Source organism: Phyllobacterium sp. 22229 (assembly GCF_052056495.1).
GTDB classification, from domain to species: domain Bacteria; phylum Pseudomonadota; class Alphaproteobacteria; order Rhizobiales; family Rhizobiaceae; genus Phyllobacterium; species Phyllobacterium myrsinacearum.
The window spans coordinates 1-114,057 of record NZ_JBQEPA010000004.1; the positions used below are offsets into that span (position 1 = coordinate 1).

General features: G+C 58.3%; 104 protein-coding genes and 1 tRNA gene (1 of these 105 only partly in view). 36 read left to right on the top strand and 69 right to left on the bottom strand.

Translation table 11 applies throughout. The features are described 5' to 3' along the window. Positions 1-371: 371 nt before the first annotated feature. The 3 genes from mmsB to chvE form a co-directional block, all read right to left on the bottom strand. Positions 372-1,571 carry a multiple monosaccharide ABC transporter permease gene (gene mmsB, locus ACTJJ7_RS05605; protein ID WP_105735005.1) on the bottom strand — a complete coding sequence of 400 codons (1,200 nt, stop codon included), beginning with the start codon at positions 1,569-1,571 and terminating at the stop codon, positions 372-374. Beyond that, positions 1,568-3,097 (bottom strand): multiple monosaccharide ABC transporter ATP-binding protein, encoded by a 1,530-nt coding sequence (gene mmsA, locus ACTJJ7_RS05610; RefSeq protein ID WP_440965891.1) that lies wholly within the window; start codon positions 3,095-3,097, stop codon positions 1,568-1,570. Before mmsA ends, mmsB begins: the two co-directional genes overlap by 4 nt. A gap of 175 nt (positions 3,098-3,272) precedes the next feature. Continuing rightward, on the bottom strand, positions 3,273-4,328 hold the full coding sequence (chvE, locus tag ACTJJ7_RS05615; RefSeq protein ID WP_105735003.1) for a multiple monosaccharide ABC transporter substrate-binding protein: 1,056 nt from the start codon (positions 4,326-4,328) through the stop codon (positions 3,273-3,275). A 327-nt stretch (positions 4,329-4,655) separates the two neighbouring features. Between chvE and araD1 the strand changes: the two genes are divergently transcribed. Both araD1 and ACTJJ7_RS05625 read left to right on the top strand, forming a co-directional pair. Further along, on the top strand, positions 4,656-5,648 hold the full coding sequence (araD1, locus tag ACTJJ7_RS05620; RefSeq protein WP_440965893.1) for an AraD1 family protein: 993 nt from the start codon (positions 4,656-4,658) through the stop codon (positions 5,646-5,648). Between the two features lie 65 nt (positions 5,649-5,713). Continuing rightward, entirely contained in the window at positions 5,714-6,484 is a 771-nt protein-coding gene (locus tag ACTJJ7_RS05625; protein ID WP_130272354.1) for an SDR family NAD(P)-dependent oxidoreductase, read from the top strand. 4 nt (positions 6,485-6,488) lie between these two features. On the opposite strand, the gene ACTJJ7_RS05630 is transcribed toward ACTJJ7_RS05625, so the two are convergent. Continuing rightward, on the bottom strand, positions 6,489-7,163 hold the full coding sequence (locus tag ACTJJ7_RS05630; protein ID WP_105735046.1) for a FadR/GntR family transcriptional regulator: 675 nt from the start codon (positions 7,161-7,163) through the stop codon (positions 6,489-6,491). A 470-nt stretch (positions 7,164-7,633) separates the two neighbouring features. Between ACTJJ7_RS05630 and ACTJJ7_RS05635 the strand changes: the two genes are divergently transcribed. Together ACTJJ7_RS05635 and ACTJJ7_RS05640 are read left to right on the top strand one after the other, a co-directional pair. After that, positions 7,634-8,404 carry a TIM barrel protein gene (locus tag ACTJJ7_RS05635; protein WP_440965895.1) on the top strand — a complete coding sequence of 257 codons (771 nt, stop codon included), beginning with the start codon at positions 7,634-7,636 and terminating at the stop codon, positions 8,402-8,404. 137 nt (positions 8,405-8,541) lie between these two features. Then, positions 8,542-9,540 (top strand): LacI family DNA-binding transcriptional regulator, encoded by a 999-nt coding sequence (locus ACTJJ7_RS05640; protein ID WP_440965897.1) that lies wholly within the window; start codon positions 8,542-8,544, stop codon positions 9,538-9,540. Between the two features lie 45 nt (positions 9,541-9,585). Here ACTJJ7_RS05640 and ACTJJ7_RS05645 read toward each other — a convergent pair whose 3' ends face one another. From ACTJJ7_RS05645 to ACTJJ7_RS05735, 19 genes are all read right to left on the bottom strand, one after another. Continuing rightward, on the bottom strand, positions 9,586-10,383 hold the full coding sequence (locus ACTJJ7_RS05645) for a transporter substrate-binding domain-containing protein (RefSeq protein ID WP_105734999.1): 798 nt from the start codon (positions 10,381-10,383) through the stop codon (positions 9,586-9,588). Then, positions 10,380-11,330 carry an isoaspartyl peptidase/L-asparaginase gene (locus ACTJJ7_RS05650; RefSeq protein WP_130272358.1) on the bottom strand — a complete coding sequence of 317 codons (951 nt, stop codon included), beginning with the start codon at positions 11,328-11,330 and terminating at the stop codon, positions 10,380-10,382. The genes ACTJJ7_RS05645 and ACTJJ7_RS05650 overlap by 4 nt, the downstream gene beginning before the upstream one ends. Positions 11,331-11,332: 2 nt before the next feature. After that, complete coding sequence (locus ACTJJ7_RS05655) at positions 11,333-12,067, bottom strand: amino acid ABC transporter ATP-binding protein (RefSeq protein WP_440965900.1); 735 nt, start codon at positions 12,065-12,067, stop codon at positions 11,333-11,335. Between the two features lies 1 nt (position 12,068). Continuing rightward, positions 12,069-12,740, bottom strand: a complete 672-nt coding sequence (locus tag ACTJJ7_RS05660; RefSeq protein WP_105734996.1) for an amino acid ABC transporter permease — start codon at positions 12,738-12,740, stop codon at positions 12,069-12,071. Then, on the bottom strand, positions 12,740-13,408 hold the full coding sequence (locus ACTJJ7_RS05665) for an amino acid ABC transporter permease (protein WP_130272359.1): 669 nt from the start codon (positions 13,406-13,408) through the stop codon (positions 12,740-12,742). Before ACTJJ7_RS05665 ends, ACTJJ7_RS05660 begins: the two co-directional genes overlap by 1 nt. Positions 13,409-13,499: 91 nt before the next feature. Further along, positions 13,500-13,838 carry a cupin domain-containing protein gene (locus ACTJJ7_RS05670; protein ID WP_105734994.1) on the bottom strand — a complete coding sequence of 113 codons (339 nt, stop codon included), beginning with the start codon at positions 13,836-13,838 and terminating at the stop codon, positions 13,500-13,502. 108 nt (positions 13,839-13,946) lie between these two features. Beyond that, positions 13,947-14,870 carry a sugar phosphate isomerase/epimerase family protein gene (locus tag ACTJJ7_RS05675; protein WP_105734993.1) on the bottom strand — a complete coding sequence of 308 codons (924 nt, stop codon included), beginning with the start codon at positions 14,868-14,870 and terminating at the stop codon, positions 13,947-13,949. A gap of 21 nt (positions 14,871-14,891) precedes the next feature. After that, the gene (locus ACTJJ7_RS05680) at positions 14,892-16,013 is read right to left on the bottom strand and encodes a sn-glycerol-3-phosphate import ATP-binding protein UgpC (RefSeq protein WP_440965903.1); all 1,122 of its coding nucleotides are present in this window, start codon (positions 16,011-16,013) and stop codon (positions 14,892-14,894) included. Positions 16,014-16,024: 11 nt separating this feature from the next. Continuing rightward, positions 16,025-16,912 carry an ABC transporter permease subunit gene (locus ACTJJ7_RS05685; RefSeq protein ID WP_105734991.1) on the bottom strand — a complete coding sequence of 296 codons (888 nt, stop codon included), beginning with the start codon at positions 16,910-16,912 and terminating at the stop codon, positions 16,025-16,027. A 10-nt stretch (positions 16,913-16,922) separates the two neighbouring features. Beyond that, complete coding sequence (locus ACTJJ7_RS05690) at positions 16,923-17,819, bottom strand: carbohydrate ABC transporter permease (protein ID WP_440965905.1); 897 nt, start codon at positions 17,817-17,819, stop codon at positions 16,923-16,925. Between the two features lie 80 nt (positions 17,820-17,899). Next, a complete protein-coding gene (locus tag ACTJJ7_RS05695; RefSeq protein ID WP_105734989.1) occupies positions 17,900-19,243 on the bottom strand; it encodes an extracellular solute-binding protein in 1,344 nt (447 codons plus the stop codon). Positions 19,244-19,437: 194 nt separating this feature from the next. After that, entirely contained in the window at positions 19,438-20,595 is a 1,158-nt protein-coding gene (locus ACTJJ7_RS05700) for a fumarylacetoacetate hydrolase family protein (protein ID WP_440965907.1), read from the bottom strand. Positions 20,596-20,628: 33 nt separating this feature from the next. Beyond that, positions 20,629-21,705, bottom strand: a complete 1,077-nt coding sequence (locus tag ACTJJ7_RS05705; RefSeq protein WP_440965909.1) for an ABC transporter ATP-binding protein — start codon at positions 21,703-21,705, stop codon at positions 20,629-20,631. 29 nt (positions 21,706-21,734) lie between these two features. Continuing rightward, entirely contained in the window at positions 21,735-22,559 is an 825-nt protein-coding gene (locus ACTJJ7_RS05710; RefSeq protein WP_105734987.1) for a carbohydrate ABC transporter permease, read from the bottom strand. 11 nt (positions 22,560-22,570) lie between these two features. Then, positions 22,571-23,476, bottom strand: coding sequence for a carbohydrate ABC transporter permease (locus ACTJJ7_RS05715; protein WP_440966273.1), 906 nt, complete (start codon positions 23,474-23,476; stop codon positions 22,571-22,573). Positions 23,477-23,493: 17 nt separating this feature from the next. After that, positions 23,494-24,819: an ABC transporter substrate-binding protein gene (locus ACTJJ7_RS05720; protein WP_440965911.1), complete on the bottom strand. Its 1,326-nt coding sequence runs from the start codon at positions 24,817-24,819 to the stop codon at positions 23,494-23,496. A gap of 61 nt (positions 24,820-24,880) precedes the next feature. Further along, positions 24,881-25,540, bottom strand: a complete 660-nt coding sequence (locus ACTJJ7_RS05725) for a GntR family transcriptional regulator (protein WP_130272365.1) — start codon at positions 25,538-25,540, stop codon at positions 24,881-24,883. A gap of 36 nt (positions 25,541-25,576) precedes the next feature. Next, on the bottom strand, positions 25,577-26,467 hold the full coding sequence (locus ACTJJ7_RS05730) for a dihydrodipicolinate synthase family protein (RefSeq protein ID WP_105734984.1): 891 nt from the start codon (positions 26,465-26,467) through the stop codon (positions 25,577-25,579). Positions 26,468-26,566: 99 nt separating this feature from the next. Continuing rightward, on the bottom strand, positions 26,567-27,472 hold the full coding sequence (locus tag ACTJJ7_RS05735; protein WP_440965912.1) for a sugar kinase: 906 nt from the start codon (positions 27,470-27,472) through the stop codon (positions 26,567-26,569). Positions 27,473-27,673: 201 nt separating this feature from the next. Here ACTJJ7_RS05735 and ACTJJ7_RS05740 point away from each other — a divergent pair, with 201 nt between their 5' ends. Beyond that, positions 27,674-29,980: a Tex family protein gene (locus ACTJJ7_RS05740; protein ID WP_440965914.1), complete on the top strand. Its 2,307-nt coding sequence runs from the start codon at positions 27,674-27,676 to the stop codon at positions 29,978-29,980. A 5-nt stretch (positions 29,981-29,985) separates the two neighbouring features. Here the strand turns inward: ACTJJ7_RS05740 and ACTJJ7_RS05745 are convergent, their stop codons facing one another. Then, positions 29,986-31,611 carry an MFS transporter gene (locus tag ACTJJ7_RS05745; RefSeq protein ID WP_440965915.1) on the bottom strand — a complete coding sequence of 542 codons (1,626 nt, stop codon included), beginning with the start codon at positions 31,609-31,611 and terminating at the stop codon, positions 29,986-29,988. A 279-nt stretch (positions 31,612-31,890) separates the two neighbouring features. Here ACTJJ7_RS05745 and ACTJJ7_RS05750 point away from each other — a divergent pair. Both ACTJJ7_RS05750 and ACTJJ7_RS05755 read left to right on the top strand, forming a co-directional pair. Next, a tRNA-Gln gene (locus tag ACTJJ7_RS05750) sits at positions 31,891-31,964 on the top strand. A 116-nt stretch (positions 31,965-32,080) separates the two neighbouring features. Next, positions 32,081-33,511, top strand: a complete 1,431-nt coding sequence (locus ACTJJ7_RS05755) for a phosphomannomutase (RefSeq protein WP_440965917.1) — start codon at positions 32,081-32,083, stop codon at positions 33,509-33,511. 7 nt (positions 33,512-33,518) lie between these two features. Here the strand turns inward: ACTJJ7_RS05755 and rfbD are convergent, their stop codons facing one another. The 4 genes from rfbD to rfbA form a co-directional block, all read right to left on the bottom strand. Further along, on the bottom strand, positions 33,519-34,412 hold the full coding sequence (rfbD, locus tag ACTJJ7_RS05760; protein ID WP_440965919.1) for a dTDP-4-dehydrorhamnose reductase: 894 nt from the start codon (positions 34,410-34,412) through the stop codon (positions 33,519-33,521). 75 nt (positions 34,413-34,487) lie between these two features. Beyond that, complete coding sequence (gene rfbB, locus ACTJJ7_RS05765) at positions 34,488-35,564, bottom strand: dTDP-glucose 4,6-dehydratase (RefSeq protein ID WP_440965920.1); 1,077 nt, start codon at positions 35,562-35,564, stop codon at positions 34,488-34,490. A gap of 14 nt (positions 35,565-35,578) precedes the next feature. Continuing rightward, complete coding sequence (gene rfbC, locus ACTJJ7_RS05770; protein ID WP_440965922.1) at positions 35,579-36,133, bottom strand: dTDP-4-dehydrorhamnose 3,5-epimerase; 555 nt, start codon at positions 36,131-36,133, stop codon at positions 35,579-35,581. Continuing rightward, a complete protein-coding gene (gene rfbA / locus ACTJJ7_RS05775) occupies positions 36,130-37,011 on the bottom strand; it encodes a glucose-1-phosphate thymidylyltransferase RfbA (RefSeq protein ID WP_440965924.1) in 882 nt (293 codons plus the stop codon). Before rfbA ends, rfbC begins: the two co-directional genes overlap by 4 nt. Positions 37,012-37,217: 206 nt before the next feature. Between rfbA and ACTJJ7_RS05780 the strand changes: the two genes are divergently transcribed. Together ACTJJ7_RS05780 and ACTJJ7_RS05785 are read left to right on the top strand one after the other, a co-directional pair. Then, positions 37,218-38,135 carry a glycosyltransferase family 2 protein gene (locus tag ACTJJ7_RS05780; protein ID WP_440965926.1) on the top strand — a complete coding sequence of 306 codons (918 nt, stop codon included), beginning with the start codon at positions 37,218-37,220 and terminating at the stop codon, positions 38,133-38,135. Then, the gene (locus ACTJJ7_RS05785) at positions 38,128-38,955 is read left to right on the top strand and encodes a glycosyltransferase family 2 protein (protein ID WP_440965928.1); all 828 of its coding nucleotides are present in this window, start codon (positions 38,128-38,130) and stop codon (positions 38,953-38,955) included. The genes ACTJJ7_RS05780 and ACTJJ7_RS05785 overlap by 8 nt, the downstream gene beginning before the upstream one ends. A 6-nt stretch (positions 38,956-38,961) precedes the next feature. Here the strand turns inward: ACTJJ7_RS05785 and ACTJJ7_RS05790 are convergent, their stop codons facing one another. Beyond that, on the bottom strand, positions 38,962-40,290 hold the full coding sequence (locus ACTJJ7_RS05790) for an MFS transporter (RefSeq protein ID WP_105734975.1): 1,329 nt from the start codon (positions 40,288-40,290) through the stop codon (positions 38,962-38,964). A gap of 188 nt (positions 40,291-40,478) precedes the next feature. Here ACTJJ7_RS05790 and cyoA point away from each other — a divergent pair, with 188 nt between their 5' ends. Genes cyoA through ACTJJ7_RS05825 form a run of 7 tightly spaced genes read left to right on the top strand, consistent with a single transcriptional unit; the run spans position 40,479 to position 47,414 of the window. After that, a complete protein-coding gene (gene cyoA / locus ACTJJ7_RS05795; RefSeq protein ID WP_440965930.1) occupies positions 40,479-41,630 on the top strand; it encodes a ubiquinol oxidase subunit II in 1,152 nt (383 codons plus the stop codon). 16 nt (positions 41,631-41,646) lie between these two features. Continuing rightward, on the top strand, positions 41,647-43,653 hold the full coding sequence (gene cyoB / locus ACTJJ7_RS05800; RefSeq protein ID WP_440965932.1) for a cytochrome o ubiquinol oxidase subunit I: 2,007 nt from the start codon (positions 41,647-41,649) through the stop codon (positions 43,651-43,653). Then, positions 43,650-44,285 (top strand): cytochrome o ubiquinol oxidase subunit III, encoded by a 636-nt coding sequence (cyoC, locus tag ACTJJ7_RS05805; protein WP_440965934.1) that lies wholly within the window; start codon positions 43,650-43,652, stop codon positions 44,283-44,285. Before cyoB ends, cyoC begins: the two co-directional genes overlap by 4 nt. Beyond that, a complete protein-coding gene (gene cyoD, locus ACTJJ7_RS05810) occupies positions 44,282-44,656 on the top strand; it encodes a cytochrome o ubiquinol oxidase subunit IV (protein ID WP_105734971.1) in 375 nt (124 codons plus the stop codon). Before cyoC ends, cyoD begins: the two co-directional genes overlap by 4 nt. A gap of 26 nt (positions 44,657-44,682) precedes the next feature. Then, entirely contained in the window at positions 44,683-45,495 is an 813-nt protein-coding gene (locus ACTJJ7_RS05815; RefSeq protein ID WP_440965937.1) for an SURF1 family protein, read from the top strand. Positions 45,496-45,550: 55 nt separating this feature from the next. Continuing rightward, a complete protein-coding gene (locus ACTJJ7_RS05820; protein WP_440966275.1) occupies positions 45,551-46,891 on the top strand; it encodes an ATP-binding protein in 1,341 nt (446 codons plus the stop codon). After that, complete coding sequence (locus tag ACTJJ7_RS05825) at positions 46,881-47,414, top strand: response regulator transcription factor (protein ID WP_105734968.1); 534 nt, start codon at positions 46,881-46,883, stop codon at positions 47,412-47,414. The genes ACTJJ7_RS05820 and ACTJJ7_RS05825 overlap by 11 nt, the downstream gene beginning before the upstream one ends. Before the next feature lie 18 nt (positions 47,415-47,432). On the opposite strand, the gene ACTJJ7_RS05830 is transcribed toward ACTJJ7_RS05825, so the two are convergent. The 4 genes from ACTJJ7_RS05830 to ACTJJ7_RS05845 all read right to left on the bottom strand — a co-directional run bounded on the left by ACTJJ7_RS05830 (position 47,433) and on the right by ACTJJ7_RS05845 (position 51,978). Beyond that, positions 47,433-48,284: an aspartyl/asparaginyl beta-hydroxylase domain-containing protein gene (locus tag ACTJJ7_RS05830; protein WP_105734967.1), complete on the bottom strand. Its 852-nt coding sequence runs from the start codon at positions 48,282-48,284 to the stop codon at positions 47,433-47,435. Positions 48,285-48,515: 231 nt separating this feature from the next. After that, positions 48,516-49,079, bottom strand: coding sequence for a methylated-DNA--[protein]-cysteine S-methyltransferase (locus ACTJJ7_RS05835; protein WP_440965939.1), 564 nt, complete (start codon positions 49,077-49,079; stop codon positions 48,516-48,518). A 104-nt stretch (positions 49,080-49,183) separates the two neighbouring features. Then, positions 49,184-50,761, bottom strand: a complete 1,578-nt coding sequence (locus ACTJJ7_RS05840) for a DHA2 family efflux MFS transporter permease subunit (protein WP_105734965.1) — start codon at positions 50,759-50,761, stop codon at positions 49,184-49,186. A gap of 23 nt (positions 50,762-50,784) precedes the next feature. Then, on the bottom strand, positions 50,785-51,978 hold the full coding sequence (locus ACTJJ7_RS05845) for an HlyD family secretion protein (protein ID WP_440965941.1): 1,194 nt from the start codon (positions 51,976-51,978) through the stop codon (positions 50,785-50,787). Positions 51,979-52,144: 166 nt separating this feature from the next. Here ACTJJ7_RS05845 and ACTJJ7_RS05850 point away from each other — a divergent pair, with 166 nt between their 5' ends. After that, positions 52,145-52,873 carry a TetR/AcrR family transcriptional regulator gene (locus tag ACTJJ7_RS05850; RefSeq protein WP_158531271.1) on the top strand — a complete coding sequence of 243 codons (729 nt, stop codon included), beginning with the start codon at positions 52,145-52,147 and terminating at the stop codon, positions 52,871-52,873. A 6-nt stretch (positions 52,874-52,879) separates the two neighbouring features. Here the strand turns inward: ACTJJ7_RS05850 and ACTJJ7_RS05855 are convergent, their stop codons facing one another. After that, a complete protein-coding gene (locus tag ACTJJ7_RS05855) occupies positions 52,880-54,031 on the bottom strand; it encodes an NAD(P)-binding domain-containing protein (protein WP_105734962.1) in 1,152 nt (383 codons plus the stop codon). Between the two features lie 50 nt (positions 54,032-54,081). Next, positions 54,082-55,014, bottom strand: a complete 933-nt coding sequence (locus ACTJJ7_RS05860; RefSeq protein ID WP_440965943.1) for a LysR family transcriptional regulator — start codon at positions 55,012-55,014, stop codon at positions 54,082-54,084. 77 nt (positions 55,015-55,091) lie between these two features. On the opposite strand from ACTJJ7_RS05860, the gene ACTJJ7_RS05865 reads away from it, so the two are divergent. After that, entirely contained in the window at positions 55,092-55,841 is a 750-nt protein-coding gene (locus ACTJJ7_RS05865) for a sulfite exporter TauE/SafE family protein (protein ID WP_440965945.1), read from the top strand. Between the two features lie 124 nt (positions 55,842-55,965). Here the strand turns inward: ACTJJ7_RS05865 and ACTJJ7_RS05870 are convergent, their stop codons facing one another. The 9 genes from ACTJJ7_RS05870 to ACTJJ7_RS05910 all read right to left on the bottom strand — a co-directional run bounded on the left by ACTJJ7_RS05870 (position 55,966) and on the right by ACTJJ7_RS05910 (position 62,336). Continuing rightward, positions 55,966-56,685, bottom strand: a complete 720-nt coding sequence (locus ACTJJ7_RS05870; protein ID WP_440965946.1) for a Bax inhibitor-1/YccA family protein — start codon at positions 56,683-56,685, stop codon at positions 55,966-55,968. 27 nt (positions 56,686-56,712) lie between these two features. Beyond that, positions 56,713-57,486, bottom strand: coding sequence for an anti-sigma factor family protein (locus tag ACTJJ7_RS05875; RefSeq protein WP_105734958.1), 774 nt, complete (start codon positions 57,484-57,486; stop codon positions 56,713-56,715). Further along, positions 57,470-58,015, bottom strand: a complete 546-nt coding sequence (locus tag ACTJJ7_RS05880; RefSeq protein ID WP_440965948.1) for a sigma-70 family RNA polymerase sigma factor — start codon at positions 58,013-58,015, stop codon at positions 57,470-57,472. The genes ACTJJ7_RS05875 and ACTJJ7_RS05880 overlap by 17 nt, the downstream gene beginning before the upstream one ends. A gap of 138 nt (positions 58,016-58,153) precedes the next feature. Further along, positions 58,154-58,453: a hypothetical protein gene (locus ACTJJ7_RS05885; protein ID WP_440965949.1), complete on the bottom strand. Its 300-nt coding sequence runs from the start codon at positions 58,451-58,453 to the stop codon at positions 58,154-58,156. Positions 58,454-58,588: 135 nt separating this feature from the next. Next, a complete protein-coding gene (locus ACTJJ7_RS05890; RefSeq protein ID WP_440965951.1) occupies positions 58,589-59,956 on the bottom strand; it encodes a sensor histidine kinase in 1,368 nt (455 codons plus the stop codon). Continuing rightward, the gene (locus tag ACTJJ7_RS05895; RefSeq protein WP_130272385.1) at positions 59,953-60,627 is read right to left on the bottom strand and encodes a response regulator transcription factor; all 675 of its coding nucleotides are present in this window, start codon (positions 60,625-60,627) and stop codon (positions 59,953-59,955) included. The genes ACTJJ7_RS05890 and ACTJJ7_RS05895 overlap by 4 nt, the downstream gene beginning before the upstream one ends. 63 nt (positions 60,628-60,690) lie before the next feature. Next, positions 60,691-61,281, bottom strand: a complete 591-nt coding sequence (locus ACTJJ7_RS05900) for a DedA family protein (RefSeq protein WP_440965953.1) — start codon at positions 61,279-61,281, stop codon at positions 60,691-60,693. Then, positions 61,281-61,874 (bottom strand): class I SAM-dependent methyltransferase, encoded by a 594-nt coding sequence (locus ACTJJ7_RS05905; protein ID WP_440965955.1) that lies wholly within the window; start codon positions 61,872-61,874, stop codon positions 61,281-61,283. Before ACTJJ7_RS05905 ends, ACTJJ7_RS05900 begins: the two co-directional genes overlap by 1 nt. Before the next feature lie 126 nt (positions 61,875-62,000). After that, positions 62,001-62,336 (bottom strand): GIY-YIG nuclease family protein, encoded by a 336-nt coding sequence (locus tag ACTJJ7_RS05910; protein ID WP_440965957.1) that lies wholly within the window; start codon positions 62,334-62,336, stop codon positions 62,001-62,003. 139 nt (positions 62,337-62,475) lie between these two features. Between ACTJJ7_RS05910 and ACTJJ7_RS05915 the strand changes: the two genes are divergently transcribed. Beyond that, positions 62,476-63,126 carry a DUF2239 family protein gene (locus ACTJJ7_RS05915; protein WP_440965959.1) on the top strand — a complete coding sequence of 217 codons (651 nt, stop codon included), beginning with the start codon at positions 62,476-62,478 and terminating at the stop codon, positions 63,124-63,126. 65 nt (positions 63,127-63,191) lie between these two features. Here ACTJJ7_RS05915 and pepT read toward each other — a convergent pair whose 3' ends face one another. Continuing rightward, a complete protein-coding gene (gene pepT / locus ACTJJ7_RS05920; RefSeq protein ID WP_440965960.1) occupies positions 63,192-64,430 on the bottom strand; it encodes a peptidase T in 1,239 nt (412 codons plus the stop codon). A gap of 222 nt (positions 64,431-64,652) precedes the next feature. Here pepT and ACTJJ7_RS05925 point away from each other — a divergent pair, with 222 nt between their 5' ends. After that, positions 64,653-66,188, top strand: a complete 1,536-nt coding sequence (locus tag ACTJJ7_RS05925) for an ABC transporter substrate-binding protein (RefSeq protein ID WP_425374731.1) — start codon at positions 64,653-64,655, stop codon at positions 66,186-66,188. A gap of 330 nt (positions 66,189-66,518) precedes the next feature. Next, positions 66,519-68,225: a sensor histidine kinase gene (locus tag ACTJJ7_RS05930; protein ID WP_440965962.1), complete on the top strand. Its 1,707-nt coding sequence runs from the start codon at positions 66,519-66,521 to the stop codon at positions 68,223-68,225. Between the two features lie 16 nt (positions 68,226-68,241). Here ACTJJ7_RS05930 and ACTJJ7_RS05935 read toward each other — a convergent pair whose 3' ends face one another. Beyond that, on the bottom strand, positions 68,242-68,874 hold the full coding sequence (locus ACTJJ7_RS05935; protein WP_440965963.1) for a response regulator transcription factor: 633 nt from the start codon (positions 68,872-68,874) through the stop codon (positions 68,242-68,244). Between the two features lie 105 nt (positions 68,875-68,979). After that, positions 68,980-69,165, bottom strand: coding sequence for a hypothetical protein (locus tag ACTJJ7_RS05940; protein WP_105734946.1), 186 nt, complete (start codon positions 69,163-69,165; stop codon positions 68,980-68,982). 311 nt (positions 69,166-69,476) lie between these two features. Here ACTJJ7_RS05940 and dapA point away from each other — a divergent pair, with 311 nt between their 5' ends. Next, positions 69,477-70,532 (top strand): 4-hydroxy-tetrahydrodipicolinate synthase, encoded by a 1,056-nt coding sequence (gene dapA / locus ACTJJ7_RS05945; RefSeq protein WP_440965965.1) that lies wholly within the window; start codon positions 69,477-69,479, stop codon positions 70,530-70,532. A 41-nt stretch (positions 70,533-70,573) separates the two neighbouring features. After that, positions 70,574-70,876: a hypothetical protein gene (locus tag ACTJJ7_RS05950; RefSeq protein ID WP_440965967.1), complete on the top strand. Its 303-nt coding sequence runs from the start codon at positions 70,574-70,576 to the stop codon at positions 70,874-70,876. 44 nt (positions 70,877-70,920) lie between these two features. Here the strand turns inward: ACTJJ7_RS05950 and ACTJJ7_RS05955 are convergent, their stop codons facing one another. The 11 genes from ACTJJ7_RS05955 to ACTJJ7_RS06005 form a co-directional block, all read right to left on the bottom strand. Beyond that, a complete protein-coding gene (locus tag ACTJJ7_RS05955; RefSeq protein ID WP_440965969.1) occupies positions 70,921-71,370 on the bottom strand; it encodes a PTS sugar transporter subunit IIA in 450 nt (149 codons plus the stop codon). 43 nt (positions 71,371-71,413) lie between these two features. After that, positions 71,414-72,106: a response regulator transcription factor gene (locus ACTJJ7_RS05960; protein ID WP_440965971.1), complete on the bottom strand. Its 693-nt coding sequence runs from the start codon at positions 72,104-72,106 to the stop codon at positions 71,414-71,416. Further along, positions 72,103-74,808: a sensor histidine kinase gene (locus ACTJJ7_RS05965; RefSeq protein ID WP_105734943.1), complete on the bottom strand. Its 2,706-nt coding sequence runs from the start codon at positions 74,806-74,808 to the stop codon at positions 72,103-72,105. Before ACTJJ7_RS05965 ends, ACTJJ7_RS05960 begins: the two co-directional genes overlap by 4 nt. 68 nt (positions 74,809-74,876) lie before the next feature. Further along, on the bottom strand, positions 74,877-75,440 hold the full coding sequence (gene kdpC, locus ACTJJ7_RS05970; protein WP_440965972.1) for a potassium-transporting ATPase subunit KdpC: 564 nt from the start codon (positions 75,438-75,440) through the stop codon (positions 74,877-74,879). 12 nt (positions 75,441-75,452) lie between these two features. Then, complete coding sequence (kdpB, locus tag ACTJJ7_RS05975; RefSeq protein ID WP_440965974.1) at positions 75,453-77,525, bottom strand: potassium-transporting ATPase subunit KdpB; 2,073 nt, start codon at positions 77,523-77,525, stop codon at positions 75,453-75,455. 43 nt (positions 77,526-77,568) lie between these two features. Then, a complete protein-coding gene (locus ACTJJ7_RS05980) occupies positions 77,569-77,736 on the bottom strand; it encodes a hypothetical protein (RefSeq protein WP_440965976.1) in 168 nt (55 codons plus the stop codon). 11 nt (positions 77,737-77,747) lie between these two features. Beyond that, on the bottom strand, positions 77,748-79,451 hold the full coding sequence (gene kdpA / locus ACTJJ7_RS05985) for a potassium-transporting ATPase subunit KdpA (RefSeq protein WP_130272396.1): 1,704 nt from the start codon (positions 79,449-79,451) through the stop codon (positions 77,748-77,750). A 34-nt stretch (positions 79,452-79,485) separates the two neighbouring features. Continuing rightward, complete coding sequence (locus ACTJJ7_RS05990; RefSeq protein WP_100003438.1) at positions 79,486-79,575, bottom strand: K(+)-transporting ATPase subunit F; 90 nt, start codon at positions 79,573-79,575, stop codon at positions 79,486-79,488. Between the two features lie 429 nt (positions 79,576-80,004). Further along, the gene (locus ACTJJ7_RS05995) at positions 80,005-82,533 is read right to left on the bottom strand and encodes a glycosyltransferase (RefSeq protein WP_440965979.1); all 2,529 of its coding nucleotides are present in this window, start codon (positions 82,531-82,533) and stop codon (positions 80,005-80,007) included. Positions 82,534-82,650: 117 nt separating this feature from the next. Beyond that, entirely contained in the window at positions 82,651-82,923 is a 273-nt protein-coding gene (locus ACTJJ7_RS06000) for a hypothetical protein (protein ID WP_440965981.1), read from the bottom strand. Between the two features lie 174 nt (positions 82,924-83,097). Beyond that, positions 83,098-83,550 carry an Rrf2 family transcriptional regulator gene (locus ACTJJ7_RS06005; RefSeq protein WP_105734930.1) on the bottom strand — a complete coding sequence of 151 codons (453 nt, stop codon included), beginning with the start codon at positions 83,548-83,550 and terminating at the stop codon, positions 83,098-83,100. A gap of 167 nt (positions 83,551-83,717) precedes the next feature. On the opposite strand from ACTJJ7_RS06005, the gene ACTJJ7_RS06010 reads away from it, so the two are divergent. Continuing rightward, positions 83,718-84,617 carry an NAD(P)/FAD-dependent oxidoreductase gene (locus ACTJJ7_RS06010; protein WP_440965983.1) on the top strand — a complete coding sequence of 300 codons (900 nt, stop codon included), beginning with the start codon at positions 83,718-83,720 and terminating at the stop codon, positions 84,615-84,617. A 106-nt stretch (positions 84,618-84,723) separates the two neighbouring features. Next, a complete protein-coding gene (locus tag ACTJJ7_RS06015; RefSeq protein ID WP_105734928.1) occupies positions 84,724-84,927 on the top strand; it encodes a hypothetical protein in 204 nt (67 codons plus the stop codon). A gap of 43 nt (positions 84,928-84,970) precedes the next feature. Here the strand turns inward: ACTJJ7_RS06015 and ACTJJ7_RS06020 are convergent, their stop codons facing one another. Next, a complete protein-coding gene (locus tag ACTJJ7_RS06020) occupies positions 84,971-86,206 on the bottom strand; it encodes a cytochrome-c peroxidase (protein WP_440965985.1) in 1,236 nt (411 codons plus the stop codon). Positions 86,207-86,351: 145 nt separating this feature from the next. Here ACTJJ7_RS06020 and ACTJJ7_RS06025 point away from each other — a divergent pair, with 145 nt between their 5' ends. Continuing rightward, positions 86,352-87,908: an acid phosphatase gene (locus ACTJJ7_RS06025; protein WP_440965987.1), complete on the top strand. Its 1,557-nt coding sequence runs from the start codon at positions 86,352-86,354 to the stop codon at positions 87,906-87,908. Between the two features lie 16 nt (positions 87,909-87,924). Here the strand turns inward: ACTJJ7_RS06025 and ACTJJ7_RS06030 are convergent, their stop codons facing one another. Genes ACTJJ7_RS06030 through mtnK form a run of 3 tightly spaced genes read right to left on the bottom strand, consistent with a single transcriptional unit; the run spans position 87,925 to position 90,985 of the window. Continuing rightward, positions 87,925-88,587, bottom strand: a complete 663-nt coding sequence (locus tag ACTJJ7_RS06030) for a class II aldolase/adducin family protein (RefSeq protein WP_105734925.1) — start codon at positions 88,585-88,587, stop codon at positions 87,925-87,927. A 41-nt stretch (positions 88,588-88,628) separates the two neighbouring features. After that, positions 88,629-89,726, bottom strand: a complete 1,098-nt coding sequence (mtnA, locus tag ACTJJ7_RS06035; RefSeq protein ID WP_440965989.1) for an S-methyl-5-thioribose-1-phosphate isomerase — start codon at positions 89,724-89,726, stop codon at positions 88,629-88,631. Next, a complete protein-coding gene (gene mtnK / locus ACTJJ7_RS06040) occupies positions 89,723-90,985 on the bottom strand; it encodes an S-methyl-5-thioribose kinase (RefSeq protein WP_440965991.1) in 1,263 nt (420 codons plus the stop codon). Before mtnK ends, mtnA begins: the two co-directional genes overlap by 4 nt. Positions 90,986-91,130: 145 nt before the next feature. Here mtnK and ACTJJ7_RS06045 point away from each other — a divergent pair, with 145 nt between their 5' ends. Genes ACTJJ7_RS06045 through ACTJJ7_RS06055 form a run of 3 tightly spaced genes read left to right on the top strand, consistent with a single transcriptional unit; the run spans position 91,131 to position 94,817 of the window. Then, positions 91,131-92,639, top strand: a complete 1,509-nt coding sequence (locus tag ACTJJ7_RS06045) for a sugar ABC transporter ATP-binding protein (protein WP_440965992.1) — start codon at positions 91,131-91,133, stop codon at positions 92,637-92,639. Between the two features lie 54 nt (positions 92,640-92,693). Beyond that, the gene (locus tag ACTJJ7_RS06050) at positions 92,694-93,704 is read left to right on the top strand and encodes an ABC transporter permease (RefSeq protein ID WP_440965994.1); all 1,011 of its coding nucleotides are present in this window, start codon (positions 92,694-92,696) and stop codon (positions 93,702-93,704) included. Between the two features lie 60 nt (positions 93,705-93,764). Continuing rightward, positions 93,765-94,817 carry a substrate-binding domain-containing protein gene (locus tag ACTJJ7_RS06055; protein ID WP_440965996.1) on the top strand — a complete coding sequence of 351 codons (1,053 nt, stop codon included), beginning with the start codon at positions 93,765-93,767 and terminating at the stop codon, positions 94,815-94,817. Positions 94,818-94,869: 52 nt separating this feature from the next. On the opposite strand, the gene ACTJJ7_RS06060 is transcribed toward ACTJJ7_RS06055, so the two are convergent. The 6 genes from ACTJJ7_RS06060 to ACTJJ7_RS06085 form a co-directional block, all read right to left on the bottom strand. Then, positions 94,870-96,924, bottom strand: coding sequence for a bifunctional aldolase/short-chain dehydrogenase (locus ACTJJ7_RS06060; RefSeq protein ID WP_440965998.1), 2,055 nt, complete (start codon positions 96,922-96,924; stop codon positions 94,870-94,872). Between the two features lie 77 nt (positions 96,925-97,001). Further along, the gene (locus ACTJJ7_RS06065; protein ID WP_105734918.1) at positions 97,002-97,967 is read right to left on the bottom strand and encodes a sugar-binding transcriptional regulator; all 966 of its coding nucleotides are present in this window, start codon (positions 97,965-97,967) and stop codon (positions 97,002-97,004) included. A 161-nt stretch (positions 97,968-98,128) separates the two neighbouring features. Next, positions 98,129-99,811 (bottom strand): dipeptide ABC transporter ATP-binding protein, encoded by a 1,683-nt coding sequence (locus tag ACTJJ7_RS06070; protein ID WP_440966000.1) that lies wholly within the window; start codon positions 99,809-99,811, stop codon positions 98,129-98,131. Next, positions 99,808-100,698, bottom strand: coding sequence for an ABC transporter permease (locus ACTJJ7_RS06075; protein WP_440966002.1), 891 nt, complete (start codon positions 100,696-100,698; stop codon positions 99,808-99,810). Before ACTJJ7_RS06075 ends, ACTJJ7_RS06070 begins: the two co-directional genes overlap by 4 nt. Next, complete coding sequence (locus ACTJJ7_RS06080) at positions 100,695-101,669, bottom strand: ABC transporter permease (protein ID WP_440966004.1); 975 nt, start codon at positions 101,667-101,669, stop codon at positions 100,695-100,697. The genes ACTJJ7_RS06075 and ACTJJ7_RS06080 overlap by 4 nt, the downstream gene beginning before the upstream one ends. An 83-nt stretch (positions 101,670-101,752) precedes the next feature. Continuing rightward, positions 101,753-102,460 carry a creatininase family protein gene (locus tag ACTJJ7_RS06085; RefSeq protein WP_440966005.1) on the bottom strand — a complete coding sequence of 236 codons (708 nt, stop codon included), beginning with the start codon at positions 102,458-102,460 and terminating at the stop codon, positions 101,753-101,755. A gap of 145 nt (positions 102,461-102,605) precedes the next feature. On the opposite strand from ACTJJ7_RS06085, the gene ACTJJ7_RS06090 reads away from it, so the two are divergent. The 5 genes from ACTJJ7_RS06090 to ACTJJ7_RS06110 all read left to right on the top strand — a co-directional run bounded on the left by ACTJJ7_RS06090 (position 102,606) and on the right by ACTJJ7_RS06110 (position 107,605). Further along, the gene (locus ACTJJ7_RS06090; protein WP_130272417.1) at positions 102,606-103,175 is read left to right on the top strand and encodes a MarR family winged helix-turn-helix transcriptional regulator; all 570 of its coding nucleotides are present in this window, start codon (positions 102,606-102,608) and stop codon (positions 103,173-103,175) included. Positions 103,176-103,203: 28 nt separating this feature from the next. Beyond that, on the top strand, positions 103,204-104,784 hold the full coding sequence (locus tag ACTJJ7_RS06095) for an ABC transporter substrate-binding protein (RefSeq protein ID WP_130272418.1): 1,581 nt from the start codon (positions 103,204-103,206) through the stop codon (positions 104,782-104,784). Between the two features lie 67 nt (positions 104,785-104,851). Next, positions 104,852-105,811 (top strand): isoaspartyl peptidase/L-asparaginase family protein, encoded by a 960-nt coding sequence (locus tag ACTJJ7_RS06100; RefSeq protein WP_440966007.1) that lies wholly within the window; start codon positions 104,852-104,854, stop codon positions 105,809-105,811. A gap of 141 nt (positions 105,812-105,952) precedes the next feature. Beyond that, positions 105,953-106,987: a glycoside hydrolase family 25 protein gene (locus ACTJJ7_RS06105; protein ID WP_105734910.1), complete on the top strand. Its 1,035-nt coding sequence runs from the start codon at positions 105,953-105,955 to the stop codon at positions 106,985-106,987. A gap of 105 nt (positions 106,988-107,092) precedes the next feature. Beyond that, positions 107,093-107,605: a cupin domain-containing protein gene (locus ACTJJ7_RS06110; RefSeq protein ID WP_105734909.1), complete on the top strand. Its 513-nt coding sequence runs from the start codon at positions 107,093-107,095 to the stop codon at positions 107,603-107,605. Between the two features lie 28 nt (positions 107,606-107,633). On the opposite strand, the gene ACTJJ7_RS06115 is transcribed toward ACTJJ7_RS06110, so the two are convergent. Further along, positions 107,634-108,779 (bottom strand): alpha-hydroxy acid oxidase, encoded by a 1,146-nt coding sequence (locus tag ACTJJ7_RS06115; RefSeq protein WP_162800162.1) that lies wholly within the window; start codon positions 108,777-108,779, stop codon positions 107,634-107,636. 780 nt (positions 108,780-109,559) lie between these two features. Between ACTJJ7_RS06115 and ACTJJ7_RS06120 the strand changes: the two genes are divergently transcribed. Together ACTJJ7_RS06120 and ACTJJ7_RS06125 are read left to right on the top strand one after the other, a co-directional pair. Beyond that, the gene (locus tag ACTJJ7_RS06120) at positions 109,560-113,699 is read left to right on the top strand and encodes a Pls/PosA family non-ribosomal peptide synthetase (RefSeq protein WP_440966009.1); all 4,140 of its coding nucleotides are present in this window, start codon (positions 109,560-109,562) and stop codon (positions 113,697-113,699) included. 85 nt (positions 113,700-113,784) lie between these two features. Next, on the top strand, positions 113,785-114,057 hold the 5' portion of the coding sequence (locus ACTJJ7_RS06125) for a GNAT family N-acetyltransferase (protein WP_245421134.1). 210 nt of this gene lie beyond the right edge of the window; only the first 273 of its 483 coding nucleotides appear in the window; the start codon lies at positions 113,785-113,787; the stop codon falls past the right edge of the window.

Genomic DNA, 114,057 nt, shown 5'->3' on the forward strand with positions numbered 1-114,057 from the left:
CAGCAACCGCCAGCGGCGCCCCGCCCTCGTTGTGTCGGTATATAGACCCCACCAACCAAAACTGTCAACACGCCTTTCCAAAAAAAACGCTCAAATCAAAACTTTCTCAAGCAAACCAAACAACCCCTGGGGATAACCCAACAACAACCAGACAAAGAACCCAATGAATACGGGCGTTTCGCGTTCCGCGAGGGGAAATGTGACAGTTATAATCCGTTAACCATAGGCTGTTTTCCACCTGCCCAGGCGCGCCGATCCCGGTTTTTCCGGCGATGACGATGCGCCGGCTGACCAAATGAGCCGACTCAGGGCGTGAAAACAAACAGCCCGGCTTGGGACCGGGCTGTTGCATTCGGAACAGGGCGGGCGTTTTACCCCTTGTTCTTGTTGTAAACGTCGAACACCACCGCCGCGAGCAGGACCAATCCCTTGATCACCTGCTGCCAGTCGATGTTGACGCCCATGATCGACATGCCATTGTTCATGACGCCCATGATGAAGGCGCCGATGACGGCCCCCATCACCTGCCCGACGCCGCCCATCGCCGAAGCGCCGCCAATGAAGACGGCGGCGATCACGTCAAGCTCGAAGCCGAGACCGGCCTTCGGCGTTGCCGTGTTGAGACGGGCGGCAAAGATCAACCCGGCAAGCGCTGCCAGAACGCCCATATTGACGAAGGTCAGAAAGGTCAGCCGTTCCGTCTTGATACCGGACAGTTTTGCCGCCTTTTCATTGCCACCCATGGCGTAGATGCGCCGCCCCACGGTCATGCGTTTGGTGACGAAAACGAACAGGGCGATCAGCAGCGACATGACGATGAGGACATTCGGCAATCCCTTATAGGAAGACAGCAGGTAGGTCAGGAACAGAATGATGCCGGCAATGATGAGGTTCTTGGCGGCAAACAGTGCGAACGGCTCGCCCTGATAGCCGTGCTTCTCGCGCTTGGCCCGGCCGCGCAGGCTGAAATAGATCATCAGCGCCACGAGAACGATGCCGACCAGCATCGAGGTGATGTTGAAACCGGCGCCGCCGAAGATGTCGGGAATGAAACCCGAGCTCAGCAACTGGAACTGCGGCGGGAACGGTCCGACGGACTGGCCGCCGAGAAGCCACAGGGCCAGGCCCTTGAAGACCAGCATGCCTGCCAGGGTCACGATGAAGGACGGAATCTTGTGATAGGCGACCCAATAGCCCTGCGCCGCGCCGATGAGCCCGCCCACGACCAGACACAGGATCGTCGCCGGGATATAATGGATATGCCATTGCACCATCATCACGGCGGCAAGCCCGCCGACAAATCCCGAGACCGACCCCACCGACAGATCGATATGGCCGGCGACAATCACCAGCAGCATGCCGAGGGCCATGATGATGATATAGCTGTTCTGCAGGACGAGGTTGGTCAGGTTGACCGGCCGGAACAGCGTGCCGTTCGTGGTGAACTGGAAGAACAGCATGATCAGGATCAGCGCCAGCACCAGGCCGTATTCGCGCAGATTGCCCTTCATGGGTGACCCGTCCGTCTTGGTTTCGGTCTTCGCCGGGTTGGCTGCGGTTTCAACGGTCATGATATTTTCCCTTCGGCACGGATAATGGCGCGCATGATCTTTTCCTGGCTTGCTTCCTTGGCTGGCATTTCGCCGACGATCCTGCCCTGGTTCATCACATAGATCCGGTCGCAGACGCCGAGCAGCTCCGGCATTTCCGACGAGATCATCAGCACGCTCTTGCCCTCGCTCACCAGCTGGTTGATGATGGAATAGATCTCATATTTTGCCCCGACGTCGATCCCGCGGGTCGGCTCGTCCAGCATCAGCAGATCCGGATCGGCGAAAAGCCATTTCGACAGGACGACCTTCTGCTGGTTGCCACCGGAAAGATTGCCGGTTTTCTGATAGATGCTGGATGAGCGGATATTGGTCTTGCGGCGGTATTCATTGGCCACCTTCAATTCCGCCATATCGTCCAGCACGCCGCCATGCGACACACCGTTGAGATTGACGATGGTGGTGTTGTGCTTGATGTGGTCGATCAGGTTGAGCCCGTAGGTCTTGCGATCTTCCGTGACATAGGCAATGCCGTTATCGACCGCCTTGCCGATGGTCGAAACATCCACTTTCCTGCCCTTGATGAAAACCTCGCCGCTGATCTTGCGGCCATAGGCCTTGCCGAAGACACTCATGGCAAATTCGGTGCGCCCTGCCCCCATCAGCCCGGCAATCCCCACCACCTCGCCCTTGCGAACGTTGAGACTGATGCCGTTGATGACGGTCCGGTCGCTGTGAACGTGATGATGAACCACCCAGTCCTTCACTTCAAAGACGATCTCGCCGATATCGGGCTCGCGCTGGGGAAAGCGATCCGCAAGCTGGCGGCCGACCATGGAGGTCACGATCCGGTCCTCGGAAATTGCATCCTTGTCCAGCGTTTCAATCGTCGCCCCGTCGCGCAGCACGGTGATGCGGTCGGCGACCTTGCCGACCTCGTTCAGCTTGTGGGAAATCAGGATCGACGAAATGCCCTGCGCCTTGAACTCCAGCAGCAGTTCAAGCAGTGCATCGCTGTCCTTTTCATTGAGACTGGCCGTCGGCTCATCGAGAATGAGCAGTTCGACTTCTTTCGACAGGGCCTTGGCGATTTCCACCAGCTGCTGCTTGCCGACGCCGAGATTGGTGATCAGCGTCTGCGGATCTTCGCGCAGGCCCACCTTCTTGAGCAGCGCCCGCGTGCGGATTTCCGCAGCATGCCAGTCGATAATGCCGAATTTTGCCGGTTCGTTGCCCAGAAAAATGTTTTCGGCGATGGACAGAAGCGGGACAAGGGCCAGCTCCTGATGAATGATGATGATGCCTTTCGCCTCGCTGTCGCCGATATCGCGAAAGTGCTGTTCCTGCCCGTTATAGTGAATTTCACCCTCATAGCTGCCATGCGGATAGACACCGCTGAGCACTTTCATGAGGGTTGATTTTCCCGCACCGTTCTCGCCGACAAGCGCGTGAATTTCGCCCTTGCGGACATTCAGATTGACGTTGTTGAGCGCTTTCACCCCGGGAAAGGTTTTGGTGATGTTGCGCATTTCGAGGATAGTATCCATGCAGATCCTCATCGACGCCTGCGAGCCGCATAAATAGGCCCAGATGGCGTTTCTCTTTGCAAGCTTACAGAAAACCGGCGGCTGCACACCAGCGGAATATTCTGCGCATGTGCCACTGCCCGCGTAACAACAAACCCTGCGCAATGATGCGCAGGGTTTGCCGGATATCCAAGTCCTATTTGATCTGGGCTTCGGTGTAATATCCGCCGCCAATCAGGATGTCCTTCCAATTGGTCTTGTCCACTTCCACCGGCTTCAGGAGATAGGATGGCACGACCTTCACACCATTGTTGTAGGTCTTGGTGTCGTTGATCTCCGGCTGCTCACCCTTCAGCACCTTGTCGATGAGGTTCGATGTCACCTTGGCCAGCTCACGCGTATCCTTGTAGATCGTCGAATACTGCTCGCCGGCAATGATCGACTTCACCGAGGGAACTTCCGCGTCCTGCCCGGAAACGAACGGGAACGGCTGGTCCTTGGTGCCGTAGCCGACGCCGCGCAGCGATGACAGGATGCCGATCGACAGACCATCATAGGGCGACAGGACAGCATTGACCTTCTTGTCCGTGTAATAGGCGGAAAGAAGATTATCCATGCGGGCCTGGGCGACGGCACCATCCCAGCGCAGCGTACCCACCTTGTCCATGCCGGTCTGGCCGGACTGGACAACGAGCTTGCCGCTGTCGATCAGCGGCTGAAGCACGGACATGGCGCCATTATAGAAGAAGAACGCGTTGTTATCATCGGGCGAGCCGCCGAACAGTTCGATATTGAACGGGCCTTTTGCCTCGGGAAGGCCGAGCGCCTTCACGAGAGATCCAGCCTGGAGAACGCCAACCTGAAAGTTGTCAAATGTCGTGTAGTAGTCGACATTGCCGGAATCGCGGATCAGGCGATCATAGGAAATGACCTTGATGTTCGCGTCATGCGCCTGCTGCAGCACATTGGACAGCGTTGTGCCGTCAATGGCCGCGATGACCAGAACCTTCACACCCTTGGTGACCATGTTCTCGATCTGGGCCAGCTGGTTTGGAATGTCATCTTCCGCATATTGCAGGTCGGTGCTGTAGCCGCGCTCTTTCAGCGCCTTCACCATATTGTCTCCGTCAGCGATCCAGCGTGCGGAGGATTTCGTCGGCATCGAAATGCCAACGGCGCCCTTGTCCTGAGCAAAACCCTGCGTACCCATCGCAAAAAGCGCGATCAGGCCTGCAGCAACCATCTTAAACATTTTCACTGGTATCCTCCCAATTTCCCTAATGGACGCTATTTTAGTCGAGCATGTTTTCCGGGCGGAATCGTTTTCATGTCAGCCGCCAGCTCCTCCCAGAGCACGATCCTTACAACACTTATCTCAAAAGTATGACTTTTGGAATAGGCCTTACGAAGCACAACAAAAAGTCTTTTCCGGCGGCGCGGCAGCACGGTCCGAAAACAGGACCCGCAACCGTTTACATCAATATAATACTATTATAGTATTTTTAAAAATCGCGCGTTTCAAGTCAAGAATGAAGTGGAGCCGCGCCTGCTTCACACGATAAATCCCGGGAGGACAGACGTGAATTTGGTTCAATTGCTCAATGCCAAGGGAAAGAGGCAGGTTGCCGCACGGGTGGACAATACATTCCGGCACGTGAAGCGGACCCGGTCGATTCTCGAACTCGCGCACGCGGCCATTGAAGCCAAGACCTCCCTTTCCAGGATCGTCGAAGAGCGCGGGCTGGGAAAAGGGCTCGACATCGAGGCCGCCTATGCCGAAGGGCGGCTGCTGTCGCCCATCGATACGCACGATCCCGCCCACATCCATCTGACGGGAACGGGGCTGACCCATCTTGGGTCCGCCGCGACGCGCGACGCCATGCACCGCAAGATCGGCGACGCCAAGGAAGAAGCCCTGACCGATTCGATGAAGATGTTCCGCATGGGTCTCGAAGGCGGCAAGCCGAAGAAGGGGCAGACCGGCGTGCAGCCGGAATGGTTCTACAAGGGCAATGGCACGATGCTGACCGGGCCGGGGCAGCCGCTTCTGTCCCCGGCCTTTGCCGAAGACGCCGGCGAAGAACCGGAGATTGCCGGCATCTATGTGATCGGTTCCGACGGTACGCCGTTCCGGATCGGCTTTGCGCTGGCCAACGAATTCTCCGACCATGTCACCGAGCGGGTGAACTACCTCTTTCTGGCCCACTCCAAACTGCGCCCCTGTTCCCTGGGGCCGGAGTTGATCGTCGGGGATCTGCCAGCCGATATTCGCGGCAGTTCGCGGATCCTGCGCAAGGGCAAGGCGATCTGGGAAAAGCCGTTCCTGTCGGGTGAAGACAACATGTCCCACACGATTGCCAATCTGGAACATCACCATTTCAAATATCCGGTTTTCCGCCAGCCCGGCGATGTCCATGTCCACATGTTCGGAACCGCGACACTGTCCTTCGCCGATGGCATCAAGACGCAGAATGGCGACGTCTTTGAAATCGAAGCGCCTGCCTTCGGCCTGCCCTTGCGCAATCCGCTGAAAATGGAAAAACCGGTGAAGGTGAAAGTGGCTGCACTTTAAGCGGCAAAACTGCCAGACAGGTTCGCACGCCCTGCCCGCAACCATAATCGGTATAGATGATGACAATGACACCGACCGTTTTCGCACGCTATCCCGGCCTGTCCGGCAAGCCGGTTCTCATTTCCGGCGGCGCCACGGGCATTGGAGAGATGATCGTCCGCGCCTTTGCAGCGGAAGGCGCCAGGGTGGGATTTGTTGATCTTGCCGAAGCGGAGGGCAGGAAACTTGCTGACGAACTGAATGCCTCAGGCGGCAGCGTGACGTTTCGCCCCGCCGATGTGACGGATATCGGTGCCTATCAAAGGACGATCCGCGAAATCGAGGACATCCAAGGCGCGACAACGATTCTCGTGAACAATGCCGCCAATGACACACGCCATGACTGGCGTGAGGTGACACCGGAGTATTTCGATCAGCGCATCGCCGTGAACCTGCGCCACATGTTTTTCGCCATCCAGGCCGTCGCACCGGCAATGATTGCCGCCGGCGGCGGTTCCATTATCAACTTCGGCTCCGTCGGTTGGATGATGGCGTCGGGAGGATATCCCGGCTACGCCTCTGCCAAGTCGGCCGTCCACGGCCTCACCCGCTCCTTTGCCCGCGATCTAGGCAAGCACGCTATCCGCGTCAACACGCTCGTGCCCGGATGGGTGATGACCCAGCGCCAGCTCGATCTGTGGGTCGACGATGCGGCCAATGAATTGATCGACCGCAGCCAATGCCTGGCTGGACGGGTCATGCCGGATGATATCGCCCGCATGGCGCTGTTCCTCGCATCGGATGATTCCAGAATGTGTTCCGCCCAGAACTTCATCGTCGACGGCGGATGGGTATAGGGCTCTAGTCCGTGCCCGAAGCTGCGAGGACGCGCTCGGCACCATCCTGAATGACCCCGCGCATGGCCTCCTTGGCTGCCGCCACGTCCCGGTCCCTGATGGCATCGGCGATGGCCCTGTGCCGTGCAACCGAATGCATGTGACGCTCGGTGTTGGGTATGGGCGAGCTGATGGTGAAGGTTGTCACCAGCGCCACCTCGATCAGGGCACTGATCGAGCGCATGAACGGATTGCCGGAGGCTTCCGCGATGGCAATGTGGAACTGCAGGTCGCTGTGGACGAAGTGTGCGGGCGATTCCCGCGTGCTGCCCATCTCCTCAACCCATTCGTAGAGCTTGGCAAGCTGCGCTTCGGTGCGCCGCAGGGCCGCCAGGCCTGCGGCCTCCGGCTCCAGCGCCAGACGCATTTCCACGATGCTCGATAGGAAGGCGGCGCTGGCGCCGGCCTCGAAATGCCACACGAGAATATCCGGATCGAACAGGTTCCAGTTGGAGCGCTCCAGCACGCGGGTGCCGATCTTGGCCTTGGGCTGGATAAGTCCCTTCGCCGCCAGGGTCTTCAACGCCTCGCGCAAAACGGTGCGCGACACGCCAAAGCGCTCAAGCAGTTCCGCATCCCCCGGCAGAATGCTGTTCTCGGGATAGGACCCGTTGACGATCCGCAGGCCAAGATCGCGCATCACGTGGCCGTGATGCGTCCGCGAATGACCCGCCGTGCGAAAATCATAATTGCTGAGTTCGTTCTCTACCAATTGTATCCCTGCGACTGGCGGTTTGCTTCTTGGTGCGGCAGCAAATATTGATCAATTCCATTGCTCCGCGGTGCAACCTGCTTCGCCAGTTCCTCCCTGACTATTATTTATAATATTATATGATCAATAACAATTCTCAATCTGAACACCGGGCAAATCCGCGTGGCATTCCAGCAGTAAGCCTTAAATTCCGGGCGTCCGCATTGTCAACGGCTGCCGCGCTCTGCACAGCTGCTGCTCGAATGAGTGATCAAGACTGTTCTGTCCCCACACGCTTGGCGAGCTTGAAGACAGTCTTTCCGCACCCGACATCAATCTGACCCCGGATCAGGTGAAATGGCTGGAAGGCTTAGCCCGAATATGGCAAGCAGGAGGACAAAACCAGCAAGGGGGAAGCGATGAAGTATTCAGCATGTATCGAGTGGCTGTTCGCTCCCGAATCGCCCGATTTCGCCAACCGCATCCGCTTGGCAAGGGATGCCGGGCTTGACGCGGTGGAGTTCTGGAAATGGACGGAGAAGGACATACCGGCTGTCGAAAAGGCCTTGGCGGAAACAGGGCTCGCTTTATCCAGTCTCGTCGCGGAGCCAATGATTCCGCTGACCGATCCTGCATCCCACGACGCCTTTCTGGTCGGCCTGCGGGCCAGTGCCGAAATGGCAAACCGTCTGGGTGCCAAGGTACTCATCGCGCAGGCCGGCGATGATCTTCCCGGCCGCACCCGGGCGGAACAGCACCAGTCCTTGGTCGATTGCCTGACACAGGCGGCCGATGTGCTGGCTGGAACCGGCATTGTGCTGGGGCTTGAACCACTCAATACGCTCATCGACCACAAAGGCTATTTTCTTCATTCAACGGTTGAAGGTCTTGATATTGTCGATGAAGTAAACCGTCCGGAAATCCGCATTGTCTACGATATCTACCATTCTCTCGTCATGGGAGAAGCGACGGCAGAGGTGCTCAAAAGCCGGATTGACCGCGTTGCTCATGTCCACATTGCCGACCATCCCGGCCGCAACGAGCCCGGCAGCGGCACACTGGAATTGTCAAAATCCCTGCATTGGCTGTTTGATAACGGCTACACTGGATTTGTCGGGCTGGAATACCGGCCAACCGCCGGCACACAATCGAGTCTGGAGATGACGTTCCAGACGCTTGGCCGGCGTTAGACGTGTGTTTTGCTATTGAAGTGCTGAGGGAGAAGCAGGTAAGCATGGATTGATCCTCGCTTCCTGCCGGCTGCTTATCAATGCGTCGTTTTTGGCACCACCAAAGAGCGGATCAGACATGAAGGATGCCGAAATCCATGACCGATCCGCGCAAGCGCCACACCCTGCCGACCATTGCGGATGTCGCCGAACTGGCGGGCGTCTCCCGCGCCATCGCGTCCCGGGCGCTGTCAAGTGAACCGCGACCCGTTTCAGCGGACAAACGGGAGCGGGTATTGGCAGCGGCTGCCAAGCTTGGCTTCAAACCCAACCTGCTGGCGCGGAGCCTGACGACAAAGACCGTCAATCTCGTTGCCGTCATCGTCAACCACATCCATGATCTGTCGGATCTCGACCTGTTCGATCTCCTGATCAGCCAGATCCAGTCCATCGGCAAACAGGTGATTTTTGTCCGCGTCGGCTCGGCCGAACGGATTGACGAGTTCCTGCGCAACGGCATTGCCTATCACGTCGATGCGGCCCTCGTGTTCTCCGATTTCGCCGATGCGGAAACGGTGCGCAAAATGTTCCGCAACGACAGCGTCCTGATGCTCAACGGCATGCGGGATGCCAGTTCCCCCGCCATTATTCCCGATGAACAGGTGGGGATCGCCGCGGCTGTCACGGATGCCCGAAACAAGGGCGTGCGCAGTGCGCTGCTGGTGACAGGCCGGTCCGCCTCGCCGGTCGAACAGACGCGTATCGCCGTCTACAAATCGGAACTGCAGCGCCAGGAGATCAGGCTGGTCGCGGAGCTGCGCGGCGACTATTCCTACCAGAGCGGCCGCCATGTGGCATCGTCACCTGATTGGCAAACAGCCGACGCGGTGTTCTGCACCTCCGACGCGATGGCCATGGGCGTTCTCGATGTGCACCGCAAGGCGTTTCCGGACAACCGGCCGCGGACATTCCGGCTCTATGGCTTCGACGACGTGACCCTGGCGGAATACGAGGCCTATCCGATTTCGTCCATCGGCTATGACAAAGCAGCCTATATCGATGAAATCCTCAAGTTTCTGCGGGAGCCAGCCCTGTTCAACGCGGGCGAAAAACTCATCCAGGTGCCAACCTACTTCGTCGCGCGGTCAAGCTCCTGAGCGAAAAGCAAAGGCCGGGAACAATGCCCGGCCCTTGCCTTGATATTACCAGAGCGGCGTCAGCGCCGGCGGGTTGGCTTTTTCGCCCCACCACTTCTTGTAATTCGCATCATAGGCGCCGGACTGGATGTAGTCGGAAACGAACATGTCAAGCCAGCGGACGAATTCCGGATCACCCTTGGCAACGGCAATACCGATCGGATCGTTGGAATAGAGACCGGGCAAGGTTACCAGATTGTCGTTCTTGGTGGCGAGATAGTCGAGCAGCGACGAGTCCTCGATCGCCGCGGCAACACGCTTCTGCTGCAGGAGCAGCACGCCATCGGGCGAGAAATTGTCGGTGTAGACCAGTTCCGCCGTCGGCACGCTCTTCTTCAGGAAGCTTTCGCCTGTTGTGCCGCGGCCAACGACAACCTTCTTGCCCGCCAGGTCTTCCAGCTTGGCAATACCGGCATCCTTCTGCACGATGACGCGCAGGCCGGCACGGTTGTAGGGGATCGAGAAATTGACGGTCTTGGCGCGTTCCAGCGTCGCCGAGGTATTGGCCACCACAATATCAAGCTGGCCGGAGACCAGCATGGACACGCGGGCATCGCCGGAAACGTCGGTGAACTCGACGGGAACGCCGAGCTTGGCCGCCAGCATGGTTGCCACATCGACGTCATAGCCGACCGGGTTGTTCTTGTCGTCGCGGAAACCGATGGGCTCGCCGCCCAGCGACACGCCGATGCGGACCTTTCCCTGCGCGCGGATGTCGTCGATCTTCCCGGCATGCGCCACGCCGGTAAAAGCCAGTGCGCCGGTCAGCGCGAGCGCGGCCAGTTTTCCAATGAACCGTTTCATGAATGTCCCCTTTGTGTTGTTTGTTGCGGATCATATTTTCGGGCAAGCCGGCGTTCGGGTTCCTCCATCCCGGCTTCCCAGAACCAGTATTTGATTTCATCGTCGCAGCGGAAACTTGCCACCTCGTGATTGCCCTTGGCGTCGATGGCATGAATGACCACGCCAGCCAAGAATCCGGTGGTCAGCTGTGCGAGGTCTTCCATCGCCAAATCGACCGCTTCCCGTAGTGAATGTCCGAAGCGCATGGCAAGCACGATACTGCGGGCCGTGCCGCAGCGGATGGTCATTTCACCCGTATGGGTGCAGGCGGCGGCGCCATAACGGCTGTCCGCGTAGAACCCGGCACCGGCAATGGGTGAATCGCCGAGGCGCCCCGGATATTTCCAGGCCCAGCCGGAGGTGGATGTGACCGCGTGAATGCCATTGGCGGAATCCTTCGACAGAAACACCGTGGTATCGCGGACCCGTTCGGGGTCGGTAATGGTGCGGCTCAAGGGCGCGAGCGGAATATCGGGAAAGGCTGCCAGCTCCTCCGGCGTCAATTCCTTCTGCAACCGCTCCCACCAGACGCGCTTGCTGTCTTCATATAACGTTTCATCGAGTGGAAACCCGATTTCCGTGGCAAAACGGCGGGCGCCATCGCCGGTCAGCATGACATGCGGTAATCGTTTCATCACTTCATGCGCGAGCGCCGCAACGGGCAGCGTATCGGGGACGGCACCGACAGCGCCGACATCGCGCGTCGTGCCATCCATCACACCCGCATCGAACTCCATGCGCCCGAGCATGTTGGGCCAGCCGCCATAACCGACACTGCGGACCTTCACTTCGCGCTCGACTTCGCTGATACCGGCAACCATGGCGTCGAGGCCATGCGCCTCCTGCTTGAGGAGCTCGACGCTCCTGGCAAAACCCGGCCAAGCCTCGTTGTTCGCAATCAGGATCATTGTCAGTCTTTACGCATTTTGGAGAGAAACTGGGCGATGCGTGGCTTGGCCATGCCGCCATCGGCTGCAAAGAATTCAGCTGTCGGCAGGTCGACGACGAGCTGTCCCTTGTCGAGAAAGACGATCCGCGACGAGATGGTGCGGGCAAACTCGATTTCATGCGTGACGAAAACCATCGTCGTTCCGTCATGGGCGAGCTTGGCGAGAATGGCCAGTACATCCGAGGTCATCTCGGGATCGAGGGCACTCGTGATTTCATCGAGCAGGAGATAGCGCGGCTTCATGGCGAGCGCCCGGCAGATGCCGACACGCTGGCGCTGCCCGCCGGACAGCTGCGCCGGAAAAGCGTCGGCACGGGCACTCAGCCCGACGGAGTCCAGAAGTGCGCGCGCATCGGCTTCCGCCTGCTTGCGCGGTATTTTCAGGACTTCCACCGGCGCCAGCGCAATGTTCTGCACGGCCGTCATATGCGGGTAGAGATTGAAAAGCTGGAAGACCGTTGCCGACCGCTTGCGCGCTTCCGACAGCTCCTTCGGGCGCGACACGTCGAAATCATCAATGGTGATACGCCCGCCATCGAGCTTTTCCAGGCCGTTCATGCAGCGGATCAGGGTCGATTTGCCCGAGCCGCTGGAGCCGAGAATGGACACGACTTCACCGCTATGCACATCAAGGTCTATTCCGTCGAGTACGGTCGCAGAACCAAACGCCTTGCGTACTCCTCTTACGCTGATCATTTCACAGACCCTTCCATGCGGTGTGCGCCCTCAACCGCTTCTCCAGCCTGGCTCCGCCAAAGGCGACGAGCTTGGCCATGACATAGTAAAGCCCGCCGACGACAGCCCAGACGATGAATGGTTTCAGCGTGCGCAGATTGAGAATATTGCCGATCTTCGTCAGGTCCACCACGCCGATCACCGATATCAGCGATGTCACCTGCAGCTGGTTCACGAGAAGACCGGTCAGTGGACCGATGGCAAAGGCCATGGCCTGCGGTGCGATGATGCGGCGAAGAATTTGCCAGCGTGACAGACCGAAAACCCGGGCGGCCTCGATCTGGTCGCGACCGATGGATTCGATCGCCGACACGGCAATGACATAGACGAATGCCGCCGTATTGCCCGACAGCGTGATCACCGCCGCCTCGACCGGCGTTACGTTGATCTTGGCAAAAGCGGGCAAGCCGAAGAACACGAGAAACAGCTGGACCAGAACCGGGGAGTTTTTCAGCACTTCCGCGACGACAGCCACGATCTGCGCCAGTACTGGAATGCGATAGAACCGGATGACCGCCCACAGAGAGCCGATGAAAAGGCCGATGATTGTCGTTGCCAGGAAAAGCGCGAGGGAAACACCCAGCCCCTGCGCGAGCAGCACGATGTCATAGGAGGTGAACGCCGTATAACGCATCAGGCGGCCTCTGTCTGATCACGGTTGAGATAGCGATGCAACGCGCCGATGGCGAGCGAGACCAGATAGGTCAGGCAGGCATAGGCGACAAGCAGAACCGCATAGATTTCAAAGGGCCGGAATGTATCCGATGCCACGATCTTGGCCGAACCGGTCAATTCGTTCAGCGTGATCGTCGAGAGGATCGACGATGTCAGGATGAGATTGATGAAAACCGAACCCAGGGGCCGCACCGAGGTCCGCAAGGCAATCGGCATGACGATCTTGCGGAAGATCGTCGGTTTGGAAAGCCCACTGACTTCGGCGGCTTCCAGAATGCCGGGATCGATCGACAGGATTCCGGACCGGATCACATCCGAGGTAAAAGCGCCGCCCGCGATCGAGAGCGCAATAACACCCGTGGTGAACGCATCGATGTAAATGCCGATCTCCGGCAGGCCGTAGAAGAAAAAGAAGAGCTGGACGATGAACGGAATGTTGCGGAACAGATCGACATAGACATAGGCAATGCGGGAGAGAAGCGGCGACGCCGATGTGACCAGCGCCGCAACGACCGTGCCAATGCACAGGCTGCCGGCAAGCGCCAGCACGCAAGCCTCGGCTGTCAGGACCGCACCTTTCACGAGGAAAGGAATGTGCGGCGCCAATATGGTCAGATCAAAGGTCAAACGTCCGTCCGGCGCAAAGTGAAACCGGTTTCAGTTTTGCCTATCGCAAGGATGCTGTCAAGCGGTGGCTGCATAAAATTGAGTGTGTGGCTTAGGCCAGGAACTCCGCGCGATAGGGCGAGAAACTGTCGATCAGGCGGCCCTTTTCCAGCGCCTTGACGCCGTGGACGAGATTGGACGGGACGATGAAGCTGCCGCCCTGTTCCAGCACCTGGCTGACGCCGTCAATCGTGACTTCAAAACGTCCTTCAGCGATATAGCTTGCCTGGATATGCGGATGCGAATGCAGCGAGCCGACAGCATCCTTTTCAAACTGTACCTCCACCAGCATCATTTCCGGCAGATAGGCCATGATGCGGCGGCTGACGCCGGGCTCGGTCCTGGTCCATTCAGCGGCATCATTTGCAACAAACAGAATATGGTCAGCCATGTTCACAATTCCCAGTAGCAAGAGACCGGCAACAGCCGATCCCGATGACTGCCATTGTGACCAGAAGCAAGGGGCGCGGTCAACCAGCCGGCCGCGCCGCTCTTTCACCTAAGCGGCCAGACGGCGGCTGTTGGCGATCTCTGCCAGTTTGAGCGCACGCGCGAGGCAATCGGCCTGTTCATTGGCAAACCGGTTCTCGACGATTTCCATGATCAGCATGGTGTCGGGCAGGAACGTCAGCTCCTCAAAAATTTCTTCCCAGGGAATGTCGCCCCAGCCGATCGGCAGGTGCAGGTCACCAATGCCAAGCGCCGTTGCCTCAGCCGGATGATAGAATTTGGTCATGCTGTTGTAGGGACGGCCGAAGCTGTCATGCACATGCAGATGCCCCGTGACCGGTGCCATCGCCTTGATCTGTTCGCGCCAGTCAAGACCAAGCCGCGTGCTTTCGATGTAGGCATGGCTGAAATCGATGAGGCCGCACACATTGGCGCTGCCGATAGCCTGCACGGTTTCGCCAACCTGCGCCGGTGTCTGGCGATACTCCGCATCGGTGACCGCGAAAATGTTTTCCAAGGCAATCCGCACGCCGTAACCCTTGGCAATTTCCGCCATTTCGGCAAGCGCATCGCGCTCCATCTTGTCGAGATCGGCGATGCGCGACTGGGCCGGCATTTTGGCACTGCCGCTGTGATGCACGAGGATGCCCGCTTCAACGCGATTGCACAGCTCCAGCATCGCGCGAACAACGGCCTTTTGGTACTCCAGGTGCTCGCGGTCCATGAAATTGGAGACGATCTGGCCATGCACGCTGTAGCGCAGGTCGAACTGGCGGGTGATCGCGGTCAGGCGTTCGGCGCGTCCCGGAATAATCCGGCCGCCCGAGATGATTTCCTCGCCGTACAACGACAATTCGGCGGCATTGGCTCCGAGACCGGCAATGGTACGAAGGGCGTCTTCCAGCGTGTCAAAATTGCCCTTGCCCGTGTAGGTGCAAAAGCCAACGGCGGAAATGGTTGAATCCGAGCTCATATTTGATCCTTTCAAGTCGGGTTATGCAGCCACTGTTTTCGAGGCTGGTTGACGCGCCGTTGCCGGAGCATCGTCAAGGCGCAAACCGGTTTCCTGCGAAAACAGATGAATATGTTCAGAGGGCAACTGCAGACCTGCAACCGCGCCTTGCTCGAAGAACTGATCTTCTTCAACTGATACGGCAAAGCTCAGCCCGTCAATCTCCACGTGAACGATGCGGCCGGAGCCGAGTTCTTCGATGAAATCGACATTGGCCGGAACACTGTTCACGGTACCGGCGGGAACGAGACGGCAATGTTCGGGACGGATTCCGACGGAAACCGCGGTCCCCGCGTTCTGGCTGCCAAGCACCGGGTCGATTGCCTGCACGATACCGTCCAGCAGCACATGATCGCCGCCTGCAGCAATAGTCGCGTCGAAGAAATTCATCGCGGGCGAGCCGATGAAAGTTCCGACAAACCGCGTGCGCGGACGGTGGTAGATTTCAAGCGGCGTGCCAACCTGTTCCACATGGCCCTTGTTCATGACAATCAGCTTGTCAGCCAGGGTCATCGCCTCCACCTGATCGTGGGTGACAAAGACCGAGGTTGCCGACAGGCGCTTGTGCAGGCGGCGGATTTCCACGCGCATCTGCACGCGCAGCTTGGCGTCGAGATTGGACAGCGGCTCGTCGAACAGAAACACCTTCGGTTCGCGGATGATCGCGCGACCCATGGCGACACGCTGCCGCTGGCCGCCGGAAAGCTGTGCCGGTTTGCGGTCGAGCAATTCTTCCAGCCCGACGATCTTGGCCGTTTCTGCAATGCGCCGGTCGCGCTCGGCGCGCGGAACACCGGCAACCTTCAGGGCATAGCCGATATTGGCGGCAACATTCATATGCGGATAGAGCGCGTAGTTCTGGAACACCATCGAGCAGCCGCGATCACGCGGCTCAAGATTATTGACCACCTTGCCATCGATCGAGATCTCTCCGGAGGTGATTTCTTCAAGGCCCGCGATCATGCGCAGCAATGTCGACTTCCCGCAGCCAGAGGGTCCGAGAATGACGACAAACTCGCCGGATTTGAAATTCAGGTCGACGCCGTGCAGGATCTGTGTGCTGCCATAGGTCTTGCGCACGTCCTTGATGCCAATTTCAGCCATTGCTACTTCCTTTATTTCTCGGTCGAAACCAGGCCACGGACAAACCAGCGTTGCAGGACAGCAACGACGACCAGGGGTGGCAACATGATGATGAGGGCGCCGGCCATGGAGACGTTCCATTCAGGCAGGGCGTTGACGGACGGCACCAGCGCGCGCATGGCGACCATGGCCGTCTGGTAGCTGGCATCGGTGGTCATCAGCTTGGGCCAGAGATACTGGTTCCATGCATAGACGAACATGATTGTTGCCAGCGCCAGCATATTGGTGCGCGACAGCGGCAGCAGGATATCGATGAAGAAACGCAGTGGCCGCGCGCCGTCCATCTTGGCCGCCTCTGCCAGTTCGTCGGGGAGCGTCATGTAGAACTGCCGGTAAAGGAACGTGCCTGTCGCCGTCGCAATCAGCGGCAGGACCAGACCCGAATAGGAGTTGAGCAGATTCCACTGCAACGACAATTCGATGCCGGTGACGGTCTGGATGATCCAGCGAACCGGTTCGAACACATCCGAAGCGATGTTGTAGGTCGGGATGACGCGCACTTCGAGCGGCAGCATCAGCGTCATGAAAACCATCCAGAAGAAGACGTGGCGCAGCGGGCTCTTGAAATAGACGATGGCGAAAGCGCTCAGCGCCGCCAGGGCGATCTTGCCCGCCATGACCAACAGCGAGGTGATGAGGCTGTTGAGCAGTGCCGGGCCAAGATTGGCGCGATCCCAGGCAGCGTGAACATTCTTCAGGAAATCGCCGCCGGGCGTCATGTTGAAGGGCACGGCCGTGACCTCCTGCAGCGACTGGGTGGAGGCCGTGAAAATCATCCAGAACGGCCCAAGGATGAGGATCAGCCCCAAGATCATGATGAGATAGGTAATGGCGTTGAGTATGGGTGTACGTTCGATCATCGCCGGAATCCTACTTGTAATGCACGCGCCGCTCGACGAAGCGGAACTGGATGAACGTGAACACCATGATGAGTCCGATCAGGACGAGGCTCTGGGCCGCTGCGCCGGAGTAATTCAGGCCGCGGAAGGCTTCGCTGACGATGCGGTAGACCATGACGTCGGTTGCCTTGTTGGGTCCGCCTTCGGTGGTCAGGTCGACGATACCGTAGGTATCGGGGCCAACGAAACTCTCGGTCAGATTGAGAACCAGGAGAAAGAACAGGGTTGGCGCCAGCAGCGGAATCTGGATATCGAGCGCGCGGCGCACCGGGCCAGAGCCATCCATGGACGATGCTTCAAGCAGGCTGCGCGGGATGGATTGCAGGCCGGCCGTCATGAAGATGAAGTTGTAGCCGATCCATTTCCACGCAAAGCAGATGATGACGAGGATCATGGCGTGGCTGCCATACTTGGCGGGATTCCACAGATCGGGCGACCAGGTGTTCACCACCGCGATCAGGCCGCTTTCCGGTGCAAAGATGAAGCGGAATGCCAGGCCCACCGCCGGGGCGGCAATGGCATAGGGCCAGATGTAAAAGAACCGGAACAGGCTCGATCCCTTCAGCTGGCGATCAACACAGATCGCCAGGATAAAGGCGATGAACATCGACAGTCCGGTCGCCGTAAAGGCAAAGAACAGGCTCAGGGACACGGAGCGCCAATATTCGCTGTCAGCGAAAACCTCGCGAAAATTGTCAAAACCAACGAAGAGACGTTCGCCCGCACCGCCAAAGGCGGGTTCCAGAGTGAAAGCCCAGTTGAAAACCGAAATGGCCGGCCAATAGAAAAAGAACAAAATGAGCAGGAGTTGCGGCAATGCAAAGAGGACGGGCAACCACCAGCTTTTGAAAACAGCGCGCTTGTTCATGAGAATATTCAATTCTGCCTATGGGATGAAAAGGAAATGGCCCGGTGCGGTTCCGCTCCGGGCCATTTGAAAGCCTGCACTTAGTTCAGGACTTTTCCGGCATAGGTCTTTTCAAAGCGGCGCAGGATGACATTGCCGCGCTCGACAGCCTGGTCGAGACCGGCCTGCACAGTCAGCTTGCCAAAGAAGATGCCTTCCATCGCGTCGGAGATTTCCTTGCGAATCTGCGGGAAGCCGCCGAGGCGGATGCCGCGGGTATTGGCGGAGGTCGGGGTGAAGGTCAGGCTGGCGATGGCCTTTTCACGGCCCTTGAAGGCTGGCTGGTCGTAAAAGCCCTTGGCTTTCATGGCTTCAAAGCCCGTCTTGGTGACCGGGATGTAACCGGTGACTGTCGACCACCATTCAACCATATCCGGCTGGGCGATGAAGTTGAGGAATGCAGCCGCACCCTTGTATTCAGCTTCCGGGCGATTGTTCAGCACCCAGAGAGATGCACCGCCGACCATCGAATTCTGGCGGGCTGTTCCCTTCCAGACCGGAAGCATGGTCACGTCCCACTTCGTGCCCTGCTTGATGGTCTTGCCGACGGTGCCATGATCGGCGATCGACGTCTGGATCATCTGGCAGGTTTCGGAGGTAAAGGCCGGAACCACATCCATGCCCAGCTGCTTCGTCTTGACCACGAACAGGCCTTCATCGGTCATCTTCTTGAAGAATGTCAGATGGTCGACCAGCTTGGTCTTGTTGAGGGTGAGTTCGGCGTCAAGCCCGTCATAGCCGTTGTTCTTGGTGGCGATGGGCTGGTTGTGAATGGCGGAGAACTGTTCGACGGTTGCCCAGCTGTCAAAGCTGAAACCGAACGGGCAGGCATAACCGGCCGCTTTCAGCTTGCGGGCTGCAGCCTCGACGTCTTCCCATGTTTCCGGCGCGCCCTGGATGCCGGCTTTGGTGAAGGCATCGACATTGTAGTAGAACATGGCGGTCGACGAATTGAACGGGAACGAGTTCAATTCACCCTTTGCCGTGGCGTAATAATTGGCGATGCCGGGGAAATAGTTGCTCCAGTCGATCTTGTAGCCATTGTCTTCCATCAGCTTCTTGGCCGGGACAAAAGCACCCGAGAGCATCAGATCGAGCGTGCCGCCGTCGAAGACCTGGACGATGGCCGGATGCTTCTTGGCGCGATAGGCGGCAATGGCGTTCTGGACGGTTTCAGGATAGCCGTTCTGGCTGGTGCAGACGATTTCGAAATTGGCCTGGGAGTCGTTGAACTTCTTGCAGGCATCCTGCACACGCTCGCCAAGATCGCCGCTCAGGCCGTACCAGAACTCGAACTTGACCTTCTCGGCCATGGCTGGCGTCGCGCCAAACCCGGCGGCCAGCAGCCCTGCGGCCAGACCTATTTTCACACCAAAACCCTGCATTAAAGCCCCCTGAATACGGCAATTGAGAGAATGAACCCGGGGCAGCTCCGGAAAAATCCGGCTGCCCTGCTCGCGTTCAACTCTGGACGGGCTGTGTGAAAGTTTGATCGAACTTAGACGAAACTATTGTGACAATTGTTCAGCCTGGCCGCCAGGCGGCAGCCACGCTACGGGCAGAATCTAGCGTGGGTTGCTTAAAGCAAACCACGCGCGGCAAGGTTGCGCATGAGCGCCGCCACGCCGAATGTCCATTCGGGGCACTCTGTCGACAGCCGCACGGTATTGGTAAGCGCGCCAAGCTGCGGATTTGATATGGTCACCACATCGCCGATCTTGTGGGTAAATCCCTGCCCCGGCGTATCGCGGTCCTCGACCGGCGCAAACAATGTTCCCATGAACAGCATGAAGCCATCCGGGTACTGGTGATGCCGGCCGGTGGTCTGGGCGACCAGATCCAGCGGATCACGGCTGATTTCCTTCATGGTGCTGCTGCCCTTGAGGACATAACCATCCCGGCCTTCGACCATCAGTTCAAGATCGGCATTGCGCACGTCATCGATGGAATAGGTCGCATCGAACAGCCGGATGAACGGCCCGATCGATGACGAGGCATTGTTGTCCTTTGCCTTGCCGAGCAAAAGGGCGGAGCGGCCTTCAACATCGCGCAGGTTCACGTCGTTGCCGAGCGTCGCGCCCTGCACCCTGCCCTTGCTGTTGACGGCGAGGACGATTTCCGGCTCCGGATTGTTCCAGCTTGAGATCGGGTGCAAGCCGACCGATGCACCCCAGCCGACGGAGGAGAGAACCTGCGCCTTGGAAAACACTTCCGCGTCGGGCCCGATGCCGACTTCCAGATATTGCGACCAGACGCCTTCTTCAATCAGGGCAGCCTTCACCTTGGCAGCCTCAGGCGAACCGGCTTTCAGGTCGCGCAAGCTGTTGCCGATGATCGGCATGATGCGTTCGCGGATCTTGAGCGCCAGCGCCGGATTGCCCGCAGCCTTTTCCTCGATGACACGCTCGATCATCGAACGGGCAAAGGTAACGCCGCAGGCCTTGACCGCCTGGAGATCACAGGGCGCGAGCAGCCGAAGCTGTGATGCCTTGTCTTCGCTCTCGACGGACAATGCGAAAACCTCGTCCAGACTTCCAAGTCTCACACCCTTGTGCGCCTTCGCATAGGCAGCCGGGTCCTGCAGTTCCAGAAGATCGCGCGTGGTGGCAACGTCCTTGGACGTGATGTCGAAGAGATCACCATCCCGCACCACGACGATGGCGGGGCCCTGTATGTCGGGGCGCCAGACACGGCCAACAAATGTTCCAGTGTTGTATGTCTCGGCTGATATCGTCACGTGCAGTGCTCCTGAAATCTCGCTTGGTGGGGGTCAGTGGGCCGCTGTCCTGCTATCCAGCCGCATGCCCGTTGCGCCATCAAACAGGTGGCTGTTCGCCGGATCAATCCCGATATGAATCCGGTCGCCCGATTTGATCGACAGTCGCTCGCGGAACAGGCACATAATTTCCTGATCGCCCAGTTTGCCGACCACCATGATTTCCGAGCCCGTCGGCTCGACAACGCTGACGTCGACCGGAATGCCGCCGGCAGCAATCTTTATATGCTCCGGCCGCACGCCATAGATCACGTCCGCCGGTCCCGCGGCCTGGATGGTCTGCGGCACGGGCAATGTGATGCCCTCCGGCGTCGCGAACTGCCCTGCTCCGGCCAGACGCCCCTTGACGAAGTTCATCGACGGCGAGCCGATGAACCCGGCGACGAAAAGGTTCGCAGGGTAATCGTAGAGATCGAGCGGCGTGCCGATCTGTTCGACCAAACCGTCTTTCATCACGACGATCTTGTCGGCCATGGTCATGGCTTCGATCTGGTCATGCGTCACATAGACAATGGTAGTGCCAAGCCGCTGATGCAGCCCCTTGATCTCGCTGCGCATCTGCACGCGCAGTTTCGCATCGAGGTTGGAAAGCGGCTCGTCGAACAGGAAGACCTGCGGATCGCGGACAATGGCCCGGCCCATGGCGACGCGCTGGCGCTGGCCGCCGGACAATTGCCGGGGAAAGCGGTCGAGCAGCTTTTCCAGGCCAAGGATTTCCGCCGCCCGGCCAACCCGGCTTTCCTTTTCCTGCTTCGGGGCATTCTTGAGCATGAGGGCGAAGCCCATATTGTCGGCCACCGTCATATGCGGATAGAGCGCGTAGTTCTGGAACACCATGGCGATGTCGCGCTCCTTGGCGGGCAGGTCATTGACCACGCGGCTGCCAATGGCAATCTCTCCCGTGGTGATTTCCTCGAGCCCGGCGATCATGCGCAGCAATGTCGATTTTCCGCAGCCCGACGGGCCGACGAGAATGACGAACTCGCCATCGTCAATATCGACAGAGACACCGTGCATTACATTGACGTTGCCGTATTTCTTGGTGACATCCTTGATCGAGACCGAAGCCATCGCGCCCTCCCTGTTCTTGAAAACCTGTTCTAGCCGCCCTTGACGGCACCGGCGGTGAGACCCGCAATGATCTGGCGCTGGGCAAAGACGGTCAGCAGCAGCACCGGCAGTGTAACGACCAGTGCCGCCGCGGCCAGCGGGCCCCAGCTGACCTGCTCGAATGACAGCATGTTGTAGACCGCGACCGGCAAGGTCCGGGTTTCGCGGCTGGCCAGCACGATGCCGAAGACAAAATTGTTCCAGGAAAAGATCACCGCCAGGATCAGCGAAACGACAATACCGGGTTTGGCTATGGGCAGCGCCACCTTGACAAAGACCTGCCAGGAGGTGGCGCCATCGATCATGGCCGCTTCCTCCAATTCCATCGGCGTCGTCTCGAAATAGCCGATCATGATCCAGATCACGATGGGCACGGTTACAACCAGATGGATGATGATCTGCGGCCACAGCGTTCCCAGCAATCCCATGGTCTGGAACAGCAGGAACAGGGGAATAAGGTAGGAGAGGCCCGGCGTCATGCGTGCGATCATGACAACGATGGCCGCCTTGTCGGCGCGCAGGCGGGCAATGCCATAGCCGGCGGGCACCCCGACAAGCAGGGCCAGCAATGTCGATATGCCCGTCACGATAAGGCTGTTCCAGAAGTAATGCAGGAAATCGTTCGTTGCAAAAATCTGGGTGTAGTTCGACCAGGCAAACCGCTCGGGGATGAAGATCGGCGGATAGGCGCCATTGTCGATCTCGTATTTCAGCGACAGCGACAGCATCCAGAGGAAGAAGAAAATGGCGGGTGAAACGATCACGAACACAACAAAGGCGGTGCCCAGTGATTTCAGCGGATTGCGGCGGGCCATCGGCGTCTCCCTCAGCTGTTCCATTTGGTCCGCTGGCGCAGATAAAGCAGCGCCATGGACATGGTGATGATGACGACGAAGAAGACCACAGCAATCGCCGAGCCATAGCCGATGTCATAGTAGGAAAAGGCGACATTGTAGAGATAGATGTTGATCGTCTCGGATGCCGTGCCGGGACCGCCCTGCGTCATGGCAAAGATGATGTCAAAGCTCTTCAGGGCATCGATGGAGCGGATTATGACGGCAACCATCATGAAGGGCAGGATCATGGGCAGCGTGATGTAGCGGAATTTCTGCCAGCCATTGGCGCCATCGATTTCCGCACTCTCGAAGGGATCGCGCGGCATGGAAGCAAGGCCGCCGAGCACGATGAGCATGACGAGCGGTGTCCACTGCCAGGTCTCGACCAGCACCAGCGACGGGATCACCGTATTCTGGTTGAATATCCATTCCTGCGGCCCGATGCCAACCAGTGACAGCAGGTAATTGAGAACCCCGAGCTGCGGGTGGTACATCATGGTCCAGACCAGAGCGATGGCGACAGGCGTGGCCATCATCGGCATGACGAAGATGCCACGCAGCAGGCCGCGCATCGGCAATTTGCTGTCGAAGATCAAAGCCGCAATAGTGCCAAAAAACAACGGGGCGATGACGGAGAGAAACGTATAGAGCACGGTGTGCCCCATCGACTGCCAGAAGCGTGTATCTCCTGCCAGCCGGGTAAAATTCGCAAGCCCGACAAAGCTCTGTTCGCCGCCAAGATGCCACTCATTCACGCTCATCCACAGGGTGAACGCCCACGGAAACAGAATGACCGCCCCGACAATGACCAGCGCCGGAATGACAAACGGCCAGTAGCTCGGCTTGAGCCGGCGTTTGCCCGTTCTGGCTTTGGTGGTCTGTGTTTCGGTTGTCATGGTCGGGGCGGCGATTGTCATTTGCCCTCGCTGCGCGCAAGGATGGGACGGAATTCTTCCGTTGCCCGCTTCATTTCCGTTGCGGGATCGGCCCCGCCGAGAAGGTTGGTCAGGCCGACACCCATCACATCGCGGAATTCCGTGACCGGAACGATGACCGGCAGGCAGAGCTGGCTGACCTTGGCCGATGCCGTGAGCACATCCACCCATTCGGACGGCATGGTCACACCCTTGCGGACCTCCGGATCGTTGAGGATCGAATTGCGGAAGGGAACGCCGGAGCCCGTTTGCAGCAGGCGCGCGCCCATCTGCTTCGAAATGGCCCATTGGCAATAGAGATAAGCCGCTTCCTTCTTCGATGATCCCTCGGTCACGCCGATACCATCGCCGAAGGTCGGCGCAGCCTGCACGGCCGGCCCCTTGGGCATGACGCCGTAACCGACCTTGCCGACGACCCGCGATTTCTCCGGATTTTCCAGCGGCGGGGCAAAACCGATGCCATCCAGCCACATCGCAACCTTGCCCTGCAGGAAGTTTGACTGGCATTCGGCCCAGTTGAAACCCGTTACGCCGGGTGGTGCGGACTTTGTCATCAGGCGCTGATAAAGCGTTGCGGCCTGGATTGCTTCCGGCGTGTCGGTCTGGAGATTGCCGTCGTCGATCGTGCTCTTGCCATAGCCGAGCATGAGGCTGGCCCAAACCGGCGTATTGGCGTTCTTCATGCCGCGGGCAACGAACCCGTATGTACCCTTGCTCGCATCGGTGAGTTTCTCTGCAGCGCTTACAAGCTCATCGAAGGACTTCGGATATTCGATGCCCTTGGCGGCGAAGAGTTCCTTGTTCCAGTAGAGAATCCAGTAATCCACTGAGAAGGGCAGACCGCCGAAACGGCCATTCTTGTCCTTGGCAAAGGCAAGACCCGCCTCAGCAAAATCGCTTTCAACGAGCGACGGCTCGGTGAGGCTTGGGTCCTTCAGGAACGGCGTCAGGTCGGCAAGCCAGCCGCCCTTCTCGAACTGCCGCTTCTGCACGTGATAGCTGATATGGATGACATCAAAGCTCGGCTTGCCCGAGGTCAGTTCGATCACGGCTTTCTGGCGCTGCTGCTGTTCCGGCGTCTGCTCGGAATTGACCTTGATCCCGGTCAGTTCCTCGAATTCCTTCTGGTACTTTTGCAGAATATCGCCGCGCGGGCTCTTGATCAGGTTCACCTCAAGGGTGGTGCCAGCATATTTCTTCCAGTCGACATTGGCGAATGCCGGCTTCAGGCCGGCAAAACTTGCCGCGCCAAGTGCTGCTGATCCGGCAAGAAATTGCCGGCGTGTCGGTTGAATCCGTCTCATGCTTATCGTCCTCCCATATTCCATTGCAGTGCCGTAACTCCCATTTCCGGCACCGTTGCGCCTAAACCTTCAGAGCGAGATTCCTTGCATTGTTGATATGCTCGGCAATGGCATCCATTGCCGTTTGCGGGTTGCGGGTCTCGATCGCCGCAATGACCGCCAGATGCTCGCGCATCACCGGAATAACGCGGCCGGTGATGCGAAACCGCTCCTGATTGATCAAGCGCATCTTGATGGCGTTGATCCGATAGGCTTTCGAAATGATCCCATTGCCAAGGGAATCGATGATTGTGTCATGCAGCGACCAGTCGATGGCCTGCGCGTGCAGTTCAAGCTCGGGCGTCTCTCCGTCCTTGAGAGCCTTCTCCAAGGTCTCTTCATGCTCACGCCGCAACCCGGCCAGCACCTCGTCGGACGCGGAAACACAGAACAGCGCAATGGCTTCCTTCTCCATGAAGACGCGGAACTGAAACGCCTCGCGGATCAGGTTGATGTCGATATGAGCAATCTGTATGCCGCGCTGCGGAACCGTCTTGACCAGGCCTTCGGCTTCAAGGCGCGGCACAACCTCGCGGATGGCGCCAAGCGGCATGCCGGTCATGGCAACGAGCTGGCGCTGCGACACGAACTGCCCCGGATGAAAGTCACGAGCCAGAAGATGTTCCGTGAAACTTGCATAGGCTTTCTCACGCAATCTGACCGGCTCGCCGCTGTCATCCATGCCCGTTCCTCCTCAGGACGTTCCCACGATTCCCACTCAGGCGGCTGCCGCGACAAACAGACGGTCAAAGACGGCCGTCAGATGCTTGCGATCGCCGTCAGGCAAGGCTTCAAGCGGGCCGCGCGTCCGCCGCCAGCCTTCCTCGCCCAGCTGATGGGCAACCATCGCCTTCACGGCCGGAATCACCGGATATTTCACCAGTTCATTGACAGCTGCAACCACCTCTTCGTCGTCACGCCCTTCATCGATCATGCGCACGAGGCGCTCGGGATAGATATTGGCGAGACCCGAGATGGCGCCCTGCCCGCCAAGCCGCACGCCCGCAGCAAGGCTGCGTTCATCGCCGATCAGAATGGCAAGGTCGTTGTGCCGCGCCAGCATCTTTTCCGTATAGCTCCAGTTGCCGGACGAATCCTTGACGCCTGCAATCGCGCCGGGGAAGGCCTCACGCAACCGGCTGACCAGATCAACCGAAATCTCGACTGCCGTCACCGAGGGCAGATTGTACAGGATGATGCCGCGCACATCCGCGCCGATCGCCTTGAACGCTGCCGCATGCCAGTCAAAGAGGCCGTCATCGCTGACATTCTTGAAATAGGATGGAGGCGCAAGGAGAATGCCACGGCATCCGGCATCCAGTGCAAACCGCGCCTGCTCTGCGGCATCGACATGGGAATTGGCCATGACGCCAACGACAATCTGCGATGGCGCAATACCTGCCGCAATAAATTCCCTGATGACCGCCTGGCGCTCATGGATACCGATGGATGAGCCCTCGCCCGTCGTCCCGAACAGGGTGACGCTGCTGCAGCCGCGCTGCAGGCAGGTTTTTGCGTGGTGAATTGCCAAGGGCAGATCAATTGCCAGCGCCGCATCAAACGGCATCGTCAATGCCGCAGAAAGTCCAAACCGTTCAACCCGAGACAATGATTTTCCTCCCACCCTCTCAATACATGAAGACTACTAACATGTTAGTTGATAGTCAACATGCTGTCACATACATTTTTGCGGGCGTGGATACAAATGTTATGAATTGAAGAGCAAGTGCTCGACTTCGTCGCGTGTCGGCGCACCCGCCCGCCCGCCAAACCGGGTGCATTTGATTGCCGCCGCTGCACTGGCAAAACGCATGATCGCTTCCATGCCATGCCCCTCCGCCAGCGCCAATGCGAAAGCGCCGTGAAACACATCCCCGGCGGCCAGCGTATCCACGGCATTGACCGGAAATGCCGGCATATGGTGCACGATCCCCGCGTCGCCCTCCGACCAGTAACAGCCCTTGCCGCCGCCGGTGACAGCGACAAAACCGCGATACCGGGCCGCCAGAGCAATGACGGCGCGCTCTATATCCGCCTCACCGGTGATGATTTCGGCTGCCGGTTCCGAGGCGACGATATGCGATGCAAGCGGCAGCAGCCGTTCAAGTGTTTCCAGTGGCGCAACATCGGCATCGAGCACGCCATGAATGCCGGTCTCGCGCGCCGCCCTGAGCGCAGCGGCGGCAGCCAGCGGCCAGCGAACGTCGGTCATGACCACATCGAACGCGCCGTCTTCGATGGGCGGGATCTGTTCCGGCGCACTCAACAGGGTCTTGTCATAGAAGGGCACGATCATGCGCTCGCCCGTCCTGTCGACAAAGATCGAGGAAAAAGCCGACCGCGCACCCTGGATGCGGCGGACAAAGGTGCAGTCGACCCCCTCCTCCGCCAGCTCTGCGACCACCCGATCGCCGACATGGTCCAGCCCCGCCGACGCCCAGAGAAAGGCGCTGCCGCCCAGCCTTGCAACAGTTGCCGCCTGGCTCGATGCCATGCCTGCCGCGATCTCGACGGCCTCCTGCGGGATGAACTTGCCGGGACCGGGCGGCAGGGTATCCAGCCGGAAGATGGTGTCCATTGTCAGGGCACCAACGCACAGAATCCTTGGCTTCATGTTTGCCGGCATCGTCGCATTATCCATATTGGCTGAATCAGCAGAAGGGTCAGGCGATAAGGAAACGTTTCATCGGACAGGTCAAGCCGGGGAAACCATGGTGTTTTTCGTGGAACGCCTGAAGAACCGGCGGATCAGACGATTGCCGATTGATCCCGGCAGCCCTATGGTCGCCGTCCGATCAAGTTTGATGAGACCAGTATGACTGCCACAACTGCCCGTATTGCGCGTATCATTGCCACCGAGATCAACGCCAGGCCGGAACAGGCCAATGCGGCGATTGAACTGCTGGACGGCGGCGCGACCGTTCCGTTCATAGCCCGCTACCGCAAAGAGGTGACGGGCGGGCTTGACGATACGCAGCTGCGGCTTCTCGACGAACGGCTCATCTACCTGCGCGAACTCGACGCCCGGCGCGATACCATCATCGAGTCCATCCGCAGCCAGGGCAAGCTGACCGACGAGCTGGAAACCAAGATTCTGGGGTCCGCCACCAAGGCCGAGCTTGAGGACATTTATCTGCCCTACAAACCCAAGCGGCGCACGCGGGCCGAAATTGCCCGTGAACGCGGATTGGGGCCACTGGCTGAAACGATTCTCGCCGACCGGCGTACCGTTCCATCCGAACTCGCGCAGACTTTTTTTTCGGCGGATGTCCCGGATGTGAAGACGGCGCTGGATGGCGCCCGCGATATTCTGGTCGAAACCTTCTCGGAAAATGCCGATCTCGTTGGCCGCCTGCGCAACCACATGAAGGATAAGGCCGTTCTGCGCGCCAAGGTCGCAGACGGCAAGCAGGAAGCGGGCGCAAAATTCTCCGACTATTTCAACCATTTCGAACGCTGGGCAACCATCCCCAGCCATCGCGCCCTCGCCATGCTGCGCGGGCGCAATGAAGACGTGCTTTCCCTCGACATTGAAGTCGATGCCGACGATACCTCTCCGGTGAAGCCGGTGGAACGCATGATCGCCGGTGCCTATGCAATTTCCCCGAGCGGAACCGCCGCCGACAGCTGGCTGATGGACGTCGTCCGCTGGGCCTGGCGGGCGCGCCTGTCGCTCAACCTGTCCATCGACCTGATGACACAGATGCGTGAAAAGGCGGAGGAAGAGGCAATCCACGTATTTGCCCGCAACCTGAAAGACCTGCTGCTGGCAGCACCGGCCGGATCGCGTGCGACCATGGGCCTCGATCCCGGCATCCGCACCGGCGTGAAAGTGGCTGTCGTCGACGGTACCGGCAAGGTGCTCGACACGACGACCGTCTATCCCTTTCCACCGCGCAACGATCTGCGTGGAACCCAGGCCGAACTGGCGCGCCTGGCCGGCAAACACAAGATCGAGCTGATCGCCATCGGCAATGGAACCGGCAGCCGCGAGACAGAGCGTCTTGTCGCGGACATGCTGGCCGACATGCCTGCGCCCAAGCCGCTGAAGGTGATCGTCAGCGAGGCGGGTGCGTCGGTCTATTCGGCATCGGCAACGGCCGCCGCAGAATTCCCGGATCTCGACGTATCGCTCAGAGGCGCCGTTTCCATCGCCCGGCGCCTGCAGGACCCGCTGGCGGAACTCGTCAAGATCGAACCGAAATCCATCGGCGTCGGCCAGTACCAGCACGACGTCGACCAGTATCGCCTCGCCCGCTCGCTCGATGGTGTTGTCGAAGATGCGGTGAATGCGGTTGGCGTCGATCTCAACACGGCATCGGCACCGCTGCTGGCCCGCATTTCGGGTCTGGGAACCTCGCTGGCGGAAGCCGTGGTCGCTTACCGCAACGACGTCGGTCCGTTCAAAACCCGCCACGACCTGCTGAAGGTCGCGCGGTTGGGGCCGCGTGCCTTCGAACAATGTGCCGGATTCCTGCGTATTCCCGACGGCTCCGAGCCGCTGGACGCGTCGGCGGTTCACCCGGAAGCCTATGGCGTTGCCAAGAAGATTGTCAGCGCCTGCGGCCGTGACGTGCGTTCGCTGATGAATGACAGCGCAGCCCTGAAGGCGCTCGATCCGCGGCTTTTCGTCGACGAGCGGTTCGGCCTGCCGACGGTTCGCGACATCATCGCCGAACTGGAAAAGCCCGGCCGCGATCCGCGGCCGCAGTTCAAGACCGCGGCCTTTGCCGATGGTATCGACAATATCAAGGATCTGAAGCCGGGAATGATGCTGGAAGGAACGGTCACCAATGTGGCAGCCTTCGGCGCCTTTGTGGATATCGGCGTGCACCAGGACGGACTGGTGCACCTGTCACAACTGGCAGACCGTTTCGTCAAGGATGCACACGAGGTCGTCAAGGCGGGGGATGTGGTGAAAGTGCGCGTTGTGGATATCGACGTCAAGCGCAACCGCATCAGCCTGACCATGCGCAAGTATGGTGGTGCCCCTGCCCCAAGGGAGCAAAGGGCTGACAGCACCGGCTTCAAGCCGAAACCGGCGGCGCAGGGCAAACCGCAACCGTCGACAACACAGGGTGCTTTCGGCGCGGCGCTCGCGGATGCACTTCGGAAGAAATAGTCCCGTCAGTGCATGTCCATCGGCGTCTTATGCGCAGCGATATCGTGCGGCAGGATCGTCTGCCGCTCGATCATGCGATGGACCCGGATTTCGCCGCCCCGGTGCAGCGCGCGTATCCGGTCGCCTACCGCCGCGTCCGCCTGTGTACGCCGCTGGTTGTGGCGGACATATTCGACCCATGTGGGCGTGTGATAGGTTTCAGTCCAGATTTCCGGTTTCTCAAGATCGCGCATCAGCGCCCATTGCCCCGCCCCATCGCGGATCCGCACCCGCCGCCTGTCTGACATCAGCGCGAGAAACTCGGGAATGTCTTCGTCGGCGATCTCGTAGTCGATCATGATGACAATCGGACCGCTGCGCGGCTTCAGGTCAAGCGCCAGCAGCGGTTCGCTGAACCGGTTGAGCGGATCGAGATTGAGCGATTTGAACTCCGGCAGGGCATAGCGAAGGCCAATCACGGCGCCGAGCAGCATGAGCCCGCCGGAAGCGATCAGAGCCCTGTCCGCGCCATATTGTTCGGCCGCAGCACCCCACAACCAGCTGCCGGCGGCAATACCCGCAAATGTCGTCGTCTGATAGAGCGACAGGGCCCGTCCCACCACCCAGCGCGGCGTCGACAGCTGCACCGTGACATTGAACAGCGAGAGGGCAAGCACCCAGCAGGCTCCGGCCAGCAGCAGGGCGATATTGGTGGGCCACACCGATGTGCTGATCGCCGTCACCACAGCACTGACCGCAAATCCCGCAAAGGCATAGCGCACGATGGCTTCACTTGAGAGAAATTCGCGCAGGCGCGCACTGAGGAGCGCCCCGCCTATGGCGCCGATGCCGAACGAGCCGAGCATGACACCGTAAGTCAGAGGCCCGCCATGGACGAGATCACGCGCAACAAGTGGCAGGAGCGCCAGAATCGCACTGGCTGAAAGACCGAAGACAAAGCCGCGAATGACCACCTTGCCGATATTGGGCGACATGGCGACGTAGCGCAGGCCCGCCGAGATAGCGCGGCCGAGCGATTCGCGCGGCAAGGGGTTCGGGTCAATGTGCGGCTGCCAGCGCATCAGGGCATAGATCACGGCGAAATAACTGGCCGCGTTGACCGCGAAGGTCGCCGCAGCACCGGCAACCGCGACGATGAGACCGCCAATGGCGGGGCCGACACTGCGCGTGATGTTGAAGCCCATGCTGTTCAGCGCCACCGCATTGGGAAGATCCTCCCGGGGAACCATGTCGCCGACCGAGGCCTGCCAGGACGGATTGTTGAGAGCCGTCCCGCAGCCCAGCAGAAAGGTGAATGCCAGGAGCAGCCAGGGGGTGATGAGTCCAAGATAAGCAAAAACCGTCAGCAGCGCGGAAACGGCCAACATGAACCACTGCGCCACCAGCATCACCTTGCGCCGGTCAAAATTGTCCGCCAGCGCACCGGAGACCAGGGAAAAGATCATGATGGGCAGTGCGGTGGAGGCTTGCACGAGCGCCACCATGTTCACCGAATCAGAAATCGATGTCATCATCCATGCGGCACCCACCGCCTGAATCAGCGAGCCGAAATTGGAGACCAGGCTCGCGATCCAGATGATGCGGAACGTGTCGTGCCTGAACGGGGCCAGTGGTGATGATCGGTCCGCCACCTCGTCTGCTTTCTCTTCGCTGCGCGTTGCAAATCACTGATTGAGACAGTTATAGGCCTGGCGTGCCGGATTGCCAGCGGCCAAATGGCTTCGCCGGCATTTTCGTAGCCTGGCAACAAGTTCCACCGGTAAGCCGGGCATTTCCACCCCTTAAATTCGTGTATGGAAGATAAAATGCAGCGCAGTGCAAAAACCATCCCAACAGGGGTTTTCATCCTGAACGAATTGGACTATATGACCCCGCACCGGCTTAATCAGCCGCCGCTCAAAAGCGGTTGTTGGGGAATAGGTTAACGGTAGACCCACGGACTCTGACTCCGTTAGTCCTGGTTCGAATCCAGGTTCCCCAGCCACTTTTTCCATCGGCGCTCCCCCGCTATATTCAGACATCGATCGCTGTTGACTTTCGATCGTGCGCGGCTGACATCTTACGGGAGCATATTGCGGAAACGCCTTCAGCGGTTGTGGCATGACGATGAGCAGTCTGAAATTTGGCACAAGCGGCCTTCGCGGCCTTGTAACCGAACTCCCCGATGAGGTCTGCAAAGCCTATGCGCTCGCATTCCTGACCCATATGCGGGCGGCCAAAGGCGTTGCATCAGGCAGCCCTTTGCTCGTTGGTTACGATCTGCGTTCCAGCAGTCCGCGGATGGCGGCCGCATGCATGGCGGCCGCAGAAGCCTTTGGAATACAGGTGGAAAACTGCGGCCCCTTGCCGACACCAGCGCTGGCCTTTCGCGCTCTCAGCCTGAAGGCACCGGCCATCATGGTCACCGGCAGCCATATTCCCGCCGATCGGAATGGCCTGAAGTTCTACCGGCCCGATGGCGAGATCGACAAGGCCGATGAAGCAGGCATCCTGGCCGTCCTTGACCTGGAGGCGAAAAAACCGGCGGGCTCCGGCGGGCAGGCGGCAATCGTGCCCGATGCGCTGCAAGATTATATCAGGCGAAGCATCTCTGTTTTGAGCCCCGAGGCTTTGGCCGGCAAGAGAATCGGCGTTTATCAGCACAGCTCCGTTGCGGGTGATCTCATCGTCACCATCTTGCAGAGCCTCGGAGCCGATGCCGTGGCGCTTGGGCATTCCACCGTATTCGTGCCCGTTGACACCGAAGCCCTGCGCGCCGAAGACATCGCATTTGCCGCCGGTGCCTGTGAAAAGTACAAGCTTGATGCGCTGGTTTCCACCGATGGCGATGCCGACCGGCCGCTCGTGGCCGATGAAAATGGTGTTTTCCTGCGCGGCGACAGCGTGGGCCTTCTGACAGCACATTTCCTCGATGCCGATGCTGTTGTAACGCCCGTCACCTCCAATACGGCCATTGAATCGAGCGGGCTCTTCGCGAAAGTCTACCGGACACGCGTCGGGTCGCCCTATGTGATCGAAGGCATGGAGCAGGCGCACCGGGATGGCTTCCGGCGAATCGTCGGCTTTGAAGCCAATGGCGGGGTGCTGCTGGGTTCGTCCCTGGCCATGAATGGCGGAACATTGGACGCGCTGCCCACACGCGACGCCATGCTTCCGATCCTCAGTGTCCTCGGCATGGCAGCCGGCAAGGGTGTTCCGGTGTCAGCACTGCTCCGGGATCTGCCCTCCCGCTTTACGCGCAGCGGCCGGCTCGAGCATGTTGCTTCAACGGCCAGCGGCCCCTTCCTGCAAGGCCTGCTTGACGGTGCACGCCGCGACGCCTTCTTCGCACCGGTCGGCGCGATCAGGGAAAGCGACGCCATTGACGGCGTGCGCGTCGTCCTTTCGACGGGCGACGTCATTCACTACCGGGCCTCAGGCAATGCGCCGGAGCTGCGCTGTTATGCCGAGGCATCCGATGCTAGCCGCGCCGAAGACCTGCTCAATTGGGGATTGGCGCGTGCCCGTGAAATGCTGGGCACGCATTCGTAGCTCCCTTTCAATAGTCGTTCGAGTGCAGCAATCTTTGGACCGTCGCCCTTATCGATTCTTGCCAAGCGGATGGTTTCCAGCCAAACATGGCATGGAATTTTTCAGTATTGAGACTTGAGTTCAACGGCCGCCGGGCTTTCGTTGGATATTCTGACGTCAGTATATCTTTAACATCAGCAAACGGACCTTGTTCATCCCGGCTTTCCTGAAAGATTGCCCGCGCAAATGTGCTCCAGTTCGTACGACCGGTCCCTGCGAGATGATAGATACCAAATGCACTGAATTGCGTATCCACGCGAAGCCGGTTCGCCATGTGGAGTATGCCATCGGCAATATCAATTGCCGAGGTCGGATTGCCCCATTGATCGGACACCACCGACACACTGTCACGATCCACAGCGAGACGGAGCATAGTCTTGACAAAATTCTTACCGAAAGGGCTGTAAAGCCAAGCTGTGCGCAGGATAAGATGTCTGCTGTTTACCGAGGCCACCAGTGCTTCTCCCGCCAGCTTGGTTTGGCCATAGACACTGCAAGGAACCGTGGCGTCATCTTCGGTGTAAGGACGCTTGCCCTCGCCAGCGAAGACATAATCGGTCGAAAGATGAATAACCGCCGCACCGATCTCCGCGGCAGCTTGGGCAACTGCACCTGCACCGACAGCATTAATGGCATAGGCTTGCTCGGGTTCGTCTTCTGCCTGGTCCACCGCCGTATAAGCAGCGGCAGAAATGACAATATCTGGTCTTATGGACCGTATGACAGCAAAAACAGACTTTGGCCGAGAAAGGTCAAACTCTGGACGACCAACCGCAAAGAGTTGCACTGCCGGGTGCGATGCAACTCGTTCTACTAGACTGCGTACAATCTGCCCGTCCCGTCCAGTCACGACGATTTTCATGCTGCCCCCACGCCCCGACTCACCGCTAACGCGAGTCTCACTCTCCAATCTGTCCTAAGACGCGTGGGACAATCCTCATTTTGCCCCCGTATTTGGGGCAGCCGAACCAAGCCGTTCACCCGCATAGCTTCCGCTGCGGATTGGTTCCCACCACCACGTGTTGTCGAGATACCACTGTATCGTCCGTTCCAAACCACTATCGAAGGTTTCGGCCGGCTTCCAGCCGAGTTCACGTTCGATCTTCGACGCATCGATGGCGTAGCGGCGGTCATGTCCGGGACGGTCAGTCACGAATGTGATGAGATCCCGGTAGCGCGCGCCGCCCTTGCGCGGACGCTTGCTGTCGAGAATATCGCAAATGGTTTCGACGACGCTGAGATTGGTGCGTTCTGCACGCCCGCCGATATTATAGCTCTCGCCGGGCTTGCCCTTGGTCACCACCAGTTCCAATGCCCGCGCATGATCCTCGACGAACAGCCAGTCGCGCACATTTGCGCCTGCGCCGTAGACGGGCAAGGGCTTTTCATCGAGCGCGTTGAGAATAACAAGCGGGATGAGTTTTTCCGGAAAATGGAAGGGACCATAATTGTTCGAGCAGTTCGACAGAACCACCGGCAGACCATATGTTTCATGCCACGCGCGGACCAGATGATCCGAAGCAGCCTTCGATGCCGAATAGGGCGATGACGGTGCATAAGGTGTTTCTTCGGTAAAGATGCCGCTGTCGAACGGCAGATCCCCGAAAACCTCGTCCGTGGAAATGTGGTGAAAGCGGAATTCGGATTTGGCAGGTTCAGGCAGATCGCGCCAATAGGCCAGCGCCGCATTCAGCATGCGGAATGTACCCACGATATTGGTCTCGATGAACGCCGCAGGGCCGTCAATGGAGCGATCCACATGGCTCTCAGCCGCCAGATGCATGACTGCTTCGATCTTTTCCGCGTGCAGGACATCAAGAATCGCAGCGTCATCGCAGATATCAGCCTCGACGAAGCTGTAATTGGGATAATTCTCGATCTGGCGAAGCGATGCGAGATTGCCCGCATAGGTCAGCTTGTCGACGTTGACAACCTGATTGCGGGGATTGGACGCGAGATGGCGGCAGACCGCCGATCCGATAAAGCCCGCACCACCAGTGACTAGAATTCTCATAAAAAGCCTCTCCCTCAGGGAAAAATGTCCGAACCGTCAAGCAGTGGCGCTTTGCGGTCCTTGTCGGAAAGCTGAAGCGTGGAAGCCTCCAGCGGCCAGTCAATGCCGATCGAAGGATCATCGAAGCGGATACCGCGGTCGTGTTGCGGCGAGTAATAATCCGTCACCTTGTAGATCACCTCGGTGTTCTCTTCCAAAGTGACGAAACCATGGGCAAAGCCCTTCGGCACCAGAATCTGGTTCCACTTGGCTGCTGAGACTTCGAGCGAAACCCATTTTCCGAACGTCGGGGAACTCTTGCGAATATCAACGACCACATCGAGAATGGAGCCCTTGACCACGCGCACCAGCTTGTCCTGCGCGCGGGGCGGAAGCTGATAATGCAGGCCGCGCAACACGCCCTTTGCAGCGGAGAACGAATGATTGTCCTGCACGAACTGCAATGTGATTCCGGCCGTGGCAAAACGCTCCGCATTGTAGGTTTCGGAGAAAAAGCCCCGGTCGTCGCCGAACTTCGGCGGCAAAATCTCAAGAACACCCTCAAGGGCGAGAGGCCTGACTTCCATCATTCTGTTCCAATCTCCGCAGCACGCCGCCGCAGATATGCGGCATATTCGGTCTTGCCCATTTTTGCCGCTCTTTCAAGTACCTGATCGGCATTCAGCCAGCCCCATTCCAGGCCGATTTCTTCCGGACAAGCAATCTTGATGCCCTGGCGGTGTTCGATGGTCCGGACAAATGACGACGCCTCATGCAAGCTGTCATGCGTGCCGGTATCGAGCCACGCATAACCGCGGCCCAGCTGCTGAACCTGCAATTCGCCGCGTTCCAGATAAATATTGTTGACGCTGGTGATTTCCAGCTCCCCGCGCGACGAGGGTTCAATCGACCGCGCAATATCAACCACATCATTGCTGTAAAAATACAGACCCGTCACGGCCCAATGCGACTTGGGGTGTTCGGGTTTTTCTTCGATGGACAATGCCTTACCGGTGACCTTGTCAAACTCCACCACGCCATAACGTTGTGGATCATCGACGTGATAGGCAAAGACCATTCCGCCCTTGGTCACCGATGCGGCCACCTGGCAGAGCTTGGAAAGGCCGTCGCCGAAATAGATGTTGTCGCCTAGAATCATCGCAACACTGTCCTGGCCGATAAAGTCGCGCCCGATGATGAATGCTTCCGCCAGGCCATTCGGCTGCGGCTGTTCGGCATAGGAAAAACTGACCCCGAAATCAGCCCCGTCCCCGAGCAGCTTCTGGAAAAGCGGCAGATCATGCGGCGTCGAGATGATCAAAATCTCGCGTATGCCGGCGAGCATCAGAACGCTCAGCGGGTAATAAATCATCGGCTTGTCGTAGATGGGGAGGATTTGCTTCGACACGGCAATCGTTAATGGATAAAGACGTGTACCGCTGCCCCCGGCTAATATAATACCCTTCATGCGATCGCTTCCTTGTGTCAATGCTACGAACTGAGCTGATATATAACACCTTCATTGGCCACCCTTGGTTTCACGCAAAGATGGCGAAATGCGGTTCACCGGTCATTGGAAAACCATTTGGCGGCAACAGAAAGACAAGTCAACCGGAACTAAAAGAGAAAGCGGCCTGATTTGGACGTTTCCTGTCAGGCAACACGGAACCTTAAATGCGAATTGAACAGCAGCCAGACGTCAGCGCAATCATCGTAACCTACAATCCGGATATTGCAGGTCTTGCAGCACTTCTCAACGCGATCACCCCGCAAGTTGGACGTGTCATCGTCGTTGACAACGGTTCAAAAATGAATCTGGCACCATGGTTTGCAAGCCGGAGCACCCAAGCGGAATTTGTACCGCTTGACGCCAATTACGGTATTGCGAAAGCGCAGAATGTCGGGATTGACCGGGCGCGTGCATCAGGTTCAAGCTTCGTTCTGCTGCTCGATCAGGACAGCATACCGGCGCCAGACATGGTGGCCAGGCTGCTATCAGCGGCAAAGGCCCAGATTGCCAAAGGCGTGAAGCTCGGATGCGTCGGCCCGCGCTATGAGGACTCGCGGCAAAAGAATCCGCCGCCATTCATCAAAACAGAAGGATTGCGGCTTCGGCGGCAGAGTTGCGACACAGCCGATGCGGTCGTCGATGTCGATTATCTCATAGCATCGGGCTGCCTCATTCCGACAGCAACCCTCGATGACGTCGGCGGCATGAAAGAGGAACTCTTCATCGACTATGTCGACATCGAATGGGGCCTGCGCGCGCAACACATGGGATACCAGTCGTTTGGCGTCTGTGCCGCCGAAATGCAGCACGATCTGGGCGACAATCCGATAAAGTTTCGCGGGCGGTTCATTCCGGTGCACAGCCCGCTGCGGCACTACTACCATTTCCGCAATGCTGTCTGGTTGTACCGGCAGCCGTGGCTGCGCGCCAACTGGAAGATCGTTGATGCGATCCGCCTCGTCCGGAAATTTGTGTTCTACAGTGTCTTTACAGTGCCAAGATTGCAGCACGCCGCCATGATGACGCTGGGCATTGTTCACGGGCTTTCCGGCCGTATGGGAAAGAAACCGAACAATGGTTGAACGCAGCCCTGCCGCCACCTCCCCCGACTTCGACCTCACCATAGGGGTGGTCATTTTCAAACCCGAACGAACCGTGCTCGCGACAACACTGACGAGCCTTCGCAAAGCCGTGGACGAGATCGCCCCGCTTCGCGCCAAACTCTATGTGATCGACAATTCGCCCGAGCCCGCAGACCAGAGCTGGATGAGAAATCTGCTGCCCGACCTGCCCCTTGAGATCATCGCTGGGCATGGAAATGTCGGTTTTGGCGCGGCCAACAACATGGTTCTGGACAAGGCGGGGAAATTTCACCTCGTCTTGAATCCCGATGTGGAAATGGAGCCGGACGCCCTGAAACAGGCACTGGCATTCATGGCCGGTGCGCCGGAAACGGGACTGATCACGCCCAAGGCGTTCAATCCGGACGGGAGCACGCAATATCTCTGCAAGCGCTATCCCGCAGTCTTCGACCTGCTGCTTCGCGGTTTTGCCCCCAATGGCATCAAGGCAATGTTCCGCCAACGCCTCGAACGCTACGAAATGCGCGACGAGATCGCCAGTACCCCCTTCTGGGACCCGCCCATCGTCAGCGGCTGCTTCATGTTTTTCAACGGCGATGTCTACAGGCAGTTGGGCGGTTTTGATCCGCGCTATCTCCTGTATTTCGAGGATTTCGATATTTCTCTGCGCGTTCGCAAGATAGCACGCATTGCCTATGTGCCAGCGGTCAGGATCGTGCATGAAGGCGGACGGGCCGCAAGCAAGGGCCTTTGGCACATCCGGCAGTTCCTCCGCTCGGCATTGATATTCTACGGGACCTATCCGCTGAAGCTTTTCTAGGCGCCTTTACTTGTCGCGGCCGTCGATCTGGCGGTTCACCGCGAGCGCAATCAGTGTGCATGCGGCACCCGACAGGAGATAGGCTCCGCTCGCGATCAGACCAAAGCGGCTCGACAGGATCAAGGCGACAAGCGGCGCGAAACCTGCACCGAACAGCCATGCGAGATCCGTCGTCAGTGCCGATCCCGTATAGCGGTATCGTCTGGAAAAATTCGACGCGACTGCGCCGGAGGACTGGCCGAACGACAGGCCAAGAAGCAGGAAGCCGAAGACCATGAAGATGATTTCGCCGATATCGCCGCCGTCCAGCAGCTGAGGGGCAAACCCGCTGAACACGGCGATGGCGATGGCTGTGGCGATGAGCAAACGGCTCCGGCCAACGCGGTCAGCGATATTTCCGGACGCAAAGATCGCGATGACGCCGACGGCTGCACCGATGGTCTCGATCATGAGGAAGCGGGCCGGTCCCTGATCGGTGAAAAGGAAGACCCACGACAGGGGAAACACCGTCACCATATGGAAGAGTGCGAAGCTGGCCAAAGGCGCAAAGGCACCGATGACGACGTGGCGGCCTTCGGTCTGCAATGTGTCGCTGACCGTCGTCGGCTGCAGTTCCCGGCGCTTGAAGAGCTCGGCATACTGCTCCGTCACGACCATGCGCAGCCGCGCGAACAATGCCACCACATTGATGGCAAAGGCGACGAAGAAGGGATAGCGCCAGCCCCACTCCAGGAAATCCTGCGCGGAAAGGTGCGAGACAAAGAATGCAAACAGGCTGGCCGCAACCATCAGTCCGAGCGGGGCGCCGAGCTGCGGAATCATGGCGTACCAGCCACGGCGGCGTTCCGGCGCATTCAACGCAAGAAGGGAAGCAAGACCGTCCCATTCGCCACCCAGCGCCAAGCCCTGGCCAAGCCGGAAGAGCGCAAGAAGCAGCGCCGATACCCAGCCCACCTGCTCGTAACCGGGCAGAAAGGCAATTGCCACCGTCGAGCTTCCCAGCAGGAACAGGGTAATGGTGAGTTTGACACCGCGGCCATAGGTACGGTCGATGGCCATGAAGATCACAGTCCCAAGCGGACGTGCAATGAATGCGAGCGCAAAGATCGCAAAGGAATAGAGCGTGCCTGTCAGCGGATCGACATAGGGAAAGACAAGCTTGGGGAAGACCAGCACGGAGGCAATGGCGTAAACGAAAAAGTCGAAGAACTCCGACGTACGCCCGATGATGACGCCGATGGCGATCTCACCGACATTGACATCCTCGTGGCCATGCAGGCCCTTGACGTCACGTCCGTGGGTTGTCGATGAGGGCACCCCTATTTCCGCGCTCATGTCTCGTTGCGCTCCTCAATCCTGATTTGGCAGCTGCTGACGTCAAGCCGCGTTCACGGCTTATGCTAGCATCTCCTTTATCATTGTGACACATTAGGGAAGGATTGGGCAAATTGTCCAATGTCACTTTGAATGGGGTGCCGCTACGGATGGCGCAAATTAGCGCCGTTATCATGACAGGAACGACCTTGAAACGTTTTCTTGCCGTCGCCATACTTCCGTTTCTCACCATGCTGACCGCATGCAATGCTGTCGTCATGAGCCCGTCTGGCGACGTCGCTGCACAGCAGCGGGATCTTATCGTCATCTCGACCATTCTGATGCTGATCATCATCATACCCGTCATGCTGCTGACGGTGTTTTTCGCGTGGCGTTATCGCCAATCCAATGCAGCGGCGCGCTACGAGCCCGATTGGGATCACTCGACGCAACTGGAGCTGATCATCTGGGCCGCGCCGCTCCTCATCATCATCTGCCTTGGCGCGCTGACATGGATGGGTACACACCTGCTTGATCCCTACCGTCCGCTGGATCGCATTGCACCCGGCAAGCTGGTCGACAAGCAGGTCAAGCCGCTGCAGGTGGAAGTCGTGGCGCTCGACTGGAAATGGCTGTTCATCTATCCGGAATACGGAGTGGCAACCATCAATGAACTGGCTGCCCCGGTGGACAGGCCCATCGATTTCCGTCTGACATCGTCGGCAGTCATGAACTCGTTCTACATTCCGGCACTTGCGGGCCAGATCTACACCATGCCGGGTATGCAGACGAAGCTCAGCGCCGTGATCAATCACCCCGGCACCTTCGAGGGCTTCTCGGCGAACTATAGCGGCGCAGGTTTCTCGGGCATGAAATTTGCCTTCCTCGGCCTGTCCAATGCCGATTTTGACAAATGGATGGCCGACGTGAAAGCCCAGGGCACCAAGCTGGATCGCAATGCCTATCTCGAACTTGAACGGCCCAGCGAAAACGAGCCGGCGCGCCGTTACGGCAGTGTCGAGACACAACTCTTCACCGCCGTGCTCAACCGCTGCGTCGAGCTTGGCAAAATGTGCATGGACGAAATGAGTTCAATCGATGCCAAGGGCGGGCTTGGGCTTGCCGGCATCAACAATGTCCACCCGCTGGAATATGACAAATACAGGCGGCGCGGCGCCATTTTCGCCCCACCGGCAACCTTTGTATCGCGGATATGCACGACGGAAGAGGAAGAGAGAATGCGTGCCGCGGCACAGTCTCCGCTGCTGTCACCACGCGACACCTCACCAGTACTCGGTGCCGGATTGCCACGCCCAACTGCCCCACTGTTCGGTGCACAGCGCCGTCCATCGAATTCCTGAACGGATTGAGTCCGACATGTTTGAAAATCCCGATCTTCTCAAGGCGGTCTTCGGCCGGTTGACCCTGGAATCCTTCCCGTATCATGAGCCGATCCTGGTCGGCACATTTGCCATGGTGGCCCTTGGCGGCCTGGCACTGGTGGGTCTCCTCACCTATTACCGCCTCTGGGGTTATCTCTGGCGCGAATGGTTCACCAGCATCGACCACAAGCGCATCGGCATCATGTACATGATCCTCGGCATCGTCATGCTGCTGCGCGGCTTTGCCGATGCCATCATGATGCGCCTGCAGCAGGCCATGGCCTTCGGCGGCTCCGAGGGCTATCTCCCGGCCCACCACTACGACCAGGTGTTCACCGCCCACGGCGTGATCATGATTTTCTTCGTGGCCATGCCGCTTGTCACCGGTCTGATGAATTTTGTCGTTCCGCTGCAGATCGGCGCGCGCGACGTGTCTTTCCCGTTCCTCAACAATTTCAGTTTCTGGATGACCACGGCCGGCGCGATCCTTGTCATGATGTCGCTGTTTGTCGGAGAATTCGCCAAGACCGGCTGGCTTGCCTATCCACCGCTATCCAATATCGGGTACAGTCCCGATGTCGGTGTGGACTATTACATATGGGCGCTGCAGATCGCTGGCATCGGCACGTTGCTGTCCGGCGTGAATCTGGTGGCGACCATCGTCAAGATGCGCGCACCCGGCATGACCATGATGAAGCTGCCGGTCTTTACCTGGACAGCGCTCTGCACCAACGTGCTGATTGTGGCCGCATTCCCGGTGCTGACCGCCGTTCTCGCCCTGCTCAGCCTTGACCGCTATGTCGGTACGAACTTCTTCACCAATGATTTCGGCGGCAATCCGATGATGTATGTCAACCTCATCTGGATCTGGGGTCATCCGGAGGTTTACATTCTTATCCTGCCGGCTTTCGGCATCTTTTCCGAAGTCACGTCCACCTTCTCCGGCAAGCGCCTGTTCGGCTACACGTCGATGGTCTATGCCACGGTCGTTATCACCATCCTCGCCTATCTCGTCTGGCTGCACCACTTCTTCACCATGGGCTCCGGCGCCAGCGTGAATTCCTTCTTCGGCATCACCACGATGATCATATCGATCCCCACCGGGGCCAAGATATTCAACTGGCTGTTCACGATGTATCGCGGGCGCATCCGCTTCGAGTTGCCGATGATGTGGACGATCGCCTTCATGCTGACCTTCGTCATCGGTGGTATGACCGGCGTGCTGCTCGCCGTGCCACCGGCGGACTTTGTCCTGCATAACAGCCTGTTCCTTGTGGCGCATTTCCACAACGTCATCATCGGCGGCGTGCTGTTCGGCCTGTTTGCCGGCATCAGCTACTGGTTTCCCAAGGCATTCGGCTTCAAGCTCGATCCGTTCTGGGGCAAGATGTCGTTCTGGTTCTGGGTCATCGGCTTCTACTTCGCCTTCATGCCGCTCTATGTGCTCGGCCTGATGGGCGTAACACGGCGCCTGCGCGTGTTCAACGATCCGTCGCTGCAGATCTGGTTCGTGATTGCCGCCTTCGGTGCCGTCCTGATCGCCATCGGCATCCTGTCCTTCCTCATCCAGATTTATGTCAGCATCCGCAACCGCGACAAGCTGGCCGACCTGACGGGCGACCCTTGGGACGGGCGCACGCTCGAATGGTCAACCGCGTCGCCGCCACCGGCCTACAACTTTGCCTTCACGCCGGTGGTGCATGACCTCGATGCATGGCACGATATGAAAAGGCGCGGCTACACGCGTCCGCTCGAAGGTTTCAAGGCCATCCACATGCCCAGCAACACCGGCACAGGCATCATCCTGGCGGTCCTGAGCATCATCTTCGGCTTTGCCATGATCTGGTACATCTGGTGGCTCGCTGCAGCCAGCTTCATTGCCCTGCTTGCCGTCACCATCGGGCATACCTTCAACTACAAGCGCGACTTCCACATACCGGCGGAGGACGTTGTCCGCACCGAAGGTGAGCGAACCGCTCTTCTCGCAGGAGTTGCACGATGAGTTCACCAGCTTCCGCAGTGCACGGGGACGGAGCCGCGCCGACGTTCTATCTGGTGGATGAGCATGATCACGCCGAAGGCGGCAGCACCATGTTCGGCTTCTGGGTTTACCTGATGAGCGACTGCCTCATCTTCGCCGTGCTGTTTGCGACCTACGGCGTGCTTGGCAGCAGTTATGCGGCAGGTCCCTCACCCAAGGACCTCTTCGATCTGCCGCTCGTGGCAATCAATACGTCGATGCTGCTTTTTTCGTCCATCACCTATGGCTTTGCCATGCTGACGATGGACAAGGGACGCATTGCCGCGACACAGGGATGGCTGGCACTGACCGGTCTGTTCGGCCTGGCATTCCTTGGTATCGAGCTCTACGAATTCGCGCACATGATCCATGAAGGCGCAACACCGCAGCGGAGCGCCTTCCTGTCATCGTTCTTTACGCTCGTCGGGACACACGGCCTGCACGTCACCGTGGGCCTGGTCTGGCTGGTCACGCTGATGATCCAGGTCAAGCGCTATGGCCTTATCCAGGCAAACAGGCGCCGGTTGATGTGCCTCAGCCTGTTCTGGCACTTTCTCGACGTCATCTGGATTGGCGTTTTCACCTTTGTCTATCTGATGGGAATGTTGCGATGACACCAGCACATACGGATGATCACGGCCACGCGCAAGACGATGGGCATGCCCATGGTTCCCTGCGATCCTATCTGATCGGTTTTGGCCTTTCGGTCATCCTGACGGCCATTCCTTTCTGGCTGGTCATGACCGGCGCACTCGACTCCAAACAGGCAACCGCATTCGCAATCATGGCATTGGCCGTGATCCAGATCGTGGTCCATATGGTGTTTTTCCTGCACATGAATGTCCGGTCGGAAAACGGCTGGAACATGCTGGCGCTGATCTTCACGCTCGTTCTCGTCGTCATCACCCTGACCGGCTCCCTATGGGTCATGTATCACCTCAATACCAACATGATGCCCGGCCATGACATGAGCCAGATACCGTGATGGCAGAATAATTCCAGGACGAAGCAATGGATGACGATGGCCACTCTCCGCGCTCCCGGCCCAGAGCTCTGTGGCAACTCGGCCTCTTCGGTCTGATCGGTCTTTCGGGTGTGCTTCTGTTGACTGGCCTCGGCGTCTGGCAGCTGGAGCGGCGTGTCTGGAAACTCGACCTCATCCAGCGCGTTGAACGGCAAGCCCACGCACCGGCAGTTGCCGCACCCGGTCCGTCTCAATGGCACGGGATCGGTGACAGGGACAGCTACCGTCATGTTGAGGTCAGCGGGCATTTCCGGGCCGACCGCGACACGCTTGTAAAGGCCGTTACCGAACGCGGCAGCGGTTCCTGGGTCATCTCACCGTTCCAGACCGATGATGGCTTTACCGTCCTGATCAATCGCGGTTTTGTACCGGACGATGCTGCACAGGCTTCATGGCAGGTGAGCGATGTGCCGGCGCGAACCGTGACCGGTCTTCTTCGCATGACCGAGCCCAGGGGCGGCTTTCTGCGGCACAACGACCCCGTTGCCGGCCGCTGGTATTCGCGCGATGTCGCCGCCATCGCTGCGGCAAAAGCCCTTGGGACCACCGCACCCTATTTCATCGACCAGGATGCCGGTGCCAATGCGCGGGACCTTCCGATCGGCGGTTTGACCGTTCTCCATTTCCCCAATAATCACCTCGCTTATGCGCTCACCTGGTTCAGCCTGGAGCTGATGCTGATCGCCGCGATGCTCTATGTCGGACGTTACGAATGGCGAATGCGCAGCTCCATACGGTTTGACAAAGCCGTTTCGGCATCGCAAACCAAGACAACGCACGATCAGGGAATGCGGGCCTGACATATTGAGTGAGCCATTGAACCCAAGTCGCGATACCCAAATTGAACGCGTAGACCTGAAGCCAGACTCCCAAACCGAGAACGGCGCGGGCGCCTGGCAAGGTCCCGTAACGCCTCCGGCTGACTATACCGCCAACTGGAAGAACATGAACCTGCTGATCCAGTTGCGCTGGATCGCTGTCATCGGGCAGGTCGTGACAATCGCCGTTGTGCATGAATGGCTCAATCTTGAATTGCCATTGCTGCCAATGTTCCTGGTTCTCGCGGGCCTCATCGGGCTGAACCTCGCCAGCATCGTCTGGCTTCGCAACGACCAGATCACCACACAGGCTTCCCTGTTCATTGTCCTTGTTTTCGACGTCGCGGCACTGACGGCACAGCTCTATTTGAGCGGTGGCGCGACCAACCCGTTTATCTTTCTGTATTTGCTGCAAGTCACACTCAGCGCCGTCTTGCTTGACGCACGCTTGACCTCGGCAATCGTCGCTATCGCCGGCATAAGTTTTGCCGGCCTGACGGTGTTCTACGAGCCAATCATTCTGCCCGGTCAGGGCCCTGACGAACTTTTCCGCCTTCACATCATCGGCATGCTCATCTGTTTCGTGCTCGATGCCGCCTTGCTCGTTGTCTTTGTTGCCCGCATCAACCGCAACCTGCGCGAACGCGACGCGAACCTTGCCGCCCTGAAACAGCATGCGGCGGAAGAAGACCATATCGTCCGCATGGGCCTGCTTGCCTCCGGTGCAGCACACGAGCTGGGCACGCCTCTTTCGTCCCTGTCGGTCATCCTCGGAGATTGGCGCCGGGTTCCGGCTCTTGCCGCCGATCCCGATCTCGTTCAGGAAATCGATGAAATGCAGGCCGAAGTGCAGCGCTGCAAGGCCATCGTCACGGGCATTCTGCTGGCGGCAGGCGAGGCGCGCGGCGAAGCACCCACGGTGACCACCGTCAATGCTTTCCTGGATGAACTGGTTGCCGAATGGCGGGCAGCGCGGTCCGCCACGACGCTTTCCTACGGAAATGCCTTCGGGCTCAATCTCACGATTGTTTCCGACTCAGCGCTCAAACAGGTTATCTTCAACGTTCTCGACAATGCGTTCGATGCATCGCCGGGATGGGTCGGATTTCTGGCGGAACGCGAGGGTGATATGCTGGTACTGCGTGTCAACGATGCCGGGCCTGGCTTCCAGCCGGACATACTGGCAAAGTTCGGCAAGCCCTATCAGTCAAGCAAGGGTCGTCTCGGCGGTGGTCTTGGACTGTTTCTGGTCGTCAATGCCGTGCGCAAGCTTGGCGGCGCCGTGCATGCCCGCAACCTGCCGCAGGGCGGCGCGTCCGTGACACTGGAACTGCCACTTGCCTCGCTGGCTATCGGAGTGCGCGAACATGACACATGATCGGCTGCTGGTTATCGTCGAGGACGATACGGCGTTTGCCCGGACGCTGAAACGCTCTTTTGAACGGCGCGAATACCGTGTGGTGCTGGCAAGCGGACTGGAAGAACTGCGGGACATCCTGCAAACCCAGTCACCCCACTACGCCATTGTTGATCTGAAACTTTCCGGCGCATCAGGCCTTACCTGCGTCGAGGCGCTGCATGCCCATAATTCGGAGATGCTGATCGTTGTGCTGACCGGATTTGCCAGCATCGCCACCGCCGTGGAAGCGATCAAGCTCGGCGCCTGTCACTACCTCGCCAAGCCCTCCAACTCAGATGATATTGAAGCGGCTTTCAGCAAGGCTGCAGGCAATACGGAGATCGATCTGACCGCACGCCCGACATCGATCAAAACGCTGGAATGGGAACGCATTCACCAGATGCTGGTGGAAACAGACTTCAACATTTCCGAAGCAGCCCGGCGGCTTGGCATGCACCGCCGCACCCTCGCCCGCAAACTGGAAAAACGCCGGGTGAATTGACCCGGCGCTGCTCTTTAGCTATCGGCCGGGCTGGTTTCGCAGCTTTTCCGCTTCCGCATAAAAGCGCTTTTCCCATTCCTTGTGATTATCGAGCCCTTCCCGGATGAACGGCGTAAACACTGCCAGGTTCATCAACATCCAGTTGACGAAGTTGGCGGGAAACCGCGTGGGTTTCACGAAGTCGACAAAGAGAACGACGCGTGTCTTGTCCGTATGATTCCAGGCCTCATGCTCGTAGGCATCGTCGAAAATCAGCGCCTTGCCTTCATGCCAATGGCAAATCTGGTCTTTGACGCGAATGGCCAGCCTGTCTGACTGTTCGGGAACAATCATGCCGACATGCAGACGCAGCACGCCATTATAGGGGCCGCGATGCGGCGGCAAATGCTTGCCGGGCTCGAAAATCGAGAACATGGCCGTCTTCAGATTGGGAATCTTCTGCACGGCCGCCCATGTCTTCGGACAGGCCTGAATATTCTGTTCCGATTTCACCCCGAAGCCGATCAGGAAGAAGGTCTTCCAGTTCTTGTCGGTCGAGATGGTTTTAACGTCCGTGGAAATCTCCTGGAACGCCGGCAGTTCACTCTGCCGGAGAAGAACACGGTCGAGTTCCGTACGGATTTCCGGCCAGGCCTTCTCGATCTCGCTCGACCAGGGAAAAGTTGCATTGTCGTAGACGGGAGGATTGCCGAATTTGGCATATTTGAGATTGAGCCCTTCGGCCCATGAGACAATGCTCATGAAAAAGCGCGTGATCCGGCTCGGGCGATCCATTGGTGCGATGCCGGCCGTCTCGAAGGTTTGATCCGCATTTCCAGTTTGCAATTGTCCCGAAGCTGAGTCTTTCAAGGTTCTGTCAGTCACGATCATCCCAATCATTCATTGGTCTTACCGAAAGTCCGCCCGCCATCATCATCGGGGCGCGCGGCCGGACGTTCGCGCACCAGATTATACGATCCAGGCGGAGTTTCTAGGTGCCGCAGCAATAATTGAGAAGCCAACTCACCTTTTTCAAAGGCTTTTTGGCCATTTCACAGGAGGAATGGCGCGGATCACACGATCGTGAATCCGCGCAACAGGGTCTGCTCAGGTCGCGTTGGGCTAAAAGCCCAGTGTTTGCTGGGCAGGTTCAGGCGCGCCGACATGCACGCCTTCAAGTTCCAGCATGCGGATTTTAGAGGTTGAGCCGCCCGGCGCCGAGAAACCGCCAACCTTGCCGCCCGCTGCCAGCACCCGGTGACAGGGAATGATCAGGGCAACCGGATTCTTCGCCATCGCCTGCCCCACGTCGCGCGCCGCTTCCGGCCCGGCGCCAAGCTCCTTTGCCAGTCCGCCATAGGTGACCGTATGGCCCCATCCAACCCGCCGGACAGCGTCATATATGCGTTTGAAGAACTCATCCTGCCCATCAAGGTCCAGCACGATTCCGGAAAAATCGGTCTCTTCGCCTTTGAAATAGCGTTTGACCGCCGCAACCGCTTCGGCAATTGCCGGAGTGGGCGTTGCGGGTTCGGCGACTGGCAGGCGCCGGAGCAAGAGCCGCTCCGTTCCTTCAGCGCTCTTTGTCGGAAGCTGGAATCGCGTAACACCTCGCATATTCCAGGCAATTCCGCAAAAACCGCCTGCGGTTTCAAAGACATGATAATTGTGCACTGTCTGACCCATGACATGGCCTCCATCTTTCACATGTCACGAACATCATGCCGGCGGCCTCTGAATTCAACCCGTTTCTTGCACCGGCAGAACGCTGCTGTCAGCCCATGACACATTCAATGGGCCGGAGCGCCGCTCGCCTGGCCTTTCTTGGTCAGAAGCACGAAAAAAGCGGCAATGATCAGCATTGCGCCCAGCACAACGAACGTGTCGCTGTAGCCCATGATCAGCGATTGCCGTTTGACCGTCTGGCCGAGCGCAACGATCGCCTGTTCACGCGCGGCAACCGGGTCTGTCACGCCATGTGCCATGAAATAGGCCGTCATCTGATCAAGTCTGCCGCGAACCGTTTCGCTGAACAGATTGACCGAGTTGCCGATGGTGTTGGAATGAAACTGTTCCCGTTTGGTGACAATCGTAGCCAGCATCGCCGTGCCGAATGCACCGCCGAGATTTCGCAGCATGTTGAAGACACCGGACGCCGCAGCGGATTCGTGGCGGGCAACGCCGACCATGGCAATGGCCGTCAGCGGTGCCATCACCACCGCCTGCCCGATGGCGCGGACGATGTTGGGCAGCCAGAGCTGATCGCCGGAATAATTGGCCGACATGTGAATATTCATGAAGCAGCTGCCACCGAACACGCACAGGCCGAGAAAGACGATGATGCGCGTATCGAACCGGCCCATCAGCATCGGAACGAACGGAATGATCAAAAGCTGCGGCAAGCCTGTCCAGGCCATGACCGAGCCAATCTGTTCAGAATTGTAGCCCTGGACCTGGCCAAGATATTGCGGCAGCAGATACACCGACCCGTAGAGGCCGAAACCGACAAGCATGTTGGCAACGGTGCCGAGGCCGAAATTGCGCCGTTTCAACAGGCGCAGATTGACGGCCGGGTTTTTCACCGTCAGTTCGATCCAGACAAACAGCGCCAGAAACACCACGGCAATGATCGTCAGACGGACGATGAAGGGCGAACCCAGCCAATCGTTCTTGTTGCCCTCCTCAAGTACGGTCTGAAGCGCACCGAGGCCGATGGCCATGGCCAGAATGCCGAACCAGTCGCCTTCCTTCAAGAGGCCAAGATTCATCGGCTGGCGCTCAAGATTGAGATAGAGCGCGGTGACCATGAAGGCACCGGGAACGAGATTGATAAAGAATATGTACTGCCAGCCGTAATTCTCGGTGAGGTACCCGCCGATGGTCGGACCGATCGCCGGTGCAAACGTCGCGGTGATTGCAAAAAGAGCCATACCGACGGAATGCTGTGACCGTGGCAGCTTGGTCAGGATCAGCGTGAACGCCATCGGAATGAGCACGCCGCCGGTAAAACCCTGAATGGCCCGCAGAATGATCATCTCTTCGAGATTGCGCGCAAAGGCGCAGGCCACCGAGAACGCCAGGAACAGCAGCGCATTGACCAGCAGGAAACGCCGGAAGGAGAACACCCGGCTGAGATAGTCGGTCAAAGGAATGACGATGATTTCGCCGATGAGATAGGCCGTCGAAATCCACGCGCCATTGTCGACGCCAGTGCCGATACCGCCCTCGATATTGAGGAGCGAGGCATTGGTGATCTGGATATTCAGCACGGCCATGAAAGCGCCGATCAGGCCGGCAAAGACGGTAATCCACGTCTTGAGGCTTGCGGGGCGTTCCTGATCGGCAACAGGTGTAGCAGCAGCGGACATTTTCGTCGTCCTGTCTGGATTTGTTAGTTGGCGGCCTTGAAGCAGGCGGTTTCGCCGCAACTGGCCGCGCTGTCCGAATCCTTGAGATTGATGGTCGGGGTTACCGACATGCCGGGACGCAACAGGCCCGCGAGCTTGCTGTCATTGTCGAGAACCACCTTCACCGGGATACGCTGCACAATCTTGGTGAAATTGCCCGTTGCATTGTCGGGCGGCAGCAAGGCAAATTCCTGGCCGCTGGCCGGCGCAATGCTGTCGACGCGCCCTTTCAGGGCCACGCCCGGGAAGGTGTCGACCGCGATATCGACGGGCTGGCCTTTTTTCACATCCGTGAGCTGGGTTTCCTTGAAGTTGGCGATAACGTAGACATTGTCGACCGGAACGACCGCCATCAGCTGGGTTCCGGACTGGACATACTGGCCGACGCGCAGGGTGCGGTTACCGACCACGCCATCCACGGGCGAGACGATCGTCGTGTAACCCAGATTGAGTTCGGCCTGATCCTGAACAGCCTTGTCGCGTGCAAGGGCGGCGTTCATCTTGGCCAATTGTGCTTGCAGCACGCCCATCTGTTTCTGCGCCGAAACAACGGCGCCTTCATCACGCTGGAGTGTCGCTTTGGCGATATCCAGCTTGGAAACGGCCTGCTGGGCGTTCTGCACGCTTCCTGCCCCTTGTGTTGCGAGGGCGCCATAACGGTCATTGTCCTGCTGGGCAAATTTCAGGCTGGCCTGATCGACCGATACGGTCGACTGCGCCTGGGCGATCGCTGCCTGCTGCTGGTCAAGGCTCGCCACGATGTTCTCAATGTCGGCCTGTGCCGCGGCAACGTCAGCCTTCGCCTGCTCAAGCGCAACGAGGTAATCCCGATCATCGATCTTGGCGAGGGGCTGGTTGGCACGGACGGGTTGATTGTCAGCCACAAGCACTTCGCGCACATAGCCTGACACCTTCGGGGCAACGATCGTGGAATCGGCCTTCACATAGGCATCATCGGTTGATTCCTGGAACCGTCCGACGGTCCAATAGTGCCAGCCGACCTTTGCGCCCAGCCCGACAACGATCACGGCCGCGCCAATCAGCAGCAATTTTCGAACATTGCGCGGCTGCGGCTTATGCGGCTGCTCTGTCTTGCCTTCGTGCGGTGCCGGCATGGCTTCGTCGGCACTGAGTGTCTTTTCAACCTTGAGATCGAGGGGTTGCGTGTTTTTGGTCATGGCGAATGCCCTTAGTTGAGGAACTAGATCGGCACGGTTCATTGGGAGAACTCGGGTCGGGGATAAATAAGGAACCCAGCAGTTCCCTAATTATGTCTGGACAATTCGGTTTGCAAGACAGAAAATGCTCAAGCAACTATTTTTGAAGACCGAAAGCAGAAGACTGGTGACAAAACCAACGGATACAATCGAGATCGAGCGGGACAATCAGGACGAAAACACACCAGAGATCAAACGTCCGCGCGGACGGCCGCAAAACCGGTCTGACGCGGAGACGAAACACCTGATCCTGCAGACCGCCACCCAGGTGCTGCTGGAAAACGGCTACACCGCGACCCGGATGGAGACGGTTGCCCGGGAGGCGGGCGTTGCGAAACGGACCATTTACCGTTTCTGGACAACGAAATCCGAACTGCTCGCGGCCATCGTGGCAGAACGCGGCGAGCAGATTGCCAGCAGGGTCGACGCTTTCCTGCAGACGATTCATCCGGAATCGCTGGACCATTTGGGATTGAAACACGCGCTCGAACATATCCTGAGCGAATTTGCGCACCTCGTCCTGTCCGACCAGACCGTCGCATTCTATCGTCTGGTGACGGCCGAAGCCCTGAACTTTCCGGAAGTGGCCAGAGCCTTCTACCGGGAAGGCCCGTCGCGAAGCTCGGCCATGGTTGCCCGGTTTTTGGAACAGCAGGAAAAGCGCGGGCTGATCAAGCTCGATGATTCAAAGATTGCGGCAACGATGCTGCTCGGCATGGTGACCGCAGAACCCTTCCGCATCGCGACACTGGGGTTGGCCAGCGTTCCCGAGGACCGGGAGATCGAAGAACGCGTGGCCATGGCAGCGGCGTTGTTCCTTGAGGGATGCAGCATCAGGTCAGCCAATTCCAGATAGCTTAGCTTACTCTTTCTGCAATCCGAGATAATCCGTGAGTTCGCGCGCCGCGGCACCGCCAGCGCGATTTGCACCAATGGTGGACGCCGAAGGACCATAACCGACCAGATGAATGCGCGGGTCCTTGGCAACCTGTGTCGCCAGCCTGCCCGACATGACAATGCCGCCATTCTCCTCTCGGATCTGGAGCGGGGCAAGATGATCAAGCGAACTGCGGAACCCCGTGCACCACAAGATGACGTCGGCGCGCTGTTCCCGGCCATCGGACCAGCGTATGCCATTACGGGTAATCCCGGCAAACATGGGCAGCCGTTTGAGCACCCCACGCGCCTGCGCTGCGCGCAGTGCCGGCGTCCATGGAATCCCGGTGACTGAGACCACCGACCCCGGCACCAGCCCGCGCCGCACCCGGTCTTCCACAATCGCCACCGCCGCCCGCCCGTCTTCCGGCGTAAACGGTGTATCGCGAAACTGCGGTTCCTGGCGCGTCACCCAGGTTGTCGACGTGACCTGGGAAATTTCGTCCAGCAACTGCAGTGCGGAAATGCCGCCACCCACAACAACAACATGCTTTCCGGTAAACGCATCGGCTGTCTTGTAGTCATGGGTATGAAGCTGCCGCCCCTCAAAACTTTCCGCCCCCGGATAGGCCGGAATATAGGGCGTTTCCCAAGTTCCCGTCGCATTGATGATGCCGCGCGCGGAAAAACCACCCTCTTCGGTCTCGATACGAAAGCGCCCGTTGCGCTCGCACACAACCTTGACCGTCTGCGGCCGATAGACCGGCAATTGGAACTTGCGTTCATAGGCGGCGTAGTATTGCGGCACCGCTACCGATGCCTTGACTTCGTCACCGGCATCAACCGCCTCGGTAAACCGCAGGCCAGGCAGGTCGTGCACACGATTGACCGTCGTCAAAGTCAGGGATGGCCAGCGGTACTGCCAGGCACCACCAGCGCCTGGCGACTTGTCTAGAACCAGATAGTTCTTCCAGGATGTCAGGCCGAGCTGTTGCAGGTGGTAAGCCGAGGAAAGACCTGCCTGCCCGGCACCGATCACGACGATATCGGCCTTCAACAGCGCGCGCGCATCGTGCTGACCCGAGGGAGCATCCGCGTCGTTTACAGATATGGGTGGGGCCGCTTGATCTGAAGGCATAGCCGATCATAAATTTGATCCGCGCAAATTCAAGGTCCAGCGATTGGCTTTTACACCCGACCGGAACCGTGCGCCGGCGCGGGCATCGCCAATTGCTCAACCAGTTCGCGCGCATGAGGATGCAAATCCTCAAACCTGCGTGCACAGATGGCCAGATGCCGCGTGGCCCAGCTATCGGTCAGACGAACCGAATGAATGGGCATCGACCGGCGGTATCTCTTCGCTGCAGTCTCCGGGACAATCCCCAGCCCGACATTCTGGGCAACCATACGGCAAATGCCTTCAAAGGTCCGCAGGCGGATACGGAACGCAAGAGCATGGCCCGCGCGTGCCGCGTGATCACCGAGATAATCCTGCAGCGGACTGCCGGCGCTCAATCCGACAAATTCCTGCCCGGCGACATCGGCGAATGCAATATGGCGGTGGCCGGCCCATGGGCTTGAGCGGGCAACAACAAGGACCAGGCGGTCAATGGCGAAGGGCCGCAATTCCAGATTGCCGTGATCCACGGCATCCGTGATCACACCGATATCGGCGGAACCGCCTGCCACCGCTTTGACGATCTCGGTGCTGAGGCGCTCCTTCAAATCGATATCGACATTCGGACGGACGGCGAGAAAGGCCGCAAGCCTTTCCGGCAGGAATTCCGTCATGGCCGCAGTATTCGCCATCAGGCGAATATGACTTTTCAGACCCTTTGAGAATTCGCCCAGCTCCCCGCGCATCTGCTCGATCTGCCGCAGGACAATACGGGCATGATGTGCAACCGCATCGCCAGCCGGTGTGGTTGCGACGCCGCGCCTGCCGCGTTCGAGCAGCGGGAGACCAATGACATCCTCCATACCGCGCAGGCGGGCACTGGCCGATGGCAACGTCATGTTGGCCTGCGTGGCACCATGGGTGATGCTTCCGGCTTCCACAACCAGAAGAAAGAGACGCAGATCAGTCAGGTCGAAACGCATGCATAGGGGTGTAGCACTCAATCTGCCTTCGGCATAGCCTTAGGCAGAGTTCGGTTCTTCCGCATTGTGAACAATACCATCCCGCGCAATGCTGGAGCATGCTTGACCTATCCGCTGCTTCCCTTCTCATGATTGCCCTGACGTTCTTCCTTGCCGGTATGGTCAAGGGTGTAACCGGAATGGGGCTGCCGACCGTCGCCATGGGTATTCTCGGCACCATCATGCCTCCGGCAGGTGCGGCGGCGTTGCTGCTCGTCCCCTCTTTCGTCACCAATGTCCTGCAATTGCTGTCCGGGCCAAGCTTTGCGGCCCTTGCATTGCGGCTATGGGCCATGATGCTGACCATCCTCCTGGGAACCATTGCAGGCGCCTGGCTTATGGCCAATGACACGGCCGGATGGACCACGATGGGTCTCGGCGCTGCCTTGATGCTTTATGCAGGTTTCAGTCTCGCAGCGCGCCAGCTGTCGGTTCCGCGCAGCCTGGAGCCCTTTCTGTCACCCCTTATTGGCATCGTCACGGGCGTTATAACCGGCGCTACGGGCGTTTTCGTCATACCGGCCGTTCCCTACCTGCAGGCGCTGGGTCTAACCAAGGACGATTTGATCCAGGCGCTTGGCCTGTCCTTCACCGTATCGACCGTCGCACTCGCAATCGGACTGTCGTCAGGAGGCGCGTTGCAGTTCGACAGCATGAGCACGTCAGCCCTTGCATTGGCACCCGCGCTGCTCGGCATGTGGTGCGGTCAGAAGGTACGCAACGCCATCAGCCCTGCAACCTTCCGCCGCTGGTTCCTGGTCTGTCTGCTGCTGCTGGGACTGGAGCTGGTTGTGAAGCCGTTGTTCTGACACCCACCGATGCCGATCTTCTGAGCCCCATCTGATCGCTGCCAGGGAAGGCTGACATTAAAAACCCGTGCTGCGTTCTTCAGCACGGGTTCGAATGCATTGCCGGCGGTTCGTTCCGGTTCGGCTATTCCTGGCGCTGACCCGTCAGGCTGAGCAGCAGCTGGAAGATGTTGACGAAATTCAGGTAAAGCGAGAAAGCGCCGAAGACCGCCAGCTTCTGCTGCGATTCCGAATCATAGCTCTCGGCATACTGTTCCTTGATCGACTGGGTGTCCCAAGCGGTCAGCCCGATGAACACGAGAACGCCGGCCACCGATACGATGAACTGCAGCATCGACGAGCCGAGGAAAAGGTTGACCAGGCTCGCGATGACCACGCCGATCAGGCCCATCATCAGGAAGGAGCTGAACTGCGAAAGATCGCGCTTCGTCGTGTATCCGTACAGGCTGGTTGCGCCAAACATCGTAGCCGCGATGAAGAATGTGCGGGCGATGCTGGTTCCGGTGAAAACAAGGAATACGGACGCCAGGGACAGGCCCATGACCGCGCAGAAGGCCCAGAACATGGCCTGTGCCGAGGATGCGGACATGGACTGCATCTTGAACGAGAAAAACATGACGAAGGCCAGCGGCGCCAGCATCACGACCCATTTCAATGGCGTCGAAAAGATCGGCACGTAGAGAGCCGGGGTAGACGCGACGACAAAGGCTACAAGACCGGTCACAACCAGACCAAGGCCCATGTAGTTGTAGATGCGCAGCATATGCTGGCGCAGGCCTTCGTCAAAGACCGCGGATGACTGGCTGCGTGCCGTGTCCATCCCATAGCGGAGAGGTGTGTTCATAAACTCGGTTCCTTTCGGTTCGTTGGATCAGTAAAGGGTTTTGGCAAGGCCCGCCGCAGCCTTTTCCAGATCTGCCGTCGCAGCATCCGAAACGAGCGCATAGGCAACATCGCCAATTTGAAAATAGGCAGCGGACGTGCCGTTCACGCGGACAGCGCGCGGTTTGACAACATCGAAGGTGCCGGGACGCACAGCAAAGAGTGAAACCGGCCCAAGGCTGTCGGACCCGACTTCCATTTCAACACTCGGTCCAAAATTGGACGGAAACAGTTGAACGTCACGCACCGTCCACTTCTCGGGCATTGCCGGAATGACAATTCCGGTGGATGCGCGTATCTCCGCAGGGTCGTAGCTGCGGGTTTCCGGCTGCGATACCATTTCGGCACGAAGCGATGAGGTCTTGTGTGCCATGATGGCATCGGAAACATAGGCTGGCGGCGGCGTTGCAGCCACAACTTTGGAGACCGTCAAAGGGCCGAAGCCCGCATGGGCCATCCAGCCCAGGGCCAACAGCACTCCGACCGCCGCGATGCGCTGCAAACTGCCAAACAGCCGGTCGCGTGCGAGACCTCGTTCAAGCCGGTGCGCGAGTTCGGAGGTTTGGGGAGAACCCGCCGTATGCCCCTGCGCCAACGCAAGACGAAGCTCGTCGCGCGACTGCAGATCGGACATGACGCGGGCCGCCTGTTCCGGATGCTGCGACAGGTGGCGCGCAACCTCAATCCGGCGAAGAGCGTCGAGCTGGTCATCTATATAGGCGTCGAGATCCGCTTCGACGACGGGATCAATCGTTTCGGTCATCGCGACCTCCTACAATCTTCAAATGACCAGCCTTCCCCGATTGCCGGTCGCTTTCGTGGGAACGAAGGGCCGTACGGGCCCGGCTGATCCGCGACATCAGGGTACCGACCGGGATGTTCAATGTGCTCGCCGCTTCTTCATAGGAGAGGCCTTCGATCGCAACCAGATGAAGCGCCGACCTCTGCTCTTCGGGAAGAGCGAAGAATGCGTCCCTCACCTGGCCAAGCCGGACGGAATGTTCCTGTGGGGCGTCAATGGCCGTATCGGCAAGGGAATAGGCGGCTTCCAGCGTCCGGGTCTCCACGGCGCTCGACCGCTTGACGTCGATGAACCGGTTGTGGAGGATCGACAGCAGCCAGCCCCGAAGCGTGTTGCCATGGCGAAACCCGCTGCGCCGTTCATAGGCGCGCAGAAGCGTATCCTGGACAAGGTCCTCGGCGTCGGCATCGTTCCGGGTCAGCGATCGGGCGTAACGGCGAAGAGAGCCAAGCTGCCCGACAACATCAAAACGTGGTTTCGGCGGTTTCATATGGTGTATACGCAGCCCATGCGGTTTTATTCCCGCTGCGCGGAATTATTTATTGTAGCACAGGATTGACCTGTTCAGGCCGGTACGAACGAAGCCGGGATACGGTCCGGCCAGGAATGCCGCATCACAGGCGAGACGTCATATCCCTTCGGTCATGTGCCTCTTGGATTCGCCGCAGACGCGTTTGATGACCAGCGCCGCCACAAAACCCAGCCCCACCACGCCAAGCACCACAACGACTGACATCTGTGGGCCGACCAATGAATAGAAAACAGCAAACAGAACGAACAATGCCAGAAGAGCGATGAGGGCCGAACGCTCCGTGCTCACATTAAACCGGCAACTGCCCGCCATGGCTGCAATGCCAATGAGGACAGCAGCCACACCGACGATGAGCGGCAGAAGTGCCATGAATAGTGGCTCGGTTGTACCGTCCATGCGTAATTCCGTTCTCCGCATTGTATTGTGCTTGAATTGCTCTGATAATCGCCTTTCATTGCAACGAAATTACGGTTGCGCTCCTGCACGCAATCTATTGTGGAAAGATGCGGGAAAAGCGCAGTCTCGCGCCAGTCATTTTGCTGGCTGGCCGGACTCCGGCATGGACGGGATAAATTCGACGCGAAAGCAGGCGCCCAGCGATCTCGGCACCACGGCGATCGTTCCGCCATGCAGGTTAATGATCTCCTGGACCAGCTTGAGGCCAAGCCCGGAGCCTTTCGTGCCGTGATGCCGCTTGAAAAACGGCTCGAAAACCCGCTCCCGCAGCTCCGCGGGGACGCCCTGCCCTTCATCGGCAACTTCAATCCAGTTCCGTCCGACAATCACCGAAATGGTACCTGCGCGGCCGCCGTGATCGATGGCATTCTGCACGAGATTGGTCACCACTCTTTCCAAGGCAACGGGATCGCCCGTCACGACCGCGTTGGCGGCAGCTGTTTCGAAACGGACTTCATACCCCGCGGTGAATGCCAACGGACCCATATCGAGAACGACACGCTGCGCGAGCTGGATGAGATCAACATCGATGAAATGGCGCGCGTCCTGCTTCAATCGCTGCAGGTCAAGCATTTGTTCCGCCAGAACCGCCAGCCTTGCCGTATCCTCCGTCAAAAGCGCTTTGGTCATGCCCTGCGGCAGCGAAGCGACCCTTGTCTTCAGGATCGCTATGGGCGTGCGCAGTTCGTGGGCCGCATCGGCGAGAAAACGTTCCTGACGGTCATAGCCTTCGTCCAGACGGCCCAGCGCTCCATTGACGGCGCGCACGAAGGGCGTGACCTCCGAGGGCATGCCGGCCGACGTCAATCGAACCCCGCGTTTTTCAATGTCGATTGAATCCGCTTGCGCGGCAGCCTGTTCCAATCCCCGCAGCGATCGCCGCACGACAAGGGGCGTTGCCACGAAGGCGCCGAGCGCAATGATGCCGAGTATCGGAACGACAAGTTTCAGCAGAATCAGGGAAATTCCCAGAAACACCAGGAAGAATGGCGCAAGCGCCGACGATCCCGTCAGTATCTGCACGCGGCCAGCTTCGGTTTCGACCCAGCGCATTCTGGCCGTGGGCCTTTCCCGGTCACCAATGTTCCATCCGAAACGCGCCTGACCAATCCGGTCAAGGGCATTTCCTATGCCGGCATATTCCTCCGGGATATCGCCTTCCGTCAGCTGGCGCCCCTGTCCATCCCGAATGGTATACCATAGGTCCGGTACATCTTTTCGCAGCGCCCTTATTGCATCCGTATCCTTCAGTATCAAACCGCCCTGCGGGTCTCTTCCAATGCCCGCTTCGAGAATTTCAACGGTATTTTCCGTCGAGCGGAAGTCGAACAACTGCCCGGAACCGAAAAGCACTGCGATGACGAGGATAAGCACAACGGACTGAACCGCCAGCAGCCGCCAGAACAATCGCCGCCTGAGGGATTGCGGGGGCTGCTCAGTCATGATTCTTCCCGCAGGAGATAACCCACGCCGCGAATGACATTGATCACAACCCCCGCCTTCGCATCGGCCAGTTTGCGGCGAAGTCTTGAGACGTGGGAATCGAGGGCATTCGACTGAATCTCATCGTCAAAGCCGAAGACAGCTTCCATCAGCGCGGGCCGCGGAACCATGCGGCCGACGCGGCGCACCAGGCTTTCAAGCACCAGCATTTCACGCCGCGGCATCTCGAGCCGGCAATTGCCGACCAGAACATCGCGATAGGCCATGTCGAAGCTCAATCGCCCGACGGTGATGATTTGCGACTGCGCCAGCCCCGGACGGCGCAGAACCGCCCGCAACCGGGCCAGAAGCTCATCGAAATCGAATGGCTTGGCCATATAATCGTCCGCACCGGTCTCAAGGCCGCTGATACGCTCTGGTACCCGTCCCTTCGCCGTCAGCACAATAATCGGCAGGGTAAGGCCATTGCTGCGCAACTTTGGAATGAGGCTCAACCCATCACCATCCGGAAGTTGGCGATCGAGCAGCAGCGCGTCGTAGACTCCGTCATTGAGAATAAGCTCGGCATCAAAGAGACTGCCAACATGGTCCATAACCAGATTGTGGCGCGCGAACGCCGCTCTCAGCGCCGCGACCAGCTGCGGTTCGTCCTCAACCAACAAAATGCGCATCCACCACTCCGCCCCAGATTCACCCGACTTTATCGCCATGCCCTTGCATGCGGAAGGAGCCACTCATCCACGCACGCGGCGAAAGATCAATCCAACGGCCAGTTCGCCCAGAAGAATAGCGCCAACAACAGTTACTCCCATCTGCAGCGGATCACGTTCCGACTGACGCAACAGGAAGCCGAGACCGACCAAAGGCGTATTCCAGACAAAGATGCCAAGAATGGTTGCCGGCAGAAAGCCTTGCAGTTTCAATCGCAAGACACCGGCTGGCATTGCCAGGAATATCCGGATGGTCGGAATGGTCTGGGCGACGAGCGTAACCCAGAACTGGTTTGTCTCGTAGGCATTGGCCATGGCGCGGTACCGGGTGACCGGCAGGAAAATATAACGGCCGAAACGGGCGACAAGCGCATCCGTGCGTTCCTTTCCTGCCAACCGGCCAACGCCATACCAGAACAGGGCACCCAGCGTAGACCCGCACACCGTGGCGAGCACGAGAACAATCAGATCCGGGACATCCGACACATAAGTTGCACCGAGAAACACCAGCATGAGATAAGACGGAAGAACCGGGATCAGCTTTTCCGCGAAGGCAAGGACAACAATGCCAAGCAATCCCATGTCCAGCAGCGATGCGTAAAGCGGAGAATCCATCAGCGCGCATTTCCGATTGTGGGAACCTGATGGCGGGTGATGCGGTAGACCGAAGCCGGCGGAAAATTGCGAAATGTCCAGCCGGTCTTCTCCGCCTTGAGATCGAGCTTGCGCAGAAGCAGCGGTGATACCGGGCATTTGGGGCCGTAGGTGAACTGGTAAAATCCGCCGTCCCGGCGCAACCGGGAAAAACATCCTGCAAGGATCGCCAGCACGACGGCGGGTTTCATCGACAGAAGCGGCAACCCGCTGATGACATTGCCGAAAACCGCGTCTTCTAAGAGACCGCGCTCCCCGATATGCCGCGCATCCATCTGGTAGAGTTTGGTGTCGGGGAACCTTAACTTGAGAAGGGGTACGAACTCTGCGCCATACTCAATCAGCGTGATGTCGCGCTGCGCAATCCCGCGTTTCAGCAGGGCCGATGTGAACACACCTGTCCCGGGGCCAAGTTCAAGAACAGGACCATGAGACGGCGATATATGTTCTGTCATCAAAGCCGACAGATGGTTGCTGGACGGTGTCACCGACGCGACACGCAAAGGTGCGCGCAGCCAGGCGCTGAAGAAGCGGAGAATATCTGTTTGGGCCATTCAAAATCTCACATGGGGAACGTTGAGGGTTCCACCCCATGTGCGAGCGCAAACATTGTGACAATCTGGCATGACCAGCAAGATTTTGAGCGTTTGGCTGGCAATACCGGCGAGCCCTGCCGCCGGTTAAATAGCCAGGCCGCCAAGCGAAGAACGCCAATGCGCAACGCGCTCCTTGAGACGGGCCTGACGGACATAAGCCAGATCCTCGTCGTCCATTCGCTCCAGCTCCTCGAACATGAAATCGTCCGATGTCCGGTTGTTCCATGCCAGTTGCAGTTCCCGGCAAGGATGATTCCCGAGGCGAAGGGTAAACCACAGACGGTTCTGGATCGTATCAAGGCTGGTGCTCTGGCCAATCCAGATCTTGCCCGACGCGGGGCAGCGGACGGCATAAATGCCAATCACCGCTTTTCGTTCCTTATAGGCCGCTATCGCCGCCTTTTTATCCTCGGTCTTCATCCGTCATTCCGTTCACACGCGTTTTCAAGCCAAGGACCGCATAGCAGCCAATCGGCATTCCGTCAATTTATTACCCGGATGATATTGACTTTTCATTTTATAACCCGGATATAAATTGAAGACCAACCGAGTGCTTGTAATGACCGACCATCTTTCCCGACCCTGTACCGCTTTCGACGGCATGCGCCTTCTCATCTCTGGCCCCCTGGTCGAAGTGGCCTTGGCCGTAAAGAATGCTTCCGAAGAAAAGGACGCCTCTGCACCGCCCCTCGTCTTTGACGATGCAACCGGCCGCGTCGTGGATTTCGATCTGCGCGGGACAAAGACCGACATCATTGCGCGGTTGTTGCAGTTATCAAAGGAGGATAGCGGTTCGCAAAATGCAGGCCAGGCGCCGCAGGACCTTGAGGACGGCCCGCTCGCCGCACCTGTACCGCGTGGGCGCGGACGGCCGAAACTGGGCGTCGTTGCCCGTGAAGTCACCCTTCTACCACGGCATTGGGAGTGGCTGGCTGCGCAAAGCGGCGGTGCATCCGTCGCTCTCAGGCGGTTGATCGATGAAGCCAGAAAGACGGGCGGCAGTGAACGCAGGACACGGGCCGCCCGGGAAGCGGCCTACCACTTTGCATTGGCGATGGCGGGTAATATGCCCGGCTTCGAAGAAGCGATGCGGGCTTTGTTTGCCGGTAATCAGAGCGCCTTTGTCGAACGGATCAGCGAATGGCCAACCGACGTGCGCCAGTATGCGATAAAGCTTGCATACGGCGAGGCAACACAACTCGTCCCTTAGCGGGGAAGATGCGCGCCAGCGAATAGCGGGCCAGCAATCCATCAACGATGGATTGCTGGCTGATGTCAATCCTGCGGCGCGCGCGCTGCGCGCTGCAGGATTTCGACCACCATCTCGGAGGCTTTTTCAAGCGAACGCACAGGTAGAAACTCGTAGATCGAATGAAAATTATGGGCGCCGCAAAACAGGTTGGGGCAAGGCAGGCCCTTTTCCGACAGCACTGCGCCGTCATAACCGCCGCGCATCGGGATGGATTTTGGCGACACACCAATCGCTTGCATCGCCTCCAGCGCCAGCTGTACCGGATAGTGATTGGGCCCCTGCAAGCTGTCAGCGACATTGCGATACATGGGCTGATATGCCGCCGTCACGGTCTGGGCGCCATGGAGTTGGTTAAAACTCTCGACGAGGGTATCGACAAAGCGATGCCGATGGTCAAACCCGGCCTGGGTAAAATCACGAATGTCGAGAACGGTCCGCGTTTCGGCAACCGTGCCCTGGATGGATTTGACCCAATAGTAGCCTTCGCGGTTTTCCGTATATTCCGGTCTTTCACCGGCGGGCAGCATGGCGATGAATTGCTGGGCAAAGAGCACCGCATTGCGCAGCTTGCCCTTGGCCGACATCGGGTGCGCGGTCTGCCCGTGGAAGGTGATATGGAATTCACCCGCGTTCCAATTCTCGTGCACGATCTCGCCAATCTCACAGCAATCCAGCGTATAGGCAAAATCGGCATTGAGGGATTCAACGTCGAGCGCTTTGGCTCCCAGGAGGCCAATTTCCTCATCCGGGACAAACACAACCTTCACGTCGCCATGTTCAATCCCGGGGTTCAACTGAAGCGTCTGCATCGCATGCATGATCTCGGCGATCGCCGACTTGTTATCCGCGCCGAGCAAACTGGTCCCATCGGTAACGATGATCCTGTCACCGGCATAACGCGAAAGCTCTGGGAAATCGCTCGAACGCATGACCACCTGAAGCTGTTCGTTCAAGACGATGTCGCCGCCTTCATACTGCACGACCTGAGCCTTGGTATCCGTGTTGTACTCGCTGCTGGTGTCGAGATGGGCGACCCAGGCCACCGTCGGAATCGCGCGGTCCTTGCCGGCTACATTGCTCCGCAGCGTCCCGACCACGATCGAATGATCCCGCTCCTCGACATCCAGCCCCAGTTCACGCAACTCGTCAGCCAGCAGGCGTGCCAACACCGATTGACCGGCGCTCGAAGGCAAATGGCCAGCCCCGGGGACCGTCGTGGTATTGATGCGCGTGTAGTTCAGAAATCGTTCAACAATGTCCATTGCGTTCTCTGCCTCTGATCAAAGATGCCGGTTTCAATGATTCCACTTTTCAGGACAAGCGCGTAGGTGACATATTTGTATTGCATTGGCCCGAACCCTCGCCGATAAATTCTGATCCCATCAATGCGGCACGTTGATTCCCAGAAAAGACAGGACGATATGAAACTTCCCGAGAAAATTCTTTCAGCGACTATCCTTGCACTCGGATTGAGCGGAACGACAATGGCTGTCGCGTCTGCAAAGACATTGATCTATTGCTCGGAAGCCGCGCCAGACGGTTTTGACGCTGCGAGCACCACGTCGGGTGCAACCTACGACGCCTCGGCGCGCAACGTTTCCAATGGTCTCATCAAGATCAAACGCGGATCGACCGAACTGGAGCCGGGCCTCGCCGAAAGCTGGGATATTTCCGCCGATGGCAAAGAATATACATTCCATCTGCGCAAGGGCGTGAAATTCCAGACAACGAGCTATTTTACCCCGACGCGCGATTTCAATGCCGATGACGTCATCTTTACCTTCGACCGCCAGGGAAACAAGGCCAATCCGTATAATGGCAAGGGGGTCTGGCCCCAATACAATTCCTATTCGTTCCCGAGCCTCATCAGCAAAATCGAGAAAATTGACGACCACACCGTCAAATTCATCCTGACCCGGCCGGAAGCGACAATGATCGCCTCCCTCTCCCTTACATTTGCGGTCATTCAATCCAAGGAATATGCCGACAAGCTTCTGGCAGAGGGCAAGCAGGACGAATTTGGCCAGCAGCCCATCGGAACCGGTCCTTATCAGTTTGTCGACTATCAGCCGGATACGGCCATCCGCTATACCGCCAATCCCGATTACTGGGGCGGAAAACAGAAGATCGATAATCTGATCATCGCCGTTACCCCGGATGCCTCCGTCCGCTACCAGAAACTCAAGGCTGGCGAATGCCATGTGATGGCTTACCCGAACCCGGCCGATCTTGCCGAGATGAAAACCGACCCGGCGATCAACCTCCTGCAAAAGGAAGGCTTGAACATTGCGTTTATGGCCTACAACACGCTGGTGGCTCCCTTCAATGACGTTCGCGTGCGCAAGGCCATCAATATGGCCGTCAACAAGCAGGCGATCATCGATGCGGTCTACGGTTCGACCGGTATGGTTGCCGTCAATGCCATCCCTCCGGGTGTCTGGTCATACAATGCAGCCGTCAAGGACGATGCCTATGATCCGGCGCAATCGCAGAAGCTGCTGGCAGAGGCCGGCGTAAAAGACCTTTCGATGAAGATATGGGCCATGCCCGTTCAGCGTCCTTACATGCCCAATGCACGCCGTACCGCTGAAATGATGCAGTCGGACATGGCAAAAGTCGGCATCAAGGCTGAAATCGTTTCCTACGATTGGACCGAATATCTGAAGCGGTCACTGGAAAAGGACCGGGACGGCGCGGTCATTCTCGGATGGACCGGCGGGATTGCAGATCCGGACAATTTTCTTGCAGCGCTTCTGGGCTGCCAAGCCATCGGCAGCGGCAATCGCGCCAACTGGTGCAACGAAGACTTTGAAAAACTGATTCAGGCAGCCAAGCTGACCACGGATCAGGCGGAGAGAACAAAGCTGTATGAACAGGCTCAGGTCGTGTTCAAGGAGCAGGCGCCCTGGCTGACGATTGCCCACCAGATCGTCCAGCAACCGGTTAGTTCCAAGGTGAAGGATTTCCGCGTTGATCCGTTCGGCGGCAATCTGTTTGAAGACGTTGATATCGACGAATAAACCTTGAAAACCCCTCGGCGAAGGGGCCGCAATAACGCGCTGGCCCCTTCGCAATTCATGATAGTATCCGAGCGGCGTTTTGCCGGCGTCTATGCGACAATGATTGCGTTTCAGCAACATCATTGAAATACGGCTGAATATAAGTTACGTTCTCCTGATATTGGGCTTTTGCGATGGAACGCAACCTAATATCGGTAAGCATTTTTATGACTGAGATGCTCTTTGTGCCATGTAGAGCGCATAAACTGCATCTCCATTTTGGACGTCTGAGATAATCAGAAATCCGCACGATGTATTTTACACATAAACAAATTTATAAGTTGCAAAGACGTGCAAAAAGACCTGAAACCCTCCCTGGTATTTGCGGTATCCATCTGGTGCATTGCCCTGCTGGTGTATGTGTGCATCTCGGCAGTCCTGATTTTCCGGGACAAGTCGGACATGTTCGCGGCAAAAGCCGCCGAAATCACAACCAGCCTTGATCGCCGCATTGCCCAGAATTTTGCTTTCGTCAAATCCCTGGAGGTTTTCTCAACCATATCCGGTGTCGAGTCCATGAAGGTATTCGGCTCATTGGTTCAGCATATAATGGACGCCTGTCCCCGCATACACCTGATCCATCTGTACGAGCTGCCTAAAGGCGACGGCCTCTCCCATGCCGCCCTCGTGGCCAGTTTCCCATCTGCCTCGGACGTCGCCGCGATCCCGGCTGTACTGCCGACCGTCATCAACCAGCCTCGCGGTATGATCCGCGGATTCGCTGATCCCCGCTTTCCCGGGCGCTATTTCACGACAACGCATATTGAAAATGGCAATGCACATTACGCCATTGTCATGCTTCTGGATGTGGCAGAAATGATCAAGCCAATCCTGCAATCCGGCGCACCGGAGGTGGAGTGGATCATCGGCAGCGTACCCGCCATCCTGTTGAATGATGAACAGGATTCGTTTTTCTCGCCATGGCTTCGGCTCGAAAGGACCATCGTTCCCGGTTTGCACAAGACCGCATCGGAGGACGTCACCAACTTCCCCGAAGGGACGGTGTTTCGCATCAGCGAAACTGTCGATCTGAGCGAACTGTTTAACCCATTGGGGCTTGCAGCATATTGCAGCCTGTCCGCCGCGGCAGTAGCGGCAGCCTATTATTCCTTGCACCAGCGCCGGCTCTCCCAGCGCTTGCGGCAATCCGAGGAAGAAGCACTGGGCCGCGCCGCAAGACTGGAAAAGGAGAACCGGCTTGAGCATGCCGCGCGGGTCAACGCGATCGGCGAACTTGCCGCCGGCATTATCCACGAACTGGCACAACCCCTCACATCACTGCTTAGCCAAAGCCAGGCGAGTCTTAAGACACTCGAAGAGAACCAGACGCACGTCGACTTCCTGAAACGGGCAATGGATGCCAATGTGCGGGATGCCAAGCGGGCCGGCCGAATACTTGGCAAGATCCGCGACTACATTGTAAATACCGTCGCCGTCCCGGAAATCACCACGCTTAACAGTGCCATTCTGGAGATTGTTGATATCCTCAATTTGGAAATCAAACAACGCAACGTTTCGCTGGTGCTTTGTCTTGCCGAGCCGTCGCCCGTTGCCAACATCAATCGGATAGAGCTTGAACAGGTCATCCACAATCTGGTCCGCAACTCGATTGAAGCACTCGGCACATTGGAACAGTCTCAAAAGCGTATCACCATCCAAACCATCGCAGATCACACCGCCAATATCATCCAAGTGTCGGACAATGGACCTGGGTTGAGCCAGGATACGCTTGCGCAACTCTTCCAGCCTTTTTTCACAACCAAGAACAGCGGTATGGGATTGGGGCTCTCTTTGTCACAGAGAATCGTGCAACGCGTTGGCGGATTGCTTACCGCATCCAACAAGGACGGCGCAGTCTTCACCATTACCCTGCCAAAAGTGGAGCCTGTTCCTGCAACAGAGCCTCACCGAATGGTGATCGCTGTCGATGCAGCCCGTGACAGGCAGCTCGAACACGCCATCAACCATTTCACCGCCAGCAAGCGGTTTGCAGGATAAGAAGCGAAGCGCCTCGTTACCCCTGCTGAATCTTCATTTTCATCTGCACAAATTCAGCCACGGACGTCGTGCCCAGTTTTTCGGAAATATTGGCCCGGTGCGCATCGACCGTCCGCAGTGAAATATTCAATGAGGTTGCGATTTCCTTCGATCCCCATCCCCGGCAGACGAGATTGATGATTTCATTTTCGCGCGGAGTCAACGTCGCGAACAATGCCTCGGTCTCTTGCTTTTCCAAGACAGTCCCGAGAAGCTCTTCAGCTTTCCCAAGCGCTTCAAAAAGCTGCTCCGGATCGACCGGCTTGGCCAGGAAATCAACGACCCGAGATTGAAACGCCGTGCGGCAGCTGTTCAGGTCCCCGTAACCGGTTATAATGATGATGGGCCAGTCAATACCTTTGCCGATCAGCTCCCTTTGCAGTTCCAGCCCATTCAGCTCCGGCATTTGCAAATCGAGAAGCAGGTATCCTGGCGGCAACAGGCTGACTTCCCGAAGAAAGGTCAATGGGCCGTCGAAGGCAATGACACTGATCTTGTAGGCTTCGAAGAGCAGACAGAGTCCCTCCCGAACGGCAGCATCATCGTCGACGAGGTAGACTGGATAGCGCATCAAAACGTGACCTTGTCTGGCGGCGGCAGCAATGGGCAAACCCAAACCCTGCCGTCGCGCAGGCGGGGAATACACCGCCACACGATCACAGACTCACATGACAATGTATCCGTACTTGTACCTATTGAGACGTCTGCCGGGCGTTCAGATTGAAACAGCCATGGCGACGATGAGTACGGCCAGAGCGAGCGTGAAAACGAGAACCGCCACATCTGCATCGCTGAGTCTGACCTTTGTCGCCCGTAAAGGCGACATTCCCGACCTTGGCTTGGCCTGACAGGCGAGAAGCATGACGGCTATAATGGCCAGAACATAGGTAAGATCGCGCATTCTATTCAACTATATCTAGTTCATATTCCTGTATAAAATAATAAACTCGGCATATGAAATCCATTGCAACGCCACAGCCAGAATATAAAAATCTCATATAAGTTTTGATGCCCTGAAATTTCTATGCTCGACTGGGTACAGCCTCGCCCCCTGATCCTTATACTTTTTTGATATGATTGCTGCGAACACGCAATGGAATTCCTATCGGAAGCGTTGATACGTATGAGCCGTACTCAACACGAGAATTGCGCGAGATGACAGCGATACGAACAAGATGCCGGCAAAGCCCGTCTCCAGGGGACGTGCTTTCAATGCCGCCGCGTCCGTTTGCCGCCCGGCAGAGCCAGTTCCTGTCCATGCGCGAATGGAATGCAGAAGAGGACATCATGAACAGCGACAGTCAAGTTGAACGATCACGCCTAACGGGCGTGATGACAGCGCTCGTCACACCGTTCAAAAACGGGAATGTCGACTACCGTGCGATCGGCGAACTGGCGGAGTGGCACATTCAGTCCGGCATAAGCGCTCTGGTTGCGTGCGGAACCACCGGAGAAGCCTCCACACTTACCTGGGATGAACGGCTGAGGATCATCAGAACGTGTCTGAAGGTATCGAACGGCCGCGTACCCATCATTGCCGGGACCGGCACGAGCAGTACCGAACTGACCATTGCCTACACATCCGCTGCCCATTCCTGCGGCGCGGACGCGGCTTTGATCGTCACGCCCTACTACAACAGACCCAATCAGGACGGCATCGTTCGTCATTTCGAAGCGATTGCCGCACGCGTTCCAATACCGGTCATTGTCTACAACGTACCATCCCGAACCGGCGTCGATATCTCCTTGCAGGCCCTCGACCGGTTGTCGCAGATGCCGTCGATCCTGGGTATCAAGGATGCAACCGGTGACGTGAGACGGGTCGAAGAGATGCGCAACACATTCGGAGATCGCTTCATTCTTCTGTCGGGGCATGATGCTTCAGCCCACGCCTTCAACCTTTTGGGCGGCGACGGAATGATCTCGGTCATGGCCAATGTCCTGCCCCACGTTTTTGTCGCGCTGCAAAATGCCTGCATCAAAGGTGATTGGCCAACGGCGAAGTATATTCACCAGAGACTGAAACCCGTCCTCGAGGCCTTCGAGCTGGATACGAACCCCTGCCCCGTCAAGGCTGCACTGAAACACCGGCGCGGTATGCGCGACGAGGTCCGCCTGCCACTCGTCACCGTTGCCGATGACGTCGCGGCACAGATTGCATCCGCCCTCGATAACCTCGGAGGTGTTACCGATCCTGATCATGATGCTGCGTTCAATCTCCGGGAAAAACCCGCGATTCATCCTGCTCCACTCGCTTGGCGCGTTTAGAGCCTTTTCCCAATGAAATCACACCAACCCGGAAGCAAGACATGATGGGAAGCAGTATGCAATATCCATGCAATTCCAATAGCCGCTGCCGTTTCATCGTTGGCCGCAATCTGGATGGCTGCTGGGTCGTTTGCGACAGGCAACGCCTTGTCGGCGGCCTCTTTGCCGACAGAGAGTCCGCCATCCATTTCGCCGTGAGTGAAAGTGAACATGAAGCTGGGGCCGTCTGGTGCGCGCAGGACGGCGATTGTCTCATCGCTGATCCCTGGACCGATCTTTCAGTCCATGTCACACCCGTTGATGGCTCGTCGCATCGACAGGGCCGCTATCGCAGATCAGCCTAGATCGATTTTCTGGATGGATGGACAGGCGGTCTCCTGGCCGCCTGTCATGTTTTGTCTGTCAGATGCGCACAAAGCGTCCTGGCGTCTGCGGCAGTGCGCATGCCTTCTAGGACACCCGGAAATCTCAGCCTTCGCGTAAACTGCGCCAAGACATTCAAATGCCTGTTTACCTCGGCGTCCGGGGTGATCAGCATGAGAATGATATCCACCGGCAGATCGTCAATGGCCGCGAACTCGACGGGCTTCTTCAGCCTTGCCAGACAGGCCCTCGGCGTCTCGACCCCTTCGATCCGCGTATGCGGAATGGCAACGCCCTGTCCTATGCCGGTGGAGCCAAGGCGCTCGCGCTTTTGCAGCGCAGCCAAGAGGGCCGCCGCTGGAACGCCCCCGTCCCTGCTCACAACATCCGCCATGGCATGCAGTGCTTGCGTCTTGGATGACACCTCCAGATCACACATCACATCATCAAGCTTGAGATAATCGGCCAATTTCATTCTCATTTCCAATTGCAAATCCCGGCGCAAAGGCACGGCAGTCCTAGTCAGCTTCTTTCAGGCGATACCCCACGCCGGTCTCCGTCACAATGTATCGCGGCTGATCCGGCAGTTGCTCCAGTTTCTGACGAAGCTGCCGGACGTAGACGCGCAGATATTGGACATCCGCAGAGCCACCCCACACCTGTGACAGGAGAAAGCGGTGGGTGAGCACCTTGCCGGCATGCTGGACCAGGACGCGGAGAATATCGTACTCCTTGGGCGACAGCTTCACTTCCCTGCCATCGACCTTCACAATCCGCTTCACCAGATCGACGGAGAGACCCCCGGTTTCAAAAACCGGCAGTTCGCCCTGCTGCTGCAGACGATGCCGCAGGGCAACCCGAATGCGTGCGACCAGCTCGTTCATCCCAAACGGCTTGACGACATAATCATCAGCTCCAAGCTCCAGCGCCTCCACTATTCCCCGTTCATCGGTGCGGCTTGACAATATGACCACCGGGATATCCGAGCCCTCCTCGCGCCACTGGCGCAGAAGATCACAGCCGGAAACGCCGGGAAGACCGAGGTCGAGCAAAATCAGGTCGGGCTGATGGGCTTCCACCTGCTCGACCGCGCTTGTGGCATTCCCCGCCTCCAGAACATTGTACCCTTGCGTGCCAAGACCGACCCGAAGCAGCTTCCGAATGGGTTGCTCGTCGTCCACGACAAGAATCTTGACGCTGGTGTTCGTCATGGCCTGGTATCCATGCCGGGAACACTCCGGGAGGCCGGCATTCTGATGGTGAAAACTGCTCCTGACCGATCGGTCCTTTGTCCGGCCGCAATCGTGCCGCCCATCGCTTCAATAAATCCGCGGGAAATGGAAAGCCCCAGTCCGGTACCCGCCTTGACCTGATCGCCCTTGCTCACCCGATAGAAACTGTCGAAGACCCGTTCGAGATCCTCAACCGGAATTCCGGGACCTTCGTCCATCACCTGAAGCGTGACCGACCCATCATCCGACCAGGCTTGAATCCGCAGAGCCGAACCGTCGGGGGCGTACTTCGCGGCATTGTCCAGCAGATTGAAAAGCACCTGCTCAAACAGGACCGGATCAATCCTCAGCATGGGCAGGTCATCCGGAATGGAGACCTCGGTCTTGTGGGTTCCAATGATCTTCTTTGCCCGGTTCAGCGCCGAACCGACGATGTCACCCACATAGTGATAGGCAAAATTCGGTTCCATTGCCCCGGACTCAATCCGGGTCATGTCAAGCAGATTGGCAATGAACCGGTTGAGGCGTTCGGATTCGTCAATAACGGTCGAGAGAAGATCCGAGCGCTCGGCGGCGGCAAGCGCCGGAGCGAACTCTTTCAATGTACCGGCTGCCCCCATGATCGCAGCCAACGGAGTCTTCAGATCATGCGAAATGGATGTCAGCAGGGCCGAGCGAAGACGATCCGCTTCCGCTGCAAGCTTTGCCTTGTCCACATCTGCCGCCAGCTGTGTTCGCTCAATGCCGACCGCCGCCTGGTCAGCCAGAGCGTCAAGCAAACGCTGCTGTTCAGGTGTCAGCAAGGGCCCTTTCTTGTCGCTGTCGAGACCAATCACACCAACAGCCATGCGGCCCGTTCGCAAGGGCAGATAGAGCCGTTTTGCACCTGGCAACGTATCGGCGCCCCTGCCCGCGGCCCGGTTGTTTTCCCATGCCCACCGCGCTGCCGCAATGTCGGCGTCGTCCAATGTATCATCGGGTGGATAGCCTGCCTTCACTTCAATCGAGCCCTTCTCCGGCAGGAGAAGCACGACGCGCAGTTTCAACATGGACGCGATCTGAAAGGCCGTAGCCCACAGGACATCATCAAGTGTACCCGTTCCCGCCAGCTTCTTGCTGAAGAGATAGAGATCTTCCGTTGTTCTGGCCCGTTGCCGCGCTGCCGCCGCCTGCCGCTGCACCCTCGCCGTCAAATTGCTGGCGATCACTGCAACACCGAAAAAGAAGCCAAGCGCAATCACGCTTTCGGGGTCACTGATAACCAGGGTGTAAAGGGGATCGAGGAAAAAGAAGTTCAGCACAACAGCGCTTAACACTGAGGCGAACAGAGCTGGCCAGAGCCCGACGGTCACTGCCGATGCCAGAACAGCCATCAGAAAAACGAGAGCGATATTGCGTACATCCAGCACGCGCGAGATCAGCAGCCCCACCGCCAGCGCCCCTGCGACATATGCCGTGCTCAGGAGATAGGCCCTGAGCTGAAAATGTCCTTCCGGAATTTCCGGCGCCTTCTGACGGGCCGGCTCGCCGTTCTGCTCATTCCCGGAAATCACGTGCACGCTGATATTTCCGGCATGCCGGATAAGATCATGCGACACCGACCCTTCAAAAAACTCGCGCCAGCGCGGCTTTGTCGGCTTGCCCGTCACAATGTGGGTCACATTGTTTTCCCGCGCATAGCGCGCAATCTCTTCCGCGGGATCGCGGCCGGGCGTCGTGATCGCATCTCCCCCCAATTGGCTTGCCAGCCGCAAGGTGGAGGCAATGCGGTCCTTGTCGTCCTCCGAGAGCCGGGTTGACCCGGGCGTTTCCACATAGAGTGCCGTCCACGGCGCACGCAAGCGGTCAGCAAGCCGCCGGGCATAGCGGACGAGCGACGTTCCTCCCTGATGATCATCGATGCACACGACCACGCGATCGCCAGCAGCCCAGGGTCCTGATATCGCGTTTGCCTGCATGTGCGAGAGAAGCTGGTCATCGACCCGCTGCGCCGTGCGGCGCAGGGCAAGCTCACGCAAAGCGGTCAAATTCCCCGGAGAAAAATAGTTCTCTATGGCGCGTTTGGCAGTATCGGGAACATATACTTTGCCTTCATGCAGGCGCTTGATCAGATCTGCCGGTGTGAGATCGATGATTTCAACGTCGTCCGCCTCATCGATGATGGAATCGGGCACGGTTTCCCGCACGCGCACATGGGTAATCTGGGCCACGACATCATTCAGGCTTTCCACGTGCTGGATGTTGAGGGTGGAATAAACGTCAATGTCGTGTCTCAAAATCTCCTGGACATCCAGATAGCGCTTCGGATGGCGTGAACCGGGCGCATTCGTGTGTGCCAGTTCGTCCACGAGGACAAGAGCCGGACGGCGCGCCAGAATCGCGTCAATGTCCATCTCTTCAAGCTGGTGGTCCTTGTAATTGATCCGGGTTTTCGGGAGGACCTCGAAACCTTTGACGAGGGCTTCCGTTTCCTTGCGCCCATGTGTCTCGACCACCCCGATGACAACATCGATGCCCTCGGCAATCGCCGCCCGTCCCGACATCAGCATCTCGTAGGTCTTTCCGACCCCCGGTGCCGCCCCCAGAAAAATCTTCAACCGGCCACGGGTCTCTCGCTCGGCATTTTCCAGGAGCGCCTCGGGCGATGGTCTCCGTTCAGTATCGCGGCCGTCATCAGGCATGTGTCATGACCCCTTTGAAAATACCGGGAACCCGCATCGCACGTTCCCGGTATTTCAGGCTAACCGGCTTATTTCAGACCGTCGAGTGCCTGATTCAACGCCAGCACATTGATAACCGGCTCACCCATGAACCCAAGCTCGCGCGCCTGTATGTTCTGGTCCACCAGCTGGCGGATACGTGCCTCGTCGACACCTCGTGCTTTTGCCACGCGCGGTATCTGGAAGTAGGCGGCGGCCGGAGAAAGATGCGGGTCCAGCCCGCTGCCCGACGCCGTAACCAGATCAATGGGGACGGGAGCAGCGCTATTCGTTTCCTTCAGTGCCGCTGCATCTGTCTTGATGCGGTCGATCAATTTCGGATTTGTTGGTCCGAGATTGGAGCCGCCGGAAGAACTCGCATTGTATCCGTCTCCGGCTGCCGATGGCCTGCCATGAAAGTACTTGTCGGCTGCAAACGCCTGACCGATCAGTTCGGATCCGATAACAGTCCCATTCGTCTCGATCAGACTGCCATTGGCCTGGTGCGGAAACAGCAGCTGCGAGAGCCCAGTCATACCCAGGGGATAGATGAGACCCGTGATCACTGTAAGAGCGATAACCATGACTATCGCGGGTTTGAGTTGCTTTAACATTGGAATGATCCTTTATGCGAGCCCAAGGCTGGTGATGACCATGTCGATCGCTTTGATGCCGATGAATGGCACGATGACACCGCCCAGGCCGTAAATCAGAAGGTTGCGGCTCAAGAGAGCCCCTGCACCGACCGCCCGGTACTTGACGCCTTTGAGCGACAGCGGAATAAGCGCAACGATAATCAGGGCATTGAAGATAATTGCCGACAGGATGGCGCTCTGCGGCGTCTGCAAGCCCATGATGTTGAGCGCAGCGAGCTGCGGGTAGAACGCCAGAAACATTGCCGGGATAATGGCGAAGTATTTGGCGATATCATTGGCAATCGAAAACGTCGTCAATGCACCGCGCGTCATCAGCAGCTGCTTGCCGATGCCGACGATTTCAATGAGCTTGGTCGGATCGCTGTCGAGATCGACCATGTTGCCCGCTTCGCGCGCCGCCACCGTGCCTGTGTTCATGGCAACACCGACGTCGGCCTGCGCAAGCGCGGGCGCGTCGTTGGTTCCGTCGCCGCACATTGCCACGAGTTTCCCCTTGGCCTGTTCGTCGCGGATGAGCGAGAGCTTGTTTTCAGGTGTGGCCTGAGCGAGGAAATCGTCAACGCCGGCCTCTGCCGCAATTGCCGCTGCCGTCAGCGGGTTATCACCCGTGATCATCACAGTCTTGATGCCCATGCGGCGCAATTCAGAGAAGCGTTCGCGAATCCCGCCCTTGACGATGTCCTTCAGGTGAATGACGCCGAGCAGCTTGCCGTCGCGCACCACGGCAAGCGGTGTCCCGCCTGCCTTGGCTATCTGATCGGCAATGGACTGCAGTTCACGCACCAGTTCGGCGCTTGCCCGGACGGTTCCCGTTGCAACGGTTGTGGAATTGACATAGGCGAGAACCGCGTCGACAGCCCCCTTGCGGATAGACGAGCCGTCGATATCCACGCCGCTCATACGGCTTTGCGCGGTGAAGGGCACGAATGTGGCATGCAATGTCGCCATGTCACGCGCACGAATGCCATATTTCTCCTTGGCCAGGACGACGATCGAGCGGCCTTCCGGCGTTTCATCGGCCAGAGAGGCAAGCTGTGCCGCATCCGCCAGTTCCTGCTCGGTCACGCCCGTCACGGGACTGAATTCGGTTGCCTGGCGATTGCCGAATGTGATCGTCCCGGTCTTGTCGAGAAGCAAAGTATCGACGTCACCGGCGGCCTCGACGGCGCGTCCCGACATGGCAAGAACATTGAACTGGATCAGCCGGTCCATGCCGGCAATGCCGATTGCCGACAGCAGAGCGCCGATCGTGGTCGGGATCAGCGTGACAAACAGTGCGACCAGAACAACCACGGGAATGGCGCCGCCCGCATAGGTTGCAAAACTCGGGATCGTTGCCGTTGCCAGCACGAAGATCAGGGTCATGCCGGCAAGCAGAATATTGAGCGCAATTTCGTTGGGTGTCTTCTGCCGTTCCGCGCCTTCGACGAGAGCAATCATCCGGTCGATGAATGTGGAGCCGGCTGCGGCAGTGATACGTACGCGCAGCCAGTCCGACAGAACCTGGGTCCCGCCGGTGACAGCCGAACGGTCGCCGCCGGATTCGCGGATGACCGGAGCGGATTCGCCGGTGATGGCAGATTCATTGACCGAGGCGATGCCTTCGATCACTTCGCCATCAGAAGGGATAATATCCCCCGCCTCGACCAGCACGACATCGCCGACCTTCAGCTTCGTGCCGGGCACGAGTTTGAAGCTGGCACGGTCATCCCCAATGAGAAGCTTGGCCTGCGTTTCCGTGCGCGCCTTGCGCAGCGAATCCGCCTGCGCCTTGCCACGGCCCTCGGCAACGGCTTCCGCAAAATTGGCGAAAAGCACGGTGAACCAGAGCCAGATGATGATCTGGAGTGAGAATCCGAGATCGCGGCCGCCGGTCGCCAGGTCTTTCAGGAACAGCACCGTCGTCAGGAAGGAGACGACTGCAACCACGAACATGACGGGATTTTTGATAAGGCTGCGCGGATCAAGCTTTTTAAAAGCTCCTCCGATGGCCGGTATGAGTATGCGAGAGTCCATGAGGCTCGCGGATTTGGACTGGCTCATTTGAGACTCCAGTTTTGAAATTCTTGTAACTGCACAGCGGCGATCATGACGCTATGACCGTGTGAAGACAGGCGTATGCCGCAAGCCAGACGATCAGCATCACCAGCGTCATGCCAAGGATGATGTCGGAGGCGCGCACGCGCTTGGCTGCCCCTCGCGCCAGCTTGCCGGCGCGAGGATGGAGGTTGAATTGCAGGTAATCGTGACGCATGACAGGCTCCATCAGAAGGTCTGGCCAAGACCGATGGCGAGGTGCTCGACAATCGGTCCGACAGCCAACGCCGGGAAGAATGTGAGGCCGCCGACGATCAGGATGACGCCAATAAGAAGTCCGACAAACAAGCCGCCATGCGTTGGGAAGGTGCCTGCGGATTCTGGAACGGTCTTCTTGACGACCAGCGACCCGGCAATTGCCATGACCGGGATGATCACCAAGAACCGGCCCATAAGCATGCCGATGGCAAGCGTCAGGTTATACCAGGTGGTGTTCCCGCCGAGGCCGCCGAATGCCGAACCGTTGTTGGCGGCCGCTGACGTATAGGCATAGAGGATTTCGGAGAAGCCGTGCGGGCCGGAATTGCCGGTCGCAGCGACCGCCGATGGCAGCACGCATGCAATCGCCGTGAACCCAAGCATGGCAAGCGGCAGGCAAAGCACGCCGAGCATGGCCATCTTCACTTCCTTGGCTTCGATCTTCTTGCCGAGATATTCCGGCGTGCGGCCGACCATTAGTCCGGCGACGAAAACCGCGATGACAACATAGAGCAGAATGCCGTAGAGACCGGCACCAACACCGCCGATGATGACCTCACCCAGCATCATGTTGATCATGGGCAGCATGCCGCCAATGGCCATGAAACTGTCATGCATGGCGTTGACGCCGCCGCAGGATGCGGCTGTCGTGATCACGGCAAAGAGCGCCGACAAAGCGATGCCGAAACGGGTCTCCTTGCCTTCCATATTGCCGCCATCAAGCCCGAGCGCATGCACCAGCGGATTGCCGGCGGCTTCCGACCAATAGCAGGCGGTAACGCCGGCGAGAAAGAGAACGCCCATGGCGGCAAAAAGCGCCCAGCCTTGCCGTTGATTTCCAACCATCCGGCCAAAGACATTGGTCAGCGCGGCACCGATGGCAAAGATCGAAACCATCTGGATGAAATTCGAAATGGCATCCGGATTTTCAAAGGGATGTGCCGAGTTGGCATTGAAGAAGCCGCCGCCATTCGTGCCGAGCATCTTGATCGCAAGCTGGGATGCGACGGGCCCGACCGCAATGGTCTGCTTTGCGCCTTCGAGCGTCGTGGCATCGACATAGGTTCCGAGCGTCTGTGGAACCCCGAGATACACATAGACGAGCGTCAGAACGATGCAGATGGGAAGCAGTATATAGAGCGTGCTTCTTGTCAGATCGACCCAGAAATTGCCGACGGATTTGCCTGAGGTGCGGGCAAACCCGCGAATGAGGGCGATGGCAATCGCAATGCCCGTGGCTGCCGATACGAAGTTCTGAACCGTGAAACCGGCCATCTGGACGAGATAGGACATGGAGCTTTCGCCGCCATAGTTCTGCCAGTTGGTATTGGTGACAAAACTGACGGCACTGTTGAAGGCAAGACCAGGTTCCGTTGCCGTCATGCCAGCGGGATTATAGGGAAGGATTCCCTGGAACCGCTGCAATGCGTAAAGCACAATGAGACCGCCCAAGCTGAACAGCAATAGCGCAGCCGTATAGGTGGTCCAGTGCTGCTCGTCGCGCTCGCTTGTCCCGGCAATACGATAAAGGCCCCGCTCCAACGGAACGAGGACGGGCGAAAGAAATGTACGTTCGCCGTTAAAAACGCGCGTCATGTAACCGCCGAGCGGTTTGACAAGTAAGATGATGATCCCGCAGTAAACGAGAATCTGTATCCAGCCATTGAGAGTCATAGGTGTAGCTTTCCAAGCCTGGCGTCAGAGGCGATCAGAAACGCTCTGGGCGAACCAGCGCGTAAGTGAGATAGGCAAGAAGGAACAAGGTCACTGCACCTCCGAGAATGTAGTCGATAGTCATTTTCTGGTCCCTTCGATCACAAATTCTCGCAGGCTTTTGTATAAGCTAGCGAAATGAGAAAGAACAAAACGCCTATCCCAAGAACAATAAAGTCCATTTGGAGAACTCCTTATGTAAAAAACATCAATACTTCTGAACATTACCCGGAGGTGTTTTCAGACAAGCAGGATGAGCAGGAGAGTTATGACCTCCTGGACATAAGAATTCGAGACGGCACACTGTGTGGGGATATAAAGAAACTATAAGGATTTGAGCGGGATTTGGCCCGTACCGGCACAGATCAGAGGCAGCGGTTTACTTTTAGGGCCTTTTCTGGCGGCGGTATGTTCGTTCATGCCCCATGCGTTCATTCTCTTCTGCTGTAAAAAGGGCGAGCATAAACCCGGCCGAACCATTGGACGCCGCCAGGGGTGCCGCTCAGGGGCTATGTTATTGGCTACTCTTTTGCGCCAGCGAATGAAGATAATCGTAAAGCTCGGCCGCCTGTCCATCAAAGCTTTGTATGCGGTCTTTGAACGGATTGACGTAAGCAGATAGCGCCGCCCTGTTCGCAATGACCCGTTCCATTGCCATTCGCAGATGAGTACTGTCGGGCGAAATGGGAATGATGTAGCCGTTCTCGCCATCTGTCAGGTCCTCGACGGCTCCGCCGGAATCTGTGGCAATAACCCAGATGTCGCGAAGCAGCGCCTCGCGCACCGTCAGTCCAAAGCTCTCCTTCCATTGAGATGGGAAGAGAAGCACATCAATGTGAGAGAAAAACTCGTCAATGGTGTCCTGGGTGTAGGCCGGTACGATGCGGACGGGATTGTGTGCGTTCATTCGCTTGGCGTCGACGCTGCTGTAGCCACTGTTGAGCGTATTATCGACCATGATGAGCTCGACGCCACATTCCGGAAGTGCCGAAAAAGCCTCCCGGACAAGGTCATACCCTTTGATCGGTGTCGATCCCCCGACATAACCGAAACGGATACGGTCCGATCGCTTGCGCGTGAAGCTTGGCGAGGGCAGTTTAACCCCGTTCTTATTGACAAAAATTTGGTCGTCCCGCAGGCCGTTGTGCATATATAGCTGCTTGAAATAGGCACTTGGCGAAATACGCCCGTCTGCTTTCAGCAAAGCCTCGTGCACAAGTTTGGTACGGTGCTTATTGAAAGCCTTATCCGGCACGCATGCCGCGCAAACCGCTGGATCAATACGCGTTTGAAAACAATACCTGCCTTCACCGGTTACCATGAACTGGCGTTCACACAGCCACCAGGCGTCGTGGAGCGTTATGGCATAGGGAATGCCGGCGGCCTTGCAGACGGAGCCGAGAGTGACGCCCAGCGTCTGTACCGAGTGCAGTTGGACCACATCCGGCTTGATCGCCTCAAGCACACCTTCAAATACCTGGCCCATGGCATCATCCTTGATGTCCATCAAGCGCGTACGCACCACCGGTACTTTCACGGCGAAGACCGTAGCATCCTTTGCGTTGTAGCGGACTAGATCGTAGTCCGACGCATGGCTGTTTGACCAGGATGTGAAGACGTAAACTTCCACATCGTCCCTCTGGGCGAGCCGCCGGGCCATCTCTTCGGCTATGACGGTCGCTCCGCCAAACGATTGCGGAGAAAAATATACATTTGCAAACAGAATGCGGGTGATACCCTGCTCGCGCTGGCGAAAGCGTTCGATGAGCGGTACAAGCTGGCGATGCGCAATCTGCACAGGCGCATAGGCCAGATTGACACTTTCCCGTGCCTGGAAAGCCATTTCGGTGCGAAGCGCGGGCTGATCGACTAGGCGGAGTAGTTTTTGCTCCCATTCAGCTGAGCTGGCGGCCAGAAAGCCATTTTCGCCATCGATCACGGCAGTTCGAAAGGCATCGGCGGGCGAGCAGACCGAGGGCACGCCGAGAACCGATGCTTCCAGAAATTTGATATTGCTTTTGGCATCGTTGAAAATGGAATTTTCTAGCGGCGCGATTGAAATATCGGCTTCGGCCAGAAGCTCCAGATAGCGGTCAAAGCTGACGAACGGGTATCGTTCGATACGATCAGCGAATCCATCAAACCGGTCTTCGATATTCAAACTGCCGATGATGCGCAGCCTCACATTGGGGCGTTGCGACAGGACATTGAACAGCGCGTCGCTTGCCGTCAAAAAATCGATATCATGCGTCTTGGTGCCCGAGCCATAGACGATTGTAACGGTCCGTTTGGGTTGCTTCGTGGTTTCCGCCAAGCGTTTGCGGATACTTTCGGCAATCTGCAGCGTATCGGCGTCGAGCGCGTTTTCCACAACGCAGGCGTTCCTGCCAGTGACCTCGCGCATGGCCCTTGCGAGCGCTTTGGTGGATGCAATGCCTTCATCGCACAGGAGAAGCGCCTCGCGGTAAAGTTTCATCCCTTCAAGGACACCCTTTCGATCCGCCGAAGCAAGAGTTTCAAGGTTTTTGTTGGAAAGGTATCCTTCCGGGTCGAAAACAAGATCGTCGACCTCCCAGAACGTATGAACGCCGAGACGTTTGGCCTCCTTTATCAGCAGGATAGCCTCAGGCACCGCGGGAACGCGGTAGAATATGACAATTGAATGGGTCTGGAGAAGCGTTCGGGCCCTATCAAAGTGCGTCCAGTCAACCACCGCTGCTTCGATGCCGATACCGCGCAATAGCTCCGCCTTCTGGGTGACGCGGTACTTCTTGCACTGCGGAATAGACATCTCAGCGACGATAAGAACGCGTGGCGGCATCAATGCCGGTGCTGGCCGGACAGAGGAGCCAGGATAGAACGATGCAAGAATGTTCTTGTTTTCGTCCGTCGCGGTCGAGAGCAGTGTCGCACGCCTGCTGGTGAAAAGAGCAGTCAGTCTGCCGGATCGAGTGAATGAGATGATGCGGCCGAACGTGCCGGCTACACCAAATATCCGGACCGACTCCGCGAATTTGCGAATGACAAAACGAAGCGTCGCCAAGGGTGCGCTCATGCGTTGCATAACTGATGTTATCACGCGAAATGAACGCGCGCGTTTCATGCGTTCAACAACCGATTGATCGTTGAACCTGAAAAGCGCACCCCAATGTGTTTCCGTTTACTGATTTCCAAAATACGCATTTGCGACGGTTTCGACATCTCCATTCATCTTGACCTTGCCATATTCGAGCCAGACGATACGGCTGCAATTGGCCAGGAGCAACTGTCTGGAGTGGCTGGCGATGATAAGGATCCTGGTCTTGTTGACGAGGTCGTGCAGGCGCTCATTGGCCTTGTTCTGAAAGCCCAGCAGCGCCGCCAGATGAAAATTGCCTACGGCCGCCGTAATGTCTTCCCAGGCGGTGATTTTCCGCGAATTCGCTATGGTCATGTCGACGCGCGTCTTTCTCTCAAATGCGGCTTTGCTATGCCGGCAAGATCCTGCCGGACCTGCCTATACACCGGTTGCCCGAACAATTCCAAGCCGCAAGCTACTTCTGCATTATTGTTATCACGATGCGAGGCCAGCCGCGGCTCCATTGCCTCCTGAAGCCGCCTCGATCAATCAAACCGTTCGTGCTGGCCTCTCGGTCAAGTTCCGGAATCGAAGGTCAAAATCACGCGCGATATCGGACAGTGTCACCTCGGCAAAACGCGACAGGAGCATTTGTTCCGCGGCATCGAAGGCATCCGTCAAAGCTGCATTGACCGATTGCTCCACGAGACAATCCGGATGGTCGATGGCTATGCCGATTGCAAACATTTCCGGGCGCCCCAGTGCCTGGTGCACGTCAAGCAGCGATATTTCCTCCAGCGGACGCGCCAGTATCCAGCCGCCGCCATGCCCCTTGTCGGAGCGGACATAACCGGCATTTCTTAAGCCCGCCATGGTTCGTCGCACCACAACCGGATTGGTGTTCAGCATCTTTGCGATGTTGTCCGACGTGATCGAACCGTCGTGCCGATCCATATGGATCAGAACGTGGAGCATTCTCGATAGGCGGCTGTCATGTCTCATACTGATCATTCTCCCCATCCAAGCATAGCACACGCAAATGATACGTAATAGAATAAGTTACATGACTATTGACGGCAATTTTCATGTAACTTATGCTGTTATTTAATACGAATTCCGATGCGATCCGGCATTGGAAATATCTTGCCTCCCGCAATGAAGGAGCTTCCATGACATATGATGCCATTGTTATCGGCGGCAGTTTTGCCGGTCTTTCCGCCGCTATCCAGATTGCCCGCGCCCGCCGGCGCATGCTCCTGATCGACGCGGGCTTGCCCCGAAACCGCTTCGCCGACGCATCGCATGGCTTTCTGGGCCAGGACGGCAGACGGCCCCAAGATATCATTGGCGACGCGCGGCAGCAGCTTTCCCTTTACCCGACAGTGGAGTTTATCGACAGCGAGGCTGTATCGGCCAGCAAAACCGATGGCGATTTTGCCGTTACACTGGCCGATGGCAGCGAAAAACGGGCCATGCGTCTCATTCTGGCAACCGGCGTGAAAGATGATCTGCCTGCAATCCCTGGCCTGCCGGAACGATGGGGGCAATCGGTTCTTCACTGCCCCTATTGCCACGGTTATGAAGTGGGCGGACAGGCACTGGGCGTCCTTGCCAATACACCCATGTCGGCACACCAGGCACTGCTGATATCGGATTGGGGCCCGACCACATACTTCACTCAAAATGCGTTTGAGCCGGATGCGGAACAGCTTTCCAGTCTGGCGGTGAGGAATGTGCGGATCGAACGGACACCGGTTGCCGAGCTTCTGGGCAATGCGCCCCGGCTTGAGGCGGTCAGGCTCGCTGATGGCAGGGTTGTACCTGTTGACGCCGTATTCACCGCACCCAAAACCAGCATGGCCAGCCCGCTGGCGCAACAGCTCGACTGTGCTTTCGATGACGGTCCGCTTGGCGCATTCATTCGTGTGGACGACTGGATGCAGACAACGGTCAAGGGCGTTTATGCGGCCGGCGACGCCGCCAGCCCCATGGCCAATGCAACGATGGCCGCAGCGGCTGGTGTCAAAGCAGGGGTTGGCGCGCATCAGTCGCTCGTCTTTGCAGCATAAACGATGGACGCTTATTGCGCCTCAACACTGCGCCGGTTTCCGCTTGACTCGGCTGCGCGCGCAGACTCAACTATGATGAGGAAACCGCTAAGATGGAGCGACGATCATGGATGCCGATGAAGCCATTGCACTGATCTCCGCGTCTGGCATCGAACTCACCGATCGCCGCCGAAATGCCCGCAATGACGGCTGGTCTTTGAGCTTTGCCAACGGGTCTATTGTCGATGTGAAGGACAGCGGTGTGCTGTCCGCATCCGGCAACGGCGCTGCCGAGGTGGCAAGGCTGCTTGACCTGCCAGGACAATCCTAGAGCTTTGCGGTTTAAACGAAGAAGGCTCTGACAGCCTGCAGCGTTATTGTTCGGGCTGGCTGTAACCGTCGGTCAGCGTACCGAGAAAGCTGATGACATCCTGGATCTCGTCAGGCGTGAGAGCCGGTGCTTCCCCGACATGCCGGTCAAAGGGCGGGTCCATGTTCACATTGGCTTTGGCGGCCTGCGGCAGGTCATCATATTTATCAACGCTGCCATCAGGCTTGCGCGAATACCAACGCTCTGGTCTGGTTTCCCGCTCGACATAAAATTCCACGGCTTGCTGCAGGGAGTGAAAGACGCCGTTGTGAAAGAATGTCTTTCGAAGTGCCACATTGCGCAGTGTGGGCGTGCGGAAAAGACCGCAATAGTCTGTGCGATTCAGGAAGTCCGTCCGCAGCGGGCCACAAAGGCCCAGATCGACGTAGTGAGAATCCTTATTTGCTGGAATCTCGGGATTGCGCGGCGCACCCAAGGCAATCAAACCATAATCGGTGAATTGCGGCGGTGTTCCGTCATTGCCGCGCTGGCTTACATGGCATGATGCGCAATTGCCCTTAGCGGGTGCATTGAAGAGGTCCAAGCCTCGGGCTTCCTGCGGGGTCAGCACGGCTTTTCCGGCGAGCACCGCATCGTATTTGCTCGTATAGGGGTAAAAGGTGCCGTAATCCTGTTCGAACACCTCCAGCGCCTTGAGGGCGGTATTGACCAGCACAGATGTATCCGGCGTGCCTTGTACACCGGCGATGGCGGCAATCCGGGCACCGTAGTCTGCTGCGATCAGCCGCCGGGCAATGTCCTCATCGCTTTTGTTACCCATTTCAAAATCGGAAAACAGGGGTATTTTGGCTTGTTGCTGGCCGCGATCGACCCGGCCATCCCATGTCAGCCCGCCGGTCGGGCCATTGTCGATGCTTTCGTCCGCATCATCTTCCGATTCAAAAAAGTGTTCGGTGAACGGCGGGACAGCCTGCAAATATTTGAGCGATGGCACCGCCCTCACCCCAGGCTGCTGCAGATCGCCGCCGCCAAGCTGAACGGCAAGGTCACTGGCGGCGGCAAAGCCGTGGGCCGGATCATGGCAGGACGCACAGGAGAGCTTGCCGGAGCCTGACAAGGCAGGATCGAAAAACAAGGCCTGACCGAGCGCTCCGAGCGCTTTCACCTGCTGGCGCACCTGCGCGCGCGATGGTTCCGGCGCGGCTCTGCCTGAACGTTCCGTAACCGCACTGTGCGCTGCCGCGGCAGCGCCAATCGTCGCGACGATGCAAAGGATCACCGTCCGGTGCTTTGTGCTTGTGTATCCAAGAGGCTTTATGATTAGCTTCCTCCGTCAGATCCCCGGGCACGTTTGGACGGCTTGGGGATATGGTGGAGTAAACTTGAAAAGTTATCAACATATAGCCGACAAGGAGACTGCCAGCATGCGGATAAATATGATTGCGACCGCTTCGGTGATCGGTGCCGCCATGGGCGGGCTCTCTCCCGCGTTGGCGGCCGGCTACAATGATGGTCATCCCAACACTCTGAACCTGATCGACACAGTGGTGGTGATCTACGCAGAGAACCGCAGCTTTGATAATCTTTATGGCAGTTTCCCCGGAGCAGACGGCCTGCAAGGGGTTTCGGATGCAGCGCTTATCCAGCTTGACCGCGACAATACCCCCTTGCGCGAATTGCCGCCTGTTTGGGGCGGATTGACCGCAAAGGGCGTTACACCACCGGTCACGCAGGCAGAAACCGAGCATCTGGCAAATCACCCCTACCGGGTCGACGATCCCCAGGGGTTCAATCTCCCCCTCGGCACGATCACCCACGATTTGTGGCACCGGTTCTACCAAAACCAGATGCAGATCGATGGCGGCAAGAACGACAAGTTCGTCGCCTATGCCGATTCCGGCGCAATGGTCATGGGGCTCTGGGACGGCTCGAAGACGGCAATGTGGAAGGTCGCACAAAAATACACGCTCGCCGATGAATTTTTCATGGGCGGCTTTGGCGGCTCGTTCTTCAATCACCAATGGCTGATATGCGCTTGCGCGCCCTATTACGCCCATGCCGACACCAGCCCGGCGAAACCATCGGTCGCGGTGGTGGACCCGGATGGGGTCTCATTGACGCTCGCTGCCAATTCGCCCAAATCCGCGATTGACGGCATCCCCAAATTTGCCGGCGATGGCAATCTCACCCCGGACTTCTACGCCGTCAACACCATGCAACCGCCCTATCAACCGAGCGGCAATACGACTGCAAAGAATGCCGATGCGGCGACCGCGGACCCTGCAAACCCGACAACCCTCCCGCCGCAGACCGAACCGACCATCGGCGATATGCTCAGCCTGAAGCATATCAGCTGGGCCTGGTATGGTGGCGCGTGGCAGGATGTGCTGGACCACGGCAATAAAACGCCGGTTCCCAATTTTCAGTACCATCATCAGCCGTTCAACTATTACGCGAATTTTGCGCCGGGGACGGCGGCACGCACCGAGCATCTGCTCGATGGCGGCCTGGCCGGTTCCCAATTCATCAAGGCAATCGATATGGGCACACTGCCGCAAGTTGCCTTCTACAAACCGCAGGGTGATTTGAACGAACACTCCGGCTATGCGGATATCGAGGCGGGCGATGCGCACATTGCCGATATCATCGGTCATCTGGAAAAAAGCCCGCAATGGCCGCATATGCTGGTCATCGTCACCTATGATGAAAATGGCGGCATATGGGACCACGCCGCACCGCCGAAAGGCGACCGCTGGGGACCGGGCAGCCGGATCCCGGCCATCATTGTCTCGCCGTTCGCCCGCCGTGGTTTCGTTGATCACACGCCAATGGATACAACCTCGATTCTACGCTTCCTGACCAAGCGTTTCGAACTGCCGACATTGCACGGGATCACGGTTCGTGATGATGCGGTGGCCTCCTACAATCAGCCGCCGTTGGGCGACCTGACCAGTGCACTCGACACGACAAAGAGCCAGTAGAACCCCGTAAAGAGGCTCAGGCCTGCTGGCTCATGCTGTATTTTATCTGACGCATCTGGGTGATGACACGCTCCATCTCCTCGTCTGACAGGATCGGCGGTTCGCCCAAAGTGAGCGCCTGGACATAGATGCGCGACAGGGTTTCGACTTCGATGGCAAGCCAAAGGGCGGATTCAAGCGTAACACCCAGCGATATCTGACCATGCTGGCTGAGCAGGCATGCCAGCCTGTCCTCCAGCGCGACGATCGCATTGTCGGACAACGCCTGGGTTCCAAAGGTGGCATAGGGCGCGCAGCGGATCGTCGTCCCCCCGGCAATCCCGGTCATGTAATGGAAACTCGGGATTGCCTTGTTATGGCATGCGAGCGTTGTCGCATAGACCGAGTGACAATGCAGAACGACATTGATATCGGAACGCTTCTGCAGGATGTCCCGGTGAAAGCGCCATTCGGACGATGGCGGCCGGCCCACATAACTGCCATCGAAATGCATCTCGACGAGATCGTCCGGCTGCATGGTCTCATAGGGCAAGGACGACGGTGTCACCAGAAATCCGCGTTCCGTGCGCACGGAGAGATTTCCCGACGTTCCCTGATTGATGCCGCTCGAGTTCATTGAGCGGCACGTCGCCACCATTTCCCGGCGAAGATCGATGGTATCTTGTACTGGTGTGGTCATTCACACATCTTCCCGCTGCTCAGGGTCCCTCGACGGATTTATCACCGCCTGCTCTGCGGAAACAAGGCGCTTAGACCTTCCGCCGAGGCTTTGGCAACGCCCCGTTCGGTAATCAACCCGGTTATGAGACGTGCCGGGGTCACATCGAAAGCCGGGTTGGCGGTCGGGCTGCCCGTCGGTGAAATCTGTACGGAGGCGATTTTTCCGTCGGCTGCCAGCCCCTGCACATGGGACACTTCCGCACCGGCGCGTTCTTCGATCGGAATCTCGCTGATCCCGTCATGAACAGTCCAATCAATGGTCGGGGAAGGCAAGGCCACATAGAAGGGAACATTGTTGTCCTTGGCTGCCAGGGCCTTCAGATAGGTGCCGATCTTGTTGCACACATCGCCGTTGGCCGTCGTCCGGTCGGTGCCGACAATAACCATGTCCACCTGACCATGCTGCATCAAATGCCCACCCGCATTGTCGACGATCAGCGTATGCGGCACACCGTGCCCGTTCAACTCCCATGCCGTCAGTTGCGCGCCTTGGTTGCGCGGACGCGTTTCATCAACATAGACATGAACATTGATCCCCTCCTCCGCCGCAACATAGATAGGAGCGGTTGCAGTGCCGTAATCGACGGTTGCGAGCCAGCCTGCATTGCAATGGGTGAGAATATTGACAGGCTCGCCCGGCTTTTTCCTGGCGGCAATGTCGCGAATGATTTCGAGGCCGTGCAGGCCGATCTGACGATTAAGCTGCACGTCTTCCTCGGCAATGTCAGCCGCCCGGCGATAGGCGGCCGTCATGCGGTCCTTCTGCGGTAGCGGCAGCAGATACTGGCGCATCGTATCGAGTGCCCAGCGAAGATTGATCGCCGTTGGCCGGGTTTCATGCAGCTTGTCCCAGACATCGTGTAGCGCGGCATCGGAAGGATCATCCGCCATGGCGATCGCAACGCCATAGGCAGCCGTCACCCCGATCAACGGTGCGCCGCGCACCCACATATCGCGGATGGCAATGGCGATATCATCGACCGTTTTCAGCGTCACCACTTTGAATTCGTGAGGCAGCCAGCGCTGATCGATAATATCGACCGAGCGACGATCATTGTTGAGCCAGATGGTGTGATAGTGACGGTCTGCGACTTTCACAGGGTAATCTCCTTTTCAAGCCGTTCAATCAAACCATTGACTTCAGCCAAACTATGGATACGGCGCCGGTTGCAGGCCAGATGACGGCCGAACTTAAGCGCTTTGGTTTCGCACCGCGCTCTCAGGTCCGAATCTTCGATCAGTTCAAAATCAGCGTTGTGGGCAAGGCCGAGAATGCGCCGGTGCATTTCAATTCCGGCGAACCCCAGCATGTCCTGCCAGATATCATGCAGCACTTCGTCGAGTGCCTGTTCGGCGCCGAGGCTGTCATCCTGATCTTCGAACAAGGCGCGTTGATACAGGATGCCGCTGCGTTCGGTACGCCAGAGGTGGGAGAATTCGGAACGGAATGTTTCCCAAATCGTCACGACAGCCTCAAGCAGGTAACCGCGCATATCGCGACGGTTGTCATCCCGTTCGTGACCTTGCTGCGCCAGATAATTCATCCAGAAATTGGCAAGCAGCATACCGACATCAAAGGCGATGGGGCCGTAGAACGCGAATTCCGGATCGATGACCCGCGTCTCGCCAGGTGTAACCATCACCGACCCGGTGTGCAGGTCGCCGTGCAGCAGGGTCTCGGCCTTCGTGGCGAACAGATGCTTGAGCCGCTGCGCTTCCACCTTGAGGTCACGGTCGGCACGCAATGCAGCGACAAGCCCGTCCAGCTGCGGCGCGGTATGCCTGTTCAACGGGGCGTTGAAATAGGGATCCGAAAAAACCAGGCTCTCGGTGATGTCGCAGAGTTCGACATTGTCGGAGAAGAGCGCGACATCAGCCTTGCGCGTCGCCGCTTTCATGGAAAAATCCGAACCACGGAACAGGGTACGGGCGAGAAATAGGCCGAGGTCACGGGCCGCATTGGGATATTGATTGCCTTCAATCAGCCCTCGCCGCAAAATAATATGGGGTGACAGGAATTCCATAACGATGATGGCCTGCTCACCGTCGAAATGGAAAACTTCAGGCACCCTGCCCGGATCGCGGGCCGCCTGTCGTGTCAATGCGTGGTATTCGAAGAATGAGCGTTTCAACGGCAATGGCCAGCTCTCGCCGACCAGCCGCACATAGGGCAGCGCCTGTTTGACAATTGCACTGCCCGCGCTGCCTTCAACAATGAAAACCAGGTTCAAATTGCCGTCGCCGACTTCGCGGACCTTCCAACTACCCCAGTCTTCACCGAGCCGTTGCAGCAGCATGGTATTTTGACCGAGCCGAAGCGGCAGCGTCTCCACATTCAGGGCCTCAAACACAGGCATTTCGATATTCCTCCCTGCAAACAAGAACCATTTCTCAGCTTTTGTGCCCTTGCCATCCATTTGTTAAGGCAGCAAACTGGCAAATGTCAATGGCCTTGACATTTGATGATGCGGCGTCCTAGCATGCTCGCAAGGGGAGGAGCAGATGGTCGAGGAAACCGTCTTCCGTATTGAAAATTTGCGCAAATCATTTGGCTCAATCCAGGTACTGGATGGGATCGATCTGCAATTGCGCGCAGGAACTGTCACAATCCTGATGGGTGCCAATGGCGCTGGCAAATCCACGCTCGTCCGGATCATCAGCGGTGTATATGCGCGAACGTCGGGATCAATCAGCCTTGATGGCAGGGAGTTTTCGCCGGCATCGCCCGCAGAAGCCATACGGGCAGGCGTTGTCACGGTTCACCAGAATATCAATGACGGCGTTGTGGCCGATCTGGATGTTGCAACAAACCTGACGCTGGATCGATTGAACGGGCGCGGGGCACGGGCAATTTTCAACCCGCGGCGCGTACGGCGGGAAGCTGCTGCCGTTGCCGAGCGCATGGGGCTGCAGATCGATCTTGGTGCGACTGTCGCCGATCTACCGCTGGCGGAACGGCAGATGGTCGCCATTGCCCGGGCCATGGCGCACGAGCCGAAGGTGCTCATTCTCGATGAACCGACATCGTCCCTGTCGAGCGTGGAAGCAGAACGGCTGTTTGAGGTGATCGACCGTTTGCGCGCCCGTGGCGTGGCGATCCTATACATTTCCCACCGCATGTCCGATATACGCCGGCTCGCCGACATTATTGTGACGTTGCGCGACGGCCGGATCAGCGGTGTTTTTGATGGCCCCGAGCTGGACTATGGCGGCGCGGTCAACGCCATGCTCGGTCAAAAGATCAGCCTCGGCAACGTCGTCACCAGAGAGGCCAGCGCACCGGTTCTGCAGATCGAGAACCTGTGTATCGCACCGGGAAGCCGGCCATTCTCGCTCACGCTGGGCGACGGCGAGATCGTCGCTGTCACAGGTCTCGTCGGCGTCGGCAAGACGGCCTTTGCCGAGACGCTTTTCGGCGTCCGAAGGCCGATATCGGGCAGCATGCGTCTGGACGGCCGCCCCTATGCGCCCCGCACAACCGGACAGGCCATCAATCAGGGTGTTTTCCTTGTCGCCAAGGACCGCGCAGACAGCGGTATCGTGCCGGATTTCAACATATACGAGAATATCAGCCTGCCCTTTCTCAAACGCAGCAGCTTCTTTTCGGTTTCCAGCCGGCGGCGGGAAAGGAACAGGGCGCGCGCGCAGATCGCGTCGCTTGGTGTCGTCTGCCGCACCGAGCGGGACGAAATGGACACGCTGTCCGGCGGCAACCAGCAGAAAGTCATGGTTGCCCGCTGGTTGAGCGAGGCATCTCGCATGCTCATCCTCGATGAACCGTTTCAGGGCGTCGATATCGCTGCAAGACGGGATATCGGCTCGAAGCTTCGCGCCTCCGCCGATGGGCGTGCAACCCTGGTCTTCCTGACCGAGATCGACGAAGCCTTCGAGATTGCGGACCGGATTGTCGTCATGTCGGAACACACACTTGTCGGCGAGCATCGCAACGCCGATGTCAACATCGATAAGCTGCTGGCTGAAATCGCCGGCCAGCACAGAATGGTCATTTGAATGAATACCAATACACCACCAACCTCCGCTGTTGCCCCCGTTTCAAAGCAGGGAATGAAAAACAGCACTCTGCCTGTCCGCGATCTGGCAATCAAATACGGTTTTCTGTCCCTGCTTGCGGGTCTGATCATCTATTTCTGCATCGTGACCAACGGATTTGCATCGCCGCAAAGCGCGGTGTTCATTCTCCAGTCCGTCTCAATCACCGGCATATTGGCACTTGGCGTGACGGCAACGCTGGTCGTTGGCGGTTTCGACCTTTCCATCGGATCGGTGGCGACCACCGCCATGATGGCATCGTCCTATGTCATGGTGGTGATGGGCGGAGATGCCCTGACCGCAACGCTCGTCTGTCTTGCCATCGGCATCATCGTTGGGTTGATCAATGGCATACTGATTGTCTATATGCGGGTCCCTGATCTCCTCGCGACCCTGGGCATGATGTTTCTGCTGGTCGGGCTTCAGCGCATACCAACCGAAGGACGCTCCATCGCCACGGGAATGACCTTGCCGGACGGCAGCGTTGCCAATGGCACGTTCAGCCCGGTTTTCCTCGCGCTTGGCCGTCACCGCTTTGATTTCATCCTGCCAAATCTCCTGCCCGTCTCGGTCGTCGTGCTGATCGTTCTGGCCGTGCTGATCTGGTTTTTTCTCGAATACACCCGCTTCGGGCGCATGATGTATGCCGTGGGTTCGAATGAGCGCGCGGCCGAACTCGCCGGCGCGCCGGTCAAGGCGTACAAGATCAGCGCCTATATCATATCGGGCGTTTTTGCTTCCGTTGGCGGCATACTGCTTGCTGCGCGTCTTGGCCGGGGCGATATCGCTTCGGGCAATAATCTGCTGCTGGATTCCGTCGCCGCGGCACTGATCGGCTTTGCCGTGCTGGGCGCGGCAAAGCCCAATGCATTCGGCACCGGCATCGGTGCACTCTTTGTCGGTGTGCTGTTGCAGGGACTGACCATGATGAACGCCCCCTATTATACGCAGGATTTCGTCAAGGGGGCAGTGCTGGTGGTTGCGCTGGTGTTTACATTTGCACTCTCCAAAAGAGGCAAGCGCTGAGCGGGCCTGTGCCCCGAGGCGATAGGGACAAGTAAAAAAATCAAAAATGGAGGAAATGAAATGAAGGTGACGCGGAGAGTTTTTGCCAAGCTGGGGTTCGGCCTGCTTGGTGCAACCATGTTGGGCGGGGCGGCATTTGCCGATGGCATGCCTGCTCCGTTCGACAATCCCGGCAAGGTCAAGATTGCACTGGTGCGATATCTTTCCACGGGTGACTTCTTCCAGTCCTATCTCTCCGGGGTCGAGGCCCAGGCAAAGGCGATTGGCGTGGATCTTCGTGTACTGGACAGTCGGCAGGATGCCGCCTTGCAGTCCGACATGGTCGACCAGGCGATTGCGCTTGGTGTCAACGGTATCATCATCCAGCACGGTTTGACGGAGTCCATGAAGGACGCGGCACAACGCGCGGTCGATGCGGGGATCAAGGTGGTTGCGTTCGATGTGAATGTCGCCAACGACAAGATACCGCAGATCGAACAGTCCGATCGCGATCTTGCCCGGCTGGCTCTTGAACAGGCCGTCAAGGACAATGGCGAAAGCTGGAAAGCCGGTTATGTCTATGTCGCGGGGATTGCACCTCTCGACCGCCGCGACGAGACCTGGAAGGAATTCAAGAAGAAATATTCTGGCATCCATGAAGCCGCGATGTTCGGAACGATGGACAATCCAATTGCCAATTCGGTAGCCAATCAGGCGCGCTCGGTCATCTCCGCCAATCCCGATATCACCGTTATGTTTGCACCCTATGACGAGTTCGCCAAGGGCGTGAAGATTGCCGTTGACGAAGCCGGACTTTCCTCCAGTGTCAAAATCTATTCGGCGGATATTTCAACCTCGGATATCGCGGCCATGCGTGAGCCTGGCAGCGCCTGGACAGCGACCGCGGCGACCAATCCGGCCGTCGTCGGCCAGGTTTCGGTGCGTGCGCTGGCCATGTTGCTTGCCGGGCAGGATCCGGGTCACAATGTCATTGTACCCCCGACACTGATCACGCAAAGCCAGCTTAACAGCGCCGATATCAAGAACATGGAAGAACTGGCGGCCAAACTGCCGCAATTCGCCCATGCGGATGTCGCGGTGCCCGCATGGATGCCGCTTCCCAAGGGCAAATAACAAACGAAAAAGGCGGCCCGAAAGGCCGCCTTTTTGTTGTAGCACACCTTAATCAGCGCAGAGCCGCGGCAATATTCCCGCCATCAACGGTCGTCACATCGGCTGTTGTCCGCTCCGCCAGTGCATGGTGCAAAAACGCCTGAGCCACGTCATCGGCGGTGACTTCCAGCCCGAGCAAATTGCCAGCCATGTATTCCCTGGTCGAAAGTCCGCGGGACGCCGAACGGTTCGCAATCATCTCGTCGTTCAACAGGCCGGACCGGATGCGGTCTGCATTGACTGCGTTGGAGCGTATGCCGTCCGCACCATGTTCCAGGGCATACTGGCGCGACAGGAAGAGGGTCGCGGCCTTGGGCAGGCCATAGGCACCAAATTTGGCACCCGGATTGACGGCCTGCTTGCTGGCATTGAACAGAAGGGCGCCGCCGGTCCGCTGTTGTTTCATGATGCGTACAGCACATTGCGCCACGGTCTGGTGCGCAAAAAAGTTGAGTTCGAAACTCCTGCGCAGCAAATCATCGTCAAGGGTTGCGATCGGGCTTTCCCATGCGGCTCCCGCATTGGAAACAACGATATCAACGCCGCCATAGGCAGCAATGACAGCTTCGAACGCCGCACGGACGGACACGGGATTGGTCACATCGCAGGCCAGACCGATGGAATCATTGCCAGCGGACCGGGCGACGGCCTCTGCCTTTGCCGCGTCGAGATCGAGCACGGCGACGTGGGCGCCCTGCTGGGCGAACAGCTTGGCTGTTGCGGCCCCGATGGCGCCCGCTCCGCCCGTCACCAGGGCCACCTGGCCCGTGAGCGGCTTTGCCTTCGCGCTGGCAAGCTTGGCCTGCTCCAGCGACCAGTATTCCAGATCAAACAAATCAGGCCGGCTCACCGGTTCAAACCGCCCGATCGATTCCGCATCCCGCGCCGCTTCGATCCACATCTCCCCGACATCCGCGGCAATTCTGGCGTCCTTGAGCGTGCGGCCGTGTCCGAACATGCCGAGACCCGGCACCAGCGTCAGCCGCGGCATTGGATCGAGCATGATCCGCTTTCCGCTGCTGCGCTGATCATTCGTTTTGAAATAGTCGGTATAATCCGCGACATAGGCCGCAACGGAACGTTCCACCGCCACCTTGAACGCATCAAGATCACGGCCGTCAGGTGCCGGCAGCACCATCGGGCCAGTCTTGATGCGTATGGATAAATCGGGGGTCGACACGCCGCGCTGCGCCATCTCGTGAACGGCAGTCGCATTGACAAACTCGAGGATCGCCGGCGACGAGCGGAATTCGCTGACCATGCGATCAAACTTGCCTTCGCCGCGATTGACGGCAACGGCGCCGCGCACGATAGCAGCGATATCACCGGGTTTGGCGAGTGTTTCCGGCAACGCCGCCGGTGTGAAGGGATTCCGTCCCTTGTCGCGGACATAGGTCTCCGCCAGCGAGACATAATGGATCATGCGATCGTAGGCTTCCCGAGCCGTCGCCCCAAACGTGAAAATGCCGTGCTTGTCGAGAATGAGACCATCAACGGTGGGATCCGCATCAAAAACTGCGGCGGCCCGCTTTGCCAGATCAAAGCCGGGCATCACATAGGGCACAAAGCCCATTTTGCTGCCAAAGATTTTCTCACTGAGAGCCCGGCTCTCCGCCTGGTCAGCGATGGCGAGAATTGCGGTCGAGTGGGTGTGATCCACAAATTTATGCGGGATGAAGGCATGCAGCAGCGCTTCCACCGACGGGTTTGGCGAAGCCGGATCAATCAGATTTGCCCGTTGCAGAGTGACCATATCCTCGTCCGACAATTTGCTTAGTTTGCGGGCCTTGAGCAGGGGGGCTATCTTGACGGCCGGCAGGCCGGCCGGCTCGATAATACCCATGTCCCAGCCGCTCCCCTTCACGCAGAGCACGTCCCACTCGTCACCGATCAAATCCTTGACCGTGGTTTTGACGGAGGTGTTTCCGCCGCCATGCAACACCAACTGCGGCACGCTTCCAAGAAGCCGCGTGGTATAGGTTCTCAATGCGAGATCGCGGTTGATACCCTTGGCGGCATAGGCCACCGCCATGTCTTCCGCCTCTTTGTCATTCCACAAATTTTTCATGCGAACTCCTCCCGTCCGGCAAATGGGCCCCCCGCCTGACAACCGGTCAGGCGATCCGCCAATGTTTCCAACTGTTCCTATGTGTGTTTGAGCCCGGCGCCTTTGGCGCGCTTCAGCAGGCGTTTCGCCATCGATGCCGTAACCATGAGATGGGACGCGAACCCGCCCTTGATGGCAGCCACAAGCGGCTCGTACTTGCTGTCCTCCTGAACCACGAGCATCCTTTTGGGAATTTTGCGGATGGAATCGAGGTCTGCAGAAATGCAGCGCCGGTTATGGGCGCAGTCCAGCCACTGTCCGTCTGCGTCGATCAGTTGCCCGGCAATCACGCCCGCAGCGCCAGCCTGCCCGAGTGCATGCATTTCCGCCGCGGTGATCGCACCGCATTTCACCAGATGGCTGTCATCTTCGATACCGCCCACGGAATAAAGCGCCAATTGACAATCCGTAATTGCCAATAGCTGCTCCCGCACGACCGGCTCCCGGCGCAGCTCCTCCGCCAGACGTTCAGAGCTGAGCACGAGCGGCGCGTAAAGATTGATGCCTTCCGCATTCAACCGGCGGGCAATTTCGGTCGTGCATTGATCCGGGCGATAGGAATACGGCGCCCCGAGATTGCCGCAGAGCTGCACGACCGCCACGCCCTGCAGGTCCGCGTAAGGCATGACGTCGGCGATATGATAGACCGTCCGCCCCCAGGCCACGCCGACACGATCACCCTTGTTGATCAGCTCTATGAACGCTGCGGCAGCAACCACGGGCATTTCGACCGATGGATTGAAAGCCTGCCTGTCTTCCGGAATGATCCATACGGTTTCAAGATCAAGGGCATCCTCGGTTTCACGCGCAAGCACGTCATCGGAAAACAATTCCGTCGATGTGGAGATGGTGACAATGCCAATTTCGCGCGCACGGCGCAGATACATCGCCACGGACGCGCGGGAAATATCAAGATGCTTGGCCACCTCGTCTTGCCGCAAACCATGGGTATAATAGAGCCAGGCGGCCTTATGGATTATCTGATCGGCAGACCGGACAGGCATTGAAGTTCCTCACAAAATATCGTTGATTAGACAATATTCACGTGATCTGACAAAAGTCAAATAGCGGATCATCAGCTGTCCGGATTGCCAGCATTTCTTTGCGCCGTTTGATGGCAAAGGCGCATTGAAACGCTGCCCTGGCAAATCAATGCGTGAGCGTATCAGGCAAGCTTTGGTATGGCATCGAGGAGCGCGCGCGTATAGGGCTCCTGCGGGGCGTCGAATATTTCCTCGGCTGTCCCCACCTCCACGATCTTGCCGCGATACATGACGGCAACCCGGTCACACAGATGGCGCACGACAGAGAGGTCGTGGCTGATGAACAGCAGCGTCAGGCCCAGTTCCTTGCGCAACTGCAAAAGCAGGTTGAGAATCTGCGCCTGGATGGAAACGTCGAGCGAGGCCACCGGTTCGTCGCAGACGATAACCTCGGGACGCATGGCCAGGGCGCGGGCGATGGCGATACGCTGGCGCTGACCGCCCGAGAATTGATGCGGATAGCGATCCGCGAATGCCGGGTCGAGCGAGACGGCCTTCAGCCACTCCGCCACATATGAACGGGCTTCGGCCTTGCTGGTGAGGCCATGCGCTATCGGTCCTTCCGCGATGGACTGCCCAATCGTGCGGCGCGGGTCAAGCGATGCAAAGGGATCCTGAAAGATCATCTGGACATTGGTCGTCAGCTTTCTCGGCTGCGGACCGGCGGACATCACCGGGCTGTTGTTCAGCGTCACCCTGCCTTCGGTCGGCTGATAGATGCCGCAAACAATGCGCCCGAGCGTCGATTTGCCCGAACCGGATTCACCGACCAATCCAAGCGCCTCTCCCTTGGCGATAGTCAGATCGACGTTTTCAACGGCAGGCACCGGCTTCTTTGATTTGACCAGACCAATCCGTTCGCCCAATCGCGCCCAGAAACCACGCTTTTGTTCAAACACTTTGACGAGCCCAGCCATCACAACGAAGGACGGATCGGCGACCGTCGCGGCAACGGAATGTGCCGCGCTTCCGGCGTCGAGATCGCTGACAGCTGCACCCAGCCGCTGGCCGGGCTTTGACCGCGATGGCAATGCATCAAGCAGAGATTGCGTATAGGGATGGCTTGGCGTGCGCAGGACCTCGGCGGCAAGGCCCGTTTCCACGATCTTGCCCGCCTTCATCACGGCGATGCGCTTCGAGATGGAAGCCACGGTTGCCAGATCATGGCTGATCCAAATCATGGAAATGCCAAGCTCGGCAACCAGCGACTTTACTTCAATGAGAATTTCCGCCTGGACCGACACGTCAAGCGCCGTGGTCGGTTCGTCGGCAATAACAATTTTGGGCCGGTGCAGCAATGCAATGGCTATGGCGACGCGCTGGCGCATGCCGCCGGAGAACTGGTGCGGATAAAAATCCACCTTCAGTTCAGGGTCGACGATGCGAACCTTTCGCAGCGCCTCAACCGCGCGAAGGCGCGCATCGGCATCCGAGATCCGCTCATGCGCCTGCAGCGCCATGGTCATCTGATCCAATATGGTCAGGACCGGATTGAGTGTCATCATCGGGTCCTGGAAGACCATGGCAATGTCCCGGCCGCGGATCTTGCGCAATTCCGGCTCGCTCAGCCCAACAAGTTCGCGGCCGTCGAGTTTGATCGAGCCGCTGACGATACGACCCGGCTTGTCGATGAGACCGATCAGGGAAAAGCCGGTAATGGACTTGCCCGAACCTGACTCGCCCACCAGACCCAGTATCTCGCCCTTTTCCAGATGGAACGAGATGCCGTCGACTGATTTCACGGTTCCCGTCCGCGCCTCGAAATAGGTGCAGAGATCCGTCACTTCGAGAAGGGGAGCGGTCATCGTTTCAACCTCGGATTGAGCTGGCTCCGCACCTGATCACCGACAAGGTTGATTGCCATGATGAGGACGATGAGCGCCACGCCGGGATAGATGGAAATCCAGTACCGGCCGGAGAGAAGATACTGGAAGCCGCCCGAAATCAGCATGCCGAGCGATGGTTCGGTGGGCGGCAGGCCGACCCCAAGAAATGACAAGGTTGCTTCAAGCGAAATGGCGCTTGCCACCTGAACGGTCGCCACGACAATGAGCGGCGGCAGCGCATTGGGCAGGATATGCCGCGTCACCACAAACCAGCCGCTCATGGGCACAGACAGCGCCGCCTCGACATAGTCCTTGTTCCGTTCAACGGCCGCGGCGCCATGGGCTGTTCGCACGAAATAGGCATATTGCGAAAAGACAAGCGCGACAATCAGCTGCCCCTTGCCCTGCCCGAGGAGTGCCGCCACAACGAAAGCGAGCAGGATCGCCGGGAACGAAAGCTGCAGATCCACCAGCCGCATCACAAGGGCTTCAAAACGGCCGCCCACATAGGCGGCGGTACAGCCAACCAGTGCACCGATTGAAAACGCGATCGCGCCAGCAAGAAGGCCCATTTCCAGCGAAATGCGCAGGCCGTAGAGGATGGCGGAAAAGAGGTCGCGGCCCTGGCTGTCGGTCCCCAGAATGTGGGTGTATCCGCCGGTGCCGATATATCCCGGTGCCCTGCGTGCATCGCGCATCACAAGGCTTGAAAGATCATAAGGGTCCTGCGGCGCAATCAGCGGCGCGAAAACAGCCAGCACAATGACAACGAGCAGTATGACGGCAGCGATGACAGCAACGGGATGGCGGACAAATTCTGCCCAGAAATCGGATGAGGTACGGCCTTTTTCGACGGATAGGCTCATTTGCCACCCCCATGGCGCATGCGCGGATCGAGGACGGCATAGGCCAGGTCGACAACCAGGTTGATCGTAATGAACATGAGCGAAACCAGCATGAGATAGGCCACCATCACCGGCCGGTCCAGCGATGTGATGCTGTCAATGATCAGCTTTCCCAGACCCGGCCACGAATAGATCGTCTCGGTCACGACGGCGAACGCAATGGTCGAGCCCAGTTCCAGTCCGAATACGGTGACGAGCGGAATGGAAATCAACCGCAGCACGTGCCGGCGCAGGATCGTCCACTCATTGATGCCTGCCGCCCGGACGAACTTGATCGTATCGGTCAGCATGACTTCCCGCGTGCCCGAGGCCGCGAGCCGGATCATCATCGACATCTTGAACAGGGACAGGTTGACGGCGGGCAGAATGAGGTGGCGCATGCCATCGAATGTCAGAAAGCTGACGGGAATCCCGAAAACAGAAACCGTCTCGCCCCGGCCGCCTGCCGGCATGATGCCCAGTTGCACGGCAAAGACCATGATGAGCATAAGCCCGATCCAGAAGGTGGGAACCGAGAAGCCGAGAATGGACAGCGCCATGATCACCTTCGCGGTCCAACCTTCCGGCTTGTACCCCGCATAGATTCCGAGCGGTATGCCGATAAGGCTTGCCAGGAGAACAGCGATGACCGCGAGCTCCATCGTCGCGGGGAAGCGCGAGGCAATCAGCTGGGAAACCGGCATGTTGTAAACGAATGAACGGCCCAGATCGCCATGCAGAAGGTTGCTTGCGAAGTGCAGATACTGCTGCCAGATGGGCAGATCGAGGCCGTACTGCGCAATGACGCGATTGCGGATATCCTGGGTTGCATCCGGAGAGATGAGTACGTCAACCGGATTCCCGATGACGAAAACACCCAGAAAGACCAGCAATGACATGACGAGCATGACCAATGCGGCCTGCCATAATCGCCTGACAATGAACGCAACCATTCGCTTAACCTTCCCCTGCACATTCGTGCTTGTATGAATTGGCTGTCACCGGCGGATTTTCCTGCATCCGCCGATGACAACGATCAATGCCAGCCGTTTTCCAGCTCTTCCCGCGTTTCCTTCACCGCGACGTCCCAGATCGCCAGCATGTCCGCATCGGGCCGTTCAAACAGTCCGTGGTAATTGCCCTCGCCCTGAGACAGCTGTTGCCGCTTGCCGCCGGCGCCGACGCGGGCAAGTGCGCCAAAATCAACACGCTCCTGTGCATGGCCTGGCTGGGCGACACCCGGAAGGCGCGTCCAGGGAAAATTTTCCATCCAGGAGGCATGCGATGCGCGCTTGTCGATTTCAAGAACCTTGCCCATGGTCTTGGGCGCACGCCACCAATCGTGCATTTTCACACTGGCATCACGATTGCGGTTGAGCCATTCGGAAACAACCGTTCCTGCCGGAGTATTACCGCCATGGCCATTGACAATGAGGATTCGGCGGAAACCGCCATGGTAAAGGCTATCAAGGACGTCCTCGATCACGCCGACATAGGTGCGCAGGCTCAGCGACACGGTTCCCGGAAAATCGGCGAAACTTGAAGCAAGCCCATAGGGCACGACCGGGAAAACCGGAACGCCGAGCGGCTCAGCCGCATCGACCGATACTTTTTCCGCCAGGATCATGTCGGTCGCGAGACTCAGCCGCGCGTGCTGCTCCACGCTGCCAATGGGCAGGATGCACCGGTCGTCCCTGCGGACGCGCTCCTCAACCTGACTCCAGTTCATCGCACTTATGCGCATACCTCTTACCCCTGCTGATTTCGTCCCCAAGCATAAACACAAGGATCATGCGTGTACAAGTTCCAAATGGTACAAAAATTACGTTTGACATCCAGTGATAGCAAGATATTTTGTCCCTAATGGAACTTAATTGCGGGGAGCGCGCATGCAGAACCTGATTGATCTCGCGCTGCTGGAGGGCCGTGCCGGACGCACGACGGCGCCGAATGACAACATCGCGGAAAGCGATATTCTTTACGCAAAGCTGTGGTCGAACCCCTGCTGGCTTTCCTTCCGTATCAACTATCTGGCACTGCACTACAACAACCCCGTATACGGCACGATCAACGCGGATCATGACCTGCTGCGCCCCGAATTCGTCGTGCTGTATTCACTGTTTCTGCGGGACCGAACAACGCTTTCGGAAGTGGTGGCCGGCTCCGGCTTTCCTAAGAACACGTTGAGCCGCGCAACCAAGAAACTCGACCGCCTCAAACTGGTCCGGCGCGAGGACGATCAGGGAGATCTTCGCCGCGTCGTTCTGTGCCTGACGCAGGAAGGCCGCGCGATTGTCGAGGCCAAGATGGCACCCATGATCGACCGGGAACGCATGATGCTGGAGGCGCTCAGCCCCGCCGAGCGCATGATGCTGTCCGACATCCTCGCCAAAATGGTCATCGCTTCGCGCGGCTGGCCGGACACGATTTCTTCCGACGCAACCGCATTCGAAGAATAAGAAGCAACCTCTGGAATAGGGAACAACAATGCAAAGAAGACTGAGAGCCCTCTTATTGGGAACCGCGCTCCTGCTGGGTACAGGCCATGCCATCGCCGCCGACCTTGTCATGGCGATCAAGGCCGGTCCGGCCTCGATGGATCCGCATTTCACAGCCACCGCAGCCAACGCGGAAGCAACCAAGCATATTTTCGATACGCTCATCCGCTCGGGCAACAATCTCGAGCTGGAGCCATCGCTCGCACTCAGCTGGACGGCCATCGATCAGACAACCTGGGAATTCAAGCTGCGTCAGGGCGTCAAGTTTCACGATGGATCGGACTTCACCGCGGAAGACGTAAAATTCTCCATCGAGCGTATCCCCCATGTCACCGGCCCCAACCCTGCGACAATCTTCGTGCGCCGGGTCAAATCGGTGGAGGTAGCCGATCCATTCACCGTGCGTGTCAAGACGGAAGGCCCCGCGCCCACTCTGCCGAATGATTTTGTGCGTCTGTTCATCACCTCGCACACGGCAGCCGCCAACTACTCAACGCAGGAAACCGCGGCGGAAGGCTTCAATTCAGGCAAGGCAACCATCGGCACCGGCCCTTACAAGTTCGTTTCCTGGGCTCCGACACAGGATCTGGTTCTCCAGCGCTTCGACGGCTATTGGGGCGGAGCTCAGCCGTGGGATCGCGTCATCCGCAAGGAAATCCCCAATGATGCGGCGCGTGTTGCCCAGTTGAAGGCAGGACAGGTCGATGTGATCTCGAAAGTGCCCGCGGCGGATGTCCCGGTGCTTGAACGGGATGCATCGCTTGCCGTGGTCAAGAACGAGAGCATCTATATCAGCTATCTCGAGTTCGATTTCCGCGAGAAAAGCCCGCAGGTCTTCGACAAGAGCGGAGCGAAGCTTGACAAGAATCCCCTGCTCGACCCGCGTGTGCGCGAAGCCATCGACCTTGCACTGGACCGCCAAACCATCGTCGAATTCGCCCTGGAGGGCATGGCTGTCGTGCCGACCCAGTTGGTCACATCCAATATCTTCGGCTACGACAAATCGCTCCAGGCTCCGGCTTTCGATCTGAAGCGCGCCAAGGAATTGCTGAAGGACGCGGGTTATCCCAACGGCTTCAAGATCACGCTCAGCTATGCCAATGATCGCATGCCAAACGAGCTCGGGCCGACGGTTGCGCAGATGCTGGCGGCAATTGGCATCACGGCCGAGGTCAATGGGGTACCGGCGACCGTGTTCAACCCGGCAAAGACCCGGGGCGAGTATTCACTCTATATGGCCAGCTGGGGCACGTTGACAGGCGAAGCAAACTACATGCTTTCGTCGCTGATGCACGCCCATGACACGGCAAAATCGCTCGGCGCATTCAATGTCCGCGGATATGCCAATCCGCAGATGGACAAGCTGATTGAAGACGCCGGAGCGGAGATGGATACGGACAAGCGCCGCGTGCTCCTGGAGAAAGCCAATAATCTCGTTGCAACGGATCGCCCTGACCTGCCTCTGGCAACCCAGCTCAGCGCCTGGGCCGTGAAGAAAGCCAAGGTCGTCCTGACACCCCGGGCTGATGAGGACACCCTCGCGATGAATATCCGTCCGGCACAGCAGTAAGCATCGACGTGAAAGGGCCGGATACAGATCCGGCCCTTTTGTTGTTTCACAGGCAGGAAAGACAGACATGACGAACATAGCTCTGGCCATTCACGGCGGTTGCGGCGTGATGGCCAAACTTGATCTGAGCGAGGCTGAATGGGCCGGGGCCCGCGCCGATCTGGTATCGGCACTGAAAGCCGGCTGGGCAATTCTGAGTTCCGGCGGTTCCTCGCTCGACGCAGTGGAAGCTGCGGTGGTGGTGATGGAGGACAGCCCGCATTTCAATGCAGGATATGGCGCCGCGCTCAACGAACACGGTATCCACGAACTGGATGCATCCATCATGGACGGCTCCAGCCTGGCAGCCGGTGCGGTCTGCGCCAGCAGGGCTATCCGCAATCCCATCAAGGCTGCGCGTGCGGTCATGGAAAAGGGCGATGCTGTTCTCTTGAACGGACCGGCGGCCGATCGCTTCGCTGAAGTGGCTGGACTGGCTACGGAACCGCAAACCTATTTCACGACCGAACGCCGCCTCATTGCTCTTGCCGCCATGAAAGCCCACGTGGCCCGGGGCACGTCCGCATTGGCGAAGGAGGCGGAGAAACACGGTACGGTCGGCGCGGTTGCGCTTGATGCCGCCGGTCATCTCGCCGCGGCGACGTCAACGGGCGGCTACAACAACAAACCCGATGGCCGTATCGGCGATTCCCCGATCATCGGCGCAGGCACCTATGCACGCGACGGCGTCTGCGCCGTATCGGGAACCGGCAAGGGCGAGGTGTTCATCCGTCATGTCGTCGGCCATGAGATCGCAAGCCGGATGGCCTATCTCGGCGAAGACCTCAAAACCGCTTCGGACAGGGTCATTCACGAAGACCTCAAACGGCACAATGCAGGCGCCGGGCTGGTTGCCGTCGGGGCCGACGGCTCCATCGTCGCGCCATACAATACCGACGGTATGTTCCGCGGCTGGGTCACCAGCAACGGCGATGTCTTCGTCGGTACGCACGACAAAGTTTTCCCGCTCCCAGGTCTTGCACGCTAAGACCTGGGCGGCATGGTTTACCGCACCTTATGGTTAAAATCGGGATTCAGTCTTTCTTGGTAATTTCCTGTTAGCAATTGCAGCAGTGAAACCGATTGGCCTCGTTCGCGCCATCGACAGTTATTTCGAGTACGGGTGCCTATGCGTGTTTCGTGTGTGCTGACAATCATGTTTTCGTGCCTCGTCCTGACGAACTGCCAATCCAGTTCGGGCGTGGACGATGTGCTGGCGCAACGGCCTTCGCAGGAAATGACCAGTTCGGTTGTCCGGCCAAGCCGTTCAGTGAAGCGCATCGCCATGGCAACCATTCCCCCTTCGCCGGTACCCCAGCAGGAAATATTGGCCTGGGCCGGACCTGTCCCGGAATCGGCCGCTATCCTGCCTCCGGCACCATCCCCCGTCATGGCCGCCCCAACGGAAAGGCCGGTCCCCCAGACTGCTCCCGCGGATCCCATGGTCAAGGCTGCGCCGCAGACCCGAATGCAGATCTACAGCCGCCGTTTCCGCGACGCCAAACCCATCAATTTCGGCCCCGCATCGCCGAAAAAACTTGCCGTACACGGGGTTGACGTGTCCCGCTGGCAGGGTGACGTAGATTGGGCGAACCTGCGTACGCAAGGCGCCAATTTCGCTTACATCAAAGCCACCGATGGCGGCGATCATATCGACCCCATGTTCAAGACCAACTGGCGCAAGGCCAAGGAAGCCGGCCTGAAGCGGGGTGCCTATCACTTCTTCTATTGGTGCCGCACCGCAGGCGAGCAGGCTGACTGGTTCATCCGCAATGTTCCCCGGGAACCCGGCGCGCTTCCCCCTGCGATTGACGTGGAATGGAATGGCGAGTCGAGCTGCAAGCGGCGCCCTTCCCGCGCGCAGGTACTGGAAAAGATGCAGGTCTTCATGGACAAGCTGGAGAAACATTATGGCCAGCGGCCGATCATCTACACCGCTCCTGATTTTTATCGGGACAATCTGAGGGGCGAGCTTGCCGATTATCCCTTCTGGTTGCGCGCGGTCGCCGCTCATCCCTCCAAGGTTTATCCCGGCCGGCGCTGGCTGTTCTGGCAGTATTCCGGTTCGGGCCTTTCCCACGGGGTCAGCGGCCGGATTGATCTCAACGTGTTCCATGGCAGTGAAGAGGAATGGCACAACTGGGTGACGGCGCGTGCCGGTTAAGCGCATCTGTCTGTTGCACCGATTGCATGCAATTTGCATCCCGGGTTTAACCTAATTCTGACGAATGGGCTTTATGCATGAAGTCCATTCTGAAGGGGGAAAGCAATGGCGTGGAGACTTATGCTGGCAAGTGCCGTACTTGCCATGACACGGACGGTACCGAACGTTTTCGCAGGACCGCGCCGCTCTTGTCTCGTATCGGACAACGCCCTCGATATGCAGTTGAACCCTGCCCCCATCAATCCAGACTGGATATTGGAGGGTAACCCGCAGGCGCGCGCCCGCGAACAATCCGCAAGCCGCGACCGGGCAGCCTACACCGCGATATGGGATTGCACGGCCGGGACCTTCCGCTGGTACTTCGGTTGGGACGAAACCGTCTACATTCTCGAAGGTGAAGTGCAGGTCACCGATGCCGAAGGCGGTACCCGCACCTTGCGTGCCGGAGACATTGCCTACTTCAGCGGCGGAACATGGGCAACCTGGAAGATAGACCGCTATCTGAAGAAGGTCGCCTTCATGCGCCGTACGCTGCCGGCACCGGCATCGTTCATCTACCGTGCAAGCGATGCGGCCCGTCGGCGGCTGGGCCGCGCCAAAGGCGGCGCACTGCAATGAGGTACCCCCCTAAGCCAAGTTTCCCGGTCTATCGCAGCTTGATATTCTCCCGGGTCAGTTGATCGACCGAGGTGCAGCCCATAAGCTTCATTCCCCGTTCTATCTCGATCTTGAGTTGATCCAGCGCCCGGTCGACGCCCGCCTGACCGGCAGCGGCAAGGGGATAAAGATAATAGCGCCCAATCCCCACCGCCTTGGCCCCCATCGACAAGGCCTTGAGCACGTGCGTTCCGCGCTGGATTCCGCCGTCCATGATCACATCGATTTTGTCACCTACGGCATCCACGATCTCGGCCAGTTGATCAAACGCCGCGCGCGATCCGTCGAGCTGCCGGCCACCATGATTGGACAGAATGATACCCGTGCAGCCGATATCGACCGCACGCCTGGCATCCGCCACCGACATGATACCCTTCAGGCAGAACTGTCCTGACCAATGCTTCACCATCTCGGCCACATCGTCCCAGGTCATTGAGGGATCGAGCATCTCCGTGAAATACCGGCTGATCGACATGGCGCCGCTGCCCATATCCACGTGTTCTTCAAGCTGCGGCAGGCTGAAGCGCTCATGGGTGAGATAATTCAATGCCCATTGCGGCTTGATGGCAAATTGCAGCATGCCGGCAAGATTGAGCCTGAACGGAATGGAAAACCCGGTGCGCAAATCGCGCTCGCGGTTACCCCCCGTAATGCTGTCGACGGTCAGCATCATCACCTCGACGCCCGCATCCTTCGCCCGCTGCATCATCGCCCGGTTCAGCCCGCGGTCCTTGTGAAAGTAGAACTGATAGACTTGCGGTCCGCTATAGGACTTGCGCAGCTTCTCGAGGCTGACCGTACCCAGCGACGAAACACCAAACATCGTACCGTGCCTGGCCGCCGCCGCCGCAACCGCATGTTCGCCCTGGTGATGAAACAGCCGCTGCAAGGCGGTCGGGGAGCAATAGAAGGGTACTGCAAGCTTTTGTCCCATGACGACAACGGAGGTATCGACGCTCTTGACCCCGCGCAGCACGTTGGGAATGAGATCGCAATGGTCAAAACTTTCCGTATTCCGGCGATAGGTGACCTCGTCATCGGCTGCCCCATCGATGTAGTCAAAAATTGGCCCCGGCAGCCGCCGCTTGGCCAACATTCTGAAATCGTGGAAATTGTGGCAATCGCTCAGACGCATCATTCAACCCTTGCTTGATTCACACCCGACAATAGGCGGGAATTGCTGCCGATGCATTAAGCGTTGCGGCTGGACATCATTTTCGGGCGGCTATAAGGCCGAACTCTCACTCCCGAGACGAGAATTTGACCATGACTGTACCGGCACGGGGATCAAAGCAGAACTTCCGCTATGCCGCCCATGCGTCATTTGTGGCGGCAAGAGCACTCAGCGAAAAATCTTGTGCCTGCCCAGTCGCACCTAACGCCACTCTGAAGACGCCCGAAAAAGCTGGAGCTTGAACAATATTCTTCATCCGGATGATCTCTTCTGCTGGCTTCGTCCTTCTGTCAGCAATAATTGGACGAGCTATCTGTCGAAAAGTGGGCCTCTGATATTGAACATGGAATAAGGGCCGATAGCCGCAACCCGCTTTTCTCCTGCCGGCCGGTTCCTGCTTGCAGCCCGCACCTCTTTCCACGGAGACATCGGGAAAATACTTTCGGTTTACGAATCTTCAAAATATTTATCTGACAGTTATATTATCAATAACGTTCTTGATCTTGATGTTATATGATATCGTCACACCTGAAATGGGCAGAGGACGGGGGTTCAAAGCAAAACCAAGTTAGAGTTGTGGGCTTTTCTTTTATGGAAGCTTAGGCTATTCCGCCGTCCATGACTGAGAGGTCAATTGCAGCTACCGCGCATAATCAGCCGATAGACCGTGCTTGCTGAAGAGGCAGCACGGTGTTTTGTGCGGGCATAAGCCCGGCGATGCTCGACCTACGACGAGAGAGTATGGAAATGGACCACGGAGTTGACGGTGCCGGACGCGACAGGGGCGCGGCGGAAAATTCGAGTAACCAGCCCGTAGCGGGGACTGGCTTCGGAAGTATTGATGCCATTGTAAAAAACGCCTCCGGTTCCGGACCGATTCCGCGCCCGCAGATTTTGACGGGTGCTGACTTTGCTCAGGCAGGACAGCCGGGCGAACGGCTCGACCGCTTCTTCGAACAACTCGCGCAAACCTATGATGCGTCGCCGGCGGTTATCTCGGAAGGACGTGTCTGGACCTATCGCGAACTGAACAGGCGTGCCAATCAGTTCGCCCGTCTCCTGGCAGACCGGGGGGTGCAGCCTGGCGACCGTGTTGGCCTCCTGCTCGACCGTTCCGCCGAGACCTATGTTGCACTGCTTGCCGTGATGAAGGCAGGTGCGGCGTTCGTGCCTCTCGCCACCGCCTTTCCTGAAGAGCGGATGAAACTCATCATCGAAGATGCCAATGTCGGGCTGATCATCACCATTACAGCCTACACATCCCGCGTCGGGCAGTTGCCGGTTCCCCATGTGCTGATTGACGGGGCCGCTGCCGAAATCAACGCAATGTCGGACAAGCCGTTGCCGCTGAACCCTGCTGCCGCCACGGCCGAGGACATCTGCTATATCCTCTACACCTCAGGCACGACCGGCAGGCCCAAGGGCGTGGCCATCACCCATCAGAGCATCTGCAATTTCGTCCGGGTCGCCGCCGCATCCTATGGCTACCGGCCAACCGACCGCGTCTACCAGGGCATGACCATCGCCTTCGACTTTTCCGCCGAAGAGATCTGGGTGCCCTTCGCCGCCGGCGCGACGGTGGTGCCCGCGCCGGGACCGCTGACATTGGTCGGCGAGGAACTGGCTGATTTTCTCCGGGCGAATGACGTGACATGCATGGCCTGCAGCCCGACCCTGCTTTCCTCCATCGAGAGCGATGTGCCAAGCCTGCGGGCGCTGCTGGTGGGCGGCGAAGCATGTTCGCACAATCTGGTGGTGCGCTGGTCGAAGCCCGGACGGCAAATCCTCAATACCTATGGCCCTACCGAAGCCACCGTCACCGCAACGATGGGCCTGCTCACGCCCGACAGGCCGGTGACAATCGGCGCGCCGCTGCCCACCTACTCCATTGTCGTGATCGACCCCTCGGTGTCGGCACTGACCGAGCCCGGTGAACTCGGAGAAATCGGCATTGCAGGCATCGGCCTTGCCGTGGGCTATCTCAACCGGCCGGACCTGACGGAACAGAAATTCATCCCCGATTTTCTCGATCTGCCAAACAATCCTTCAAAGCGCATCTACCGGACGGGCGATCTTGGCCGGATCAATGATGAGGGCGAGATTGAATATCACGGGCGCATCGACACCCAGGTCAAAATCCGCGGCTACCGCATCGAACTCGGAGAAATCGAAACCGTGCTGCTGGAGCAGCCCGCAATCGCCCAGGCCGCCGTCACGACCTGGGAAATTGAACCCGGCCGTGTCGAACTCGTTGCCTATTATGCCCCCAAGAGCGGCATGCCGCCGATCTCCCGCGCCGACATTGCCGGAGAGCTGAAACGGCGCCTGCCCGACTACATGGTGCCGTCCTATCTGGAAGAGCTGGCCGCCATCCCGATGACCGTCTCAAACAAGGTGGACCTGCGCCAGCTTCCCAAGCCGACAAGCGTGCGCTTGTCCGCCGAGCGGACGATCACCCCGCCAAGCAACGATGATGAGCGCTTTCTGGCCGATGTGCTGGCCGACGTGCTGAAGTTCGATGAGGTGTCCGTGGAGGACAACTTCTTCGACGATCTGGGCGCCAATTCCCTGCTCATGGCCCGCTTCTGCGCGCGCGTGCGCACCAGAAAGGAATGGGCAACGACGTCCATGCGGGACATCTATCTCTATCCCACCGTGGCCCGCCTTGCAGAGCATCTGCGCATACCCGAAGAGAGAACAACGGCGATCAATGAGCCAGTTCCTACGCATCGCGCATCGAACTTCGCCTACTGGGCGTGCGGCGCGGCGCAACTGCTCTTCTACGGTCTCTACAGCTATTTTGGCCTGTGGGCGCTGGACCGCGGCCTCAACTGGACCTACGAAAAGCTCGATGAGCCGCTGCAGCTGTATCTGCGGTGTGTTCTGCTGTCCGGCGGCATTTTCTTTGGCATGTCGGGCGTGGCCATCATTGCGAAATGGGTGCTTGTGGGCCGTTGGAAACCCGAAGCGTTTCCCATCTGGGGCTGGCGCTATTACCGGTTCTGGGTCCTTCAGACGCTGATCCGCACCGCACCGGTGGTCCTGTTCCGCGGCAGCCCGCTCTACAATCTCTACCTGCAATTGCTGGGTGCCAAACTCGGGCGGAACACCGTCATTGAATGCCGCACCATTCCCGTGTGCACGGACTTGATATCCATCGGTGACAACACGATCCTGCGCAAGGAATCCATGATCCTTGGTTATCGCGCCCAGGCCGGTTACATCCAAACCGGATCGCTGACGATTGGCCATGATGCATTTGTCGGCGTGGGCTGCACCCTCGATATCGACACGAAGATGGGTGACCGCGCCCAGCTTGGCCACTCTTCCTCGCTTCAGCGCGGGCAGAGCATTCCCGACGGCGCACACTGGCATGGTTCGCCAGCCGTGCCGACGACGGCTGATTACTGCAAGGTTCGCAATGTCAATCCGTCCAAGATCCGGCGCTTCCTCTTTGAAGCCGCGCAACTGGTGGTCTTGTTTACCCTCGTCACCCCCATCCCGCTGCTGTTCCACAGCTATTGGCAGAATGTCAGCGACGACTACCAGGAAACCATCGGCATTGTCGCCATCGGCACCACAGTCACGCTGTTCGGATATATCGCCGTGGCTTTTCTGGCCGCAACACTGGTACCGCGCCTTCTGAGGCTGGTGCTGAAAACCGGCCGCACCTATACCCTTTACGGGTTCCGTTACTGGCTGCAGACGGTTGTCGAATTCGCCAGCAATTCCCGCGTGCTCAATCTCCTGTGCGGCGACAGCTCCGCAATCGTCCATTACATCCGGGCGGTCGGCTGGAATCTCAACAAGGTGGTGCAGACCGGTTCGAATTTCGGCAGCAATCAGCAGCACGAAAATCCGCTTCTGTGCGAGATCGGCAGTCAAACCATGGTGTCCGACGGGCTTTTCATGATCAACATGCACAAGTCCGCCTCCGCTTTCAGGCTTGAACATACGAAGATCGGCGAGCGCAATTATCTGGGCAACAATATCTACTACCCGCCGGACGGGCAGACGGGCGAGAACTGCCTGCTCGGCACGAAGGTCATGATCCCCATTGACGGCCCGGTCCGCGAAAATGTGGGCCTTCTCGGCTCGCCATCCTTTGAGATCCCCCGCATGGTCAACCGCGACAAGGAACTTATCGCGGGGATCAGCGAAGAGGACCGGCGCCGACGCCTTAAACTCAAGAACCGCTACAATGCGATGACGGCGCTGCTGTTCCTCGCCGTCCAATGGGTCATGCTGTTCGCCACATTGGTGATCTGGGACCGCGCGCTCAACTACTACACCGAATGGGCGCAGACGGCACTTTTCGTTGCCGTGCTCCTGACATCGGCCATCACCATCCCCTTCTACATCCTGGTGGAACGGGCAAGCCTCGCCTTTGGCAAGCTGAAGCCGCAGATGACAACGATCTACGATGTAACTTTCTGGCATCACGAACGCCACTGGAAGCTGTCGGACTCGCCCATCACCCGGCTGTTCGCCGGCACCCCATTCCGGCCAATGATCCTGCGCCTGCTGGGCGTCAAGGTGGGCCGGAGGGTTTATGACGGCGGCAGCAATCTGACCGAACGTTCGCTGGTGGAAATCGGCGATGATGCGACGCTCAATGAAGGTTGTGTCATCCAGGCTCATTCGCTCGAAGAAGGTGCATTCAAGTCCGATTTCATCCGCATTGGCAAGGGTTGCACCCTCGGACCTGCCGCCTTTGTCCATTACGGCGTCGTGATGGGCAACGGGTCGGTGGTGGATGCGGATTCGTTCGTCATGAAGGGCGAAGTGCTGGAGCCGAATTCCATATGGCGCGGCAACCCGGCCAAGCTGCATCGGTTTGTCACTCCGGTTCTGAACGGCGGCATCAAGACGGGCGCTTGACCCCCGGGCCTGCGGCGTGGATTGTTGAACTGCAAAACGCTTCCGGGATGCTTGCATCCCGGGTGCCCGTGCCGGAGACCGCATCGTGACAGACCATCAGGGGAAGGCCGTGGACATCCATCTTGCACCTGTGACCGGGGCCTTGAAGGCTTCGGTCACGGCGCTTGAACTCGCTCCCGATCAGTTGGATTTTGTCGCCAGCAATACGGAATCCCTGGATGAGGCCGCTCTCGACGCGGATGCGCGGCCACGCGCCGTGATGGCAGGGGACCGCGTCGTCGGTTTCCTGATGTACGAGGCGCCCGCAGATGATGACGAGGCGATGATCTACCGCTTTATGATCGATCGCGCCCACCAG

What these genes read in the sequence shown, in the direction of transcription:
- mmsB (WP_105735005.1), bottom strand. Translation starts at nt 1,571, where the DNA reads ATGACCGTTGAAACCGCAGCCAACCCGGCGAAGACCGAAACCAAGACG.
- mmsA (WP_440965891.1), bottom strand. Translation starts at nt 3,097, where the DNA reads ATGGATACTATCCTCGAAATGCGCAACATCACCAAAACCTTTCCCGGG.
- chvE (WP_105735003.1), bottom strand. Translation starts at nt 4,328, where the DNA reads ATGTTTAAGATGGTTGCTGCAGGCCTGATCGCGCTTTTTGCGATGGGT.
- ACTJJ7_RS05625 (WP_130272354.1), top strand. Translation starts at nt 5,714, where the DNA reads ATGACACCGACCGTTTTCGCACGCTATCCCGGCCTGTCCGGCAAGCCG.
- ACTJJ7_RS05630 (WP_105735046.1), bottom strand. Translation starts at nt 7,163, where the DNA reads ATGCGCGATCTTGGCCTGCGGATCGTCAACGGGTCCTATCCCGAGAAC.
- ACTJJ7_RS05635 (WP_440965895.1), top strand. Translation starts at nt 7,634, where the DNA reads ATGAAGTATTCAGCATGTATCGAGTGGCTGTTCGCTCCCGAATCGCCC.
- ACTJJ7_RS05640 (WP_440965897.1), top strand. Translation starts at nt 8,542, where the DNA reads ATGACCGATCCGCGCAAGCGCCACACCCTGCCGACCATTGCGGATGTC.
- ACTJJ7_RS05645 (WP_105734999.1), bottom strand. Translation starts at nt 10,383, where the DNA reads ATGAAACGGTTCATTGGAAAACTGGCCGCGCTCGCGCTGACCGGCGCA.
- ACTJJ7_RS05650 (WP_130272358.1), bottom strand. Translation starts at nt 11,330, where the DNA reads ATGATCCTGATTGCGAACAACGAGGCTTGGCCGGGTTTTGCCAGGAGC.
- ACTJJ7_RS05655 (WP_440965900.1), bottom strand. Translation starts at nt 12,067, where the DNA reads ATGATCAGCGTAAGAGGAGTACGCAAGGCGTTTGGTTCTGCGACCGTA.
- ACTJJ7_RS05660 (WP_105734996.1), bottom strand. Translation starts at nt 12,740, where the DNA reads ATGCGTTATACGGCGTTCACCTCCTATGACATCGTGCTGCTCGCGCAG.
- ACTJJ7_RS05670 (WP_105734994.1), bottom strand. Translation starts at nt 13,838, where the DNA reads ATGGCTGACCATATTCTGTTTGTTGCAAATGATGCCGCTGAATGGACC.
- ACTJJ7_RS05675 (WP_105734993.1), bottom strand. Translation starts at nt 14,870, where the DNA reads ATGAGCTCGGATTCAACCATTTCCGCCGTTGGCTTTTGCACCTACACG.
- ACTJJ7_RS05680 (WP_440965903.1), bottom strand. Translation starts at nt 16,013, where the DNA reads ATGGCTGAAATTGGCATCAAGGACGTGCGCAAGACCTATGGCAGCACA.
- ACTJJ7_RS05685 (WP_105734991.1), bottom strand. Translation starts at nt 16,912, where the DNA reads ATGATCGAACGTACACCCATACTCAACGCCATTACCTATCTCATCATG.
- ACTJJ7_RS05690 (WP_440965905.1), bottom strand. Translation starts at nt 17,819, where the DNA reads ATGAACAAGCGCGCTGTTTTCAAAAGCTGGTGGTTGCCCGTCCTCTTT.
- ACTJJ7_RS05695 (WP_105734989.1), bottom strand. Translation starts at nt 19,243, where the DNA reads ATGCAGGGTTTTGGTGTGAAAATAGGTCTGGCCGCAGGGCTGCTGGCC.
- ACTJJ7_RS05705 (WP_440965909.1), bottom strand. Translation starts at nt 21,705, where the DNA reads ATGGCTTCGGTCTCGATCAAGGATGTCACCAAGAAATACGGCAACGTC.
- ACTJJ7_RS05710 (WP_105734987.1), bottom strand. Translation starts at nt 22,559, where the DNA reads ATGGCCCGCCGCAATCCGCTGAAATCACTGGGCACCGCCTTTGTTGTG.
- ACTJJ7_RS05715 (WP_440966273.1), bottom strand. Translation starts at nt 23,476, where the DNA reads ATGACAACCGAAACACAGACCACCAAAGCCAGAACGGGCAAACGCCGG.
- ACTJJ7_RS05720 (WP_440965911.1), bottom strand. Translation starts at nt 24,819, where the DNA reads ATGAGACGGATTCAACCGACACGCCGGCAATTTCTTGCCGGATCAGCA.
- ACTJJ7_RS05725 (WP_130272365.1), bottom strand. Translation starts at nt 25,540, where the DNA reads ATGGATGACAGCGGCGAGCCGGTCAGATTGCGTGAGAAAGCCTATGCA.
- ACTJJ7_RS05735 (WP_440965912.1), bottom strand. Translation starts at nt 27,472, where the DNA reads ATGAAGCCAAGGATTCTGTGCGTTGGTGCCCTGACAATGGACACCATC.
- ACTJJ7_RS05740 (WP_440965914.1), top strand. Translation starts at nt 27,674, where the DNA reads ATGACTGCCACAACTGCCCGTATTGCGCGTATCATTGCCACCGAGATC.
- ACTJJ7_RS05755 (WP_440965917.1), top strand. Translation starts at nt 32,081, where the DNA reads ATGACGATGAGCAGTCTGAAATTTGGCACAAGCGGCCTTCGCGGCCTT.
- rfbD (WP_440965919.1), bottom strand. Translation starts at nt 34,412, where the DNA reads ATGAAAATCGTCGTGACTGGACGGGACGGGCAGATTGTACGCAGTCTA.
- rfbB (WP_440965920.1), bottom strand. Translation starts at nt 35,564, where the DNA reads ATGAGAATTCTAGTCACTGGTGGTGCGGGCTTTATCGGATCGGCGGTC.
- rfbC (WP_440965922.1), bottom strand. Translation starts at nt 36,133, where the DNA reads ATGATGGAAGTCAGGCCTCTCGCCCTTGAGGGTGTTCTTGAGATTTTG.
- rfbA (WP_440965924.1), bottom strand. Translation starts at nt 37,011, where the DNA reads ATGAAGGGTATTATATTAGCCGGGGGCAGCGGTACACGTCTTTATCCA.
- ACTJJ7_RS05780 (WP_440965926.1), top strand. Translation starts at nt 37,218, where the DNA reads ATGCGAATTGAACAGCAGCCAGACGTCAGCGCAATCATCGTAACCTAC.
- ACTJJ7_RS05785 (WP_440965928.1), top strand. Translation starts at nt 38,128, where the DNA reads ATGGTTGAACGCAGCCCTGCCGCCACCTCCCCCGACTTCGACCTCACC.
- ACTJJ7_RS05790 (WP_105734975.1), bottom strand. Translation starts at nt 40,290, where the DNA reads ATGAGCGCGGAAATAGGGGTGCCCTCATCGACAACCCACGGACGTGAC.
- cyoB (WP_440965932.1), top strand. Translation starts at nt 41,647, where the DNA reads ATGTTTGAAAATCCCGATCTTCTCAAGGCGGTCTTCGGCCGGTTGACC.
- cyoC (WP_440965934.1), top strand. Translation starts at nt 43,650, where the DNA reads ATGAGTTCACCAGCTTCCGCAGTGCACGGGGACGGAGCCGCGCCGACG.
- cyoD (WP_105734971.1), top strand. Translation starts at nt 44,282, where the DNA reads ATGACACCAGCACATACGGATGATCACGGCCACGCGCAAGACGATGGG.
- ACTJJ7_RS05815 (WP_440965937.1), top strand. Translation starts at nt 44,683, where the DNA reads ATGGATGACGATGGCCACTCTCCGCGCTCCCGGCCCAGAGCTCTGTGG.
- ACTJJ7_RS05825 (WP_105734968.1), top strand. Translation starts at nt 46,881, where the DNA reads ATGACACATGATCGGCTGCTGGTTATCGTCGAGGACGATACGGCGTTT.
- ACTJJ7_RS05830 (WP_105734967.1), bottom strand. Translation starts at nt 48,284, where the DNA reads ATGATCGTGACTGACAGAACCTTGAAAGACTCAGCTTCGGGACAATTG.
- ACTJJ7_RS05835 (WP_440965939.1), bottom strand. Translation starts at nt 49,079, where the DNA reads ATGGGTCAGACAGTGCACAATTATCATGTCTTTGAAACCGCAGGCGGT.
- ACTJJ7_RS05840 (WP_105734965.1), bottom strand. Translation starts at nt 50,761, where the DNA reads ATGTCCGCTGCTGCTACACCTGTTGCCGATCAGGAACGCCCCGCAAGC.
- ACTJJ7_RS05845 (WP_440965941.1), bottom strand. Translation starts at nt 51,978, where the DNA reads ATGACCAAAAACACGCAACCCCTCGATCTCAAGGTTGAAAAGACACTC.
- ACTJJ7_RS05855 (WP_105734962.1), bottom strand. Translation starts at nt 54,031, where the DNA reads ATGCCTTCAGATCAAGCGGCCCCACCCATATCTGTAAACGACGCGGAT.
- ACTJJ7_RS05865 (WP_440965945.1), top strand. Translation starts at nt 55,092, where the DNA reads ATGCTTGACCTATCCGCTGCTTCCCTTCTCATGATTGCCCTGACGTTC.
- ACTJJ7_RS05870 (WP_440965946.1), bottom strand. Translation starts at nt 56,685, where the DNA reads ATGAACACACCTCTCCGCTATGGGATGGACACGGCACGCAGCCAGTCA.
- ACTJJ7_RS05875 (WP_105734958.1), bottom strand. Translation starts at nt 57,486, where the DNA reads ATGACCGAAACGATTGATCCCGTCGTCGAAGCGGATCTCGACGCCTAT.
- ACTJJ7_RS05880 (WP_440965948.1), bottom strand. Translation starts at nt 58,015, where the DNA reads ATGAAACCGCCGAAACCACGTTTTGATGTTGTCGGGCAGCTTGGCTCT.
- ACTJJ7_RS05885 (WP_440965949.1), bottom strand. Translation starts at nt 58,453, where the DNA reads ATGGACGGTACAACCGAGCCACTATTCATGGCACTTCTGCCGCTCATC.
- ACTJJ7_RS05890 (WP_440965951.1), bottom strand. Translation starts at nt 59,956, where the DNA reads ATGACTGAGCAGCCCCCGCAATCCCTCAGGCGGCGATTGTTCTGGCGG.
- ACTJJ7_RS05895 (WP_130272385.1), bottom strand. Translation starts at nt 60,627, where the DNA reads ATGCGCATTTTGTTGGTTGAGGACGAACCGCAGCTGGTCGCGGCGCTG.
- ACTJJ7_RS05900 (WP_440965953.1), bottom strand. Translation starts at nt 61,281, where the DNA reads ATGGATTCTCCGCTTTACGCATCGCTGCTGGACATGGGATTGCTTGGC.
- ACTJJ7_RS05905 (WP_440965955.1), bottom strand. Translation starts at nt 61,874, where the DNA reads ATGGCCCAAACAGATATTCTCCGCTTCTTCAGCGCCTGGCTGCGCGCA.
- ACTJJ7_RS05910 (WP_440965957.1), bottom strand. Translation starts at nt 62,336, where the DNA reads ATGAAGACCGAGGATAAAAAGGCGGCGATAGCGGCCTATAAGGAACGA.
- ACTJJ7_RS05915 (WP_440965959.1), top strand. Translation starts at nt 62,476, where the DNA reads ATGACCGACCATCTTTCCCGACCCTGTACCGCTTTCGACGGCATGCGC.
- pepT (WP_440965960.1), bottom strand. Translation starts at nt 64,430, where the DNA reads ATGGACATTGTTGAACGATTTCTGAACTACACGCGCATCAATACCACG.
- ACTJJ7_RS05925 (WP_425374731.1), top strand. Translation starts at nt 64,653, where the DNA reads ATGGCTGTCGCGTCTGCAAAGACATTGATCTATTGCTCGGAAGCCGCG.
- ACTJJ7_RS05940 (WP_105734946.1), bottom strand. Translation starts at nt 69,165, where the DNA reads ATGCGCGATCTTACCTATGTTCTGGCCATTATAGCCGTCATGCTTCTC.
- dapA (WP_440965965.1), top strand. Translation starts at nt 69,477, where the DNA reads ATGCCGCCGCGTCCGTTTGCCGCCCGGCAGAGCCAGTTCCTGTCCATG.
- ACTJJ7_RS05950 (WP_440965967.1), top strand. Translation starts at nt 70,574, where the DNA reads ATGATGGGAAGCAGTATGCAATATCCATGCAATTCCAATAGCCGCTGC.
- ACTJJ7_RS05955 (WP_440965969.1), bottom strand. Translation starts at nt 71,370, where the DNA reads ATGAAATTGGCCGATTATCTCAAGCTTGATGATGTGATGTGTGATCTG.
- ACTJJ7_RS05960 (WP_440965971.1), bottom strand. Translation starts at nt 72,106, where the DNA reads ATGACGAACACCAGCGTCAAGATTCTTGTCGTGGACGACGAGCAACCC.
- ACTJJ7_RS05965 (WP_105734943.1), bottom strand. Translation starts at nt 74,808, where the DNA reads ATGCCTGATGACGGCCGCGATACTGAACGGAGACCATCGCCCGAGGCG.
- kdpC (WP_440965972.1), bottom strand. Translation starts at nt 75,440, where the DNA reads ATGTTAAAGCAACTCAAACCCGCGATAGTCATGGTTATCGCTCTTACA.
- kdpB (WP_440965974.1), bottom strand. Translation starts at nt 77,525, where the DNA reads ATGAGCCAGTCCAAATCCGCGAGCCTCATGGACTCTCGCATACTCATA.
- ACTJJ7_RS05980 (WP_440965976.1), bottom strand. Translation starts at nt 77,736, where the DNA reads ATGCGTCACGATTACCTGCAATTCAACCTCCATCCTCGCGCCGGCAAG.
- kdpA (WP_130272396.1), bottom strand. Translation starts at nt 79,451, where the DNA reads ATGACTCTCAATGGCTGGATACAGATTCTCGTTTACTGCGGGATCATC.
- ACTJJ7_RS05990 (WP_100003438.1), bottom strand. Translation starts at nt 79,575, where the DNA reads ATGACTATCGACTACATTCTCGGAGGTGCAGTGACCTTGTTCCTTCTT.
- ACTJJ7_RS06000 (WP_440965981.1), bottom strand. Translation starts at nt 82,923, where the DNA reads ATGACCATAGCGAATTCGCGGAAAATCACCGCCTGGGAAGACATTACG.
- ACTJJ7_RS06005 (WP_105734930.1), bottom strand. Translation starts at nt 83,550, where the DNA reads ATGAGACATGACAGCCGCCTATCGAGAATGCTCCACGTTCTGATCCAT.
- ACTJJ7_RS06010 (WP_440965983.1), top strand. Translation starts at nt 83,718, where the DNA reads ATGACATATGATGCCATTGTTATCGGCGGCAGTTTTGCCGGTCTTTCC.
- ACTJJ7_RS06015 (WP_105734928.1), top strand. Translation starts at nt 84,724, where the DNA reads ATGGATGCCGATGAAGCCATTGCACTGATCTCCGCGTCTGGCATCGAA.
- ACTJJ7_RS06025 (WP_440965987.1), top strand. Translation starts at nt 86,352, where the DNA reads ATGCGGATAAATATGATTGCGACCGCTTCGGTGATCGGTGCCGCCATG.
- ACTJJ7_RS06030 (WP_105734925.1), bottom strand. Translation starts at nt 88,587, where the DNA reads ATGACCACACCAGTACAAGATACCATCGATCTTCGCCGGGAAATGGTG.
- mtnK (WP_440965991.1), bottom strand. Translation starts at nt 90,985, where the DNA reads ATGCCTGTGTTTGAGGCCCTGAATGTGGAGACGCTGCCGCTTCGGCTC.
- ACTJJ7_RS06045 (WP_440965992.1), top strand. Translation starts at nt 91,131, where the DNA reads ATGGTCGAGGAAACCGTCTTCCGTATTGAAAATTTGCGCAAATCATTT.
- ACTJJ7_RS06050 (WP_440965994.1), top strand. Translation starts at nt 92,694, where the DNA reads ATGAAAAACAGCACTCTGCCTGTCCGCGATCTGGCAATCAAATACGGT.
- ACTJJ7_RS06055 (WP_440965996.1), top strand. Translation starts at nt 93,765, where the DNA reads ATGAAGGTGACGCGGAGAGTTTTTGCCAAGCTGGGGTTCGGCCTGCTT.
- ACTJJ7_RS06060 (WP_440965998.1), bottom strand. Translation starts at nt 96,924, where the DNA reads ATGAAAAATTTGTGGAATGACAAAGAGGCGGAAGACATGGCGGTGGCC.
- ACTJJ7_RS06065 (WP_105734918.1), bottom strand. Translation starts at nt 97,967, where the DNA reads ATGCCTGTCCGGTCTGCCGATCAGATAATCCATAAGGCCGCCTGGCTC.
- ACTJJ7_RS06070 (WP_440966000.1), bottom strand. Translation starts at nt 99,811, where the DNA reads ATGACCGCTCCCCTTCTCGAAGTGACGGATCTCTGCACCTATTTCGAG.
- ACTJJ7_RS06075 (WP_440966002.1), bottom strand. Translation starts at nt 100,698, where the DNA reads ATGAGCCTATCCGTCGAAAAAGGCCGTACCTCATCCGATTTCTGGGCA.
- ACTJJ7_RS06080 (WP_440966004.1), bottom strand. Translation starts at nt 101,669, where the DNA reads ATGGTTGCGTTCATTGTCAGGCGATTATGGCAGGCCGCATTGGTCATG.
- ACTJJ7_RS06085 (WP_440966005.1), bottom strand. Translation starts at nt 102,460, where the DNA reads ATGCGCATAAGTGCGATGAACTGGAGTCAGGTTGAGGAGCGCGTCCGC.
- ACTJJ7_RS06090 (WP_130272417.1), top strand. Translation starts at nt 102,606, where the DNA reads ATGCAGAACCTGATTGATCTCGCGCTGCTGGAGGGCCGTGCCGGACGC.
- ACTJJ7_RS06095 (WP_130272418.1), top strand. Translation starts at nt 103,204, where the DNA reads ATGCAAAGAAGACTGAGAGCCCTCTTATTGGGAACCGCGCTCCTGCTG.
- ACTJJ7_RS06100 (WP_440966007.1), top strand. Translation starts at nt 104,852, where the DNA reads ATGACGAACATAGCTCTGGCCATTCACGGCGGTTGCGGCGTGATGGCC.
- ACTJJ7_RS06105 (WP_105734910.1), top strand. Translation starts at nt 105,953, where the DNA reads ATGCGTGTTTCGTGTGTGCTGACAATCATGTTTTCGTGCCTCGTCCTG.
- ACTJJ7_RS06110 (WP_105734909.1), top strand. Translation starts at nt 107,093, where the DNA reads ATGGCGTGGAGACTTATGCTGGCAAGTGCCGTACTTGCCATGACACGG.
- ACTJJ7_RS06115 (WP_162800162.1), bottom strand. Translation starts at nt 108,779, where the DNA reads ATGCGTCTGAGCGATTGCCACAATTTCCACGATTTCAGAATGTTGGCC.
- ACTJJ7_RS06120 (WP_440966009.1), top strand. Translation starts at nt 109,560, where the DNA reads ATGGAAATGGACCACGGAGTTGACGGTGCCGGACGCGACAGGGGCGCG.